The sequence below is a fragment of the Marinobacter sp. AN1 genome (assembly GCF_026013985.1).
Lineage (GTDB): Bacteria > Pseudomonadota > Gammaproteobacteria > Pseudomonadales > Oleiphilaceae > Marinobacter > Marinobacter segnicrescens.
Genome location: NZ_CP110342.1, coordinates 1663723 through 1779065, shown reverse-complemented (window position 1 = coordinate 1779065; position 115343 = coordinate 1663723). Strand labels below are relative to the sequence as shown.

Here is a 115343-nt window from a genome sequence, read left to right as displayed (position 1 = left end):
AAACGTGGTCGAAGAAATGGCCATCGCCAGCGGCGTCCCCGTACCCCAGCTCTACGTTATGGACCACGAAACCGGCATAAACGCCTTCGTCGCCGGCTACAGCCCCAACGAAGCCGTCATGGTGGTGACTCACGGAGCCCTCACCCAACTCAGCAGGGACGAACTCCAGGGCGTTATTGGCCACGAATTCAGCCACATACTCAATGGCGACATGCGCATCAACGTCCGACTGATCGCACTGCTGGCCGGCATCCTCGCCATTGGCCAGATTGGCACCTTCCTGCTTCACAGTGCCAGTGGGCGCACCCATGTCAGCAGCTCACGCGGTCGTAATAACGGCCAGGGCGTGATACTCATCGTTGCCCTGGCACTTACAGTCATTGGCTACGTGGGGGTATTCTTCGGGCGCCTTATCCAGGCCGCCGTGTCCCGGGAACGGGAGCGACTGGCCGACGCATCGTCGGTGCAGTTCACGCGCAACCCCGAAGGCATCGGCGGAGCCCTCTACAAGATCGGGCTTACCAGTGGCTACTTCCAGAGCACCAGCCATGCCAGCGACATGAATCACATGTGCTTTGGCGAAACCACCAAAATGGCGTTCAGCAGGCTGTTGGGCTCCCACCCGCCCATCGACGAACGTATTGAAGCCATCCAACCGGGACTGATAACCCGACTCCGAAGCCGGCTTCGGGACCAGCCAGCTGAATACGGGGCCTCACAGCACGCGGAACAGGCCGCCACCCCCCGGGGCGCCAGCGGTTTTGGCGGCACAGGCACCGGTGACCACCTCAGTTCCATAACTGCCAGCGCAGGAACGGTCACTCCCGGCACCGAGCAGTACGCGAGCCAGCTCCTGGCCCGCCTCCCTGCAAACCTACGTGAACTGCTATACACCCGGGCAGGAGCCGTTCAGCTGGTATACGCACTGCTCACCCGGGACCTGCCCCAGGCATCGGCAGACGGTATGTTGAACTTCCCGGAGGAGCATCTGGTCCTGCGACCGCGCCCTGACCTGGTCGGCAAGATCATGCCCACCCTGCTCAGGGAGAGCGACGCCATACGCCTGCCGGCCCTGGAGCTGGCTATGCCGGCCCTGCGAAAGCTGGATCCGGATGAGCGCCTGGCATTGGTGAAACGGGTGGCCGAAATCGTCCAGGCGGACAGCCGGGTTACCCTGTTCGAATTTGCCCTGCACAGCTTCCTGAAACGCCATCTCGCATCCGATGCCGGCCGGGTGGTACCGGTGCGTTATCGCAACTATAAGGCGGTGGAGACGGACCTGAGCCTGCTGTTCAGCCTTATGGCCCGCGCCGGCACCTCCAATGACCAGGAAGCGAAGCAACTGCACCAGCAGGTCATCGCCAGCTTCATCAGAGGACAGCGGGGCTCAAGCCCGGTGCTTTTCCCAAGAGCCACGGTGGCATCGCTGAGTAGTTCCCTCAAACGCCTGAACCAGCTGTCACCCTTGCTGAAGCCGGCGGTCCTGGACGCCTGTGCACAGTGCGTACAGCATGACGGGCAGGTAGAAGCCAGGGAATATGAACTCCTCAGGCTTGTCGCTGACCAGCTGGACATCCCCTTACCCCTGCTGCGAGGCACACCGGCGCCAAAATCCCCCGCGCCACCCTTTGCCAGGATAAAAAAACGCCATCAGCTGAACTGATGGCGTTATCTATTTCAGATTACGATCCAGGCCTGGCGTCCGGATTCAGGAAGCCTCGTCCAGGGCGTCAACATCCTCTTCCACCATGCCCTGCTTGCCCTTGAACATACTTTCGATGGGGGGAGGGTCCTTTTCGTCCGGCAGGCCGAGCTTCTCTCGGACGCCGAGATTAATGTCCCACAAGCCCTGGTATTTCTCACCTGTGACCTCGGCAGTCTTGGCCTTGTCCAGCATGATAGTGGGTCGCAGGAACACCAGCAGGTTACGCTTCTCCCGAGTCTCAGACTCGGAGGAGAACAGCCTGCCGAGGATCGGGATATCACCCAGCAGGGGCACCTTGCTCTTGTTAACACGCAGGTTGTCGTTGATGAGGCCACCCAGCACGATGGTCTCACCATCGTCCGCCAGGACCGTCGTCTTGATTTCCCGTTTGTTGGTGACAATATCCGATGCGTTCTCCACGCTGTCAGCCACATCCTCGGTGGTCTGCTCCACTACCAGGCGCACCAGGCCATCGTCACTGATACTCGGGGTGACCTTCAGGGTCAGACCGATATCCCGGCGCTCAATAGTGGTAAACGGGTTACTCAGGCCGTCTCCGGCCGTGGCCTGCTGGCCGGTCCTGAAAGGTACGTTCTGGCCGACAATAATCTCCGATTCCTGGTTATCCAGGGTAATGATGCTGGGAGTGGACAGCAGATTGGCCGCTGCCGAGGTGGACAGTGCCTGTAACAGGACACCCCAGGTAATACCGTCACGGTCACGTTGGCCGGCACCTATGGTAATACCGCCCACCGCGGGAGTAATCACGCTGTCCGACAGAATGGCACTGATAACGTCACCAATGCTGCGCCCGACGTTATTAAAGTTACTCCCGATGACCGGTGTCGACGAGCCACCTTCATCGCCTACGGCAAATTGTACGCCCAGGTCGCTACCCAGCTGATCACTGATCTCGACAATGGCCGCTTCGATCATTACCTGGGCCCGGCGCACATCCAGCTGGGAGATAATCATCTCCGCTTCCTGCATCATGGACGGTTCGCCGCGAAGCACCAGCGCATTCAGGCCCTCATCAGCGAACACCGAGAAACCGGTACTGTTACGCCGGCGGGTATTGCCTCCGCTGCCGCCCTCGCCCTCAGCCTCACGGACCACTTCGCCCATGACCCCTTCAAGGATTTCAGTAAGGTTCTTGGCGTCACCGTGGTTGAGCCGGACAACCTTGGTGGTGCCGCCCGACGCCGACGGCTGGTCCAGCTGGCGAATCAGGTTCCGCATCTTGTCCCGGAAGTTCTTGTCTCCCCGGAGAATCAGGCGATTACTGCGCTCATCGGCAGTCACGCTGAATTTGCGGGAGGGAGATTCACCACCACCGCCAGCGCGACCAAGCTCATCCGGCGCCAGCTCCTGTAGCAGGGTCACCATATCCCCCACCCAGGCCTCTTCAAGCTGGATAACTTCCACTTCGTATTCCGCCGGGCTGTCCAGGTCGCGGACAATGTTCTCGATGCGACGAATGTTGTTCTCATGGTCGCTGACGATAAGGGCATTGGCCGCAGCCACTCCAGCCAGGTGCCCGTACTTGGCAACCAGCGGCCGAAGAATGGGTACCAGTTCAAGGGCGTTGGCGTTATTGACAGCAATAACACGGGTGACCAGTTGTTCGCTGGGCGTTTGTTCAAACCGGGTGAGGTCTTCGGCATTCTGCTTGGCATCCACCTGCTGGATAACCTTGATAACCTCTTCGCCGGGAATCGCCGTAAAGCCATGAACCTGGAGGACGGCCAGGAACAGGTCATAGATCTCGTCCTTGTTCATGGGGGCACTGGAAAGCACGGTAACCTTGCCCTTGACCCGGGGGTCGACCACAAAGCTGTAACCGGTAATGTCTGCCACCTGGGTAACAAAGGCGCGGATATCGGCGTCCTTGAGGTTAAGGCGCCAGGTGCCTTCGCTGGAGTCCTGCGCCATGGCCGTCAGTGGCAACAAAAGGGCCAGAACCAGGGCCCGCATGAGGTTTGTGGTGAGCTTAGTCATGCAATGATTGCGTCCTGTATCGGTGAAGCCTTTCGGGGCCTCTGAATCATCCTGTTTCGCCATCCGGCATCCAGGGGCCATCCAGCTTTCTGCGTATACCCGGAGACACTGCGCCCCGGCCTTGCTTAAGAAATCGCAGCCGCCCCTACTGCGGCAACGAATAGGTCACCGTGAAGCGGGCACCGTCCCGTTCCACTTCTACCTGCACCTGAGGCTCCGAGCGCAGGGTTTCCAGTAACTGGCGATCCTGTTCAAGATCGCCCAAGGGGTAACCATTGATGGCGGTAATCACGTCTCCTTCCCTGAGATTGACCGCCCGCAACATGGCGTTGGAGCCATCAAACACATACCCCTGGGAGCCGCCATCGTCCACCGGCCGAAGGCCGAATGCAAGTAACGCGTTCGCACCTTCGCTATCGAGCCGCGCCTGGGCCTGGTCAAGAAAGTCGCCTGGGGAGTCTGCGGTGCTGGCCGGCTCCTCGGAAACCAGTTCAGTCCCTTCAAAATCGTCGTCGAACGTCAGCGACTCATAGGCTCCCTGACGCCGGATCAGTATACGCCCGGGCTCTACCTCGACAAGTTCCGCATTACCTTGCAAGACGTCACCCACCCTATAATGGGCAGTAACGTTACCTCCGCTTGTGACTATAGCACCGGAGTTCTCAGGCTGCGCCGCTACCAGCACGCCTTCAAGCGACAGCCGCAAAGTGGTTTCCGGAGCACTCTCCCGCACCGACCTTGCAATCGGCTGGGTGCTGGTCGGGCGGCCGAACAGTTCGAAACTCGCCAACGGTGCGTTCACTGAAGCGCCCCCGCTAGCGGCCGGCGAGCCAGACTGATACAACGGCGCGATACCCTGTTCATTCCATAACGCCTGCCAGGTCAGCCACCCCAGGACAATGGCCAGGTATACCACCAGCCCCGCCAGCAACAGATTGGCCAGCCACCGCGGAATCCATGCCGGCACACGTGCCCGTTGCGACCGGGGCATCAGAATCGTCCTCCTGGCAGTAACGGTTGCTGGACCTGAAAAATGACATCACCCGGCTGTGCCGCGCCGGACCAGGATTGACCTGCCAAATCCACCATGCGCTTGTACACCCGGATATCCATCATTCCATTTAACGCCAGGCCGGCTTCGGCCGCCGGCTCAGCCTTGCCTTGCTCACTGACTCTGAGCAAGAGGCCGCTGGTGGAGTCTGTCAAGGTCGCCTGCATTGGGGGGAACACCGCGCTCTGGCGACGATCTCCCATGGGCCAGCTGACATTGCCACCAGGCCAGCGCGCCAGGCCGGCAGCGCTGTCCAGTCTCCTGTCAGCCATTGTCACTCGTAACCGGTCTATGACCACATCGCCTTCCAGCAGGGCACCACCGCTCTGACGAATGACGTCAGCAAACTCGGGAACATGCAGGCGGCCGGACAGATCTGCCACCAGGGACCCGGGCCAACCCAGCGTCAGGTTTCCATCTACCCTGGATGACACCGTCTCAAGGCTCAGCGCCACCGGCTGGCGCAATCCGATAACATCAGGCCAGGCTAACTGCCAGTCTACCCGGACGGGTTTGCGCTGCACGTCAACCCGGGCAGCGCCGCTCCAGAGCGTGCCGGACACCTGTTGCACAGAAATCCCCGGGGGCAGCTGGATATGAGACGACGCCTGCGCCCAGACCCAGCCTGCCGGCAGCCAGACTACCAGGGCAACGCCATAGACAAGCAGCGCCAGCAATACCAGGAGGATCACCTTGGCAGGTCTGATAAAGGATCGGTTGGATGAATCTGTCATTGTTATTCGGGCGCCACGGCGAATCCCTGTTTCCTGAATTATGGCAGCAACCTGCACCAACTTTATGACATTGATTCACAGGTTGAAGGCCACCCGGGGCATTCTACGTTAACTGCCACACGATGAGAAAACATGAAACACAAAAAAACCCCGCAGGGGAGAGTCCCATGCGGGGTTTTGGGGCAGGCACCGCCTTGTAGCTAAGCAATGCCTCAGGTGCCGGGCGGGCTGATTACATCATGCCGCCCATGCCACCCATGCCGCCCATATCCGGCATACCACCGCCGGCGCCTTCTTCCTGCGGCTCATCAGCAACCATCGCTTCGGTGGTGATGATGAGGGACGCTACGGAAGCAGCGGCCTGCAGCGCAGAGCGGGTAACCTTGGCCGGGTCCAGGATGCCCATCTCCAGCATGTCGCCGTATTCTTCAGTGGCAGCGTTGTACCCGAAGGCGCCTTCGCCGTCACGAACCTTGGCCACAACGACGGAGGACTCACCACCGGCGTTGAACACGATCTGGCGCAGCGGTGCTTCCATGGCACGACGCAGGATGTTGACACCGGCCTTCTGCTCTTCGTTAATGGCATCCACTTTCTCCAGAGCCGCGATGGCACGGATCAGGGTGACACCACCGCCAGCCACGATGCCTTCTTCAACGGCAGCGCGGGTGGAGTGCAGCGCGTCTTCAACACGGGCCTTCTTCTCTTTCATTTCCACTTCAGAACCGGCGCCTACCTTGATGACGGCAACACCGCCAGCCAGCTTGGCAACACGCTCCTGCAGCTTTTCCTTGTCGTAGTCGGAAGAGCTGTCCTCGATCTGCTTGCGGATCTGCTCAACGCGGGCGTTGATGTCCGCCTCGGCACCGGCACCGCCGATGATGGTGGTGTTTTCCTTGGTGACGTTGACACGCTTGGCAGTGCCCAGGTCGTCCAGGGTGGTGTTCTCGAGGGTCAGGCCCACTTCTTCGGAGATCACGGTACCACCGGTCAGGATAGCGATGTCCTGCAGCATTTCCTTGCGACGGTCACCAAAGCCAGGCGCCTTCACAGCGTTGACCTTAACGATGCCACGCATGTTGTTGACCACCAGGGTAGCCAGCGCTTCACCTTCGATGTCCTCTGCGATGATCTGCAGCGGCTTGCCAGCCTTGGCGACGGCTTCCAGTACCGGCAGCAGTTCGCGGATGTTGGAGATCTTCTTGTCGACCAGCAGGATGTACGGGTCTTCCAGCTCCGCGGACATGTTGTCCTGGTTGTTGATGAAGTACGGGCTCAGGAAACCACGGTCGAACTGCATACCTTCAACCACGTCCAGCTCGTCTTCCAGGCTGCGGCCTTCCTCAACGGTGATGACGCCTTCCTGACCTACACGCTCCATGGCATCCGCGATCAGCTTGCCGATGGTCTCGTCGCCGTTGGCGGAGATGGTGCCAACCTGGGCGATATTGCGGCTGTCGTTGCACGGAGTGGCCATTTCACGGATCGCCTTGACGGCTTCAGCGGCCGCCTTGTCGATGCCCCGCTTCAGGTCCATCGGGTTCATGCCGGCAGTAACGGCCTTGATACCCTCGTTGACAATGGCCTGGGCCAGAACGGTTGCAGTCGTGGTACCGTCACCGGCGTTCTCGTTGGCCTGGGAAGCGACTTCCTTCACCATCTGGGCGCCCATGTTCTCGAACTTGTCTTTCAGTTCGATTTCCTTGGCCACGGACACGCCATCCTTGGTGACATTGGGAGCACCGAAGGACTTGTCCAGAACCACGTTGCGGCCTTTCGGGCCGAGGGTTACCTTGACGGCATCTGCGAGTACGTTGACGCCTGCAACCATGCGCTTACGCGCGCTGTCACCGAATTTGACTTCTTTAGCTGCCATAGTTCTCTATTCCTGTTCGATTAAGCCAATCGTCTGAAGTGTTTAGCAAACAATCGGATTGAATGCGTGATCCGGTTTGCGGCAGGCCTCAGCCCTCAAGCACACCGTAGATTTCGTTCTCGCTCATGATCAGCAGTTCTTCACCATCGATCTTGACGGTGTTACCGGCGTACTGGCCGAAAACCACTGTGTCACCTGCCTTGACCGCCAGCGCGCGGGTCTCACCGTTCTCGAGAATACGGCCGTTACCGACAGCCACTACCTCGCCCTGAGACGGCTTTTCCTTGGCATTACCGGGCAGCACGATACCACCGGCAGTTTTCTCTTCTTCTTCCTTACGGCGTACGACAACACGGTCGTGAAGCGGACGAATTTTCATTCTCGGTTTCTCCAGTGTCAGACTGTCTTTGACAATGACGTTGCGTTAAAAGCCGGGGCAGTTAACCCTCTGTTTTGCAGATGATTATCTGCCCGCAGCGAACTTGTGAGACGTTAATGGGGGTCGCAGTTTGGTTTTCAACACCCCGGGCAAAATTTTTTTACTTTTTTTCGATGCGATCGTGGTCCCGCTCGGTCTCATCCCGGTACTCACCCTCAATGGGATCTTCCCCGCCGGGGCGACGACCAAAAGGCCCCTGCCCGCCAAAGGGATCACCGCCGCCGGAAGTAAAAAAGAAGCTGCTGCTCTGTCCACGGACCACCATGCGCTTCATGGCCTGGTGTACGAACCAGTGACGTGTGCCCGGGATCAGGCAGAGGAAACCTACGGTGTCGGTAATAAAACCCGGGGTCAGCAGCAAGGCACCGCCAACGGCAAGAATCAGGCCCTCTGCCACTTCCCTTGCCGGCAGCTCGCCACTGTTGAGACGCTGATTCGCCCGCGTCAGTGTGGCCAGCCCCTGCTGCTTGAGCAGCGCCGCGCCAATCACGGCAGTCAACAGAACCAGGCCAATTGTCGGCAGTACACCGATCATCGTGCCCACCTGAATCAACACCGCCATCTCCGCAATGGGCATTACGATGAATAGAAAGACAAATACCGGCAATCGATGCCTCCCGGGGCTCACCCCAACGATTACTTTACAGCCAGGCACAGGCGGCATGGCAATTCAACGTGATCTGGAAACCCGGGCACGGCTCATAGCCCGGACACCCGGCTTCCATTACCATCAGGGCAAAGTTGGAAACTTCAAGTTCAGGCGGACCATTACCTTATGGAACCAACCCGGGAACAGAAAATCTGGCAAGTGGTGCTGGCGATCCCGCCCGGGCACGTTGCGAGTTATGGTCAGGTGGCTGATATGGCAGGCCTGGGGCGACAGGCGCGATTTGTCGGGAAGGCATTGGGCAGGTTACCGAACGGGCATTCCGTACCCTGGTTCCGGGTGATCCGCAATACCGGCCAGATCGCCTTTCAGGAAGGCTCGGAGACCTTTGAGCGGCAGAAATCCCTGCTCGAAAACGAGGGCGTCGAGGTTATTAATGGGCGGGTGGCTATGAGCCGGTTTCGCTGGCGTCCTTGACCGGCGCCCGCTCATCCAGCCGCTGGCCGTTTTTCAGCATATACATGGACAGCAGAATCGCCGGCACACCCATGGCGCCCGCCACCAGGAAGAACTCCGCGTAGCCGAAGTCGGCGACCACGATACCGGAAAAGCCCCCCAGGAATTTGCCAGGCAGGGTCATAAGGGAGCTGAACAGGGCATACTGCGTGGCCGTGAAGGACGCACTGGTCATGCTCGACAGCCAGGCAATCAGCGCGACATTGGCGATTCCGCCACTGAGGTTGTCCGCACTGACCACTACGGCCAGGGTCACAATATCCGGCGGCATCTGGGCGAGCCAGACAAACAGCAGATTGGTTGCCGCCGTCATTACTGCGCCCAGTACAAGGATTTTCCGCACGCCGTACCGAACGACCATCACACCCCCCACCATGGAGCCGGCAATGGTCATAAAGAAGCCAAATACCTTGGTGACATCCGCCACCTCGGTCTTCGAGAAGCCCATAAAGTTCAGGTAGAACGGGTTCGCCATCACGCCCATGGCGATGTCAGAGATACGGTAGACGGCAACCGTCAGCAGGATCAGTAACGCCAGCTCCCGGTAACGCTGGAAAAAATCGAGAAACGGGCCAGCCACCGCCGCGGAGAACCAGCCCGCCAGTTTCGCCAGCCCCATGGGCAAATGGGCTCGCCGCTCGGCTTCAGCCTGTACCCGGTGGGCGATATCCGCAGCCGCTTCAAAATGATTGACCACCGGCTCCCGGACTACCAGTACCGTCAGCATCCCCACGCCCACCAGCAAGGCCATCACCTGGTAGGACACGGTCCAGGACCAGAATTCCGCCAGGTATAACGCGCCCGCACCGGCTACCAGCAAGGCCAGCCGGTAACCGAAGATGTAGGTGGATGCCAGTGCCGCCTGCAGGCGCTCCGGCGCGATTTCAATCCGGTAGGCGTCGATAGCCACATCCTGGGTCGCAGAGGAGAAGGCCACCAGTAATCCGAACAGGGCCATCATTTCCGGAGCGACCACCGGATCCACGGTGGCCATAAGGAACAGCCCTGTGGCAATGCCAGCCTGGGCAAGGAAGATCCAGCTGCGGCGCTTGCCCAGCAACCGGTCCAGCACGGGCAACCGCAGGCGGTCCACCACCGGCGCCCAGAACACTTTGATGGAATAGGTAATACCCAGCCAGCTGAAGAAGCCGATGGTGGCGGTTTCTACCCCCACATCCGCCAGCCGCGCATTCAGCGTGGAAAACACCAGCAGAAAAGGCAGGCCGGCGGAAAAACCCAGAAACAACAGGGCAATCACCTGCCAGCGGGTGAAGGTATAGACCGTTTCCTTCAGCCAGACGGAGTCCACACGGGGAAAGATGGCGAAGCTCCGGTCAGTCGCGGAAGTTGTTGAACTGCAGCGGCAGTTCCAGGTCCGAGTCTCTCAGCATGGCGATGACTTCCTGCAGGTCGTCCCGCTTCTTTCCGGTCACCCGGACCTTATCACCCTGGATGCTGGCCTGGACCTTCATTTTGGCGTCCTTGATCATCTTGACGATCTTTTTGCCCTGGTCGGTCTCGATGCCCTGGCGGAGCTTCAGGTGCTTCTTCACCAGCTTGCCGGCCTTGCTTTCACCGTCATCATCGATAGCGCGGGTATCAATGTTCCGCTTGGCAAAGGCCATACGCAGCATGTCCATCAGTTGCTCCAGCTGGAACTCCTGCTCGGCACTGATGGTGATGGTTTGGTCATCCAGCTCGATATCCGCCTCCACATTCTTGAAATCCCAGCGATTGCCCAGCTCCCGCTTGGCTTGGTCCACCGCGTTGGTGACTTCGTGCATGTCGATTTCGGAAACGATATCAAAGGAAGGCATGGTGATTTCTCCTGCAAAGAATCGCCCTCTGGTCGGGGCTGACGAATGGCCGATAGCATAGCGGCAAATGCCCGCCACATCGACCCCGCCGGGGCGCGATTACACAAGCGTTAATTCAGGAGACAGAAGCCGGAAACACGCGGTAACACACGAAAACACAAGCTCAACAGACTTCAGGCGGGCGGGACCTTATTCTGTACATGTGGATCAGGGGAATCAGGCAGTATCTCCTGGCAGTATCCACCCCCAACGGTGGAGGATCCGGGCAGTACCTCCGCCGGTATTTTGGGACATCGTTGTGTGTTGTTTCAGGCAGTTTCGAACTTTCCTTGTTTGTTGTTCTCAGGCCGGCTCCGTATGGGGTTGGCCTTTTTTCGTTCTGGCTTCCCTGTATACGAAAATGCCCGGCGGGTGCCGGGCATTCTTTACAGCTGATTCAGGCCTTAAAGCTTCCGGCCCTTGCCCGCTGCAATCCGCAACCGCAGGGCGTTCAGCTTGATAAAGCCTTCCGCATCCTTCTGGTTATAGGCGCCTTCGTCTTCCTCGAAGGTGGCGATCTTCTCGTCGAAGAGGGAGTCGTCGGACTTGCGGCCAACCACGTCCACGTTGCCCTTGTAGAGTTTCAGGCGAACGGTACCGTTGACGTACTCCTGGGTCTTGTCGATCAGTGCCTGCAGGGCTTCGCGCTCCGGTGACCACCAGTAGCCGTTGTAGATCACTTCCGCATAGCGCGGCATGATGCTGTCCTTCAGGTGGGCAACTTCACGGTCCAGGGTGATGGACTCGATAGCGCGGTGTGCCCGCAGCATGATGGTGCCGCCGGGAGTTTCGTAGCAACCGCGGGACTTCATGCCCACGTAGCGGTTCTCGACGATATCAATACGGCCGATACCGTTGCCGCCGCCTACCTTGTTCAGGTGCTCCAGTACTTCGTGGGGCTTCATGGCCTGGCCGTCGATAGCGACGATATCGCCCTTCTCGTAGGTCACTTCAATGTAGGTCGGCTGGTCCGGGGCGGCTTCCGGGGAAACGCTCCAGCGCCACATATCTTCCTCGGCTTCCGCCCAGGGGTCTTCCAGGTTGATGCCTTCGTAGGAGATGTGCAGCAGGTTGGCATCCATAGAATACGGGCTCTTGCCCTTTTTCTTCTCCACCGGGATATTGCGCTCGTCGCAGTAAGCCATCAGCTTCTCGCGGGAGTTCAGGTCCCACTCCCGCCAGGGAGCGATTACCTTCACACCGGGCTTCAGCGCATAGGCGCCCAGCTCAAAACGCACCTGGTCGTTACCCTTGCCGGTAGCGCCGTGGGAGATGGCATCAGCGCCAGTCTCGTTGGCAATCTCGATGAGGCGGCGGGCGATCAGCGGGCGGGCAATGGAGGTACCCAGCAGGTACTCGCCTTCATAAATGGTGTTGGCGCGGAACATGGGGAACACGTAGTCCCGTACGTACTCCTCTCGCAGGTCCTCGATGTAGATTTCCTTCACGCCCAGGGCCTTGGCCTTTTCACGGGCCGGCTCTACTTCCTCGCCCTGGCCGATGTCGGCGGTAAAGGTCACCACCTCACAATTGTAGGTGTCCTGCAGCCAGCGGACGATCACGGATGTATCCAGACCACCGGAATAGGCCAGCACCACCTTTTTGATATCAGACATGCCCTTGCTCCTGCGAATCACGAAAACGAAAAAACGAGGCTGCGCCCCGTCTTCTGACTCTGAAAAGAAGGCGCATATTGTACGGAAGTGCAGGAGGAATGGCTATTGGTGCAAGTCTGGCCGACCGGATGCGGAAGACCAGGTAGAGAAAAGAAGGTTTTTGCCACGGAATCCACGGAAGAACACGGAAAAAAGAGAAAACAAGGAAAAATCTTTGCCACTAAATCCACGAAATCCACGAAAGTTAAAAAATAGCTTTTCGTGGATTTCGTGGATTTAGTGGCCAGTAACTTATTGTCTTTTCGGTTTTTCTTTCCGTGTTCTCCCGTGGCTAGAACAGCGAAATCAGCCTACGGCCTGCGCCTGCTGGCTGGACACTTCCTCACGGATACCATCCCAGCCTTCCTTGACGGAACGCAGCAGGTTGGCCACTTCATCCAGCTTGGCCAGATCATTCTTTGCGCTGGCTTCCAGCAGGGTGCGCTCCATGTAGTCATAGAGGGCTTCCAGCCGCAGGGCCAGTTCGCCGCCCTTCTCGAAGTCCAGGAAGCTGCGCAGGCCGCCGACAATCTCGATGGCCTTGTTGATTAGCTGGGCCTTGGCGCTGTAATCCTTCTGCTGGATCTTCGCCTTGGCCATGTTGATGCGCTCCAGAGCCCCGTTGTACAGCAGCTGGATCAGCTTGTGGGGATCCGCATCGGTGATGCTGGTCTGGGTGTTTACGCGCTGATAGGCCTGCAAACCGTTCATAATCTACCTCTTTGTTACCGGCTTTCCGGTTGTGCCTTGTTGGCTGCCATACCCCGGTATGGCGAATTCATGTCAACGACGATCAGTTATCGCGGTTGTTATTGGGCGCCAGGGCGGCCAGCTGCTGACTGACGTAATCCCGGGTGCTGTTGAGCTGTGAAATCAGCGAGTCCGCTGAGCTGAACTGACTGACCAGCCGCTCCCGATAAGCCGCAATCCGCTCTTCCAGGCGGACCTGGCTTTCCTGGATCTGCTCCAGCTCCCGGTTCAGGCTGTCGGTGCGGGATTCGATGGCACCGCCGGCGCCCACCATACTGGTGACCAAATCGACGGTACGTTCACCCACGCCTTCCACAAAGGTGATGGAACCACGGCTGCCCGTCTGGTCACCCAGAATCCGAACCTGAAGACCGGAAGCACCGCCGTTACCGCTGCCCAGGTAAAGCACCTGACCATCGCCTTCTGCTGCCCGACCATCAATGGTGCCGGCAACGTCCAGGCCATCGGTACTGGTACTGGTACCCAGTCCGAACGTGGCTCCATCCTCCACCGACGACAGAACCACACTGGACTCGCTGCCATACTGGGAGGAGGTAAATGTCAGTTGGCCCGCACCGTCTACGCCGACCTGTACCGACGTGCCGGTGGCGTTCAGGGCATTGCTGGCATCCAGCTGAGCCTGAATCTCGTCCAGCATGCTTTGCTGGTCGGCATAAGTGCCCTGGGTCAATGCCAGGTTAACGGTAATATCGCCGTTAACCGTCAGGGCCAGCTCATCATTGGTATCGGTAATCTCAAAACTGTTCGCAAGCGCAGCGCCCCCGACAAGCTTCCCCCGGGTCGCCGCCTGGGTCACATTAATATCGTAATCGCCCGGCTCGGTATCCAGGCCGCTGCGTACGAACTCCACCTGGCTGTCGGTGGTTCGGCCCTGCTCCGCAAACAGTGCCGTGACATCGTCGGGATTGGCCTTGAGCTGCTCTTCAAACTTCGCCCGATCAAACTCGAGACCACCGGTTTCCCAGTCTGTGGTGATACCCACATCCGCCAGACTCCGCACACTGGCGTTTTCCATCCCGGGCACGACCCTCGTGAGAATACTGCGCAACTGATTCTGGATGCCGCGAACCGTGGAGTCACCGGTCAGCAGACTGCCGACCCCAGCTTCGGCGTTAAACCCGGCAAGGCTATCGATGGTCGACTGCAGGGCATTGAACTTGTCCACAAAGCCCTGAACCCGGTCCGCCACTGCGCCCAGATCCTGGGACACCTTAATCGTGGAGGTACCCTCCGCCTTGATATCAAACGTCAGGCCGTCGATAACATTTTCGAAGGTATTGGTGGAGCGAGTGACTTCAACACCGTTCACCTTCATCACCGCATCACTGGCGGCAATGGTTTCTTGCAGACCAGCACCAGTATCCAGTCCGGTGTTAAAGGCAAAACGAGAAAGGCCCTCATTGTCAGTATTGGTGCCACCGGTATCGCCGGTCACCGAGATACTGACCGCATTGGCGGTGCCTGTTTCATCGGCGGACAACACCAGCTGGTACCCCGAACCCGTATCAATCACACCGGCAGAGACACCCGCATCGGATTCGTTTATGGCATTTGCCAGGCCCTGCAAGGTGTCATTGCTGCTGTCGATCGTGATGTTGGTGATCTTGTCACCTACCGACAATTGCAGCTCGCCCTGCCCCACACTGGTGGCGTCCCGATCGGCAAACACCGTTTGGGAAGCCAGTGCCTGGGCCGAAGCCAGACTGGTCACTTCAACATTATAAGTACCCCGGCTGGCCTTGCTGGCATTCACCGACACACCGATATCTTCATTGCTGGACGAGGCGGAAAACGCCTTCAGGTTATCCGGCGAACTCAACTGACGCATGGGCAGGCGCAGCTCCGTCACGGCACTACGGAGCTTGCCATAGGCCGACAGCAGCGCTTCCGTCTGCTGGGTCTTCTGGGTCAGCCGGGTTTCCGTGGGCTTGCGCTCCGCGGCAACCAGCTGATCGACCAGGTCCGAAGTGAGAACTCCGGAACCGACGCCTAATGATGAAATTGCCATAACCATGCCTCCTCAGGGGGGCTCAATTCGCTACTGTTCAGTTTATCGGCTGCGGGCGGCAAAACTTTGCCTCATTTCGCTAAATCCCTATGCCGATTTGTAACAGCCTGTAACAACTTCTGTTTTTAGCCACGGAACCCACAGAAGAACACGGAAAGAAAAAGACTTTTGCCACTAAATCCACGAAATCCACCAAAGTTGAAAAACTAATTTTTCGTGGATTTCGTGGGTTTAGTGGCCAGTACCTCATTGTCTTTTCAGTTTTTCTTTTCGTGCTTTTCTGTGGCAAACCAATCTTTTCCACGTAATTGCTCAGGTTCGGCAGCCAGCCAGAACGCAGAACACCGCCGGACCCTCTCAGGTGCGGCGGTGCTGGATAACCGTTACTGATATCAGGCAAAAAGCGGCAAGCTTTTACACCTTGATGTTCAACAACGTCAGCGGTTCGTCCTGCTGCAAGTTCTCTGCCAACCTCATGGCAACCTCATCCGGAATCTGGCGGATAACCTCCTGGGTCTGCTGGTCCACCACCTTAACAATGGTCTGACCAGCTTCAATATCCACCTCGAACTGCAGGTCACGCTGAACGTTCTGCACGAAGTCGTTCAGCTGGGTAACAGCCTCACCCAATTGCTCACGCTGATCCTCATTGCGGGCCTGAAGCTTCTCAGCTTTAGAAGGCTCGCTGGACTGCTCGGCGGAGCGGGTTTGCGCCGTACGGCCTGCGGATGACGACGCCAGGTCGGAGGCATTCCTGCCTTCGGCCTGAGATGACGACAGTGCCTTCACCGGGGCCTGGTCGCCGGCGCGCACCAGCTTCAGGTTCGGGTTATTCAGGTTAACGTCATTCATAGCTTTACCTCGCTATCCTCAAACGGCGTAAAACCGGAGCCCGAAGGCTCCGGTTGTTACCGTCAATCAGCCCCTTACTGCAGGAGGGACAGAACCTGCTGCGGACGGGCGTTCGCCTGAGCCAGGACGGAGATACCGGCCTGCTGCAGTACCTGGGACTTGGCCAGGTTGGCGGTTTCGGCAGCGAAGTCAGCGTCCAGGATACGGCTGTTGGAGGCGCTGATGTTTTCGACCGAGGTAGCGAGGTTGGCGATGGTGGATTCAAACCGGTTCTGAATCGCACCAAAGTTGCTACGCAGATCACTCACTGTAGTCAACGCGGCATCCACACGCTGAATGGTTGCATTTGCCCCCGCGACGGAAGACACATCCGCCTCACTCAGGCTGCCTGAGGCGGTAATCTCTCCAACGTTCCCCCCCGTGAAGACAGTCGCCGCATCGCCAGAAGCCGCAACCGTGAAGTTCTCACCTGAGGTGATGGTCAGCACATTGTCATCACCAAGAACTGCACTTGCGCTGCCACCCAACGCTTTGTTAACCGCGTCAACAAAGTTTTCGGCGGAACTGTAAGTCGCTGCCGCGACTGCAGACGCTTCACCGTCACCGAATTGGAAGGTGAGGTCGGTGGCGCCCAGAGTGACCGAGCTTGCGGGTACCTCTACAACCTCCGTCGCACCCGCAGCTGTGCTGCCCGCTACGTTCGCAGCGGTAATAGTTGCCGCGTCGGTGCCGCCGATACTGAAGCTGCCATCTACCTCAGATCCATCGGTGAATACAACATTGTCACCGTCAGCAGCAACGGTGAAGGTGGCCGCGCCATAGCCAGCCTGACCCTGAATCGCTGTTACAAGGTCAGCCGCCGACGTGATGTTACTGTCAAGAGTGACCGCAAGTGCATTTCCTTCAGGATCCGTAACTGTGAAACTGATGTTGGCGCTGGTGTCGCCATCGTCACCCGATGCATCCAGAGTATTTGTTGTGGCGAGGGTTCCACTGGCGGTACCAATCGTGTAGCCGTTGGTGCTTGGCAGGCCGTTCTCACTGTAGGCGAGCGTTACGGTGTCCGTCGATGCTGACGCTGTAACAGTGTCGAATCGATCATCCGCAGAAACAGCATCCGCTTTGTAGGCATTAATGGCTGCCTCTAGTGCTGCTGCTGTAGTATCTGCCGTTAATGGGGTCCCGGAAATGTCCCTGGTGATCGTAACGTTGTTCGCGTCATCAACACTTTCGCCAGCGACGCCACCTTGAGCAAAGGTGAAGGTAACTCCGTTTATCTCAATGCTATCCCCGTTCGCGGCAGCAGCGGTGACTTGTATTGTTGATGAGCCAGAAGACGCACCCGTCGTGCTGTAGTCGCCAATCAAACTGGTGGCATCGATACCATAGGTCGCCGCAGCACCAGTCACACCCTCTACACCCTCAGCGATTACGGTGCTCAGATCTACAGACTGAGACTGGGCCACGCCGCCAATCGCACTGCTTCGTACGCTCTTGGTCAGATCCAGACCAATCGTCTCGCCAACGTTGCACCTACCTGGAAGTTAGCCTCACCGAAGGTACCGTCCAGAACCTTCAGGCCGTTAAAGGATGTCTGACCCGCAATACGGTTCACTTCTTGAATCCGCTGCTGCACTTCCTGGTTCAGTGCATCTCGATCAGACGAGCTGTTGGTGGAGTTGGCCGACTGCACCGCCAGTTCGCGGATGCGCTGCAGGTTGTTGGTGATCTCGTCCAACGCGCCTTCTGCAGTCTGGGACAAAGAGATCGCATCGTTAGCGTTACGGGTTGCAACGTTCAAACCCGAAATCTGGGAACTGAACCGGGTAGAAATGGCCAGACCCGCTGCGTCGTCTTTGGCAGAGTTGATACGCAGACCAGAGGACAGACGCTCCAGCGCCTGATCATTCATGCCCTGGGACTTGCTGAGCTGGTTCTGAGCGGACAGTGAGGCTACGTTAGTGTTAATACCGAGAGCCATTATGCTTCTCCTTCGACAGATGTCGTTATTTCATGGAAAAGGTCTGGCGCCCGTTTTCGTCTGGTTGGGAGCGCCGCCCTGTTGCAATGCTTAACGGCGCTTCACCAGGTTCCTTTAGAAAAAAATTCGTGGATTTTGTAAAGGAATGTAAAACCTGTTCAGCCAGTTATCCTAATCCTCTACCAGGGATAGACACCCCCAAGGAAAACCCGCCCCGACCTAACAAAAATGAGGTGATCAGTAATGACCACACTGTTGACACGAGAAACCGACAATAACGGGATTACCACGCTCACATTGAATGAGCCCGACCAGCGCAACAGCCTGTCCATGGCCATGCTTGATGCCCTGTCAGAGGCCCTCACGGATATTGCAACAGACGACAATACACGGGTAGTGGTGCTTGGGGCTGCGGGTAATGTGTTTTGCGCAGGACACAACCTTAAAGAAATCCGTGATCAGCTTGGCAGCCATGAGTTCCAGTTGGCGCTGTTTAATCAGTGCAGCAAAGTGATGCAACAGGTGGTGAATCTGCCAAAACCAGTGATTGCCCGGGTGGCTGGCGTGGCTACGGCGGCCGGGTGTCAGTTGGTGGCCAGTTGTGACCTGGCAATTGCGGCGGATTCAGCCCGCTTTGCCACGCCGGGGGTGAATATCGGGCTGTTCTGTTCAACGCCCATGGTGGCCTTGTCGCGCAACGTATCCCGCAAGCACGCCATGGAGATGCTGCTCACCGGTGAAATGATCAGTGCCGCCCGCGCGGAACAGATCGGGCTGATCAACAGGGTTGTTGATGACTCGCTGCTGGACGAAACGGTAAACGGCATGGCCCGTACCATTGCCGGAAAATCCGGACACACGCTGAAGATCGGTAAGGGTGCATTTTATCAGCAACTGGAGATGCCACTGGCTGAGGCTTATGACTACACTGCTCAGATCATGGCGAACAACCTGCAGGCAGATGATGCGCGGGAAGGTATCTGTGCCTTCCTCGAGAAGCGCAAGCCGGAATGGACAGACAGCTAAAGGCCAAGGTGCCCCTCAGGGGGCGCCCTCCCCCTCTTCTCCGGGACAGACACCCCGGACCACCCCCGCAGTAGTTTCCCCTATTCGGCAAGGCGGACAGGGACGGCGGACAGGGACAGACACCCTCCAAGACAGATTGGAGGCCCTGCGGAGAGCGCCCCAGCGACAACCCACCCGAATCAAGCCGACCATCACCGCTGTGACTGCTGACTTTCCATGTAAAGCCTGAGCAACTTGTTGATGCGGGTCTGATACCCCTTTCGACCTGGGACAGTCACCCGCTATGCAGTCACCCGCTATGCCCGCTATGCCGCTCACCCGCAATGATAAAGGGTGTACCCGCAGTTATTCCTGAGGCACAGGCGCTCATACGTCGTCTAATGCGGAAGAATGTCCTCCGCAGCATGGCGGGATGAGAATAGACCCAGCCAGAAATCTGAGGTGTAACTACTCTTAAGTTCTGGATCCGCCCCCTCTGTTTCGCTAAACTAAGTCAAATAGACTAAGCTAGGAGGTCAAATGTGGAATCTGTGAACATGCATGAAGCCAAGACACGTTTATCACAACTGGTCGCGCAGGCTGCCAGAGGCGAAGGGTTCATTATCGCCAAGGCGGGAAAACCGGTTGTCCGCGTCACTGCCATTGAAAGCCCCGAGCAAGGCCAACAGAAGCGAATTGGCTTCCTGGCCGGTGAGTTTACTGTCCCGGACGATTTCGACCGGATGGGCCAGGAAGAGATCGCTGAGATGTTCGGAGGTTGATGTGAACCTGCTTCTTGATACCCACATCCTCCTATGGGCTGCAGCAGAGCCCCACAAGCTATCATCCCAGGCAGTAACTCTGGTCAACGACGATGACAACAGATTGTATTTCAGCGCCGCCAGCATCTGGGAGGTGGTCATCAAGAATGGACTCGGCCGACCGGATTTCCAGGTTGATCCGCACCTGTTAAGGCGCGGACTTGTCGACAATGGGTATCAGGAGCTGTCAATCTCATCCCGGCACACCCTTGCTGTGAGTCACCTGCCTGAAATTCACAAAGACCGCTCGATCGGATTTTGATTGCCCAGGCCGAGACGGAAGGTTTTTTGCTTCTCACAGCGGATGAACTGGTGGCTCGCTATCCGGGACCTGTCCGCCGAATTTAGGCCTTTTGTCGTACCCAGCTGGCTGAAAAAGCGGCAATCCGTTTTCCTTAACAGGAAGGACAGATAACAGGAGAACAGAGGGAAACAGGAGGCAATGAAACAAGGAAACAAGAGAAACAAGAGGGACAAGAAACAAGAGGGACAGACACCCTCCAAAGAAATACAAACCCAGCCACACCAGCTCTGCCTTCTAAAACACCCCAAACCCGGTAGCTCGCTCCCCCAGCCTTAAGAATTTGGAATATCAGGCAAAACCCGGCGGTTTCACCGAATGGCAGACGAGGCAGCGACCGGGCCAGGCCCCAGTGGGATATTGTGAGATGACAAAGGGGGGAATCAGGCCGCCGTTCGTCGTCGGCGGTGATAGGCTCTCTGGTTGGCCTGGTAGCGGGCTTCAAACTCCGTGGCTTCACTGAACCAGTCGTCGAAGTCGAGCCCAAGGCGTTCAAGGATGGGCAGTTGTGTTTCAGCGATGGCGCCCCGCTTGCCCGGGCGCAGTACCCGACCGGTCTGATCGACCAGTTGCAGGTAGTCCTGCAGGCTGAACAGGATTCCTCGCCCGTTACCGTCTCGCTCTCCACCTTCAAACCGATCAAGCGGCTTCAGCGTTACCGGAAACTGGTAAAGAAACTGCTGCTCGGTTTGGGACTTGATTGCCGTCGCCAGGTCGAACGTTGGGGCAACTCTCTCTTTGATACTGGTGTGGTCCGATATTTCCGGCGTATCGGCGATGGCAGCCCTTACCGGGTTCAGGTCTACATAGGCCATGCAACTGAGCAGCGCCTGCTCGGTCAGTAACGCCTGCGATTTGAAACGCGACTCCCAGAAATGTCCGGTGCAATCATCTTCCCGGTTCGCCTCTTTTGCGATCGACTCATTCAGGCACTTCATAAACCAGCTCAAGCTGGTCAAGCGCTCACGGAATACGTCGGTAGCATGCCCTACTGCAGGAAGCTCGGCTTCCTGCAAACCGTTACCTGCCAGGTAACGCTGAACCAGCGACGGCCCCTTGAACACGCTGGTCCAGCGCTGCAGAACCTCGTCGTTGCTCCAGCTGTTCGATTCCTCCGGGCTGATCCTAACCACCAGGTGATAGTGGTTGGACATAACCGCGTAGGCGCAGAGGTCGATGGCAAAGATTGAGGCGAGTAATCGGATACGCTCCTCGATCCACTGCCGACGGTGCTCATAGCTCTTGCCGGAGTGGCGATCAAAACCGCACAGGAACGTCCGCCGCACGCAGCGGGACACCACGTGGTAATACGGCGTGTCAGCTAAGGAAACGAGTTGTTCGCGGGGTCTTGTCATGCTGGTCCTTCAGCGTGGTTCAGGCCAAATCTCACCATGGTTGCAATGTGCATTCAAGAGTAGCCAATGCCGGCAGATTGAAGAGCAATGCGGAGAACGTTCCCAGCGTATAGCGCTTGCCGTTAAACGATAAACGCAATACAGTATCAGCCTTGATCAGATCTTTTCGGTGCAAAGAAACTCAAGGCCTGTTCGAGACGGGCAATACTCGTCGCTTCTCGGCGATAAAAAACGTAGCCGAACGCAAGCTGATCCTGCTGCAAGCCGCTGAAACGTTGGTTGATCTGAAATCACCGACCGGAAATCGCCTGGAGGCCCTGAAGGGCGACCGGACTGGCCAGCATAGCATCCGGATCAATCAGCAGTGGCGGGTTTGTTTTCGATGGACCGACGACGGGCCGGAAGACGTGGAAATTGTGGATTACCATTGAGGAGGACTCATCATGACTCAGAATGGAATGCGCCCCATTCATCCCGGGGAAATCATCCGGGAAGACTACCTGGAGCCCACCGGGATGAGTGTCAGCGCACTCTCCCGGGCGCTGAACGTGCCTGTAACCCGGATAAACGACGTGGTCAGGGAAAAGCGCGGGATAACCGCCGACACAGCCCTGCGACTGGCCCGCTATTTCGGGACCAGTGAACGCTTCTGGCTGAATCTGCAGATGGAGTATGAGCTTCGCAAAGCCCAAATCGAGAAAGGGCCACAAGTGAATAAGGAGGTTCAGCCCAACGCGGCATGAGTCGGTACTGTTAGTCAGGAATGGACTCCCTTCACGATCGTCATTACCGCTCACCCTTTACAAAATATGCCCACCCTGGGACCCAAGGGACCATTTCCACCGTCATTGCACAGCCTCAAGTAATTGTCACCAAGGCAACCAGTGGCTATATTTTCTCCGCCAACAGCCACAATGACAGGAAGGCAGCGAGGAACACCATGACTCAGGAAGAGCAAAGATATGTTTCTGATATCATTAATTATTTCTGGGGAGAAGGCACAGCCAAGCCGTCCCAGATAAATCAACGAGTAGCACGGCTCGCCCACGAGGCTTTAGCTGAGGCAGGCAAATGCACAGGAAACATGGACCTGGTTCCCCGCCCACCTCAAGCGCGCCCCAGCCTCAAGTACGTAATCACGCAATTCCGAAAGATCCTGACGCGCATCGCAGAAGAAGAACGTGAGATCTATCAATTGTGTCGCCAACGGGTGCAGATAAACAGCAAGTCGTCTATGCGACTTGCCTTGATGGGGCTGTAACATGTTCAGAATAAGCCCAATCGCGCCCCTCATTTCGTGCATTCTGTTTAGCCTGCATACATCGGCAGACACACAGGTGGACCTCGTTTTTGCCGACTTTCGTTTCCAGGTGCCAAGCCAGCTAGCCGCCATTGGTGTCCAGGATAATGAAACGTTCCTGGCAATTCGTTACGGCAACGAGCCAGGTCGAAATTATCTCACATTCACCAATCAACCTACTGTTCCCACCAACGGATGTCCGCCAGAGGAATTCTTCTCCAAAGCAATGGAGCTTGAGCGGAACGCTGCGACAAGTGACTCGTGTGATGCCAGCGACATTCAGGACTTCCGGACGTTTTTTTTAGAACAATCAGAGAGTGGGGTATGGAAAGGTCAGGATTTCCGAGCGTATTACCTGCTTCAAGATGAGAAAAGCATGGTTTATTTGAACGGGCCAGATAGGAGCTTCATTAAAGTTGATACTGACTTTTTAAACACGGATGAACTGAAGTCTCTGATAGAAAACGCCGAGCGGCTGTAGGGGCTGCTCCTCTTGTAGACAACCACGCAGTACAGCAAAACCTCGATCCTTTTCAGCACCGACTTATACCACTGTGTGGTATCGCTCGCTATGCCTTGCTCACCGCGCAGTAGTTTCCCCTATTCCACCCAAAACCACCGTCGTCTCCGGCTACACTGACAGGCTCACATTCAGTGCGAAGGGAGATGTGCAATGGCTGACCTGTACCAGGATTTTCATTTGCAACCGCTGGCCGGTGAATGGCGTGAAGGTAGTAGTGAAACCACGCGCCCGGTGATCAACCCATACTCCGGAGAGGAATTGGTGAGCATTCGGCTCGCCAACTCAGACGATCTGGACAAGGCCTACCGGAAGGCCGAAGCCGCACAGCAGGAGTGGGCGGACCGCGGTCCTTCAGAGCGGGCAGCCGTGCTGCTTCGGGCCGTGTCGATCTTCGATGAGCGTAAAGAGGAGATCATCGACTGGCTGATTCGCGAATCCGGCAGCACCCGGCTGAAAGCGATGGTTGAGTGGGGCAGCGCCAGGGCGATTACCCTGGAAGCGGCAAGTATGCCGGCAAGGGCCCACGGCTACACCATGGCCAGCGACATACCGGGCAAGGACAACCTGGTTTACCGGCGCCCTCTGGGCGTGGTGGGTGTTATCAGCCCCTGGAATTTTCCGCTGCACCTGTCCCAGCGTTCCGTCGCCCCGGCGCTGGCCCTTGGGAACGCGGTAGTGATCAAGCCGGCCAGTGACACTCCGGTGACTGGTGGCCTGTTGCTGGCGCGCATCTTTGAAGAGGCCGGACTGCCCGCCGGTGTGCTGAGTGTGGTCGTGGGTGCCGGGTCCGAGATTGGAGATGATTTCGTGGCCCATCCCACGCCTGCACTGATTTCCTTTACCGGCTCTACGCCCGTTGGCAAGAACATCGGTCGCATTACCACCGGCGGTGATCACATCAAGAAGGTCGCCCTGGAGCTGGGTGGCAACAGTCCCTTTGTTGTTCTCGATGATGCCGATGTGGAACAGGCTGCAAAAGCCGCCGTGTTCGGCAAGTTCCTGCACCAGGGCCAGATCTGCATGGCCATCAACCGGATCATTGTCGACCAAAGCCGCTACGATGAGTTCGTGGATGCCTTCGTAGCCCACGCCAAAACACTCAAAGTTGGTGATCCTTCGGATATCGAAACCGCCATCGGTCCGATCATCAATCAATCCCAGCTTGAGGGCCTGCAGCGCAAGATCGCAGGCGCGAAAGAAGAAGGGGCTACGGTGTTGCTGGAAGGCGACGTCAACGGGCAGATCCTTCCTCCCCACGTATTCGGTGATGTAACGCCCGACATGGAACTGAGCGCCGAAGAGATCTTCGGGCCCATCGCTGGCATCCAGAAGGCGCGGGATGAACAACATGCCCTGGAGCTTGCCAACGGCACCGAGTTCGGACTGTCCAGTGCGGTTTTCAGCGGCGATCCGGAACGCGGCCTGAACTTCGCCCGCAAGGTTCGGGCGGGGATGACCCATGTGAATGACATGCCGGTAAACGATGAGGCCGCCCTGCCCTTTGGTGGCGAGAAGAATTCCGGGCTAGGCCGCTTCAATGGCGACTGGGCCATCGAGGAGTTTTCAACGGTACAGTGGGTCAGCGTGCAGCGCACACCCAGACAGTATCCGTTCTGAATTGGGGCTTTATCGTCAATGCCATCCTGAAAGCCGGACAGGCCCGTCCGCCAGGGGCTACCAACCCCTGGCGGCTTTATACCTTTTGGTTCCGAGGTGCGTATTCCCGGATTGTTGGCTGAAAAAGCGGCAATTCGTTTCCCTTCGAGGCGCCAGGATTCTGGCAAGCCCGTCCACTATGTTCACATACTGACCTTACAAAAACATGTAAAAACAATCGATTAAGTATCCTTCCACAAAACTGGCACACCCTTCGCTTGATACCCGGCAAAACGGCAATTTAACGAATTTGCGCCGGCAGGGTTTCCGCCTTTGGGAGCACAGTCTGGCATCTCTGAGCAGGGAGAAGGGTTATGCCTCAGGTCATCAACACCAACATTGCATCGCTGAACGCACAGCGCAATCTGAATGCATCGCAAAACGATGCCAATACTGCACTGGAGCGGTTGTCCTCCGGTCTCCGCATCAACTCTGCGAAAGACGATGCCGCCGGCCTGGCAATTTCTGAACGTTTTCAGTCACAGATCTCTGGCCTCAACCAGGCCCAGCGTAATGCGAACGATGGCATTTCCCTGGCGCAGACCGCGGAAGGTGCCATGGACGAGATCACCAACAACCTGCAACGCATCCGGGAGCTGGCCGTTCAATCAGCCAACGCGACCAACAGCATCTCTGACCGGCAAGCACTGAACCAGGAAGTGCAGCAGCGCATCGAAGAAATTAACCGGATTGCGAGCCAGACGTCATTTAACGGGCTGAAGGTTCTGGACGGGACGTTTTCGACGCAGACTTTTCAGGTCGGGGCAAATACTGGCGAAACGATTGCGATCAGCGGCCTGGATTCCCGTGGCAGTCAAATTGGTTCTGTTATGAAAGAAACGACCAATCTCGCTGCATATGTTGTAGAGGCGGGAGAGGCAGCAGAGACCGATGTTAATTTGTCAACGTTCACCTTCGACGGCACCCAGTCCTTTGGCGGCACTGTCACGATCAACGACGTTGAGCTGACCGTTGCGAGCTCAGCTTACTCCGACGCCGGAGCGCTTGCCACGGCCATCCAGGATGAGATCGACAACGACAGCAGCGGTGACCTTGACGGCGTCAGTGTCACCGCCGATGGAACTTCATTGGTGTTTAGCAACGCCAATAACGAGGATATCTCAGCTGTGTTCGCCCTGGATACCGGCGATGCAAGTACCCCGGTGACCGCTGATGAGGCAAATATTGATGCCTCTTCGGCCGCTGCATCGGCAGATGGCGTTTATGACATCAACGGGCTGGACTTCTCGAATGGCGGTACACTTAACGTTGGTGGGACGAACTATGATATTGCCGCCGGGGCCACCGGCGCCGACATTGCGAGTCAGCTTGAAGGCGTTTTCAACAGCACTGGGGTAACTGTCGAGTTTGGTGATAGCAGTGCAACTGCTTTCGACATCGATGTTGCTAGTGGCAACCAGTTCGATCCGCCTGAAGTCACGATTACTGCTAATGATGCGACAGCTTCGTTCAACAACACGGAAACCTTGGCCGCAGCGGCCGATGTTACTCTCGCGGACAAGTTCGCCGAAGGCGAGTCCTACAACTTCAACGTCGACATCAACGGAACCGCCTACGAATTCGAAGGCATCACTTCGCTGAATGATATCGTTAGCCAGGTCAATGCCCAGTCCAACGAGACAGGCATAGAAGCCCACCTGAACGCCGACAACGATGAGATTTTCTTCTCCTCCCAGTTTGGCGAGGCGTTCACCATCGATATCCAGGCGGACCTCAATGGCGACGGTGTTTTTGATGCCGCCACGGAAACGCTGGCGCCAGTCGTTGCAACTGTTGAAGATGACACCCAGACCATTAACAAGATCGACATCTCCACAAGCGAAGGCGCCGACGTAGCAATGATTGCGGTGGACTACGCCATCGACACCATCAACAGCTTCCGAGCCCAACTTGGCGCGGTCCAAAACCGCTTCGAATCCACCATCGCCAACCTGAGCACCACCTCGGAGAACCTCTCTGCCTCCAACAGCCGGATCCGGGATGCAGACTTCGCGGCGGAAACAGCCGAGCTGGCCCGGACCCAGGTATTGCAGTCCGCCGGCCTGTCGGTACTGGCCCAGGCCAACGCACGACCGCAGCAGGTATTGCAGTTGCTGCAGGGCTAATAATCAAAATACGTAAGGAAAGGAAACGGTCGGCTTTTGCCGACCGTTTTTGTTTACGATGCGTAGCTGATTGACCCGGTTCCTTACTATCGCAGACTGATGGCATAATATGCCAAACGTGACAGTAGAGAACTCGAGATGGCTACCCGAAATATCGTACTGACGGACCACCAGAACACTCTGGTAGACATGCTGGTCAAAGCCGGTCGCTTTCAGAATGCCAGCGAGGTTTTGCGAGAAGGCCTGAGGTTGGTTGAACAACAGGAGCTTCGTCACCAAAGGAAACTGCACGAGCTGCGCGAGGCTTTGGACGAGGGGCTCGCAGATGCCGACTCAGGACGCACGGTCTCCCTCGGCGTGGGGGAAGAGATCGCGGACTACCTGACCAGCCGAGCATCCAGGATCACCAAGGAGAGTTGAAAACGTGCAGACACCACTATGGACGGTGGAATTCTCGGAAACGGCCCTCACTGATTTCGATGAAATCATTTACAACACGAACCCGAGCCACCATAGATACTGCCTCCGGATATCAATTCTGGCACACCCTTCGCAACACCTCCCCCAACTACCGCAATAACCGTCAAAAAACTGCAGACTATTGCCGCCCTATGCCGCGGCCGGGTCCATGAGGTGTTCCATGCAAGCACAATACAATGTCCAGCTGTCTGATTCACAAAAGGCCCAAGTGGCGCGGCTGGTGCTGGAGGCCAATGCGGCCTACGGCGAGTCCAATAACGCCCAGCGCCGTTACCTGGAGCGGGTGCAGGCCCGCCATGGTTGCCGACAGCTTCTGGAACAGGCATTGGCGCTGGAACCGGACCATGCCGCCGCCATTGGCCTGCTGGGCCGCGTCGCCATGGATGAAGGGGACCTGGACCAGGCAGCCGAATTGTTCGAACAAGCCTGGCACTGCAGCCGGAGCAGCCCCAGCAGTACTGCAACCTGGGCTACTGGGCCCTGAAGGCCGAGCGGCCGGTGAAGGCGGAAAGCTACTTCCTGCAGGCCCTGGAGCTCGACCGGCAATCCGCCGCCGCTTTCTGCGGTGTGGCCCATGCCAGGCGGCAGCAGGGTCAGTTTGATGTCGCCTACCTGCATTACCGCAAGCTGATTCAGCTTGGGCAGGACTGGCCCAGCGTTTACAGCGGCATGCTGCAATGTGCAGCGCAGATCGAGGTACACAAGGCGGATACGGAGCTGGCGCTGGACGCCATTGCCCTGTTGCGACGGGACGAGCTGCCCCACCAGGAAATCGGTCGCTTTTGTGCAGCCATTCTGCGGCAACAATACAACCTGGATAACCCCAGTGCCGAGGTATTCCTGGACGCTGCTGCCGAAGACGAACTGCTAATCCTGGCCCTGGACAGAACACTCATGCCAGACCCCGCCATTGAGGAGCTGGTCACGCTGCTGCGCCGGGCCATCATCGCGGAAGTGGCCCAGACCGTCTCTCTGCGGGACGAGCTGCAGCCCCTGACCCTGGCCATCGCCCGTTACGTGGACCGCACCGGTTACGCGTTGGTGGCTGCGGATGACGAAGAGAACCTGGTTCAGACCGTCAACGACAGCATTGCCGCCCAACTGGCCATGAACGAGACGGTGGAAGCCCTGGTCGGCAGTGTGATGATCAGCGCCATGTACGGCGCCCTGTTCCATCAGCACTTTGCCGCCCAGCTCGGGCAATGGTCACTGACGGACTGGCCGGCCGCCCTGCAGCCGGTGATGGCCGCCAGCTATTACGACCGTGCCATGGACGAGGCCATCAAGCAGAACTTCGACGAGAAGTCCGAAGAACTCACCCTGGCCCGTACCGACGTACCCCAGGCGTGGCCAAGCTGGCAGCGCCTGGCGTACCACGCCGGCAGCAGCCTGAAGACCATTATGGCCCAGGAACTGGGACTGGACGCCTCTGCCCTGCCCGGCACCCTGCGCATGATGATCTGCGGCGCCCAGTCTGGTCAGCGGGCACTGGAACTGGCCCGTTACCTCGATGACGTGGAAGTGATCGCCGTGGACGACTCCCTGGCCAATGTGGCTACGGCCGCCCGCCGCGCAGATGAGATGGGGCTGACCAACATTGTATTCTGGCCCTGGTCCGTGGCCCGCCGTTTTGTGGCGGATGGGCACCAGGTCCACTGGGTGGAGGTCGGCCGTCTGCCCTCTCCCGCCATGTCGGAGCTGTCTCTGGCTGCGCTGGTCAGCGATGCCACCACCGGTGGCGCGGTGGTGCATATGCACACGGCGGTGGCGGAACAGACCAAAGGCGACGAGCAGATTCGTCAGCTGATTGCCGCCCACAACCTGCAACCCACTCGGGAGACACTGCGCCGCCTGCGTCGTATGGCGCTGAATAACGCCAGTGATCCCCAATGGCAGGACCTGTTGAAGGAAGAGCACTTTTATGGCCTCGGCGGCTGCCGCGACCGCTGGTTCCGCCCGCAGGATATCCGGCAGCTGCAGGACCTGATGGGCCTGGTGAGCAACGAGGTAGACTGGAAGCTGGTGAAGGCCCGGGACAGCGACGGCCACAGCCTAGCGTTGGGTCCGGTGGCACGGCAGGTGCGCGCCGAGGCGCTGGGCAGCCAGGTGCAGAGCCTGGTGGGGCAGCCGCTGTCGGTTTATTTTGTGCGGCGTCGGTAAACGGTTTTTCGTGCGACGGAATTATTGACCCTTCGACAGGCTCAGGGCGAACGGATCCACTCCAAAGCTCCCCTTGGCTCCCGTTCGCCCTGAGCCTGTCGAAGGGCCGTGGATTGCGTAGCTAAACCTTCTCAAGAGCCCGGTTTCCTGGCCCTATCCCCACCCAACCGCTAGAAATACGGCATTATCGACTCACCCCAAAGATGCAGCTCCTCCAGGATATGCATCTGCTCCGGTGTAATATCCGGATTGCCCGCCAATCGCTGCAGCTCACGGCCGTAGGCCTCCATCGACAGCCACCCCTTCTTCGGCTCCATCAGGCGTTTACGGCGGAAGTCTTCCCAGCGCTCCCGCTCGCCGTCAATCAACGTGCCCGGGTAATTGCGGGCACGGTAGCGGAAAAGCAATTCCGGCAGGCGTGGGTCTTCGAAGCGAATATCCAGTTCGCCCAGGGCCTCCGGGGGCTGGCTGATCACCCAGTTGAGCTTCTCCCGGTCGGTGTTGCTGAGAAAGCCGCCGCTGTAGAGTTGTTCATCCGGGTCGGTCAGGTCGCTCTCCGGCTGGTGGCCGAAGGCTTCAGCAATCTTTTGAGACAGGCCTTCAGCGGCCCGCAGGGTGGCCAGATTCTGCCGCAGGGTTTCGCCGTCCAGTTCCAGCTGCTCCAGGCGCTCCGGGCTCAGGCTTTTGAGCATGGTACCTGGCGCCAGTACCGGGCACTTGTTGACTTGTACCCCTTTCAGCGGAAAGCGGGTGACGCCCTCGCCCATATCCGCCTGGGCGGTGAAGACCCGTTCCCGGATCTGTTCCGCCGAGGCGTTGATCAGCTCGGTGGGGTCTTCCCGCAGGTCGTAGACAATCACCTGGTTCTTGTTGGTAGGGTGCTCCGCCACCGGCGCCACCATGGCGCAGCATCCGCGGGTAGCCGGGTACTTGGCGGAGATGTGGAACACCGGCTTCATGGTTGCCGTGTCCAGCATGGCCCGGGCGGAGTGCTTGTCCTTGTTGTTGACGACAAACTCGAACAGCTTTGGCTGCTTCTCCTTGATCAGTTTCGCCAGCGCGATGGTCGCTTCCACATCCGACATGGCATCGTGGGCAGCCTCGTGGGCTATGCCATTGGCGGCTGTGAGCTCTTCCAGACGGAAGCTGGGGCTGCCGTCTTCCTTGCGGGGCCACTCGATGCCTTCCGGGCGCAGGGCATAGGTCAGCCTTACCATGTCGATAATGTCCCAGCGGGAGTTGCCGTTCTGCCATTCCCGGGCGTAGGGGTCCCGCAGGTTACGGTAAAGGGTGTGGCGGGTAACTTCATCGTCAAAGCGCAGGCTGTTATAGCCCACCGCACAGGTGCCTGGCTGGCTGAAGGCCTCGTTGATCTGCGCGATGAATTCCGCCTCCGGGAAGCCGTTCTCGAGGGCTTTCTGAGGGGTGATACCGGTGATCAGACAGGCAACCGGGTGCGGCAGGTAATCGTCTGTCGGCTTGCAGTAGATCACCAGCGGGTCTTCAATAATATTCAGGTCCGCATCGGTGCGTACGCCGGCAAACTGGGAGGGCCGGTCGTGGATAGGGTCTGCGCCGAAGGTTTCGTAGTCATGCCAGTAGAAAGTGGGGGTCACACCTGGGCTCCCGGTAGTTTTCGTCAGATGCGCGAAGTGTACCAGTTTCTCTGAACTGTGCCGTACCGCCGCATTTGCAAAAACCAAGGGGCAGCCCCCAGGTTTTGCAGGCTTTAACGGTTGACCCGTTATGTACATTTTTTATCCGGGTATAATACTCGCTCTCCCATGGGCGCTGGAGGCGCCTGATCGTCAGGCAGGGAAGGCACCATACCGTCTTCGGGGCGAGCGTTAGTCCATGAAAACCCGCATCCTCATCTGCGACGACTCGGCCATGGCCCGCAAGCAGATGGCCCGTGCCCTGCCCCGGGACTGGAAAACCGATATCCGGTATGTCGAAAACGGCCAGGAGGCCCTGCATTGCATCCGCCAGGGTGACGCCGACCTCCTGCTGCTGGACCTGAACATGCCGGATATGGACGGCTACCAGGTGCTTGAGACCATCCGGCGGGAAGACCTGCCCGTGATGACTCTGGTGGTATCGGCCGATATCCAGCCCGAAGCCCGCAAACGGGTGACGGACCTTGGAGCCATCGACTTCGTCCGGAAGCCGGTTGAGCGGGTCCTGCTGGCTCGCCTGCTGGAACAGTTCGGCCTCTACCAGCCGGACGCCTCCGCTCCCCAGCCCCATAATCTGCCGGATAACCACACCGCGCCATTCAGTGTGGGGCTTTCTGATTTTCTGCAGGAAATCTCCAATGTCGCCATGGGCCAGGCGGCGGACCTGCTCGCCCGGCTGCTGAAGGTGTTCGTGCAATTGCCGGTGCCGAAGATCACCACCGTCTATCGCAGTGAGCTCAGCATGCTGCTGTCAGCGGCCACTGAGCAGCAAGGAACCTACTCTGCCGTATGCCAGGGATTCACCGGTGCCGGCCTGGCCGGTGAGGCACTTCTGCTGTTCTCCGATTCCACTATCGAAGACATGGTGCGGCTTCTGGACTATGGCGATGTGGAGTCTGACGCCCTGGATATCGAAGTGCTGATGGACATGTCCAGCATTCTGTTCGGGGCGTTCCTGCGGGGCGTGGGTGAGCAGATGGATATCCACCTTGGCCTGGGCCAGCCCATGGTGCTGGGTCGCCACCGGCGGGTGGATCACCTGGTGGAGTACCACAACCAGCGCCAGGAAAAACTGATGTGCGTGGAAATTCCCTACCGCCTCGAAGGCTACGAGATTGAATGTGACCTGCTGGTGTTCCTGACCGAGGAGTCCATCCGCCAGCTGGAAACCCGGTTGCCCTTCCTGACCGGCGAAGACTGAAATGACTCACGGGAGCATGTATGGCTGAAACAACGGACGCCACCGGTTATCACAGCCTGGTTACCTTGCTGGAGTCCATCGAAGTCGGCCTGGTGGTGATCGACCTGGACTACCGGGTACAGATGTGGAACGGCTTTATGGAGAACCACAGCGGCGTCAACGCCAGCCGCCTGCTTGGACAGTCCCTGTTCGAGCAGTTTCCGGAGCTGCCCAGGGCCTGGCTAATCCGCAAGGTTCAGTCGGTGATTACCCTGAACACCCGCACCTTTACCTCCTGGGAGCAGCGCCCCTACCTGTTCCGGTTCCGTAATACCCGCCCGGTGACCGGCACTGAGGAATACATGTTCCAGAACCTGACCATCAGCCCGCTGACCGGACCGGACGGCCAGGTGGAACAGGTTTGCCTGATGATCTATGACGTTACCGACATAGCCAGCGGCCGCCGCGCCCTGGAACACGCCAACAAGCAGCTCGAGCGGCTAAGCTCCACCGATCGTCTGACCGGTCTGCTCAACCGGGGCACCTGGGAAAACCTGCTGGATGCGGAGTTCGAGCGCTACCGCCGCTATGGCCACAATACGGTGCTGGTGATGTTCGACATCGACCACTTTAAGCCTATCAATGACACCCACGGTCACCTGATCGGCGACGAGGTGATTCGAGAGGTCGCCCTTATCACCCGCGAAGCCCTGCGACAGGCGGACCGCCCGGGTCGGTACGGCGGAGAGGAATTCGCCATCATCCTGCCAGAGACCGACATCGACGGGGCACTGGTGATCTGCGAGCGTATCCGCGAAACCATCGCTGAAACGGCCGTCGAGACGGACCACGGACCGATCCACTGCACGGTAAGCATGGGGCTTGTGAAGCTGACAGATAGCGCGGAAAACTACATGCAGTGGCTGCAGCAGGCCGACGAAGCCCTTTACCGGGCCAAGAAAGCAGGCCGTAACCGCAGTGTGGTGAGCGGATCAGACTGAAGGGCCAATAATCTCCTGGATTTGCCGGCGATAGTCCACCAACAGGCGTGAGGTTCGCCAGTCTTCGGGTCTGACCGGTGCAGGCCTTTGAGCCAGCAGGGTTTGCAGGGTATCCGCCGCCGCCCGCGCCTCCGCGTGGGGGTCGTCCTCGTGGCCCTCATAGCACTGGGATTGCGGTACATACTCCGGATAGGCCAGGCGCCGGGGCGCCAGCGCCAGGCAACCGGAGGCCATGGCTTCCAGCATGGCCAGGCCCTGGAAATCATGCAGTGCGGTGCTCACTACGACATCGGCGCTCGCCAGCAACTGGTCGTAGTCCCCTCGCCGCTCCAGAAAACCCCAGTTATCCAGGTGAGTGCCAAACTCCTCCCGGACCTGGCTGAAGGCTCCGGGCTGCTGCCGGAACTGCTCCCCAACGACACTCAGGCGGAAAGGTTGCTCCCGCCGGCGCAGCTTCCTTAGCAGGTATAATAGCCGCTCCGGACCCTTGTCGTATTCCCAGCGGTGGTTCCAAAGCAGGTGCGGCACTTCCCAGTTTGGAACCGTGCTTCGTGTGACGAACAGGCGGTCATCAATCGGTACCGGTACCACCCGGGACTTCTCTTCGATGGACGCGGTCATATCCGGCGGCAGCCGGTCCGGCATCTGATCGATAAACCGGAAGGCACCGTGCAGAAAGCTGTTGCGGTTCCAGGCACTGTTGAACAGCACCCGGTCAGCGGCCAGCGCACTGTACAGATTCACCATCGCCGGCTCCACACTGGAGTGCTGGCGACCGGAATCCGGGTAGGCAAACTGGTTTTCGTGCATGTACAGGATGGATGGAGTACGAGCCAGTTGGGGGTTCAGTCCCTTAAGGGTGGCCAGGTCCACCATGGAGGTCGCCAGGATCATGTCCCAAGGCTCCTGCAACAGCGGTTCACCCAGCCAGCTCAGGGGATTGCCCCGTATCCGCCAGCGAAAGAACCGGGGCGGCAGCGCCAGCACCTGCCAGTGGTAGTCCGGCAGAGCTGCCAGTAACTGGTCCCGCCAGCGGCGGTGGCTGCCGGCGTCGTAGCCGGATAGCAACAGGATGCGTTTCGGATCTGTCATGGCGATTGCACCGTGGCCAGGATAAACGCCCCAGTGTATTCATCCCGCGACCGGTTGTCGCCCCGCTCTCTTACCCCACTCTTTAGCCCACTCTTTAGCCCCATTTTCGGGGCTCAGCGGTTCGCCAGCCACACTGCCTGGTACGGTTTCAGGGTCAGGCTACCGGAGAGGTCATCAATTTCCAGTCCGCTGATCAGGTCCCGCCAGTGGTCAGTACCGATCAGGTTGATATCCGCCAGCGCCACCTGCTGCACCTCGTCGGTGATGTTGTGGATACAGAAAATGGACTGGTCCCGCCGCATGCTCTGGCGCCAGAAGCCGAAGATTTTCAGCCCCAGGTGAAGGGTGAACTGCGTGGCGTTGGGATGAAAAGCCGGCTGTTTGCGGCGGATGGCGATCAGTCGTTTGAGCTGATGGAATACCTGGTTGTGCCGGCTCATGGGGTTGTCCAGCTCCCGCTCCAGGGTTTCCAGGTCCCACTGGCTGCGGTTGATGGAACGCAGGCGGCCGGTGTGCTCTACCCGGGCGTAGTCGTTGCCGGTTCCCAGCAGGCTGTGAATATAGAACGCGGGGAGTCCTTCCAGGGCCAGCATGATGGCATGGGCACAGAGAAACCGTTGCAGCTGCCACTGGTCCGGCCCGCTCTCCTCGGTGCCCTTCAGGGCATCCCACAGGGCAATGTTAATTTCGTAGGGCTGGTTACCACCGGCGGCCAGGCGCCGGTAGGACACCTTACCTCCGAAGGTTTCCAGGCAGTGTATCAGTGCCTGTTTCTCATCATCCGTCAGCAGGCCATCGGTAGGTCGCAACCCAATGCCATCATGGGAGGCGATAAAGTTCAGGTAGGTGGTGCCCATCTGCGCCGGGGGCATGCTCATCAGCCAGGTTTTCAGGTGGCGGCAGTTGCCGCTGACCAGGGTGTTGATCAGCAACGGGGGCAGCGAGAAGTTATAGATGACATGGGCTTCGTTGGCGTTGCCGAAGTAGGTCAGGTTCTCCCGGTTGGGCACGTTGGTTTCGGTGATCAGGATGGCTTCCGGCGTGTGGTGCTCCACCAGCAGTCGCAGCACCTTGATGATCTCATGGGTCTGCTGCAGGTGAATGCAGGACGTGCCTGGCTCCTTCCAGAGAAAGGCCACCGCATCCAGCCGGAAGATGCGCACCCCCTGCTCCAGGTAGAACCGCATGATCTGGACGAACTCGACCAGTACCTGGGGGTTGGCGAAATTCAGGTCCACCTGGTCCTCACTGAAGGTGCACCACACGTAGCGCTCACCGTCCTCGGTCTGCACCGGCACCAGCAGGGGTGAGGTGCGGGGGCGAACAACCTCACTCAGGTCCCGGGTCGGGTCCGCTTCGAAGAAATAGTCCTTGCCCGGATGCTCGCGGCGGCGGAAATTCTCGAACCAGCGGCTGCGGGCAGACATGTGGTTGATCACCAGGTCGGCCATGAGCTTGTAATCACTGGCAATGGCCCGGATATCCTCCCAGTCCCCCAGGGATTCGTTCACCGCCCGGTAGTCCATCACCGAGAAGCCATCGTCCGAACTGTACGGAAAGAATGGCAGGACATGGACACCGCTGATGGTGTCCGCCAGGCAGTCGTCGAGGAACTGCTTCAGTGTCCGCAGAGGCTTCTCCCCTGGCCGCTGCACACTGTCGCCGTAGGTGATCAGCAGAACATCGGATTCGTCCCAGTTATTCTGGTGCGCTGGCGGCCCCTGGGTATCCTCTGCCAGGCCCATGGCACCCAGAAGCCCATCCGCCAGCCACTGCACATCCAGCGCGGGGTAAATCTGCTGCAGCATGCCCGCAAGCTTGTTGGTCAGGGTATCGGTCATGGCGCGAAATCCCGGTTATCCAGCTCCACCGCTTCGACCAGTTCGTCCATCAGGTTCGGTAACGCGCTGGCCACCCGGCTCCAGCTGGGAATGAAAGGCGCGTCCATGGGGTTTTCCAGGAAGTAGTTGCCCGCATCCATCACGTTGCTGGCGAACATCTCGACAGCCTTCTCCTCCCGATGTCGGTCGATGGTCAGGCCGTTGATGAGGGCATCGTTCTGGTAGGTCTCGATAAAATCCAGGGCAATGCGGTAGTAGGTGGCCTTGATCGTGCGGAACTCCTCGGTGGAGAGCACTTCGCCGTTGGTGGCCAGTTTGCGGAACAGGGCCTTGCAGATGTCCAGGCTCATCTTGGACAGGCCTTTACTGGCGTCATCCGGTGACAGGTCCTGGTGCTTGTGGTCATAGTTATCCGCGATGTCCACCTGACAGATCCGGTTGGTGGCGTAGTTGCGGCGCATCTCCGACAGCACTCCGATTTCCAGGCCCCAGTCACTGGGGATCCTCAGGTCGGTGATCACGTCCCTTCGCAGGGAGAACTCCCCGGCCAGGGGGTAACGGAAGCTGTCCATGTAATCCAGGAAGTCCCGCTGCCCGCACACCTTCTTCAGGGCCCGCAGCAACGGCGTCACCAGCAGGCGACTGACCCGTCCATTCATGCTGCTGTCGGATATCCGGGCGTAGTAACCCTTGCAGAACATATAGTTGAACGACGGATTGGCCACCGGATAGATCAGCCGGGCCAGCAGGTCGCGGGAATAGGTGAGAATATCGCAGTCATGCAGGGCAATGGATTTGACCTGGCCGGAGGCCAGCATATATCCGAAGCAGAACCAGACATTGCGCCCCTTGCCCATCTCGGATGGCGCCAGGCCCTGCTCCCGAAGTTTTTCATCGATGGCCTTCAGCCTGGGCCCGTCGTTCCAGAGTACCTTGACGTTCTGGGGCAGGCCCGAGAAGTACTCCATGGCATGGCGATACTGGCCTTCATCGGCACGGTCCAGCCCGATGACAATCTGGTCCAGGTAGGGCACCGCCTTGAGCTCTTCAACGATATTGGCCAGGGCCGGGCCTTCCAGTTCGGAATAGAGGGAAGGCAATACCAGGCCCATAGGGCGGGTTTTACTGAAGGTGAGCAGCTCCCGCTCCAGGTCCTCCACCGGTCGGCGGGTCAGATTATGCAGTGTGGTGACAATACCATTCTGGTAGAAATCCCCCATGCGGGCTCTCCTTGTTGTGATCGAGGGTGATTGAGGGTCATTGCCGGGCTGTCACTCAGTGGTCGTCGTAGCTCTGAAGGATGTCCAGTACACACTGGTTCCAGCCCAACGGGCCTGGCTGTTGCGACCGGATGACCCGGTGACCTGGCGGCAGCTCGATCCGGTTTGCGCCGGGGCCTGCCATGACCACTGCAAGGTCCGCGCCAGCAAGCATGGCCTGGTCGTTGGGGCTGTCCCCCAGGGCCACGGTTTGCCAGCTCCTGCCTGGCCAGCGGGTACGGTAGCGTTGGGTCAGTTGTGCCATGGCATCCGCCTTGTCGAACTGGCCCATCACGTGGAGAAAACGCCCCCCGGCGAGCAGCTGAAGTCCTGCAGCCTCCAGGGCCAGCCGAAAGGCCGCCAGGTCTGCCTCCGAGCCCTGCCAGAGCAATGGTTCCGTGGCAACCCGGTCCCTGGCCTTACCGGCGCCGTTCAGGTCCAGCCCGGTGTGATTGGCGACGTCTGCATCCGTCATATCCGCAAAGCCGGTAAACCGGAAACCCTGCCCCCTGAGCCGTCGCAGATGGGTGAGGATGTCAACACGGCCGGCCCCCAGGCAGGTGACCTGTTCCGGCCCTGCCTCGAAGTAGTCCTTCGGTATCACCGTGGCGGCGCCGTTCTCCACGATAAAGGGGTGGTGATTACCCATCGCTCGCCGAAGCGCTTCCATTTCCCCCCGGGTCTTGCTGGACGTCAGTACCAGCGGGACTTCCAGTGCCGCCAGCTGCTTCAGTGCAGGCTGTGCCGGCGACCAGTCGTAGGTGTCATGGTCCAGGAGCGTACCGTCCAGGTCGCTGAACAGGATCAGTGCCGGCCCAAACATGGCCTCAGGCCCGGGTCAGGGTGTGGTCTTCGTCCAACTCCAGCAGCACGTCTGCCCGGGCGGGCATCTCGTCCAGGCAGTGCCGGGTGATACGTTCGTAGTGCATGACAAAGCGTTCCAGTTCGGCATCTCCCATAATGCGCACTTGTGGTGCGGGCCGGCCACTTTCTTCGCCCACTTTCGGTGCAGCCCGGTAGCGCTCCGCCAGCTTGTGCTCCTGTTCGGTGCGCCAGCGTTTTACCGCATCGAACGACGGCGCCTTCATCATGATCAGCAGGTCCAGGCGCTCGAAGAAATCCTTGTAAGGACCGTCCAGCTGCTGGTTGACGTAACGCCGCCAGCGGCCGTCGGCATCGTCGTTCCTTTCCAGGTCGTTTAATGGCGTAGCGAGTTCTTCCTCAGACTGGGGCAATGCCCCAAGACACCAGCCTTCCACCAGGATGATCTCCGGATGGCCGATAAACAGGGGCCAGTTCTCCTCCGGCTCCCGGTCGTCCAGGGCCTTGTTGAAAACCGGCATGGGGGTGCGGGATCCGGCGTTGGCGGCCACCAGTTCATCCAATACCCTGTTGCCGAGCGGCAGGTCATGGGTGCCTGGAACGCCGCGGGTAGCCAGCATCGGGTGGACCTCACTGGCCAGCTCACTGCGGGTCTCCCGGGTATGGTAGATGTCATCCAGTGACAGGCTTGCGGTAGGACAGCGGTAGCGATAAGCGAGCAATACCCGCAAGAAATCCGTCAGGGTGGATTTGCCGGTGCCCTGGGCACCGTGGATGCCCACGACCAGGGGTGTGTCCGAGTCCTTGCTGGCCTGATAGAGTGACAGGGCAAGGGGCTCGATTATATCGCTGACGGTACGGCGGTATTCCGGCGGTAACCGGTGCTGGTTCATCAGGGCTTCGAGGGCATCATCGGTATCTGTGTTCGGCATGGCTTCGGCTCCAGGCGTTTACGTCTTCCTGTAGAAAAGCAGGTTCCGTACCAGCGACCCCGTTTGCCCCGGTACTTGCACCAGTAGTACATCCACCAGTATAGGAGGAGAATGGCCTACAGCCAGTCGGCACCGGCCAGTTCCCTTATGACAGCATTCAGCGGCATACAGACAACCCGGCGGTACCTCGAATTACCAGATACCTTCTACAGTCATGTCCAGCCAACACCCCTGCGGGGCAACGTCAGACTGGTGCATTTCAACAAGGACCTGGCCGGGGAAATGGGGCTGTCGGTGGATTCCCCGGAAGACTGGGCCGAGATCGGCGCTGGCCGTGCCTTACTGGAAGGCATGGAGCCGGTGGCCATGAAGTACACCGGCCACCAGTTCGGCATGTACAACCCGGAGCTTGGGGACGGCCGTGGCCTTCTGCTGTGGGAGACACAGGACCCGGACGGCCGCATTCGGGACTGGCACCTGAAGGGCGCTGGCCAGACCCCCTACTCCCGCTTTGGCGATGGGCGGGCGGTGCTGCGCTCGACCATCCGCGAATACCTGTGCAGCGAAGCGATGTATTACCTGGGCATTCCGACGACCCGGGCCCTGTTCCTGGTGTCATCCAACGAGCCGGTACGTCGGGAAACCATCGAGACTGCAGCTGCCCTGGTGCGGGTAGCCGATACCCATATCCGCTTTGGCCACTTCGAATACGCGGCCAACCACCTGGGGCCGGAGGCGGTCAGGACCCTGGCGGATCACACCATTGGCTATCACTTTCCGGATCTGGCCGAGCTGCCGGCAGCCGAGCGATATCCGGCCTTCTTTGGCGAAGTGGTACGCCGTACCGCCCGAACGATTTCACAATGGCAGGTAGTGGGCTTCTGCCACGGGGTGATGAACTCCGACAACATGTCGATCATCGGCGACACCTTCGATTACGGACCCTATGCGTTCCTTGATGACTTCGACGCCCGCTATATCTGCAACCACACCGACCAGGGCGGTCGCTATGCCTATAACCGCCAGCCCGAAATCGGCTTCATCAACTGTCAGTACCTGGCCCATGCGCTGTCGTCGCTGATCGATACGGACGACCTTCGCCGGAGCATGCGGGAATACGAAACCACGTACAACAGCGTGTTCCCGGCCCTGATGCGGGAGAAACTCGGCTTGTCCGGAGAGGCAGAGGACGACCAGGGCCTGATCATGGACACCTTCAGCATGCTCCATGAACACAGCGTGGACTACACCCGGTTCTTCCGCGGCCTGTCCACCCTTCCCTCCCGGGGACCGGGACCGGTGCGGGACCTGTTTGTGGACCGCAGCGTGGCGGATGCCTGGCTGGAACGATATGAACGACGCCTTGAGAGCGAATCACTGACGCCTGAAGAACGGGAGCGGGCCATGTGCCGGGTGAACCCGAAATACATACTGCGGAACTACCTGGCCCAGCAGGTGATTGAAGCGGCGCGGGAGGGTGACTACGCGCCACTGGACGAATTGCTGACGGTACTGAAACAGCCCTTTGACGAACAGCCGGAGTACGTGCGCTATGCCCAGGTGCCACCGGACTGGGGGCGGCGTATGAGTATCAGTTGCTCTTCGTGAACCGAGGTAAACGGATTTATGGACTATTTCGCCACGGCATCACGCCCTTCGACAGGCTCAGGGCGAACGGTCATTCCAATCCGCTCATCCTGAGCCTCCCCCAGCGTTCCGGCAAACTCCGTTCACCCTGAGCTTGTCGAAGGGTCCCGGTAAGTGCCGTTCACCCTGAGCCCGTCGAAGGGTGCATCAGCTAAGATTCAAACCGCCTTGGCAGCAATGATCTTGTCGTGCCACTCCACCGGGCCGGTCTGGTGTACAGACGTACCACGGGAGTCCACCGCGACGGTGACCGGCATATCCTCTACCTCGAACTCGTAGATGGCTTCCATACCCAGTTCCGGGAAGGCAACCACTTCCGCTTTCTTGATGGCCTTGGAGACCAGGTAGGCAGAGCCGCCAACGGCCATCAGGTAGACCGCACCAAATTCACGGATGGCATCGATGGCCACCTGGCCACGCTCTGCCTTGCCGATCATGCCGGTCAGGCCAGTTTTCTCAAGCATGGTGCGGGTGAACTTGTCCATCCGGGTGGCTGTAGTGGGGCCGGCCGGGCCAACCACTTCTTCGCGTACCGGGTCTACCGGACCCACGTAGTAGATAAAGCGGCCCTTAAGGTCCACCGGCAGCTCTTCGCCCTTCTCGATCATGTCGACCATCTTCTTGTGGGCGGCATCACGACCGGTGAGCATCTTGCCGGAGAGCAGCACGGTTTCACCCGGCTGCCAGTCCTTCACGTCTTCCGGAGTCACCGTATCCAGGTTCACGCGGCGCACGTTCTCGCCGACTTCCCAGGTGATTTCCGGCCAGTCGTCCAGGCTCGGGGGTGTCTGCAATGACGGGCCGGAACCATCCAGCACGAAGTGCGCATGGCGGGTGGCGGCACAGTTGGGGATGATAGCGACGGGCTTGTTCGCCGCGTGGGTGGGATAGTCCTTCACCTTCACGTCCAGCACGGTGGTCAGGCCACCCAGGCCCTGGGCGCCAATGCCCAGCTCGTTGACTTTCTCGAATAGCTCCAGGCGCAGCTCCTCAGCCCGGTTGGACGCACCGCGAGCCTGCAGGTCGTGGATATCGATGGGCTCCAGCAGGGATTCCTTGGCCAGCTCCATTGCCTTCTCGGCGGTACCGCCAATACCAATGCCCAGCATGCCCGGCGGACACCAGCCGGCGCCCATCTGCGGAACCATCTTCAGCACCCAGTCCACAACCGAGTCAGACGGGTTCAGCATGGCAAACTTGGACTTGGCCTCGGACCCGCCGCCCTTGGCCGCTACGTGCACCTCTACGGTGTTACCGGGCACCATCTTGTAGTGGATGATGGCCGGCGTATTGTCCTTGGTGTTCTCCCGCTTGCCGTCCGGGTCCGCCAGTACGGAAGCCCGCAGCACGTTGTCCGGATGGGTGTAGGCGCGGCGAACACCTTCGTTGATGACATCATCCAGCGGCTGGTCGCATTCGAACTTTACGTCCATGCCGATATTGACGAATACGGTAACGATGCCGGTGTCCTGGCAGATAGGGCGGTGACCCTGGGCGCACATGCGGGAGTTGATGAGGATCTGCGCCATGGCATCCTTGGCCGCCTGGGACTCTTCCTTCTGGTAGGCCTCGTATACGCCCTGGATAAAGTCCTTGGGGTGGTAGTAGGAAATGAACTGCAGCGCGTCCGCTACGCTTTCGATCAGGTCGTCCTGGCGGATTACGGTGGTCATAGGCGTCTCATCAGTTTTTCGGTTGTTCGGTTGGAAGCGCGGCCGGCGAGAGTCAGGAGGGCGCGCCACAAAAACGGCGCACAGTTTACCAGCCGGGTCAGGTTTTATACAGATACCTTGCTACTTTGCATCTGCCCGTGGTTCTGGGGTTTAATCCGGACCGCGACCAAAGTCGCAGGCCGCGAGCCGGTCACCATAAAAAAATGTATGAAGGAGCCCTCCGTGAGCGAACACGTTGTCATTGAAGTCCGCGACCAGGTACAGATCGCCCGACTGAATCGCCCAGACCGCAAGAATGCCCTCAGCCAGGCCATGTACGCCGCGCTGGCGGATGCGATTAGCAATGCAGAGAACGATGCGAACATTCGCTGTACCCTGATTACCGGTACCGAGGAATGCTTTACGGCGGGTAATGACTTGTCTGACTTCGCTGCCGGGCCGGTGGGTGAGTTCGAAACTTCCCCGGTTGGACGTTTCCTGTTCGGTATGGCGAAAGCCGAGAAGCCGGTCGTCGCAGCGGTCAATGGCCCCGCAGTGGGCATTGGTACCACCATGCTGCTGCATTGTGACCTGGTGTTCGCCGGCAACAATACGGCCTTCCAGATGCCGTTCGCCAACCTGGGCTTGTGCCCGGAGGGTGGTTCGAGCTTGTTGCTGCCGGAGTGGCTGGGCCGGGTTCGCGCGGCGGAGTTGCTTCTGCTGGGTGGTACGTTTGATGCCCCCAAGGCCGCTGAACTGGGACTGATTAACCGGGTTTGCGAGCCTTCTGCCACCGAGTCAGAGGCGTTGGCCGCCTGCGCCCAACTGGTTGCCCAGCCGCCAGCGTCTGTTCGTGCCACCAAGCGCCTGCTGAACCGTCGCAATACAGCCGAGCTGCGGGAGGCAATGCTGGCCGAAGGCGAGTTATTCGGAGAGCGGCTGAAGTCGCCGGAAGCGGCGGAGGCGTTCAAGGCCTTTATGGAGAAGCGGAAGCCCGACTTTTCCAGGTTTTCCTGAGCTCAAGGGTCAACGCCCTTCAGAAGGCCGCTGCAACCGCCGGATCAGCTGACCCAGGGTACTGGCCAGCTGATCGGCCTTGTCGCGGTCATTGCCGAGCCGGAGGAATCGCGAATTATCGCGGGGATCGTAGATCCAGCAGGATTCCGTTGCGTTTTCACAGCTCCATTCGATCATGGGGCTGATCCCGTAGACCGGCAGGGTGATGGTACTCAGCTGTCGACGACCGTCTTCCTGGCGGCTTTCGCGGAAGCTCAGTTCACCATTGTTGACCGATACCTGGTAGTGAACATCCGGGCTGCTGCCCTCGCGAATCAGACGGGCGTCCCGGCGCCAGCCAGCCTGGTCAAAGAGCCGGTTGAGGCGTGCTACCAGGGCGCCCGGACTGGCGTCGCCGGTCATCGACCCCTGCCCTTCGGATGCTTCAGCACCGGCCGGGGCAATCTCCGCTACCGGTTCGTCCCCGCCCTGATCAGAGCGGCCTGACTGACTGGAGCGCTCCTGTTCAATGCGGGTAATAAGCTTGAGGGCGTCGGTATAATGCTTACCGTCAGCGCCGGTGCCGGCTACGTAGTTCTCCAGGGCAGAGAGGGCTTCGTTGTAGTGCTCGGAACGGGCCATCACCTCACCCCGGTAGTACAGGTACTCTGCGGGTTTCTCTCCTTCTATGCGCTGCAGGCGATTCAGGTATTCAGCCGCCTGGCCCCAGTTTTCACCCTTTACCGATTCTTCCACCGCCAGCATCAGGCGCTGGATTTCGTGTTCCGGCGGTAAGGCTACGGCTGTTACAGCAGTGACCATCAGACTGCCTGCCAGCAGCAGGCCAGCCATGTGCTTCTTTCCCGGCACCTTAATCCTTGAGTACATCATCATTCTCCTCATGTTCGCCTGACGGTTCGTCCTGGGAATCTTGCGCGGTAGAGCCGTCATGACCTTCAGCCCCACCCGGCTCTGCGCCGGCCCCTGCTGGCGCTTCGTCCGACTGCCTGTCGAGTGCCGCCGGCGTGTCATCGTCTTCGCCACCGGCATCTGCCTGTTCGGTAATGGTCCGTGGCAATTCCTTTTTCACCCGCACCCCCAGTTCGACAAACTTGCTGGCTTGTGAGATCAGGTTACCGCGGCCACGGGTCAGCGTATTCATGGCGCCGTCATAGGTGCTCTGCACGGTCTGGATCTGGCTGCCCATCCGCTCCATGGCTTCCACGAATACCCGCAGTTTGTCATAGACCGCACCGGCGCGATCGGCAATTTTACGGGCGTTCTGACTCTGGCGCTCGTACCGCCAGATGTTCTCGATGGTCCTCAGCGTGGCCAGGAGTGTGGTTGGTGTCACTACGATAATCTTTTTCTCGAATGCTTCCGCGAACAGGTTCTCGTCATACTGGAATGCCGCCACGAAAGCCGGTTCGATGGGCATGAAAAGAAGGACAAAGTCCGGCGAGTGCAGGCCATTAAGCTGGCTATAGTCCTTTTCGCTCAGGGTGCGGATATGCTGCCGAACGGCCTCCACATGGGCCTTCAGGTGGTTTTCCCGTTCGATCTCGTCTTCCTCGGTGACCCATTGCTGATAGGCCAGCAGCGATACCTTGGAGTCGATAATGAGGTTGCGCTGGTCTGGCAGGTGCACCACCACGTCCGGGCGCAGCAGCTGGCCGTCGCCGTCCCGATAGCTGCCCTGGGTGTCGTATTCCACGCCCTTACGCAGGCCGGATTTTTCCAGCACCCGCTCCAGGATCAGTTCCCCCCAGTTACCCTGGATTTTCTTGTCACCTTTGAGTGCCCGGGTGAGGTTGGCAGCTTCCTCGGTGATCTGGCGATTCAGGTCCTGGAGCGACTTGATCTCGCTGCGCAGGGCCTGCCGGTCCTTGGTCTCGGTGGTGTAAACGTCCTCCACCCGCTTGCGGAAATCCTGGATCTGGTCGCGGAAGGGGTTTAGCAGGCTGTCCAGGCTGGTACGGGTCTGCTTGCTGAAGTGTTCGCTTTTCTGTTCAAAGATGCGGTTGGCAAGGTTTTCGAACTCGTGTTTGAGGGCGTCCCGGTTGCGCTCCAGCAGCTCCAGCTTCTCGGTCGTGGCCTTGCGTTCCTTGTCGATGGTGACGTCCTGCTCCCGGAGCTTTACCCGGGCCGTTTCCAGGCTGGCGGATAGCTCATCCCGGCGGACCCTGAGTTCTTCGCGTTCCCGAACGAGGCTTTCTGCACGATTGTGTTCCGACTGTTTCTCCGCCTCCAGGGTAGCGCTGCGCTGCTCAAGTGTGCTCGCCTGGTTGCGCCAGTACTCCACTCTCCGCTCAAGTTCCCGCAACTGCTCCGATAATTCAGTCGCGCGGGACTCTGCCTGTTCCAGCCGCTGGTGTTGAAGTTCGTGGTCATGGCGACTTCGCGCCAGATCATGGTCTGATTGCTGGTGCGCCTCCCTTGCCTCCGACATCTGACGCCGGACACGACTTAACTGGATACCCAGGGCAATGGCGACGATAATAAGTACAACAACGATTATCAGCGCCACGGGCTGATCGATAATCTGTTCCCAAAACGGCTTCAAGGCGACGTTCTCCTGCGATCTCCGGGCCTGTGCTTTTCATCAACTTACGGTTGCCAGTACTATACGCGAATTCCTCAACGCTGTGGCCGACAGGGCTGTTTGGTCACCGGGTTCCGATCAACCCCGCCATGGCGATTATCGAAGGCCTGCCACAGGCGATCGTGAAGTTACCGTAAACCCGAACGAGGGACCGTTCATGTATAATCCGCGCGACCTGGACAGTCAGAGAGATCCCATGTTGTCGACCTCCAAATTGCTCGCAGCCACACTGCTCGCCCTCACCACCCTGCTTTCCGGCTGCGCTGCAGACTCGGTTCTGGTGGACCGCTATGACATGCGGGGGCTCCAGCAATCGGTTGCGGACCAGAACGCCGACCTCGACTACCTGAAAACCGCCGGTGACCGCCACCACCAGGAGCTTTCCGAGCTTCAGCGTGAGTCGACCCGGCAGATTCTCGATACCATCAACGAAAGGGTAAAGCCGCCGGAATGCCCGCCTGTTCCCAAGGCACCTGTGTGCACCGTTGACCCTTCGACAGACACAGGCACCAGCGACCGGGTAAAGGGCAAGCTGGTCGTCGGGGAAGTGGAAAAGGCCCTCCTGGTCGGTCCCAACTTTATCTATGACGCGCGTATTGACAGCGGTGCGGAGACCTCCTCCATGGATGCCCGCAATGTTCGCCGTTTTGAAAGAGATGGCCAGGAATGGGTCAGGTTTGACATCCCCGTTCCGGGTAAGGAAGACACTTTCGAGACACTGGAGCGCAAAGTCGTTCGCAACGTGCGAATCATCCAGGCGAATGAAGAGGACTACGAGCGACGGGCCGTGGTTGAGCTTCAGTTCCGTCTCGGGGACCACGAACAGAAGGCCGAATTCACCCTCAGTGACCGGGCCCACCTGACCTACGCCCTGCTGATTGGCCGCAACATCCTGAGAGACGTCATGCTGATCGACGTGGGCAAGGAATACAGCACCGAACTGCCCCGTTCCATTCGCACCAACGCCATCCGGAACAACTGAGGCCCCTGTCTTGACACAGCGTTCCCGCTACCCCTTCTACCTCGCCATTTTCTTACTGATTGCCGCCGGCATCGCCCTGGCGGTGACCCGCCATGTGCAACTGGGCATTCCCTGGCTGGCAGGGGAACAAAAGCCGGTATGGATGGTGGAAGCACGCATTGATTTTGAGGCCAGTGGCGAGGAAGTCCTGGTCAGCCTTAACGTGCCGGATAACCCGCCGGGGTTTCGGGTTCTGTCCCAGCAGGCGGCATCACCCGGCTATGGCTTCTCGCTGATCGAAGATTCCGGTGACTTGCGTGCCGAATGGAGCATCCGCCAGGCGGAGGGTTCGCAGACCCTGTACTTCAATGTCCAGCTGACACCCGATGGTTCCACCGATGGCGAGATCATAACGGTTCCGCCAGAGCCAGAGGAGGTGTTCTGGGAAGAGCCACAGGCTACCGCGGTGGCCGAGATACTGGAGCGGGCCGCTGCCAAGTCCGCCAGCCCGGAAAGCATGACCCGGGAGCTGATCAAACTGATGCAGTCGTCCGAACCGGACCAGAACATCTCGCTACTGCTGAACAACAACCCCTACGTCACCCTGATCCAACGCATGCTCAACCAGGCCGGCATACCGGCCCGGGTGGCGGACGGCCTGAAACTGGAAGACGCCCGGCGCCTTCAACCCCTGCGGCCGTTCCTGCAAATCCACAACGGCGAACGCTGGCTGACCTTCCATCCGGAAACCGGACAGCAGGGGCTGCCGGACGATGTCCTGCTATGGCGCCAGGATGCGGATTCACTGCTGGATGTGATGGGTGGCGAAGACTCGCAGATCAGTTTCTCCATGCTCCAGCAGACGGTACCCGCCCTGCAACTGGCTACCCGTGAGGGCAGCGGCAACGGCCTCGGCTTTCTGAGCCTCTACGAACTGCCCATCGAGGAACAGGGCATGTTCCGTATGTTGCTGTTACTCCCCCTCGGCGCCCTGGTCGTGGCCTTTATGCGAATCATCATTGGCATCCGCACCTCCGGTACCTTCATGCCGGTACTCATTGCGGTGGCCTTTGTGCAGACATCGCTGATACCAGGACTGGTTGCGTTCCTCTCGGTGGTTACCGTGGGATTGCTGATGCGTGGTTACCTGTCGAGCCTTAACCTGCTGCTGGTGGCCCGGATATCCGCCCTGATTATCCTGGTCATCGCGATCACCACCGGTATCAGCATTATCGGATACCAGATGGGGTTCAATACCGGCATGACGGTCACCTTCTTCCCGATGGTCATTCTGGCCTGGACCATCGAGCGTATGTCCATCCTCTGGGAAGAAGACGGCGCGCGGGAAGTGCTGACCCAGGGCTTTGGCAGCCTGTTTGTCGCCGTGCTGGCGTACCTGCTGATGGACGCCCCGCTGGCCAGCCACCTGACCTTCAACTTCCCCGAGCTGCACCTGGTAACGTTCGGACTGGTACTGTTGATGGGTCAGTACACCGGCTACAAGCTGAGTGAGCTACGGCGGTTCAGTCCGGTGAGGGACTTTTCATGAGTGCATGGATATCGCCCTTCCGCCTGCGCAAGGCCGGTATCCTGGGGATGAACGAACGCAATGTGTCGTACATCGCCCGTTACAACGATCGTCGCTCCTACCCGCTGGTGGACGACAAACTCAAAACCAAGCTGTTGGCCGAAGAGTTTGATATCAAGACCCCCCGCCTGCGGCAGGTCGTCCGGCAACAGCATGAAATCAGCCACTTCAGTGACATGGCAGTGGACCTGGAAGGGTTTGCCATCAAGCCGTCAAAGGGCTCGGGTGGCAAGGGAATCACCGTGATCCAGCGCCGTGAAGGAGACCAGTACGTCAAAGCGTCTGGCGCCCATCTCACCTTGGGCTACCTGGAGCGGCATCTGAGTAACATCCTCGCCGGACTCTACAGTCTGGGTGGCACACCGGACGTGGCCATCGTCGAGGACCTGGTACGACCGACCGCCCTGCTCTCAAAATTTTCCTTCCAGGGGGTGCCAGACATCCGGATCGTGGTATTCCAGGGCTATCCGGTGATGGCCATGCTCCGGCTGTCCACCAGGGCATCCGATGGCAAGGCTAACCTGCACCAGGGGGCGGTAGGCGTTGGCCTGGACATTGGTTCCGGCCATGCGCTCAATGCGGTGCAGTTCAATCGCCAGGTCCTGCTTCACCCGGACACCGGCCTGCCCGTGAGTGACATCCGCATTGATGACTGGGACACCATGCTGGTAATGGCCGCCCGCTGCTATGAAGCAACCGGCCTCGGCTACATCGGGGTGGACCTGGTACTGGACGAAGTGGAAGGCCCATTGCTGCTGGAGCTTAACGCCCGCCCGGGCCTTGCTATCCAGATGGCCAACGGCAAGGGCTTGTTGCCACGCCTGAGAAATATCGAGTCCCTCAAACGCCCGCATTTCACGCCAGAAAAACGTGCAGCCTATTCAATGACCACATTCGGGGCCTGAAGCTCTCCACCACCACCCCCTGCCGTATCACCAGGCATTTCAGGCACCTCATTGCGGTCGCCTTCCAGGTATAAAAAACCGGGGCCATAGCCCCGGTTTTCATTACTGCTTCGGTGAAAGCTACAGCTTGCCTTCAGCCAGCAACAGCTTGCGCTCGTGGCTGAGCCCCTTGAACAGACCCCAGCACATGACCAGCAGGATTGCCGTAAATGGCAGGCCGGCACTAATAGCGGACGCCTGGATCGCACCAAGCGCATCGGAGCCGCCACCAAAGATCAGCGCAGCCGCGATGGCGCCTTCCATAACCACCCAGAACACACGCTGGGCTGTAGGTGCATCGGTCTTGCCACCGGCGGTGATACTATCGATAACCAGCGAGCCGGAATCGGACGAGGTCACGAAGAACACCAGCACCAGGACGATGCCGACAAAGGAAATAATCCCGGTTAACGGCAGATTCTCAAACATCTGGAACATGGCCAGGGAAACGTCTGTCAAACCGTCAGAGGCCAGTTGACCAACACCTGCCTGGATCTGCTCCAATGCCGTACCACCGAAACCACTCATCCAGACCACGGTAATCAGGGTCGGGATAATCAGCACCGCCGTAATAAATTCACGAACGGTACGGCCGCTGGAAACCCGCGCGATAAACATACCAACGAAGGGTGACCAGGAGATCCACCAGGCCCAGTAGAACACGGTCCAGCCATGGAACCAGGTCTCATCTTCGCGACCAAACGGGTTACTCAGGGGAACCACGTTGGCCACATAGGTTGACGATGTCACCCAGACGTATTCCAGGATTGCCATGGTGGGGCCGGCGAACAGGATGAACAGCAATAGCACCGCCGCCAAGATCATGTTGATATTACTGAGCACCTTCACGCCACCATCAAGGCCGCGGAGCACTGAAAGTAGAGCGAGGAAGGTAACACCCGTAATGATAGCCATCTGGACGTTGATGCCGGCAGATGTGCCGAACAGGTAGTCCAGGCCGGATGCGGCCTGCTGAGCGCCGAAACCCAGTGACGTAGCCAGGCCAAAAATGGTGGCGACTACGGCAAGCACATCAATGATGTGCCCCGGCCAGCCCCAGACACGGTCCTTCAGAAGCGGGAAGAAGGCGGAACGGATCGTCAGCGGCATACCCTTGTTAAAGGAAAAGAAGGCCAGCGACAAGGCAACCACCGCGTAGACAGCCCACGGATGAAGACCCCAGTGGTACATGGTGCCGCCCATGGCCATGCGGGCACCCTCAGCGGTGTTCGGCTCCGCATTCAGCGGTGTGCCGTACCAGTCTGTGTAGTAGGCCACCGGTTCCGCCACGGCCCAGAACATCAGACCAATGCCCATACCGGCAGCAAACAGCATGGCGAACCATGACAAAGTGGAGAACTCCGGCTTTGCGTCCGGGCCACCCAGGCGGATCTTGCCCACCGGCATGAAGATCAGCGCGATACAGAACACCACGAAGATATTGGCGCTCAGTACGAAGAACCAATCAAAATTGTTGATGATTGCATTCTTGGTCCCGTCCAGAAGCTCTTTCGCCCCTTCCGGAAACATCAGAGTGCCCACTACGAATACGATCACCAGAATCGCCGTAATGGGGAACACGGGTGCATGCAGGTCCAGGCCGAACGGATTGATATTGTCCTGGCCTGCCACGTAGTCTGTCTGGTATTCGTCTTTGACAACCTCGCCCACTGTGGAGCCTCCCATAGACTATGGCTTGCTACATTTCACGGGGGTAGATTCCTCCCGCAACGTTACACCGGCGCAATTTTATTGTTTTGAGCTCTAAGAATCAAAAAAGCCTCGGATGCCCATCGATTTTCCAGGCGCTGCAGCAAAATAGCGCTCTCCTGCTGGCTGCAAGGGCCGGTAATATGAAGAATAGTACAGGTTAAGGAAGTCATCCTTTCAGAAATCACAAAACCCCGTCACAACCCGTGACGGATCTGGCACCGACGACCATGATCGGGTTATCCTGCCAGGACTCAACGGGGTGCCCTGACGAAGGGCTGAGACCATACCCGCGGAACCTGATCCGGATCATACCGGCGAAGGGATTGAGCCTGCGATGACACACCATCAGCGCCTGTCCTCTACTGCACCCTGGTCACCCCGGCAACGCTTACGACCACACCAGGATGCCAGCGATGAACCTTCACCCGATACTGCGCGCTGCGCTGACTACCTTTATCTTTATCGGCGCGACCCAGGTTTACGGCCAACCAGTGCTGACGGTTTACACCCACCCGTCCTTTGCAGCGGAGTGGGGCCCCGGGCCCGCCATCAAGGAGGCTTTCGAAGAGCGCTGCAACTGCCAACTACAGTTCACCGTACTGGACAGTGGCGGAGCCATTCTCCAACGCCTGAGACTGGAAGGCGCCGGAACCAGCGCTGACCTGGTACTGGGCCTGGACACATCCACTATGGAAACGGCCAGGAAAACCGGCCTGCTGACACAACACCAGTTGTCACTCCCGGAACTGTCACTACCGGTGGACTGGCAGGATCCGGTTTTTGTGCCCTATGACTGGGGTTACTTTGCGTTTGTCTACGATACCCACCAGATCGATAATCCCCCCGAAAGCCTTGCGGCCCTGGTCGACGCCCCGGATGACCTGAAGATCATCATCCAGGACCCGCGCACCAGCACTCCCGGCCTCGGGTTGCTGCTGTGGATGAAGCACGTCTTCGGTGACCAGGCCGACGAGCGGTGGCAGCAATTGCAGGGCAAGATCCTCACCACCACCCAGAGCTGGAGCGATGGCTACTTCTCTCTGTTCATGAACGGGGAAGCGCCCATGATCCTGTCCTACTCCACTTCACCGGCATACCACATGGCGGTGGATAAGACCGACCGCTACCAGGCAGCAGCGTTCAAGGAAGGTCATTACCTGCAGGTCGAGGTCGCAGCTGTAACTGAAAGCTCGGACCAGAAGGCGCTTGCACGCTCGTTCCTGGCGTTCATGCTGACGCCGGATTTCCAGCGCCACATCCCGCTGAAGAACGTGATGTACCCAGCCATTAACCTGGGCGATGAGCTGCCTGAGGTCTTCGACCGGCTGATCCAGCCAACGCGGGCGCTGATGTTTTCCCCGGAAACCCTCAGGAATAATCGTCAGGCCTGGATCAACGAATGGCTGGATGCCATGACCCGCTGATATGCCTGCGATTATCCGGCCCGCGCCGCCGCTTTCCCACCGCAACTGGCAGCTGGCTCCCGGGTTGGTTTTTTCCGGGCTCATCCTGCTGCTGATGGGAAGTGGGTTACTGGCCCTGATCCTGCGCACTGAGAGCGGCCCCGCGGAACTCTGGCATAGCCCTTACCTTCAGGGGGTTATCCGGTTTACTGTCTGGCAGGCAACGCTTTCCGTTCTGGGCAGCCTGCTCATTGCCGTCCCGGTTGCCCGGGCACTGGTCAGACACCCCGGGTTTCCGGGGCGTAGCGCGTTGCTTCGACTGATGGAACTCAGCCTGGTGATGCCCACGATCGTGGCCGTATCGGGGCTGGTTGTGGTCTACGGGCGCAATGGCTGGCTGGCCGACATCACAGAATGGGCAGGTGGCTCACTGCCCTGGAACCTCTATGGCCTCACCGGCATCCTCCTGGCTCACGTCTTTTTCAATGCGCCACTGGCGGCACGGGTACTGGTGCAGAGCCTGGAACGTGTTCCCGTCAGCCAGCGCCGTGCGGCCAGCCAGCTGGGGCTTGGCAGCTGGCAACTTTGGCGGGTGCTGGACTGGCCTGCCCTTCGCCCGGTATTACCGGGCCTGGCGGCACTGGTGTTTTCCCTGTGTTTTACCAGCTTCGCCATCGTGGTCACGCTCGGTGGCGGGCCCGGAGCCACCACCATTGAGGTGGCCATCTACCAGGCGTTGCGATTCGAGTTCGACTTCAACCGGGCCGCGCTACTGGCCTGTGTTCAACTGCTGATCTGCGGCGGGCTCTGGTGGCTGGTCTTCCGTGGGAATCGGCACCAGGCGGTGCTGCCCGATCAGTCGTCGTCCGCTGACACGGCCTCTCCCAGAGCCGACAGCGCTGGTTGGCGGCGGATAACAGACCGTGTCCTTATTGGCCTTTTTACGCTGTTCCTGGCCCTGCCGGTGCTGGCCATTGCATTACGGGGAATCCCCTGGCTGGCCGGGGAGCTTGCCAACCCAAGGCTGGCACTCTGGGGCGCCACCTTGCGGAGCTTGGCGATTGCCCTGCCCGCTGGCTTTCTGGCGGTCGCCATCACACTAACCTTGCTCGCCGCAACCAATGTCCTGAAACCCGGACTACTACGCAGCCTCGCCAGCGTGTCCGGCTACCTGCCGTTGATCGTGCCACCCATTGTCCTGGGAACCGGCCTGTTCCTGCTGATCCAGCCCCGGCTCGGCATTCAGGGGTACGGGCTGCTGGTGGTATCCGTGATCAACAGCCTGATGGCACTGCCGTTTACATTACAGGTGCTCCGGGGGCCGTTTCAGGCGAGTGGCACGTCCACACTCCGGGTTGCCGACCAGCTGGATATCCGTGGCTGGTACCGGTGGCGCTGGCTGCAGTGGCCCCGGCTGAAACGCCCCATGGCACTGGCACTGGGATACGGTATCACCCTGTCCATGGGCGACTTCGGCGTTATCGCCCTGTTTGGCTCCCCGGCCCAGCCGACCCTGCCCATGCTGCTGCACCAGCAGTTGGGCAGCTACCAGATAGCTGCCGCAACCGGCACCGCTTGCTGGCTGCTAGTGCTTATTGCAGCCATTTTCATCTTGCTGTCCCGACCTGGCCGGTTGCCACACCGTACCCCAGCAACTCATACCGGAGTAACCCAGACCGGAGTGCCCCATGCTTGAAATCGACGACCTGCTGTTCCGTTATCCTGGCCAGCCTGCGGAGACCACCGGATGGCGCTTCAAGGTCAGTATCCAGGAAGGGGAATGCGTGGCGCTGACCGGCCCCAGTGGCTGCGGTAAAAGTACGTTGCTGAACCTGGTCGCCGGCTTTCTGACACCCGCGGGGGGCGATATCCGCTGGAAAGGTCAGAGCCTGGGGCCATTGCCCCCGTGGAAACGCCCGGTAACCACCGTATTCCAGGAACAGAACCTGTTTGATCATCTCACCGTGGCAGAGAACATCGGGCTTGGGCTGCATCCCGGGTTACGTTTGTCGAAAACACAGTGGTCGCAAATCAAAGCGGCGCTTGAAGACGTGAACCTTGGCGGATTCGGCAACCGAAAGGCCGAAAACCTGTCCGGAGGGCAGCGCCAGAGAGTGGCGGTGGTCCGGGCCCTGTTACGGCCTCAGCCCATTCTGCTGCTTGACGAGCCCATGACCGGCCTGGACGACGAAAACCGGGCCATTCTGCAGGGCCAGCTTCAGCAGGCCCGGGACCAGGGCAAAACCCTGGTTCTTGTCAGCCACGACTCCCGTGACCGCCAGGCCCTGGCTGACCGGGAAGTAACAGACTTCTATCACGCCTGGTAGGCCACCCCGGTCGCCCTAGCCTGGACGCCTGCCCCGTCAGCGCAACTTGGTTTCCCGCAGTTTCAGGATGAACTCGGGGGGATCAAAGCTGTCGGCCCTCGCGCACGACCAATACTTGCGGAACACCCCATGCTCGGGCTCATGGCCGTTGAGCAACTCACCGGGTTCCAGGAACGGATACAGGTCCATATAGGAATGCACCGTGGTCTTGCTGACCCGGCGAACAATATGCTCCGGTCCCAGCTCCCTGGGATGATTCAGGCCAGCTGCACCGAGCAGGTTGGCCAGGGCCTGGACCGTGTTGCGATGGAAATTGGCCACACGCACGCTTTTATCCGCCACATCCAGCTTGCCGCCCCGTACCGGGTCCTGGGTGGCCACGCCGCTCGGGCAGCGACCGGTGTGACAATTCAGCGCCTGGATGCAGCCGAGGGCGAACATGTAACCCCGCGCTGCATTACACCAGTCTGCCCCCAGGGCAAGGATGCGGGCAATGTTGAACGCGGAGGTAATCTTGCCAGCCGCCCCGATAGCAATGTGCTCGCGCAGGTTGGTCCCCACCAGGGAATTGTGGACCAGCAACAGAGCTTCGATCAGCGGCATGCCCAGGCGGTTGATAAACTCCAGCGGTGCAGCGCCGGTGCCGCCCTCGCCCCCGTCCACCACGATAAAGTCCGGGTGTCTGCCCGTCTCCAGCATGGCCTTGACGATAGCGAACCACTCCCACGGATGACCAATGGCCAGCTTGAAGCCCACCGGCTTGCCGCCGGACAGCTCCCGCAACCGGTCCACGAACTCCAGCAACTCCACTGGCGTGGAGAAAGCGGAATGCTGGGCCGGGGAGACCACGTCCTCCCCCACCGGCACCCCCCTGGCTTCGGCGATTTCCGGCGTCACCTTGGCGCCCGGCAGTATTCCGCCATGTCCAGGCTTGGCGCCCTGGGAGAGCTTTATCTCGATCATCTTCACCTGGTCGAGGGTGGCGTTCTCCACGAATTTTTCTTCGCTGAACGTGCCGTCTTCATTTCGGCAGCCGAAATAACCAGAGCCGATCTCCCAGACCAGGTCGCCCCCCGGCTCCCGGTGATACCTGGAAATGGAGCCTTCGCCAGTATCATGGTAGAAGCCTCCGATCTTTGCTCCCTCATTAAGGGAGCGGATGGCGTTGGCCGACAATGACCCGAAGCTCATGGCAGAAATGTTGAACACGCTGGCACTGTAGGGCTTGGCGCAGCGGGATCCGATGGTGATACGGAAATCCGGGTCCTCGATTTCCACCGGCTTTATGGAGTGGTCCATCCACTCAAACCCTTCACTGGACATCTCCAGCTGGGAACCGAAGGGGCGCTTGTCCAGAATGTTCTTGGCCCGCTGATAGACGATGGTGCGTTGCTCCCGGGAAAACGGACGCTCCTCAGTATCCGACTGGATAAAATACTGGCGGATTTCGGGGCCAATGGATTCCAGGAAATAGCGGAAATGAGCGAGTATCGGATAGTTTCGGCTCACCGTTCGCTGACGCTGCACCATGTCCCACACACCAAGCACCACCAGACCCAGGAACACCAGTGCGAGCAGGGCAAAGCCCGGAGACCAGAAAACGAGCGGCACGGTGAGCACCAGACCGATAACACTCGCCGTCAGCGCGCTGTAACGCAACGGCATGGACCAGCGGGAAATCTTCAAAGCAGACTCCGGATTTTTGAAGGTTTGTCAGAGGGCGAATCTAAAAGGATTCTACAGACGATTACGCAAAAGTCATGGCCGCGGATGGCACCGTGAAAATTTCCGCAACACCCTGTCATGGAGTGTTTATTTTTCCAAACGGCTAGTGTAGACTTCGCTCCCGCTAAGCCAGTGAGGGAAACCAACCTGGCACGGAGTACAGAGCAGCCAGTCACTATTCCGATATGACACCGCTGCCTGGTCATATACTCCGAACGCAATTCGGGGCGTAGCGCAGTCTGGTAGCGCACCTGTATGGGGTGCAGGTGGTCGCAGGTTCAAATCCTGCCGTCCCGACCATATTTAACGATCAAGGGCATGCCTTCGGGTATGCCCTTTTTCGTTTCAGGCGACAGGAATGCCAGGCTCGCCGCGTGCATCCCCCGTCACTGATGCCTCTTTGCGAGCACGAGCCGCATCATACTCAATGCTCGACCTTCAGGGCACTCTCATGCCAGTTGCGCAGGGCCCGGTCAGACATCCACACCATCAGGGCGAATAGCAGGATACCGGTGACGGTAATCAGTATGAGGGCTGCGAACATCCTGGGAATCTGCAGGTTGTACCCAGACTGCAGAATCATATAGGCAAGGCCTGCCTGGGCTCCCCCCGTACCCGCCACGAACTCCGCTACGACGGCGCCAATCAACGCAAGCCCGGAACTGATCCTCAGTCCTCCAAAAAAGTACGGAAGTGCGCTGGGAATGCGCAGTCTCACCAGTTCCTGCCAGCGGCTGGAGCGGTACATGCGGAACATGCTCAGCAGGTTCGGATCGACACTGCGCAGGCCCAGGGTGGTGTTGGAGATGATCGGGAAGATGGCCACGATCACCGCGCAGATGGTGAGCGCCCAGGTTGTGTCGTTGACCCAGATGATGATGAGCGGCGCAATGGCGACCACCGGTGTCACCTGCATCAAAACCGCATAGGGGAACAGGCTGATTTCTATCCACTTGCTCTGTACAAACAGCAGCGAAGCGGCAACGCCGACAATCACGGCGATGGCAAAGGCCAGGAACGTCACCTTCAGGGTCATCAACAGGGCATTGAACAAAGAGGGGAAGTCTGACACCAGAGACTGCCCGATATCGACCGGGCTGGGCACCAGGTATTTCGGTACCTCAAACGCCATCACCGTCAGTTGCCACATCAGCAGAACCAGCACGCCCACGAGCAATGGGGCGCCGACCTGCACAAAGCGCTCGTTTCGTATCAGGGGTGCATTCATGGCTGACTCTCCTCACCCCGGTCCTCGCCCATGGTACTGGCGCGCTCCAGGGCCTGGGAGACCTGGCGACAATAACCCGCAAATTCAGTGGAGACCCGGAAATTCGGGGAGCGCGGATAGGGTTCTTCAATAGCGATATCATCGACAATCCGGCCGGGGCGTGCCGCCATGACGACCACGCGACTGGAGAGGTACACCGCCTCGTAGACACTGTGAGTGACGAATACGATGGTCCAGCCCTTTTCTTTCCAGAGCTTGAGCACGTCGTCATTGAGCTTGTTGCGAGTCATCTCATCAAGCGCCCCGAAGGGCTCGTCCATCAGCAGCAGGTTGGGCTCGGTGACCATGGCTCTGGCGATCGAGGCGCGCATCTGCATACCACCGGACAGCTCCCGCGGAAAACTACGGTCGAAGCCCTTCAGGCCGACCATGCCCAGGGCATCATCGATTTTCTGTTCCACTTCCACCGACTTGCCGGCATGCTCCAGGTCCAGGGGCAGGCGCACATTCTTGCGCACCCGGGCCCAGGGCATCAGGGTGGCGTTCTGGAACACAAAGGCCAGTTTACGGCCCCGGCTGCCCACCACGCTGTAATCCTGTTCCCACCACTTCACGTTGCCGGTGGTGACCTTACCCAGGCCCGCCATGATGCGCAGCAGGGTGCTCTTGCCGCAGCCGGACGGACCCAGCAGGCTCACAAACTCGCCCTGCTTCACCGTCAGGTCGGCGCCTTTCAGGGCAACCGTTCCGTTGCCGTAAATCTTGTCGACACTGCTCACCTGCAGCACCGGGCGTGGTGCGACGGTACCGGGCTCGCTGGTGTCCGGCCCGGTGTCCGGCACCGGGTTCAGGGGCATTACCTTGGTAGCTGTCATAATGGTCTCTCCAGGGCTGGCCAGCATCAGGATGGGTATCGCGGCAATACTCAGGGCAGCACCGGCTCTTCCGGAAGGAATTCCAGGGTGTAGACCCTGCTCAGATCCAGGTCCTCGGAGGCCAGGCCGGCTTCTACCATGAAGTCCCTGATTTTTGCCAGCGCTCCTCGGTCATCACGCCGATCCCCATGGTCCCGGCATCGCCGCCGGTTACCAGTTCATACTCCTTCATCTTCTCGATGCCGTAGGCGATCTGCTCCGGGGTCATCTCCGGGTTCTCTTTCATGATCAGCTCGTTGCCGGGCTCCGGGTTTTCCAGGTAGCTCTTCCAGCCCTCCATGCTGGCCTGGACAAACCGTTTCACCACATCGGGGCGCTCCTCAATCATGTCAGTAGTGGTTTCAATAGTGGTGGCATAAGGCGGGTAGCCATGATCAGACAACAGGAAGACGTTGGGTTCGACACCGCCCTTTCGCATGGCGAAGGGCTCGGAGGACAGGTAACCCTGCTGCACAATGTCCTTGTTGTTGAGGAAAGGCGCCACGCTGAAGGTATAGGCGTGCACCACATCATCCTCGAAGCCGTATTCCGCCTTCAGCCACGGCCAGAAGGTGGAATGGGCGAAGGTAGCGATATAGACGGGCAGGCCCTCTTCCCTGATCTGCTCAATAGACTCCACATGGGGATGAGCAATCAGCGCCTGCGGATCCCCCTGCATGGAGGCCGCCACGGTCATCACAGGGAGTCCTTTTTCAACGGCATTAACGTTGCCAATGGGATAGCCCATCAACAGATCATAGCGACCGGAGACCAGCAACTGGGTGCCGTTGATCTGAGGGCCGCCCATCCTGATTTCCACGTCCAGGCCATAGTCTTCATACAGGCCCGTGGCCAAGGCCTGGTAAAAACCACCATGTTCGGCCTGGGCGTACCAGTTGGTACCGAACACCAGTTTGTCCAGTTCTTCGGCGGATGCCGGAGACAAGCTGAGCAACCCGGCTATCATGATCGAGCCACTAATGACTGCGTGTTTATTCACTGCCATGACATCTCTCCTGTAACTGCAAGCGGCTGCCGCCGCTCTTTAACTGACCAATTGTTCAGGTTTTTAAAAGCAACCGTCATGCCATTCGAAGAAAAACCAATTATTCCTTTAATTTCATGTTTCTAAAGCTTTCGCTGAGGCTCTTGGCGTGCACTACACTGAACCGGTCAGCGCTGGCCTGCACCGGTTTTGCCCAGCGTAGACAGGCACCCGGCGGTGGCGGGACAAAAAAACCGCCCGAAGGCGGCAAAAGGAAGACAACGCTTACATCGGGCACCCCTCAAAGAGGGTTTCCGGATCAGCGCCCCGAACTGGCAGCCAGTTCTACGGACGCAGGTTCTGGCTCGACCCAGCGGGCCAGTCTGGCGACCCGGGCACCCAAAGCCCGGGCAATGGCCAGCTCATTACCGTCCACACCCCGTGTTCCGTCGAAACCGGTGACCGCCGAGGCACCATAAGGCGAGCCACCCTTGGAGGTGTGCACCAGCTCTGGCACGCTGTGGGGCACCCCGGCCAGCACCATGCCGTGCTGCATGAAGGGAAGCAGCAGGGATAACAGTGTCATTTCGTTGCCGGAATGCATGCCCCCGGTGGAGGTAAAGGCGGCCCCCACCTTCCCGATCAGCGCACCTTGCCGCCATAGCGGTGCCACTTCGTCGATAAAGGCGCGCAGGGGCGTACTCATCAGGCCATAGCGGGTTGGCGATCCCCACAGGATGCCATTGGCCCACTCCAGATCAGCTGCGCAAGCCCGTGGCAGGTCCCGGTATTCGGCCTGGGCCGTCATAAAATCCTGTCGCCGGGTATCCACACTGAATTCCGGCTCGACGATCTCCACCCGGCATAGCCGGACCTCGGCACCTTCCGAGCGGGCACCATCGGCAATCGCATTCGCCAGAGCCAGCGTGGTGCCATAACGGGAGTCCACAACGACAGTGACACGACTTGCGTTCATGGCTATGTCCTCACTATCGCTGGTTGCGCCAAAAGGCTTCATGGATTTCCGCCGCCTCATCCTCCAGCACCGGGCCAATGACCTCCACTTCCCGCTGGCCGGAAGCGAATACCTGGCGGCAGGGCAGGTCCAGTGTGGGATTCTCAGGGTGGTTGCCGGTCATCTGTTTCAGGCGGTGTTCACTGACCCCGTATACCAGCCGCCCCAGACCCGCCCAATAGGCGGCTCCGGCACACATGCAGCAGGGCTCTGCCGACACATACATTGTGAACTTCGCCATCTCATGGGGGCGCCAGGCCTGACTGGCCCGGGTCATCAGCACCCGCTCGGCATGGCCGGTCATATCCTGGTGCGGCAGGTAGGCATTCACCTGGGACATCAGCTCTTCGCCCTGCTCGTCCACCAGAACGGCGGCAAACGGGTGGATGCCCTGGGCTGCAGCGCTATTGGCCAGGTCGAGGGTCTTACGGATAAACCTCAGATCATTGTCCGTCGGTTGCTCTGTCAGCGCCAAAGGGAAACTCCTCATGGTCAATGGCCGCTCTTGCGAGGCAGGCTCCAGGGAAAGAACCACTGCTGTATCCACTGCACGGACTTGAACAGCAACAGGCTCACGACGGCCAGGAAGAACAGACCGGCAAAGGCCTGGGGTATCCGGAAGAAAGACGTGGAAAACTGGATGAAATAGCCCAACCCTTCCTCGGCCGCGACGAACTCGGCGACCACGGCACCAATGATCGCCAGGGTGATGGCGACCCGCAGGCCGCTGAAGATATGAGGGATGGCGTAGGGAATGCGGATCTGCCAGGTTTCCCGGCGCAACGGTGCGTCCAGTGAGCGGCTCAGTTCAACCAACTCCCCGGGCGTCTCATTAATACCGGTGGCGGTCGACACGACCAGCGGAAAGAACGTCAGCAGGCAGGTGATCAACACCCGCGAGGGGTCGTCCGAGCCCATCAGCACGATAATCAGTGGTGCAACGGCCACCACCGGCGTGGACTGTATGACCACCAGCAACGGATAGAGCGTGCGGGTCAGCAGTTCCGAACGCATCATGGCAATGGCGATCGGTATCGCCACCAGTATGGACACTGCAAAACCCATCAGCGCTACCCGCAGCGTCGCCCACAGGTGGGTCAGCCAGCGGCTAAACTCCACATTGAAAAACGCCTCCACGATGGCGATTGGTGCCGGCAGCACGTATTCAGGCAGCGAGAACACCTGACACACCAGCTCCCAGAGCAGAATCAGCGCCAGGAAAAACAGCCAGGGAGCCGCCGCCAGCAGCGCGCGGCTGGTCCTGCCTTCAGGCAGCTTCAGGCTCATAGATATGCTTCCTCAGACGCTCGGTGAGTTGTCCGAACCGCGGCTCGGAAATGGTATGGGTGGTGCGTGGTCGTGGCAGGTCCACATCCAGCACATCCAGCACAGTGCCGGGGCGCTTGCTCATCACCAGCACCCGATCCGCCAGCAGCACTGCCTCGGCGATGGAGTGGGTGATAAACAGCACGGTCTTGGGGTTCTCCTCCCAGATCTTCAGGAGGTCAAAGCCAATCTGCTCCCGGGTCATGGCGTCCAGCGCCGAAAACGGTTCGTCCATGAGCAGGATGTCCGGGTTCAGCAACAGTGCCCGGACGATGCCCACACGCTGCTGCATGCCACCGGACAGCTCATCCGGCATCTTGTCGGCAAAACTCTCCAGGCCCGCCATGGCCAACAGTTCGTCGGCTCGCTTCTCATCCGCGCGACTGTAGCGACCATATTTGTGCCTGAGCGGAAACAGTACGTTCTTGCGTACCGACAGCCATGGCAGCAGGGTCGGTTTCTGGAACACGATACCGACGTCGTCGCGGGGGCCATCGACCTGCTTGCCGAACACCGAGACCTCACCGTCCGTGGGTGTCAGCAGTCCCGCGATCATCCGCAGCAGGGTGGATTTCCCGCAGCCGGACGGCCCCACCACCGCCACGAATTCGTGACGGCGGATGTCCAGGTCGATACCCGTGACCGCTGACGGAATCGCGGGATTCGGGTCATAGCGGTGACCGACCCCGGCCAGCGTTACAAACGAACGGTTGGTGGCGGGCGTAGTCATGCTTACAGGGCCTCAAGCAGGGTCCGGTCGATGACCAATTCCGGGTCGAGGGCATCCTTCTCAAGCTTTTCCGCCTGGCTGACCCAGTCCCAGGTCAGGGCCACACGCTCTTCGGTGAGGGCTCCCAGGCCGTCCCGTTCGCTGACGTCGTTCATGACCAGTTCCATGGTGTCCCCAATCTGGGCCGTGGCTACATCCACGTCCACTTCCGGCACCATGCTGTTGAGGGCTTCCGCGGCCTGGCGGGGATTGTCGCCGGTAAATTTCAGCGACTTGTCGAAAGCCCGCATAAAGCGCTTGGCCACGTCCGGACGCTCGCTGAGGAATCGTTCACTGGCCACCACCGAGGAGGAATACAGCTCCAGACCGGCGTCGGACCAGGGCAGCACTACCAGTTCGTTGCCGGTGGCTTCGGCCTGATCGGCAAACAGGGCAATGTTGGTGACCCAGGCGATGATGGCGTCTGTGCCACCGTTCATCAGCATCGGTCCGAGCGCCCCGGGATCAGCCTTGGTCAGGCTGACCGCGTCTTCCGCCATGCCATTCTCCTTCAGTACCAGCGGCAGGAACGCGTTGGATGAGGTGAACGGCGAGGTAGCCACCTTCTTGCCATCCATATCGGTCATCTCGGTGATGCCGTTTTTCTCCAGGGTGAAGAAGGCGTGGGGCGCCTGGTTGAAGATGCTGTAGACCGCCCTGACCGGCAGGCTGTCATCCTGGGCCTTGGCCGCCATCAGCGCGCCAATATCGGCGCTGCCGATATCGGCCTGGCCGGTGGCAATCTTGGTGATGGCATCGGTGGAACCGCGACCACTGGCGATGCTGACGTCCAGACCCTCTTCTTCAAAGAAGCCTTCCTGGACACCCACGTACACCGGGGATTTATCGCCACCGGGCAGCCAGTCCAGCTGGTAGGTGACCTTATCGGCGGCGAGCACCGACTGGCTGATCAGCCCGCCGGCCAGTAAGGCCACGAGCAGGAATGAACGTGTAAGACCCTTGTGCATATGCTTTCCCCTTGATGGTTTATCGCCTGCCTACTTTATTGAACATTCGGTCAGGTTTTATCAGGACAAAGCAAATGGCAGGCCAACTCCAAGCTGTCCGCTGCATATTTCCCGCCAGCGTCGCCTGGCCCCCTGAAAAGAGACCCCCTTCGGCCCGTTTATTTGCCTTTCACCCCCGGATCATCGCTGCGCGCTGAGACTTGAACACTCACCAAAGACCTCTGATCAAGGGGGTCATACGCTCAAAACCAGTGCATAAAAACACGACACGCCCTCCCATGAGGCAATCGCCAGGCGGGCACCCTGCCCCGGCTCACGTCCGGGACAACGGGTTCCGGGGAGATGGTCGTTCCATGAGTTTCCGGCATCTCTGGCACGCTTTATGAATTACTGACCATCTGGACAATATTGAATCTACTCCTGGGAAAAAGATGATGCACTCCACCTCCCTGACGGGCGCCCCACTGCCCGTTATCGACCTGTCACTACTTAACGGAGCCGATGAACAACGCCTGGCGCTCGCTCACCTGCTGGACCATGCCTGCCTGCAAACCGGCTTTTTCTACGTCAGCAACCATGGCATTGCCGGAGAACTGATCGACCGGGTATTCCGGGACGCCAGAGCCCTGTTCGCCTTGCCAGAAAACCAGAAGGTGGCCCTCCACAAGGGGCGGTCCCGGGCAAACCGGGGGTACGAACCCCTGAAAGGCCAGACCCTGGAGCCGGGAAGCCCGCCGGACCTGAAGGAAGGCTTCTACATCGGGGAGGAACTCGATGAATCAGACCCACGGGTGAAGGCTGGCCGGTTCAATCAGGGGGCCAACCAGTGGCCGCAGTCCCCGCCTGCATTCCGGGACACCATGACGGAATACTTTCACGCCATGAATGCCCTGAGTGCCCAAATCATGGAGGCACTGGCGATGGCCCTGGGGTTGTCGCCCGATTTCTTCGAGGACTTCTGCCGCGCTCCGCTGTCGACACTGCGATTACTCCACTACCCCCCGCAACCACCCAGTCCGCAACCCGGGGAGAAAGGCTGTGGCGCGCATACGGATTTTGGCGGCGTGACCATCCTGCTACTGGACGACAACCCCGGCCTTCAGGTCTGGGACGCCCGGAATAACCGCTGGATCGATGCCGACCCCATTCCCGGCACCTTTGTGGTGAACCTGGGAGACATGATTGCCCGTTGGACCAATGACCGCTATCGCTCCACCCTGCACCGGGTAATCAATACCTCAGGTGCAGAGCGCTATTCGGTACCCTTTTTCTACAGTGGTAACCCGGACCACGAGGTGTCCTGCCTCCCTGCATGCCTCGCGGAGGGCGACCAGCCCCACTACCCGCCCACCACCGTGGAAGCCCATTTGATGGAGATGTACCGGAGGACCTATGCCTGACTCACCGGTGACCGCATTACTGATCCATGGTGCCTGGGCCGGCGGCTGGGTGTGGGACGCCGTTACCCCTTGCCTGGAAGGACGCGGATTCACCGTGCTCGCACCTGACCTGCCCGGTTGCGGCGAGCGTCTGGGTAACCCGGCAGAGGCGTCCCTGGACCAGTGCGTAGAAAACCTGAAACGCGTCCTGGAAAAGGTTGGCGGGCCGCTGCTGCTGGTTGGCCATTCAGGCGGCGGCGCGGTGGTCACGCAACTAGCCGAAGCGATCAATGATCGGGTTGTTGGCGTGGCTTACCTCGCGGGAATGATGCTGCCCACAAAGACCGGCTTTGGTGAGTTGGTTGCCACAATGCTGGCCGACCACCCGGAAGCCTCCGGCATCGGTCCGTTCCTGCAGTGGGACGCTGACGGACGAGTCTCCCGGGTACCCGACATGGCCATTCGCGACATCTTCCTGCAGGACGTCAGTAAGACAGTGGCGGAGCAGGCCATTCCCCGCTTCGGCCCTCAGGCTGAGGGCAGCCGGGCCCTCGTACCTCAATGGACGCCGGAGCGGTTCGGTAAGTTGCCGCGTCTCTACATTGAGGCGCTCCGGGACCGCTCGGTGGTGTTACCGGTACAACGTCGCATGCAGGCGTTGGTGCCCGGAGCCCAGGTGGTATCCCTGGATACCGGCCATGTACCTCAGGTCGCCGCGCCGCAAGCGACAGCTGATGCCCTAGCCGGGTTTGTTGCAGGAATCGTCGGTCCGCCCTGACACGGACGAAAAAGGGCAGCAGAGACCCCCCTCGTCGGGTGCTTTCTGATGCTCAGTCCGCGTAAACCACTTCCACGAAGCTCAGGTTAAAGGCCTTTTCCCAGCCCAGGTCCTCCGGCAGGGTGTCCGCTGCGACCATGTCCTCGAACAAGGTCTGCCAGCGTTCACGGGTAGGGACAGGGTAATCCCGGCGGCCAGTGTCTTCAGTGTTTTCATGGTGACATCCTCACTCAGGATCAAGCCTTAAGGGCCATAGGTGTTAGTGAGCTGTTCGTGGAGGTGCTGCCCGGCGGTGATCGGGCCATAGATAGGCGGGTTGTCCTCCGTCGCACAGGTGTCGATACAGGTGATCACCGCATCCTTGTTGGGATGGCAGAAGAACGCGATGGAATAGCGGTCGCGATGGCGATGCTCCGGCGCCACATTCACCCGGTGGGGCGTGGAACAAAACACATGGTTGGTCCAACGGTGCATAAGGTCACCGGTATTTACCACCACGGTGCCTGGTATCGGGGTAGCCCGGATCCAATCGCCGGCACGGGTGCGCACCTCAAGACCACCCACATCGTCCTGAAACAACAGGGTAATGCTGCCGTAATCGGTATGGGCACCAGCACGGCTTTCACCGTCGTGGGGCTCGAAGCCTTCCGGCAGTGGCGGATAATGGAGCAACCGCAGGGTGTGATGGTGCAGGTTATGGGCGTCCACAAAGAAGTCCGCAGGCTGCCCCAGGGCAAGGGCGAATGCCTGCAACACCCGGTCCGCTGTATGAATGCACTCGTCCAGGAACCGGGTCATGGTCTCCTCGAACTGCGGATGCCCTTTTGGCCAGAGGTTCTTGTGGGCATCCGGGTCTGGTTGTTCCGGTGCCAGGTTAAAGGCCTCCTTGAGGTCCCCAGGTCGTGAAGGATCGAGTCGCTCCCGCTTGATACCCACGTAACCACGGTTGCTTTCGGCGCTCTGCCAGGCGACCCGGTTTTTCTCGTCCGTTGGCAGGTCGAAGAAGGCCTTCGACGCAGCAAAGGTTTCGGCCAACTGCTCTGCCGGCATTCCGCAATTCTCCAGGTAGAAGAACCCCCATTCCCGGCTGGCCTGCCGCATCTGTTCGGCAACCGTCCGCTGTGCTGTCGTATCCCCCTCCAGGAAAGGCCCGAAATCAATCACGGGTATTCCCCCGACCTTGTCCGCCATACTGCCTCCGCTTGCTTATCCGAATTTGTTAGGCAATTGGTCAGATTATTTGCAACGGGCATGCCATCTCGAGAAAGGCACAGATACGGCCTTTTAAAGGGACTGAACAACTATTACCTGCTTCAAACAGGTGCGGAATGTCACTTTTATGACCGTAAAGTCAGGCTTTTACTTGGCGTATTAAGGCACCACTCTTGCATACAGAAAACGCTCCAGACTCTTGTAACGGGAACATTCCAGCCATGACGCAAACGCTGCTACTGAAGAACGCCAGGGTCATCGCTACCATGGACGATGATCAGCGCGAGATTACCAACGGCTACATACTCATAAGGGCCAACCGCATTGACTCTGTAGGCCCCATGGCCGAATGCCCGGAAGGCGCGGACCGCACCATCGATCTGAACGCTCATGTGGTCATACCTGGCCTGATTAACACTCACCACCATATGTTCCAGTCCCTGACCCGGGCGTTGCCCGCCGCCCAGAACGGTGAGCTTTTTGACTGGCTCAGTGCACTGTTTCCGGTATGGCGCAATATCAACCCGGAGATGCAGCGGGCGGCCAGCCGGACCGCCATGGCGGAGCTGATGCTGTCCGGCTGTACCACGGCAGCCGACCATGCCTACTTGCACGTAAATGGCATCACCCTGGATGACAGTGTTCAGGCGGCCACCGAAATGGGCATGCGCTTCCACGGCGCCCGGGGCGCCATGAGCCTGGGCCAAAGCCGGGGCGGCCTGCCCCCGGATGCCCTTGTGGAAGCTGACGAAGACGCCATTCTCAAAGACATGCAGCGGGTGGTGGAAACTCACCACGACCATAGCGCTGACGCCATGGTGCGGGTGGCGCTGGCGCCCTGCTCTCCGTTTACCGTAACCACCGACCTGATGCGCGAGGCGGCGACCATGGCACGCTCCCTTAAGGTAGGCCTGCATACCCACACCGCCGAGAACTGGAAAGACGTGGCCTTCAGCCAGGAACGCTACGGCATGACACCGACAGAATTCACCGAGCACGTAGGCTGGGTGGGTGAAGACGTATGGCACGCCCATTGTGTACACCTGGATGAGCCCGGTATTGCCCTGTTTGCCCGCACCGGCACCGGCGTCGCCCACTGCCCCTGCTCAAACATGCGTCTGGCCTCCGGAATCGCGCCGGTACGCAGGATGCTCAATGCCGGGGTCAAGGTAGGCTTGGGCGTGGACGGCAGCGCCTCCAACGATAGTGGCAACCTGCTGGACGAGGCCCGCCTGGCCATGCTGTCGGCAAGGGTGCGTGAGCAGAATCCCGGTGATATGACCGCCCGGGAAGCCCTGCGTCTGGCTACCAGGGGCGGCGCGGAAGTGTTGGGCCGGGGCGGTGCCCTGGGGCGCATCCAGCCCGGCTATTGCGCCGATATCGTTGCCTTCCGCACCGATGACATCGCCATGGCCGGGGGCCAGGGCGACCCTCTGGCCTCACTGGTGTTCTGCACCCCGCCCCGGGTGAACTGGAGCATCATTAACGGCCGCGTGGTCATTGAGGAAGGCGAACTGCTCACCCGGTCACTGCCCCATATCATCGAGGAGCAGAACCGGATGGCGAGTGAGCTGACCCGATAAATCAACAGGATGTTGTTGCACGTACCCCAAAAAAGATGGTTCGTCCTCAAACCATCGAGGTTCGGGTATGGGAAAGTTGTCGGCAGGCTTCGTGCAGGGCCAGGCCCTGCTGCTGGGCCTCTGCGATAACAAGTTGCTGGGGAACGGTCGTCGCATAGCCATTGTCGATCAGTCGCCGGCCGTCCACCCATACGACCGCAACATTGGCACTGGTAGCGGCAAACACCAGATTCCACAGCAGGTTGCCGCCGTGTTCATTGACACTCACCGGCGTCAGGTTGGCCTTCGCCAGGTCCAGCAACAGCAGGTCTGCCTTCTTGCCCACCTCCAGGGAACCGATTTCGTGGTCCAGCCCCAGGGCTTTCGCGCCGTTGATGGTGGCCATACGCAGGATCTGGTCGGCGGGCAATGCGGTAGCATCCAACCGGGTCGCCTTCTGGATCAGGGAGGCGAATTTCATTTCTTCAAACAGGGTAAGGCTGTTATTACAGACCGGGCCGTCGGTGCCCAGCCCCACGGTGACCCCGGCGGCAAGCATTTCCGGCACCGGCGCCACACCACTGGCCAGCTTGGCGTTGCTGACCGGGCAATGGGCAATGCTGGTACCTGTGTCCGCCACCCTGGCGATTTCGTCGCTGTTCAGCCAGACACAGTGGGCCAGCAGCGTCCGTTCCCCGAGAATGCCGTAATGGTCCAGCATGGCCAGCGACCTTCGTCCCAGCTCGGCAGTAACCGCCCACTCTTCTTCCTTCTGTTCACTGCAGTGAGTATGGATGCCCACACCATATTCCCGGCTCAGGGCCGCAGCTTCGCGGTAGGCGTCTTCCGTGCAGTAGAACAGGTGCTCCAGCCCCAACCAGACCCGTATCCGGCCACTCCGGGTTTCATGATGGGAGCGAATCAGCCGGCGGTTTTCCTCCCGGGTAGAGAAGAAGTCCTTACCGGGACGGTCCGCCACATAGGGGGCAAGCTGTACCCTAAGACCAAGCTCGCCAGCGGCATCAGCGCAGCGGTCCATATAGCGGAACATGTCCATCACGCAGGTGGTACCGGATTGCAGTGCTTCCAGGTAGCAGAGCCGGGCCGAATGGTAAGCGAACTCTTCCGTCATCGCCCGGTGTTCCAGCTGGTACCAGGGCAGCCACTCCATCAACGGCATGTTCTCGGTAACACCCCGCATCAGGCTGGAGTGGGAGTGACAGTCGATCAGCCCCGGCAACAGTGCACACCCCTTCCCGTCAATCACCTCACAATCACCCGGAACGGTGATTTCCCGGCTATCCCCCACCCTGACGATCGTGCCGTCCTCTACGACCAGGGTGCCGTCGGGAATAACCCGGTTGGGTGGGTCAACCGTGAAAATCGCGGCATTACAAATCGCAAAACTGGACATACAGACTCCCGGCATATCCTGACTGAATGATCAGGTTTAATGCGATTTACATGCCACAGACGGCCTGTCTATCTCATACCGCAGGAGCAACAGGCGATTGGATCTTCAAATACCAACGATGTGCACTGAAGGACGGCAACCACCCGTCCACTGCCCCACAAGGATGCACAGCTGGCTGCCGCGAAAGAAGCGTCTGCGCTGGCATTGGCCGTATACAGGCGCCGAACCGCCTTTGGCACATATTCTGCTTTTCCTGACTCAGGGAATTTCCGGGCTGAGAGAACCTCCTGGATCAGACTCCTGAGTCAAGATGACATTCCTCTGTCATAACGCTGCGGTGGCGTACGGTTCTCGTGAAATACCGGAGGAATGCTATGCCTTCCGATCAAGATCCGATTCTTGTATTGAAGGGGGGGCGCGTCATCGACCCCGCCAACGGGCTCGACGAGGTTGCCGATGTGGTCACCTGTGGAGCGTCCATCCTTGAGGTAGGTCCTGACGCAGGCGCCCTCTACCCCAATGCCCGGGTCAAGAACGTCGCGGGCAAGCTGGTCACGCCCGGCCTGATCGACATCCACACCCACTGCTTCACCGGTTTGGGGGATTTCTGCCTGCCCACGGACCTGATGGGCGTGGATTCCGGCGTTCCCATCATTGTGGACGCCGGCACGACCAGCACGACCATCTTTGGGCTCGCCCGCAAAGGCATCATTGATCACCCCGATACCAGGACCAAGATCTTCGCCCTGATGGATCCGTCGCAGATCTACCTGGCCAACAAGACCTTTATCTGTCACTACCTGCGCATCGCCGATGACGAACGTAACATTGACATTGAGGCGGCAAAGGAAGTGGTGGATGCTAACCGGGATGTCATCGTCGGCTTCAAGGTGAGGCCCACCATTACCGACGACCCGGACCGATCACCGTTCCTGGAGGCCGCCCATCAGATCGCCCCGGACCTGCCGATCATGATTCACCTGGGCTCCTTCCCTCATACGCCGGTGCTCGAGACCGAAAAACTGCTCTACCAGCTGCGCAAGGGTGACATTATCACCCATGCCTGCCGGGGCGGGGGTGGTCAGCTTGATGCGTTTGGCGAACCCACCCGGGCCTTTACAGATGCCTATAACCGAGGGGTGCTGATGGACATCGGCCACTCAGCCGGTGATTTTCACTTCCGCACTGCCCGGCGCCTTATTGAGCGGGGTTACATGCCCAATACTATCTCCACCGATCTCAACGTATTCAACGTGGATGGGCCGGTGTATTCATTATCCACAACCATGTCCAAGCTCTGGGCGCTGGATGTACCCCTGCACCAGGTCATTGCCATGAACACGATCAATGCAGCAAAGGCCATCAACCGCGAAGATCAGTACGGAACCCTCACACCGGGCCGGGCTGCTGAAGTCAGTGTGCTGGATATTGAAGAACAACCCTGCGTTCTCTCCGACGGCCATGAGCAAATCACTGCACACCGGCGTTTGCGTGCCGTTGGCTGCCTGCGCAACGGGCAGTGGTATGACGCGGTACATGACCAGAAGTCTGTCCAGGCCGATATAAGGGAGGCGGTATGAGTATCGCAGCAGCAGAACAACGGTCAGCGGAGGATCCAAAGGCGTTCTACCAGGACCTGGTCAAAACCCTCGAAAAACGTCGTGATGTGCTCTCTGAGGCTGAGCAGAGTTTTGGTGGCTACCAGCCCCTGGAGCGTGCAGAACTGGTCGAATGGCTGAAGTTCCAGTGCTGGTACGAGCAGGAAGCGGCCGGGTTTATCGGCTCGTGGCTGCGGGACACGCCGGAATCCGAAGTCTTCGTCGGACTCTGCCGGCAAGTGGCCGATGAAGGCAAGCATTACCAGCTGATCCTGTCCCACCTGAAATCCCTGGGTACCAGCATGGAGGGCTGGACACCGGAACCGGAATGGGTCGAATGGGTCAGCGAGTTCTATGCCGCCGGAGACGACACCCTGGAACGGGTCGCGGCCCATAATATCACCGGTGAACTGGGCGCCATGAACGCCTTTGACGGCCTGCTGCCCCGGGTGCCTGAAAAGACCCGGGCCATGCTGGAAAAGATCATTCCAGACGAGAAATTCCATGTGTCGCTGGGGCGGATGGCGGTGCATCGTTACGCCACCACGACTGACCGGCAGGCACGTGTGAGGGACCGGGTGATGAAGGCGTTTGAGCTGGAACAGAAGGGCCGCCTGGCCTTTGATCGCCGGCTCCAGCAGGTGCGGGCCTCAGCTGCCGCCAACGACACCGGCCCGGCGACAGGAGCCGGAGAGAACTCGGTTAAATCCCTCCAGTGGGTCTGCCAGGTCTGTGGCTGGATCTACGATGAGACCGTAGGTGACCCGGACTCCGGTATCGAACCAGGCACACCGTTCGAGGACATCCCGGATGACTGGATGTGCCCGGAGTGCCTGGTCACCAAGGACGACTTTGTACTGCTGTCGGTGTAAGCCAGACTAGCTGTGGGGGGCTGTAACGCCCTCCGCAGCTCTCTTTCTCCTCTACCGTCCTTCACACCGGTGAAGACTCTCCCTGCGCCTGGGTAGCCAGCCAGTGATCACGACGCGCGAGCAACCGCACGGCTGCTGCATTTGCGGCATTGATGAACGCTGGCAGGTCGCCACTGAGCAACACCTGGTTCTCCGCCACAACCCGCCCTGCCACCATGGTCATCGCTACATCACCACCCAGGGTGGAATGCACCAGGTTGTAATGCAGATTCTGCAGCGGTCCGGAAGTCATGAACGGAGTCATCCTCGGCGTGTCCGCCTTCACAGCGATGATATCCGCCTGTTTGCCCGGCTCCAGGGAACCGATCTGATGATCCATACCCAGAGCCCTGGCACCTTCGATGGTCGCCGCTCGCAGCACGTCCCAGGACCGCCAGGCCGATGCGTCCATGTTGCGCAACTTGGCCAGCAGCGAGGCAAACTTCATTTCCTCGAACATATCGAGGTTGTTGTTCTCCTTCTCACCGTCTGTACCGATACCCACGGCAATTCCGGCTCGTATCATTGCCTCGACCGGTGCCGAGCCACTGGCCAGCTTCATGTTGCTGCAGGGGTTGTGGGCCACGCCCACGTTGTAGTCCGCCAACGTGCGAATCTCATCATCGTCGAGCCACACACAGTGCGCCAGCAACACCCGTTCCGGCGACAGCAGGCCCAGCTTTTCCAGGGCACGCACCGGTCTCAGGCCGTAGAGGCGCTGTGTTTCCGGAATCTCGACCTGGCTCTCGTTGGAGTGGGTGTGCAGCCCGGTCTGGAAGTAATTGCTGAGCTCCACCGCTCGGCGACAGGCCGCCGGGGTCGCATAAGACTGGTGCTCAAGCCCGACCCAGACCTGCACCCGGCCACCGGCGCCGCCGTGCCACTGCTCCAGCAGGCGGGCGTTGTCATCCAGCGTGTCGAAATAGTCATGGCCCTCAGCCTCGCCCACATAGGGCACCATGACCACCCGGTTGCCCAGTTGTTCGGCGGCCCTGGCGGAACCTTCCATGTAACGCCACATATCTACCGAGGTGGTGGTTCCCGCCAGAAGACTCTCCGCATAGCACAACCAGGAGGCCGTCTCCGCCTCATCCGGCCTCAGTACCCGGTGCATGGGGTCAATGTATTTCTGCAGCCACTCCCACACCGGCAGCTCTTCCGCTGTGCCCCGCAACAGGCCGGAATGGCTGTGGGTATTGACCAGGCCCGGCATCAGTACCGACCGACCATAATCCCTTCGCTCCGCATCCCGCGCCTGTTGCGCCAACTGTGAGAGGGGGCCCACCGCCTCAATGGTGTCACCACGGATCAGCACCGCGCCGTCGGTGATTACCGGATTGCCGGCGGTCATGGGCAGCACGGCGTCAGCACTCAGCAGGGTCCGGCGATCGCCGGCCGGTGTTGCGGTCATTCTGGTTCTCCTGATATGAGATTCCTGTTGCCAGCCCCATCGGCGGTATTCCGCGAGGAGACCGGGTTCAAATGGTTGTCCAGGACCCGCTTCAGGCCCCCGTAACCAGTACAACGGCAGAGGTTGCCGGCAACCGCCTCCGCCAGATCCACCCGGGTCCCATTGCGTCGCTCCCGCAAGCCGGATACCAGGGACAGGGCAACGCCCGGGGTGCAGTAACCACACTGCAGCGCACTTTCTTCGGCCAGCACCTGGCGCACCTTCAGGAAGTCCGGGTCGCCGCCCAGCCCTTCCACGGTTTCTACCCGCCGGCCCGGCAATTGCCAGGCCATAATCAGGCAAGCCGGCATGGCTTGCCCGTCTATCAGCACATTACAGGCACCGCAGCGACCGACCCGACAGCCGGCACGCACGGAGGTGATTGCACCGGCTTCCCTCAGCAGATCCAGTAGCGATGTCATTGCCGGCACCGAACAGGTGGCTGTTCGTCCATTCAGGTCAAATGTGACCGGATTAGAAGCAATATTCAGATCATTCACGCCAGGTTCTCCTGCCTGTGGATACCCTTCAGCAGAACCCCGGGGTCAACCGGGAGCTTATGGACGCGGACACCGGTAGCAGCTTCGATAGCCGAGGTGATTGCCGGCGCGACTGCCTCGATACCCAGTTCGCCAACGCCCCTCACCGGGAAAGGATCGTTCCCGGGGGTATCATCCAGCACATCGACCCGTTGCGCAGGGGCATCCTGAAAGGTAGGAATCAGGTACTGATCCAGGTTGTTCCGCTGCATCCGGGCTTCGTGCATTGGCATGTCCTCGGTGAGCGTCATGCCCAGCCCCATGACCGCAGCCCCTTCGATCTGACCGAGATAGCCGGGCGGATAGATCACGCGACCGGCGGCGGTGATGTGGTGAAGGTCCGTGACCCGTACCCGGCCAGTCAGTCGGTCGACGGCCACCCTGGCCACGGTGGCGATCTGCAATTGGAGGTAACGGCCGACCGGCTTTTCCTGTCCGGGAGCCACCGGGAAGTCCTGGGCGGCGTCCGCCACCAGTTCCTCCAGTCGCCCGTTCTCTGCCAGTTCGCGATAGCTGAGCACTCGTTGCCCCAGGTGGAAGATCCCGCCGGGACCATGGGCAAGGTGGTCCAGGCTGTATCCGGTCAGCACTGCAGCCTGCTGCCGCACCGCAGCCTTCCATAAGGGCAGCATCCGGCGGAGCACACCATGAACCAGTACCGAACTGCGGGAAGCACTCGTCGGGCCCGAATCCGGTCCCCGGGAATGGCCCAGCACCACGTCAATCTCGCCACAGCCACACCCCAGCCCCTTGCTGACTGCCCGGGTGATGGCCTCGCCAACGTTCTGGCCATAATCAGCGAACCCGAATTCCACCCGGATTCGCCCTCCAGGGGTCAAGGCAATGCGTCCGCCACCACTGTCTGGCAAGCCATCACCAAGGCCGTTGCCCTGGGCGCCGAGAGCCATGCCGGTGCCGGTCAGCCAGCGACCCGAGGTTTCTTTCTGCAAGGTCCAGAGCGGGGACTGCTGCGCTTGTCGCAGCAGGTCGACCGGAGCCACCGTCCAGCGCACAGGCTGGTGGCGGCTGCCGGGCTCATCGACGGTACGCAGGTTGATGCGACGCAGCTCCCGGGGGCACCGACCAAGTGCCCGGGCCAGGGCGTCGAGCTGGGATTCGATGGCGAAGGTGGCCTGGTTGCCTCCAAATCCCCGGAAGGCGCCGCTTACGCCATTATTGGTGTAGACCAGCCGGCCCGACACGGAGTAGGCATGGATTCGATACAGTGGGGCCGTGGCGTGGTCCAGGTAGTTTTCCAGTACCGCCGGGCCCAGGCTGGCATAGGCGCCGGTGTCCAGCACCGCGTCCACCTTGTGTGCCAGCAACCGGCCGTTGGCATCGCAACCGGTCTTCATCTTCGCGACCACCGGGTGGCGTTTCATACCCGCCCGACAGGACTCAAAACGGCCAAGCTGAATCATCACCGGGCGGCCGGCTTTGAGGGCCAGTATGCCCGCCGCCGGCTGAATGGTGAGTTCGTCCTTGCCACCAAAGGCACCACCGGTGGCCATGGCTTCAACCGTCACCCGGGATGGCGCAAGGTCAAGGATGTCCGCCAGCTGCCCCACATCACGGTGTCCGGACTGACAGCCCACTCGGAAGACGATACCGCCGGTGCCATCAGGAATCGCCACGCCGCCCTCCGTTTCCATAAAGGCATGCATCTGCCGGGGCGTGCGGTACTCCTGCTCAATAACTACGTGGCAGGCGGCAAAGGCTTTGTCCACATCACCACAATCGAAGCGTTCCTGTGCCAGCAGGTTGCTGCTCTCATGGAGGGGTGGCTGCTGCTCCGCCGTCATCGCGTCCGACACCAGCGGCAAGGGTTCGTATTCCACCTCGATGGCAGCGAGCGCTGCCTGTGCCTGGGCCCGGGTATCCGCCGCCACGGCGGCGATGGCATCACCCTCATACCGTACGCGGTCGACACAGAAAACGGGCTGATCCCGCACCACAATGCCAAACCGGTTAACACCGGGCACATCATCAGCGGTCACCACCGCGTGAACTCCGGGCATGCGCCTGGCACGGGTAGTGTCCACTCGCAGCAGGCGGGCATGGGCGTGCTCACTTCGCAGGATCGCACCCTGCAACAGACCCGGAATATCCAGAAGATCCGTGGGATAGGCCAGCCGCCCCTCTATGCGGCGATAAAGCTCCGTGGTCAGGCTTCCACTGTCGTCAGAACCGGCATCAAGGGTGACCACACTCGCCCGGAATTCAGTCGTCATGGCCCACCTCCGCCAACAGGTAATCCACCATCCGTTGAATGGCCAGGCGCAGTGTCGGATCCTGCCAGCCACAGGATTCCAGCTCGGAAGCCAGTAACCGGGCCCTGTCCACGTCGGACCGGGAATGGCCATCGTTTAACGCCGCCTCGGTGATGGGCAACCGTCGCGGCCCGCCTTCACCGCACACCGCCAGGCGCAGGCGATCGCCACCATGGACGCAGGCAACCGTCGCCCGGGTCGGACTGAAGCGTTCCCGATGACCCAGTTTGTCAACGGCGATACGCCACAGCCGGCTATCGGGTAACGTAATCGACTGAATCAGATCAACACCCTGACTGGCGATGTACCCTGCGGCCAGACTCTTACTCTCCGGGCCATCACAACCAACCAGGTCCAGGCGGGCATCCAGGGAAAGGAACAACGCCGACAGATCGCCACCGGCACACAGGTTTCCGGCCACCGTTCCCAGACGACGTACGCCCGGCCCCGCCACCAGCTTCAGCAATTCTGGCAGGGCCGGCAGGTAGTCATGGATCAGCGGGTGCCGGCTCAGCTCATCCAGAGTCGTCAGCGCGCCGATGACAAGCCCTCGCTCCGCACGCTCAATACCCCGGAAACCCGGCCACCGGGGGTCAAGCGCCACCAGGCAGCGCGGCCAGCACTGGTCCCGCTCCCAGACAGGCTGCAGCCAGCTGGCCCCGGCAATGTAGGTGCCACCCCACCGCCGGGCCATGGTGACGGCCTCGCGGGCGGAGCCCGGGCGCAGAACCCGGACCTCACCCCGTGCATTGACCTCAGATTGCATGGTGACGGTCAGTGCGCTTTGACACCGGATACATCCGGATAACGTGCCATGATGTCCTGGATCGCCCCGGTACCGACGAACTCGGTGGTGTAACCCTGTCCGGGATCCACGGAGCCTTCGATCAACTCCAGGCCAACCAGTTGCTTGTGGATCTCCTGCCACCGCTCATCGGTCATGATGCCAATGCCATCGGTGAGTGCATCACCGGACAGCAGAATGCCGCGCTCGTCCATTTCCCGCAGGGAGTGGGCCAACTGGGCCGGCCCCTGGTTCTCATTGAGCTGGTGAATGTACTCGTTGGTGGCTTTCGGATCCTGCAGGTACTGGTACCAGCCCTCGATGGTCGCTTCGACAAACTTGCGGGCTACCTCCGGACGTTCCTCCAGGGTCTGGCGTGTCGTCACGATCATCGTGGAGTAGGACTTCCAGCCATGGTCCGACAACAGAAAGACGTTGGGATCAATGCCCGCGTCCTTCACCACAAAGGTCTCGGAGGTGACATAGGCCTGCTGGATCACGTCAGGATCGGCGATAAACGGCCCCATCTGGAAGGTGTAGGGCCGCACCTGGTCATCCGAGTAGCCGTACTTCTGTTTCAGCCATGGCCAGAAGGACTGGTGGGCATCCTGGGACAACAGTATCGGCTTGCCCTTCAGATCGTCCAGGCTGTCATGACCGACGCCGGGATGGGTCATAATAATCTGCGGGTCCTTCTGGTAGAACGCGGCCAGCGCCACCAGCGGGAGGCCCTCTTCCAGGGCGGTCAGGATCTGGCCACTGGAATGGAGCATCACGAAATCGGCACGCCCGCCCAGCAGCAGCTGGATGTTATTCACCTGCGGACCACCCGGCTCCATGTCCACGTCCAGGCCGTAATCCTCATAGGTGCCCTGGGAGACGGCGTGGTACCAGCCGCCATGTTCTGCCTGCGGGAACCAGTTGGTACGGAAGGTTACCTTCTCAAGGTCCGCCGACCAGGCTGGCGCCGATGACAGTGTCAAACCTGCCGCCAGGACCAGACCCGCTATCCAGCCCGGCCGACTACCGCGGGCTACATCTGAAGCTGTCTTGCTAGTCATACACTCTCTCCTTGCACACAGTCACAAGGGCTAACCGGCCGTTTGGCAGGTGCCCACTTTTGAGTTCCCTGTTTTTGTTGTTGGAGGGAGGCTATAGGGCATTGGCAGAAATCAGGACGTTGGCAGTATCGGGCGCACCGGTATCGTCAACAGGGTTTCATCACAATTGTCACCCTGCCCCTGGCGGTCCACCACCAGGTAGTCCGAGTCAGGGAACAGGGGCAGCAAGGGCGCGTGCCAGGTACCGGCCCGGTAGTTCAGGCCCTGGCTACCACGGACGAGGAATACGCGAATGGCGGATTCATCAAAATCGCCAGGGGGCGCCACCACCGCCAGGAAGGGTTGGTTGTTGATGGGCACGAACGCCTGGCTACCCAGTGGGTGGCGCTCCATCAGGGTGATTTGCAGGGGCTCGAGGGGTTGGCCCCGGAAGATGGACAAAATGGCCCGGCAATCATCACCCAGGAGTTCCACGCCGGCCAGGGCGTGGAACCGTTCAGTGCGGCCCTGGTTTATGGGGAATGCATCAGCGCCCCGGGTATCAATGACCTCACCAAAGCGAGTGAAAGCTTCCCGCGTCAGGGGTTCGGCGATGATTTCCCGGGGTGTGCTCATGACACGGGCTTCCCGAACAGGCGCACCCGGCTGACGCCACCGTCCGGAATCATGTTGAACCGGATATGGGTGATCGGCCCCAGGTCATTCAGCTCGCTGAATTCATGGATGCTGTCAGCAGTCAGCGGCTGCGCGTCCAGCAGGGTGTGCCAGAACATGCTTTGGGTAATCAGGGAGCGGCCGATACCCTCGTTTGATCCGACACAAGCTGCCTGGATCGAGCAGGCCGCCGGAAAGTTGCCCTTGAAGTGGGCGGTATCCACCTCGATGCGCTCGGCAATGCCCTTGTGGCCGAGGGCCAGGATGCACCAGTCATTGCCGGGTTCCCGGCGCCGGCGGGTTTCCCAGCCGTCGCCCATGTTGATCCCCCGGCCCGGGCGCAGCAGCTTGCGGGGCTCGCCGTAGTGGGCGTCGCTCCAGGCCTGGTCCACCTGGTCGGCGCCATATTCCAGGGCCAGCAGGTTCAGGGACTGACCTGCTGCCAGGGTCGACCAGTCGCAGAACGGCTTGCCGTACACTCGCAGCCTGGCCAGGCCGCCATCCGGAAAGATCTGCACCCGCACATGGGTAAAGGGCTGCTCGCAGTCTATGGCGCAGAAGCGATGCTCATTGCCCTTGAGCTCGGTGGCCGGCACCAGGGGCTGCCAGTCACCGTGTTCGTCCGGCTCGCCACCGGGACTGAAACAGGCTTCCAGGGAAGCCGCCGGAGGAAAGTTCCCTGTAAAGAAGCTGGTGTCAAAATCCACCCCCATCAGCACGCCGGGCATGGCCAGGCGCACGATGCACCAGTCATGTCCGGTGGTTCGGCGGCGGCGGGTTTCCCATCCGTCCATCCACTTGCCATGCTCGTCGTAGCGGTCCGGGTAGAATACCGGTTGCTCCGGGTTGAGCATGCGCTCCCGGGAAGCGAAGAATTCATCCGTCACCCGGATCACTTCCGCGCCCAGGCTGCCATCCGTCAGGTTCAGGCCCTGGCGGGTAAAATCAGGCCCCTCGACGAGGGGGGCCACAACGGCATTGGTCATTGATGTTGCTCCGGTATCAAACGGGTTGGTAGGGGTGCACCTGTTTCCAGTGGCGGGCGATATCAATGCGCCGGCACACCCAGACCCGGTCATGTTGCTGGATGTAATCAAGGAAGCGCTGCAGCGCCCGGAAACGGCCGGGGCGGCCGACAATGCGGCAGTGAAGCCCCACGGACATCATTTTCGGGACCTGGTCCCCTTCCTCGTAGAGCACATCGAAACTGTCCTTCAGGTACTGAAAGAACTGCTCACCGGCATTGAAGCCCTGGGGCGAGGTGAAGCGCATGTCATTGGCTTCCAGGGTGTAGGGCACGACCAGATGGGGCTCCTGTGCGCCGTCACGCATGGTGACCGTGGTCCAGAACGGCAGGTCGTCCCCATAATAGTCACTGTCGTATTCGAAGCCGCCCTGCTCTAGCAGCAGACGGCGGGTGTTGGGACTGTCGCGCCCGGTATACCAGCCCAGCGGCGGCTTGCCGGTCAACCGGGTGTGCTGTTCGATTGCCAACTCCATATAGCGGAGCTCTTCGGACTCGCTCATGTCCTGGTAGTGGATCCAGCGCATGCCATGACAGGCAATCTCGTGCCCGTCGTCGATAAAGGCCTTTACCGCCTCCGGATTACGGGCCATGGCCATGGTGACGCCAAAGATCGTCAACGGCAGTTGCCGCTTGCGGAACTCTCCCAGGATGCGCCAGACCCCGGCGCGGGAGCCATATTCATACAGTGACTCCATGCTCATATGCCGGTCGCGATAGGCCTCGGCGCCAATGATGTCGGACAGGAAGGTTTCGGAATACTCATCGCCGTGGAGCACGCAGTTCTCGCCACCTTCCTCGTAGTTGAGGACAAACTGGACCGCCACCCGGGCGTTGCCCGGCCATTGGGCATGGGGGGGATTCCTGCCATAACCCCGCATGTCCCTCGGATAAGTGTCGCATTGATTCATGTCGGTTTTTCCAGACCGCAGCCCCGCAGGATCACCTCGACGAGGAAATCGGCCGCATGGTCGAAGTCACGCTTCTCATACTCGGCCTTGTTTTCCACCATCAAGATCTGTACCTGGAAGTCAGCGTAATGTTGTGTGGATGACCAGATCAGGAAAATCAGCTGCACAGGGTCCACCGGGGTCATGCGGCCGTCGTCGATCCACTGCTGCATGACCTCGGCACGACCGCGCACCCACTCGCGCATGTTGGTACGCAGGTGATCGAGCAGGAACGGCGCACCCTGGATGATTTCCATGGCGAACAACCGGGAAGCCAATGGATAGCGCCGTGACATCTCCACCTTGGTACGGATGAAGGTAGACAGGGCCACCGCCGGATCGTCTTCGGGCCGGATATCGGTGAACACCTTGTTCCAGCGCGCCAGGATGTCATCGAACATGGCGCTGTACATGCGCTTCTTGTTGCTGAAGTAGTACAGCACGTTGGATTTGGGCAAACCCGCCCGCTCTGCAATGTTCTGGATCGTGGCGCCCTTGTAGCCGTGCTGGGCAAATTCCTGCTCCGCAGCCTGCAGGATCTTTTCCCTGTTTCGCTCCCGGATCCGCCCCGGGCGGTACTTGCGGCCATTGCCGGGGTTCCCATGATGGGTGGGAGCGTCTGCGACTGGTTGCTTGGTCATTGGCTTCTCACTTGTTGTCCATTTGTTCAGGAGTCCGACAGAATGATTCTGCCGGACTCCCGTGACGGATCAAAAGTGGAATTTCACCAATGCGCTGACAGAGCTCTGGGTGTCCATGACATTGTCGTCACCCACGCCGAACTTGTTGTTCCAATACTGGTACTCAACACCGGCGTAGAGCTTGCCGGGTTCACCCCAGAAGTTGCTGACATCCAGCTTGATCTGCGGCGTGAACTGGAACTCAGAGGCGTGGTCAGCTTCGGCGGTGGACCAGTCAATGTAGCCATCGATCAGGAAGCGGGCGGGCCCGATCTCGAACGGCGCGGCCCAGGTGACAGTCATCTGCAGGTCGTCGTTGATCTGCTCGTTGTCCACGTAGTAGAAAGAGGTGTTGAAGTACAGGAAGCCAGGTACGTTCCAGGCCAGGCCAAAACCACCCATGTAGTTGTTCACCTCGGTACCACCACCAAACTCATACTGGCCTGCCAGGAAGACATCCTTGACCGGACCGAAGCTGAGGTCGGAACCGGTCAGCCAGCTGCCGCTCAGAGTGGGCGCAAATTCACCGTACACGTTGTCGGTGCCCTCGGCACCACCCTGCCCCTGGTCACGGTCGATGAAGAAGAAGGTGCCGCCCCAGTTGTGCGCGGTGGCATTCTCGAAGGTGAAATACGTCGCCTCGTACTCTTCTCCCCCGAACCCTTCATACTGGTTACTGTGCAGGATGGAAACGCTGGACGAACCGAAGAACTTCTCGGCATGGGCAGCGGGTGCAAAGGAAGCGGCAGCGATGCAGCCGGCGATCAGTGTCTTACGAAATGCATTCATGGTATTACCTCTGTGGTTGCGCTCTTTTCTGGTTTCTTGCTTTTCTGGTCATCGTTGGCAAAGGGGTTGAACGTTATTGTTGGAAAGCGGGCTCCCGCACATCTCAGCGCCCCGGTCGATAGGGCTGGCCTAGTGAAAGCGGGGTATTCAAACGGGTTCTGGCCGGGTTCCAGGACAGCAGCACGAGCATCAGGATGGTGACCACGTAGGGCAGCATCGCCAGCAGCTCTGTGGAGGCCCGCCAGCCCAGGCCCTGCAGCACCAGGTGCAGGATGCTGGCCGCGCCGAACAGCCACGCGCCTATCAGCACCCGTTCCGGGCGCCAGGTGGCAAACACCACCAGCGCCAGGGCGATCCAGCCGCGACCGGCGGTCATGTTCTCGGTCCACATGGGGGTATAGGCCAGTGACAGGTAGGCCCCGGCCAGTCCGGCCATGCCGCCGCCGAAAGCCACCGCCAGGTAGCGGACCACCAGCACCTTGAGACCATTGGCATTGGCGGCGTCTGGATCCTCACCGACAGCGCGCAGCAACAGGCCGCCACGGCTGTGGTGCAGGAACAGCCAGATCCCGGCAAAGACCACCAGCGAGAAATAGACCAGCAGGTCCTGGTGGAACAGCACGCGTCCGATCACCGGAATGTCACTGAGCAGGGGAATCGCCACCCGTTCGAAACCGTCGATGGATTCCCCCACAAAACCGGCCCCCACGAAAGCACTCAGGCCGGTGCCAAAGATGGTCAGAGCCAGTCCCGCGGCGTACTGGTTGGCGGCCAGGGTAACGGCCATCAAAGCGAACAGCAGGGCCATACCGATGCCGGCGAACACTGAAGCAAATACCGCCACGGCCAGGCTGCCAGTGGTCAACGCCACCACGAAACCGGCCACCGCGCCCATCAGCATCATGCCCTCCTGCCCCAGGTTGAGGACGCCGGAGCGCTCGCAGATCAATTCGCCCAAGGCCACCAGCAACAGCGGTGTGCCCGCCACCACCATGGCCGCCAGGATGTTGGTCAGCAGCTCCATTTCACGCCTCCTGGGTGGCAGCAGGTGCTGCTACACGAGTGGGTTTGCGTACCGGCGCGCGGAGTCGTACCCGGTAATGGATAAAGGCGTCACAGGTCAGCAGGTAGAACAGCAACAAGCCCTGGAATAACCCGGTAACAGCCTTGGGCATGTTCATGGCGATCTGCAGCATCTCACCGCCGATAAAGGTCAATGCCAGCAGCGCACTGGCAGCAATGATGCCGAGGGCGTGCATCCGACCAAGGAACACCACAATGATCGCGGTGTAGCCGTAGCCCGGGGATACCTGGGGCACCAACTGACCGATCGGGCCGGTAACTTCCGAGGCACCAGCCAGGCCAGCGGTGGCGCCACCGACGAGGAAGGCGAACCAGGTCAGACGCCGGGCGCCAAAGCCGGCGAAGGCAGCGGCGCGCTGATCCTGCCCGACCACATTGAGCTGGAAACCGATGAAGCTGCGCGCGAACAGAACCCACACGCTTACCGCCGCGAGCAGACCAAACGCCAGCCCCAGATGGAGGCGGGTTCCGGGAATCAGGTCCGGCAACAATGCAGACTCAGCGAACATGACCGATTGCGGGAAGCCAAAGCCGTAAGGGTCCTTGAGGGGACCGTGAACCGCATACAGCAGCAGATTCAGGGCAATGTAGTTGAGCATGATCGTGGTCAGGATTTCATTGCAGTGCAGGTGGGTCTTCAGACCCGCGGCAATCGCGGCCCACAGCATGCCCGCCAGGATGCCCGCCACCAGCACGACGGGCAGCACCCAAAAGCCGGACATGTCCATCAGCTGAACCGCCACCGCACTGGCCCCCAGGGCACCCATCAGGAAGTGCCCTTCGGCACCGATGTTCCAGACCTTGGCCCGATAACACACGGTCAGGCCCGCCGCACACAGCAGCAGGGGTGCCATTTTCAGGCCCAACTCCGCCAGGCCGATCAGATCGCTGATGGGGGTGATAAAGAAAAAGGTCAGCCCTTCCACCGGGTCCTTGCCCATGGCCAGGAACAGCACGAAACCGGTCATGACTGTCAGCACCAGGGCCAGCACCGGGGAGGCCCAGCGCATCAGGGAGGAATCCACGGGGCGACGTTCAAGCAGCAGCATGGGTAGCCTCCGCGCTGCCGAAACCACCCGCCATCCACTCACCCAGTTGCTCGATGCTCAGCTCTGCAGTGCGTGCCAGTGGCGACAGGCGGCCCTGGCAGAGGGCGCCGATTCGGCTGCACAGCTGGAACAGCTCATCCAGGTCCTCGGAGACCAGCAGGATCGAGGCACCCTCATCCCTCAGCGCCACCAGTGCTTCATGGATGGCCACCGCCGAGCCCACGTCCACGCCCCAGGTGGGATGGGACGCCACCAGCATGCGCGGATTCTGCAGCGCCTCCCGGCCAATAATGTATTTCTGCAGGTTGCCCCCGGACAGGCTCGCGGCGGTGCTGTCCTCGCCGATACAGCGCACACCAAAGCGACGGATTACCTCGCGGGAGAAACTGCGCACCCGGCCGAAACGGATCATGCCACGGCCCACCAGGTCCTGCCCGGAGGCGGTAAGCAGGGCATTCTCCGCCAGGGACATCCCCGGTACCGCACCCCGGCCGAGGCGCTCCTCCGGTACAATGGCAACACCCAGCTTGCGGCGCTGCCCAGGAGACAGGGCATTCATCCTGACGCCGTCGAGCTCAATCTCTCCCCAGTCCGCGCGGATTTCCCCTGACAGGGCCTTGAGCAATTCGTCCTGACCATTTCCGGCAACCCCGGCAATACCGACTATTTCACCCTGGCGCAGTTGAAAGTTCACATCCGTGAGACTGGTACCGAAGGGGGCCCGGCTCTTGCAGCCAAGGTTGCGTACATCCAGCAACACATCGCCAGTCTGTGCAGCAGAAACCTGCGTGGAAATGGGTGTGTCGTCGCCCACCATCAGGCGCGCAATATCCGCCGCAGAGACCTCCCCAGGCCGGCAGTCACCGCTGACTTTTCCCTGACGCAGCACGGTGGCGTTGTGGCACAGGCTGCGCACCTCTTCCAGCTTGTGACTGATAAACAGGATGCTGCAGCCCTCGCTCGAGAGCTGCCGGAGGGTGGCAAACAGGGCTGTCACTTCCTGCGGGGTCAGCACCGAAGTAGGTTCGTCCAGGATCAGCAAGGTGCTCTCCTGGATCAGACAACGAACAATCTCCACCCGTTGACGCTCGCCCACCGACAGGGTGCTGACGTAGCGCCGGGGGTCCAGCGCCATGCCATAACGCCCGGACACCTCACGGATACGCTGGTCCAGCTTGCGCCGGTCACGGGCCTCATCGGCGGGCAGGCCCAGCGCAATGTTTTCTGCAACGGTCAGGGTCTCGAACAGGGAGAAGTGCTGGAACACCATGCCAATACCCATCTCCCGGGCCCGGGCCGGACTGTCCACCGTGACCGGGTGGCCATTCCAGATCATGCGCCCCTCGTCCGGCTGCACCACCCCGTAGATCACCTTCATCAGCGTGCTCTTGCCGGCACCGTTCTCGCCCAGCAGTGCATGGATCTCCCCGGCGCCCACCGTCAGATCAATACCATCGTTGGCCCGGCACCCCGGGTATTCCTTGACGATGTTTTCCAGTTTCAGGCGCAGCGCCGCAGTCATACACAGCCTCTTCTCGTTATCCATCCAGGTCTGGCCAGCTCATAAACTGACCAACCAATCAACATTTGAAGGGTCAGCAATATGCTTGCCAATAGTTAACGAAAGCCGGAAAACCGCTAAATGAACCAATTGGTCAGATTTTTGCAGAAACCGGCCCATAAGCAGCGGAATGCCTGCCTGTAGTGGAAGGAAGGTAGCCGTGAAACCCCGCAAATAGCCTGCGAGCGGAGAGAGCCGTGATTGAATTCGTTCTGAACGGTCGAACTGAAAAAGTTGACCAGGTCGACCCAAATTTGAGCATCCTGGAATGGTTGCGCACCAAAATGCGACTCACCGGCACCAAAGAGGGCTGTGCCTCCGGTGACTGCGGTGCCTGCACCGTGATCATCGGAACCCCTGACCCGCAGGGCAACATCCGGTACGAGGCCATCAACAGCTGCATCAGCCTGGTCGGCAACCTGCACGGCAAGGAACTGATCACGGTTGAGGCCTTTCAGCAGGAACCGGGCCACCCGGTGCAGAGGGCAATGATGGAGAAGCATGGCGCTCAGTGCGGGTTCTGCACGCCTGGCATCGTCATGTCGCTGGTCGCCCTCCATGCAAACAGGGAAGGCACAACCCCGGACGATCACCGGTTACTGGAAGCGCTGTCCGGCAACCTGTGCCGCTGCACCGGCTACCGCCCCATTATCGACGCGGGTCGCCAGGCCCTGGTGCAGGAGTGGACACCAGGAGCCGCACACCCGGCCGCCGGCCTCGGCGGCGGCCGGAGTACCGGCGAGCTGAACGCCATTAACCGGGACAGCATCAGTCTGCAGGCGCCAGATGGCCCCCGCTATGACGCCCCGGTCAGCCTTGATGAGCTGCGGGCGCTGCGACGGGAATTCCCCGACTCAAGGCTGGTGGCCGGCAGCACCGACCTGGCCCTGGAAATCACCCAGCAACTTAAAACCCTGGACCACATGATCAGCGTGGAACGGGTCGAAGAGCTGACAGGCTGCGAGCGGCAAGGGGATGAACTGGTCATTGGCGCCGCCGCCACCTACCAGCGGTTCCGTGGCCTGCTGTCAGGCCTGTGGCCAGCGTTTGACCCGATGCTGGAGCGGCTGGGTTCACTGCAGATCCGCAACCGCGGCACCCTCGGTGGCAACATTGCCAACGCCTCCCCCATCGGTGACATGCCCCCGCCCCTGATCGCCCTGGGCGCCACCCTGGTGCTGGACGGACCGGATGGTGAGCGGCGCCTGCCCCTGGAGGACTTCTTCCACGGCTACAAGCAAACCGACCTGAAGCCCGGCGAGTTCGTGCACTCGGTACGGTTACCGGTGCCACGGGCAAACGAGCAACTCTATCTCTACAAGGTCTCCAAGCGCCTGGATGACGACATCTCCGCGGTGCTGGGCGCCTTCCGCCTGACCGTTGACAACGGTGTGGTGGCGGACTGTCGCCTGGCCTTCGGCGGCATGGCGGCCACTCCGGCCCGCGCCATTGGAGCCGAAACCGCCCTGAAAGACCAGCCCTGGAACGACGACAGCGTCACCGCTGCAATCAGCGCCCTGGCCAGCGATTTCTCACCTCTCACCGATGTGCGTGCCTCCGCCGGCTATCGCCTGCAGGTGGCTGGCAACCTGCTACGCCGGGCGCTGCTGGCATCCACTTCCAGCGAGACCCTGATGGTGACCGGCTATGCGTAAACTGCCCCTGAACACTCCGACGCCGGCCCATACCGCCCGCGGCCTGGCTGGCCACAGCGTCAAGCACGACAGCGCCTGGAAACACGTCAGTGGCCAGGCCCGCTATATCGACGACCTGCCCATGCCTGAGGCCTTGCTCCACGCCGCCGTGGGCCACAGCGAGCAGGCCCACGCCCGCATCCTGTCCATGGACCTTGAGGCGGTTCGACACTATCCCGGCGTGGTGGCCGTGATCACCGCGAACGACGTACCCGGTCACCTGGACATCGGTCCGGTGTTCCCCGGCGACCTGGTGCTGGCGGACAATATCGTGGAGCACATCGGCCAGCCCATCTTCGCCGTGGCCGCCACCAGCCACGAGGCCGCACGCAAGGCAGCACGACTGGCGACGGTGGAATATGAGCCACTGGACGCCGTGGTAACCGTAGAACAGGCCCTGGCGCAGCAACTCTTCGTACGCCCCAGCCAGACCCAGCAACGGGGCGAGCCGGACCGTGCCCTGGCGGGAGCGCCTCATCGCCTGCAGGGCGAACAGCATGTCGGCGGCCAGGAGCACTTCTACCTGGAGGGCCAGGCCTGCCTGGTCGAGCCCACCGAAGACGGCGGCATGTTCGTACATACCTCCAGCCAGCACCCCTCGGAGGTGCAGAAGCTGGTGGCGGAAGTGCTGGGGCTGCCAATCCACGACGTGCAGGCGGAGGTCCGGCGCATGGGCGGCGGCTTCGGCGGCAAGGAAACCCAGGCGGCACCGCTGGCCTGTGTCGCGGCCTTGCTGGCCCACGCCACCGGGCGGCCGGTGAAGTACCGGCTGTCGAGGGCAGACGACATGGTACAGACCGGCAAGCGCCACGACTTCTACAACACCTATGACATTGGCTTTGATGACAACGGCCTGATCCTCGGCGCCGACCTTATGGTAGCCGGCCGTTGTGGCTATTCCCCGGACCTGTCCGACGCCATTGTTGACAGGGCCATGTTCCACGCCGATAACGCCTACTACCTGGACCAGGCTCGGGTGGTGGGGCACCGCTGCAAGACCCATACGGTCTCCAACACCGCCTTCCGGGGTTTTGGCGGCCCCCAGGGCATGATGATCATCGAGCAGGCCATGGACGACATTGCCCGCCATCTGGACCGTGACCCGCTCGACATCCGCAAGCTCAACCTCTACCGGCCCGGGCGGGACACCACCCACTATGGCCAGACGGTGGAGCAGCACGTGCTGCCGGAACTGATGGAAAAACTGGAGGCAAGCTCCGACTATCGCCAGCGCCGGGCGGAGATCACCGCCTTCAACCGTGCCAGCCCGGTGCTCAAACGGGGCCTGGCGCTGACCCCGGTGAAGTTCGGCATCTCCTTCACCGCCAAGCACCTGAACCAGGCCGGCGCGCTGGTGCACATCTACACCGACGGCAGCATCGTGGTGAACCACGGTGGCACAGAAATGGGCCAGGGCCTGTACATCAAGGTGGCCCAGGTGGTGGCCTCTGCGTTCCAGGTGGACCTGGAACGGGTCAAAGTCACCGCCACCCGCACCGACAAGGTGGCCAACACCTCACCCACAGCCGCCTCGTCCGGCTCCGATCTCAACGGTATGGCAGCACTGGATGCCTGTGAGAAGATCATCGAAGGATTGGTGGCGTTCGCCGCGAAGCACTGGTCCACTCCGCCAGAGCAGATCAGCTTTTCCGACAACCAGGTGATCGTCGGCGGCCAGGCAGTGCCCTGGGAAACCTTCATCCAGAGCGCTTACATGAACCGGGTGCCCCTATGGTCATCCGGCTTCTACGCCACCCCCAAGATCCACTACGACCCGGAGACCGGCACCGGTCGACCTTTCCTCTACTACGCCAACGGCGCCGCCTGTTCCGAGGTGGTGGTGGACACCCTCACCGGGGAATACCGGGTGGTACGCACCGACATCCTCCACGACGTGGGTCGCTCCCTGAACCCGGAAATCGATATCGGCCAGATCGAAGGCGGTTTCGTGCAGGGCATGGGCTGGCTGACCACCGAGGAACTGGTATACAGCGACGAGGGCCGGTTGCTGACCACCGGCCCCGCCACCTACAAGATTCCGGCGGTATCCGACTGCCCACCGGACCTGCGGGTGGCCCTGTTGCCACAAAGTCCCAACCGCGAGGCCACCGTGTTCCACTCCAAGGCCGTGGGCGAGCCACCGTTGATGCTGGGTATCGCCGTGTGGAGCGCCCTGCGCGATGCGGTGGCCAGCCTTACCGACTATCGCTACAGCCCGCCCCTGGACACCCCCGCCACCCCGGAGCGGGTACTGGGCGCGGTGACCGCCAGCCAGCAATGGCTAACCAAACACAGGAAGACCGCGTAATGGATCGGCGACTGAACTGGTACCAGGCCGTGGCCCGGTGCGAGGACCGGGGCGAGCCCTATGTGCTGGTCACTGTGCTGGGGGTGACCGGCTCGGTCCCCCGGGAACCCGCCAGCAAGATGGTGATCACCGGCGAGGACAGCTACGACACCATCGGCGGCGGCCACCTGGAATACCGCATCTGCCAGCAGGCCCGGGAACGGCTGGCACGGCAGGACTACACCAGTGAACTGGCTCACTTTCCCCTGGGCGCCAGCCTGGGCCAGTGCTGCGGTGGCAGTGTGTCGGTCTTGATCGAGGCGCACCCGGGCTGTGAGCAGGAACTGGTCATCTTCGGAGCGGGCCATGTCGCCCGGGCCCTGGTGACCATCCTCGGAGAGCTTCCCTGGCGCGTCACCTGGGTGGACGAACGGGCCGACCAGTTCCCCGCCGGCGCGCCCGCCAACATCCGCATCCACCATACCGACGACCCGGTGGGGGATGCCCCCCGACTGTGCGCCGGCAAACAGGTGCTGATCCTCACCCACAACCACCAGCTGGATTTCGAGCTGTGCCGCACCCTGCTCACCGCCGGCAACTGCGCGGGTATCGGCCTGATCGGCTCAGACACCAAGGCGGAGCGATTCCGACAGCGGCTGGACCACCGGGGATTCAGCCCGGAGCAGATCCATACCATCCGCTGCCCGGTTGGCCGGCCTGACGTACCGGGCAAACGCCCCATGGAAGTCGCGGTGTCCATCAGCGCCGAGCTGCTCAGCCTGTCCGCCAGCGCGCACCAGCCCGCCGCCCGCCGGGGCCTGCCCTGGAAGGCACTGAAAGGCCTGATCCAGGACACCCACACTGGCCAGCACTGCGAAGAGGTGCCGGCAACGATGCAAAAAGGGAAAGCCGAATGACCCTTGCCGAACTGAACACCCTCCCCCGGGACCAGGCCGAAGCCCGCTTCCGGGACTGCTGCGCCGCCGAGCCCTGGGTGCAGGGCATGGTGGGCAACCGCCCCTATACCAGCCGTGAGGCCATGCTGGTCCAGAGCCATCGCCTGTGGCCCACCCTCACCGAGCGCGACTGGCTGCAGGCCTTCGAGGCCCATCCGAAGATCGGCGATGTGGACAGCCTGAGAGAGAAATACGCCAGCACCAGGGCCCTGGCCAGCGGCGAACAGGCTGGGGCACGCCAGGCCCCGGATGCGGTCCTGCAACGCCTGAAGGCCGGCAACGACGACTACCTGGCGAGATTCGGCTTCATCTTCATTGTCTGCGCCACCGGCAAGTCCGCCGAGCAGATGCTGGATCTGCTGGAAGCCCGTTTGCCTAACACCCGCGAACAGGAAATCGAAAACGCCGCCCGGGAGCAGGCGAGGATCACCGAGATACGACTGGAGAAACTGGTATGAGCGCAAAGAGCCCCGTCACCACCCACATCCTGGACCTGGGCACTGGCCGCCCGGCCGCCGGCGTGGCGGTGACCCTGAACAAGGTCCTGGGCGGCCAGGCAACCCGCATCGCGGAAGGCACCACCGACGACGACGGCCGCATCATGAACTGGTTCGACGCCCCCCTGGATGCGGGCCACTACCGGCTCACCTTCGCCACCGGCAGCTGGTACCAGGCGCGTGGACTGGACACTTTCTTCCCCGAAGTCAGCCTGGACTTCCACGTGGCCGATACCAACGCCCACTACCACGTCCCGCTGCTGCTGAACCAGTGGGGCTACTCGACCTACCGGGGAAGCTGATGACCAGTACAACCGACACTGCATTCCCGGCGGGCAGCCGGGCCCATCGCGGCGCCCTGCTCCACTTCCTGGATGACCCTGGCAACGACCCGGAACCCAGGGACGGCAGCCTGGAGTATGTCGAAGACGGCCTGCTCATCCTGCAGAACGGCCGGGTAGTCGCCACCGGCCCTGCGCAAGAGCTGTTGCCCCGGATGCCTGAGGGCACCCCGGTCACCCACTGGCAGGGTGGTCTTATCCTGCCCGGCTTTATCGACACCCACGTGCACATGCCACAACTCGGGGTGATGGCCAGCTATGGCGCCCAGCTGCTGGACTGGCTGGAGACCTACACCTTCCCCCACGAGGCCCGTTTCAGCGATGGCGACTGGGCCCGTGCCGAGGCGCTGCGATTCACCGACCTGCTGCTGGCCTACGGCACCACCTCCGGGTTGGTGTTCTGCACCTCACACGCCGCCTCGGTGGACGCGCTGTTCGAAGCCGCCGAAAGCCGGGGGATGGGCCTGACCGCCGGCAAAGTAATGATGGACCGCAACGCCCCGGACAACCTCACCGACACCACCCGGGGCAGCTACGATGACAGCCTGGCCTTGCTTCAGAAATGGCACGGCCACGGCCGCCAGCGCTACGCCATCACGCCACGCTTTGCAGCCACCTCCACCCCGGAGCAACTAACCCTGGCGGGAAAACTGGCGGCCGATCACCCGGACGTCATGGTCCAGACCCACTGGGCGGAGAACACTGGCGAGATCCAATGGATCAGCGACCTCTTTCCCGAGCGCCACAGCTACCTGGACGTGTACGATCACTACGGCCTGCTGGGGGATCACACCGTATTGGCCCACGGTATCCATATTGATGACCGCGACCGCCAGCGGCTGGCCGAGACCGGCACCCGCATCGCCTTCTGCCCTACCTCCAACACCTTCCTGGGCAGCGGCCTGTTCGACTTCCGCAGTGCGCGGGAAGCAGGCGTGACTGTAGGCCTGGCCTCCGACGTGGGTGGCGGTACCAGCCTGTCCATGCTGACCACCATGGCGGAGGCCTACAAGGTCTGCCGCCTGCGAGGCCAGACGCTGACACCCTGGCAGGCGTTCTACCTGGCCACCCTGGGCAATGCCCGGGTGCTACAACAGGCTGACCAGACTGGCAGCTTTCAGCCCGGTCGCCACGCCGATTTCGTGGTGCTCGACGAGGGCACCTCACCTGCCCTGACCATGAAGCAGCCCTACAGCCACACCCTGGCAGAGACCCTCTTCAACCTGATGATCCTGGGGGATGACCGGGCCATCGCTGCCACCGTCGTGGCCGGCGAGATTCGTTATCAGCGACCCGACAGCCCTACTGCACCAACCCCGCAACCCTCACACCCCGTCTCATCCCCCGCCCAAGGAGCCTGATTGATGGAAGCATACCTCAGCGAGTGGCTTGGCCTGATGGTCCGCTGGTTTCATGTCATTGCCGGCGTTGCCTGGATCGGCGCGTCGTTCTACTTCGTCTGGCTGGACAACCACCTGCGGGAGCCCCCGGCGTGGAAAAAACAGCAAGGCATCAAGGGCGACCTGTGGGCCATCCACGGTGGCGGCATCTACGAAGTGGCCAAGTACCAGCTGGGGCCGAAGGAGATGCCCCGGGAGCTACACTGGTTCAAGTGGGAGGCCTACAGCACCTGGCTGAGCGGCATGACCCTGCTGTTCATCGTCTATTACCTGGGCTCGCCGGGTTACCTGATTGATCCGACCAAGGCCGATATCAGCCTGGGCACCGGCGTCGCCATCGGCCTGGGAACCCTGGCCTTGGTGATGGCCATCTACGAAGCGCTGATCCGCAGCCCCCTGGCCCACAATGGCAAGGCCTTCGGCCTGGTGCTGTTCGCCATCCTGCTACTGGTGGACTGGGGCCTGTTCCAGGTCTTTTCCGGCCGGGGTGCCTATATCCATGTGGGAGCCGTCATCGGCACTATCATGGTGGCCAATGTCTTCCTGGGGATCATCCCGTCCCAGCGGGCACTGGTGAACGCGGTCCATGCGGGCAAGGAGCCGGACGAACGGGTTGCCCGGCTGGCCGCCCTGTCCAAGCTGCGCTCTACCCACAACAACTACCTGACCCTGCCGGTCATCTTCATCATGATCAGCAACCACTACCCGATGTTGTATGGCCACCCCCAAGGCTGGGCCATACTCGCGGCCATAGGCTTTATCACCGCCTTTGCAAGGCACTACTTCAACCTGCGCCACCGTGACATCAACCGGCCATCCATCCTGGTCGCCGCGGCGGCCATGACCGTGGTGCTGATCTGGGTGATTGCCCCCACACCCACCACCTCCACCAGCACCGCAACCGCCGCCGTCAGCGACGAGACAGTGGCGCAGATCCTGGAAACCCACTGCGTAGCCTGCCACGCAGAATCACCCACCCAGCCGGGATTCCAGTCCGCACCGGCGGGAATCCGGCTGGAGAACCTGTCACTGCTGGCTGACCACAACGGCAAGGTACGGCAGGCGGCAGTGGATACCCATTACATGCCATTGGGGAATATGACAGGGATGACGGAGGAGGAGCGGGAGCAGTTGGGGCTTTGGTTGAACGGCCAGTGAGTGCCAGAGTGTATGCCGCACGAGCAGACATCGACCTGAAGGCAGGCCAGAGAGTTCGCTGTCAGTTTTGGCAACCTGACAGTACAACACTGAATTTCCGCACTATAACGGGTAAAAACGGGGCGCCACTGATTACCAGGGCAGTTCCGAACCATCCCAGCTCAGGAACCGGCCGTTATCCCCTTCGCTCAACGCATCGAGCACATCAAGTAAATTGGCGGCAGTTTCATCGGCTGTATGGACTTTCAGCCTGGCCAGAGACTGCTGGAACGGTTCACTCAAAGCGGATTCCGTAGTGCCCGGATGAATCGACACACAGGCAACCGGTTTGCAACGGCGGGGTAACTCAATAGAGAGGTTTCGCACTAGCATATTCAGTGCAGCCTTCGAACTCCGGTAGGCGTACCAGCCTCCGAATCCGTTATCGGTAATCGATCCAACTTTCGCAGAAATGGCAACAATCTGCTTGAACCGACGGTGGCGAAGCCATGGCAGCAACGCTCTCACCAGCAACGCGAACCCGGTGGCATTCACCGCAAATGCACGCGCCATGTGGTCGGTATCCAGATCTTCAAGGCGCTTCTCCGGGAACATATCCGGCCCATGGAGCACCCCCGCAGCGTAAATGAAGGTATCAATGCCTTCGTCCCGAGCCAGTGTCAACTCCAGCGCCTCTGCCACCGCCGTCGGTGATTCGCTATCCCCGGCCTCCCACGCCAGCACATCACACCGGTCGCTGGCCTGGAGTGCCTGAGACGCCCGGCCCGGGTCACGACATAATCCGATCACCCTCAGCTGCGGATCCCGTTCGATCAGCCGGGTCGCAAGCGCGCCACCGATCGCCCCGGAAACACCGGCTATGACAACTCGTTTCATAAACACCTCCCTCATTCGGGAGGACATACGAAATAACTGCCCTGCGGAGATGACGCCATACATAAAATCGCTGGGAGGGGCGCTATAAGATCAGCCCAATCGATACCGAAAACTGTCTGCTCAGTTCTTGGCCAAAAATAAATCAAAAACCAAATCTGTCCCGATACCGCCAACTGGCGCATCAGGACCGAAGCTGCACCTTCCCGCTCATGCATGAATCCGCCCGTGGTGCTACTCATGGGGAAACCCGACAGCGGTGACATCCGCCACGAAAAAGGGAAAGTACCGATCGGTGGCGAAGTGATTCCCCGCTTCCACATGGGTGGGCAACCGAAAACCATCGAACCACCGGAATTCGGAGAGGTACCCACCGAAGGATTGCCACTGGTACTGCTTCCGGGGATTGGCGTTGCTCCACCGCTGGAACCGGACTTCCGTCGGTTGGCCGTCCGCCGCCACCGTTACCTCAACGGCTTGAGAAAACCCTGGGTACTCAACGGTGACACGGGCGCGGTCGGCATCCAGTTCCTCCCAGGCAACACCCGGACCGGGCAGCATAGCCGCCGGCGTCCAGAATATGGCTTCGGCCACGTAGCGGCCAAACGCCGAACGGGTGTGATCCGGGTCTCCGCCCAGTCGAGCGACCGGTAACAGTCCCATTAACCAGAACCGGGTCCAGCGCTGGCTGTCTGACCCGGACAGTCTTATCAGGCCACGCCGCGCCTGCATTTTCCAGACGAACCCGGCCGGCATGGCCAGTAACTGAATCGCCGTAAAATCCAGATAATCGGGTTTGTCTTTGGTGCCCATACCGAAACGGCCCGCCATGTGGATTCTGGCGACCGTAAACAGCGGGGTTCCCCGAGCGATGGTGTAAAGAAAATAGCGTCGCGCCGGTTCCGGCAGGGCGGCAACCAACCCGGCATCAAAGGAACGGGGCTGTGGGGGCTGGCCTGCGGTCAACTCCTGCATGGCGGCCCGATCTGCCCGGTGGTCAATTCCACGCCAGAGAGACAGCGTCGCTACCGTCAGAACAAAGCAGCCAAGCAACACGGCCATCAACATCCTTCAATAACGTCTTCAACCGGCCGCCGGCGAGAACGCGGCATCTCCGGACCTCGCCCAACCCGGACAACAAGGTCCGCACGGCGCTCACCAATTCCGATGGCACGTGCAAACGCCGGGCGCAGTTCAGCGACCTCGATCGGCTGATTGATAAAGGCTGTGCACAGCCCAAGAGCCGTCGCCGTGGCATGGTCTGAGTAGTCCATGTACACCCCCCGCACCGCCTTAAGGTATTGCCATATCCGATAGTATCGCTCCGGACGGACAGCTTTTCCTGATTTCCATCAAGAGAGCAGCACCCGGGCGATTTTCATCTCACCAAACCGCGCTCCTTACTACCAACCGCACCGAAATAGCCCAGGGAGCAACGCCCGGGCCTCAATTCCGTGCACTCTGACGGCCATCCAGCTGATACAAACATCACAAACAGACCATATGGTCAGGTTTTTCAGCTCTCTGTCATCATGAAGGTCACACTGGTATGCCAATTGCTCAGGCCCTGTTGGCACAAAACCAGAACACAGGATTTAACGACAAAGCGAGGAAGTACCATGAAAGACAACCACCACAAACCGGGCCTGTTCAAACGGCTCGGCTCCGCGCTGCTGCTGGGCGGCGTACTGGCCGCGATGACTCCAGGCGCCCAGGCCGAAACCCAGATCCGTTTTACCCTGGACTGGCGCTTCGAGGGGCCTTCGGCGCCCTTCCTGATGGCGCTTGAAAAGGGCTACTTCGCGGATGAGGGACTCGATGTCACCATCGACTCCGGCAATGGCTCCGCCGGTGCTGTGACCCGGGTGGCTACCAACAGCTACGACATGGGTTTCGCCGACTATAGCGCCCTCACCGAGACTACCGCCAAGAATCCGGACACCGAGGTCACCGGGGTCTACATGGTGTACAACGCCATGCCTGCCGCGGTGTTTGCCCTCAAGGAGTCAGGCATCGAGAAGCCGGAAGACCTCAAGGGCAAGACCCTGGGCGCGCCGGTTTTCGATGGCGGCCGCAAGGCCTGGCCGTCTTTCGCCCGCCACAATGGCCTGGCGGCGGATGATGTGGAATGGCAATCGGTGGAGCCGGCTATCCGCGAAACCTTGCTGGCCCGGGGTGAGCTGGACGGTATAACCGGATTCTACTTCACCAGCCTGCTGAACCTGGAGGCCCGGGGCGTGGACCCGGACAACATCGTCGCCCTGAAATACCCGGACTACGGGGTGGAGTTCTACGGCAACACCATCATCGCCCGCAACGAATTGCTGGAAGAAAACCCGGAAGCGGTCCGGGGCTTTCTGAAGGCCTTCAACAAGGCCCTGCAGGAAACCATCGATGATCCGGAAGCCGCCATCAAATACGTCAAACAGCGGGATGGCCTGATCAAGGAGGAGCTGGAGCTGCGCCGGCTGAAGCTGGCCCTGGAGACCAACGTGATTACCGACGAAACCCGCGCCGAAGGCCTGGGTGCCGTGACGGAGGATCGGATGGCCCGGGCCCTGGAGGACATGATCGCCTCCTACGAGCTGGCGTCTTCACCGGAACTGGAAGCGCTGTTTGACAGCAGCTACCTGCCGCCCCGCGAAGCACGGATGATCGACTAACCCGCGAGGCCCGGGCCATTGCCCGGGCTGCACATAACTGCCGGAGTTCCTGATGGATCTGGTCGAATTCGAGAATGTCAGTATGCGCTATGGGGAAGAAGGTCCCATGGCCATTGAGAATATCTCCCTCAGTGTTCGGGAGAACGAGTTTGTCGCGGTGGTCGGCCCGTCCGGCTGCGGCAAGTCCACCCTGATGAAACTGGTGACCGGGCTGGCGCCTCCCAGCGACGGCTATGTCTACCTGGGTGGCAAGCAGGTATCCGGACCCCAGCAAGGTGTGGGCATGGCCTTCCAGGCCTCCAACCTGCTGCCCTGGCGGACCACCCTGGACAACATCCTGCTACCGATGGAAATCGTACAGGATTACCGCCACCGCTTCCGTGCCGAAAAGGCGACGTTCCAGGAACAGGGCCGGGCCCTGCTGGCCCGGGTGGGACTGGCTGGCTGCGAGGACAAGTTTCCCTGGGAGCTCTCCGGTGGCATGCAGCAGCGGGCCTCCATCTGCCGGGCGCTGATCCATCGCCCGTCCCTGCTGATGCTGGACGAGCCCTTCGGCGCCCTCGATGCCTTCACCCGGGAAGAACTGTGGTGCATGGTCCGGGACCTGTGGCAGGAAGAACCCTTTACCGTGGTACTGGTCACCCACGACCTGCGGGAGGCGGTGTTCCTGGCTGACACGGTATATGTGATGAGCAAGGGCCCCGGGCGCATCCTGGTACGCAAACCGGTGGACCTGCCCCGTCCCCGGGACCTGGCGGTGACCTATACCGACGAATTTGCCGAGCTGGTGTTCGAACTGCGGGATCATATCGGCCGCATCCGGGAGGAGACTGCATGACATTGCTACAGCGAAAACGACTGTTGATCAAGGCCTCGCCCTGGATCCTGCTGGTGACATTGGCACTGCTTTGGGAGCTGGTGTGCTTTGCCTTCAGCGTGCCGACTTACCTCTTTCCCGCGCCGACTGACATCTGGGCGTCATGGCTGGAGTACCAGGGCCCGATCATGAAGCACGCCACCCATACGCTGTTTACCACGGTGGCGGGGTTTGCCATTGCGGTTATCTTTGGCGTGATCCTTGGGGTTCTGGTGGGCTCGTCTCCGCTGATCTACAAGGCCGTTTACCCGCTGATGGTGGGTTTCAACAGCATTCCCAAGGTGGCTTTCGTGCCGGTGCTGGTGGTGTGGTTCGGCATTGGCACCGTGCCGGCGATCCTCACCGCCTTCCTGATCTCGTTTTTCCCCGTGGTGGTGAACATGGCCACTGGCCTGGCCACCATGGAGCCTGAACTGCAGGACGTGCTGCGCTCGCTGGGCGCCAGCAGGCTGGACATCCTCAGGAAGGTCGCCCTGCCGCGCTCCATGCCCTATTTCTTTGCCTCCCTGAAGGTTGCCATCACCCTGGCCTTTGTGGGTTCTGTGATCTCGGAGACCGTCGCCTCGAATGTGGGCATCGGCTACCTGATGATCTCGGCCAGTTCCACCATGGACATGGGCCTGGTATTCGCCGGCCTGGTGGTCATCGCCATTATGGGGGTGGTGATGTACGAGATGTTTGCCTTCGTCGAGCGGCGCATGACCGGCTGGGCCACTCGCGGATCCGACCCGGCGTTCTGACCCGGCTGGATCAGCGTCATCACAGGGCCTCCCGTGGGAGGCCCTTTCCGCATGAGTTACTGCCGGGCTGCCGCAGCCTTCTCCGCCGCATCAAAGTTCGCCTGGATCCGCTGCAACAGGTAGTCCCGCGCCGAGATCGGCGGGTATTTCTGTTCCGGACCCTGGATGATCACATCCTTGTTGGCCTGGCAGAAGAACGCCAGGCTGTAACGGGGGCCGTTGTACTCGCCCGGCCTAGGCATGCGTACCCGGTGCAGGGTGGACTTGAGGCGGTCGTCGCTCCATCGCATCAGCATATCGCCGATGTTACAGGTGATGCGATCCTCCCTGGGAGTGACGGTGAACCACTCCCGGTCATCGCCCTTGCCTTCTGCGTCCTTGCCGGGGCTGACCTGCAGGCCGCCCTGCCCCTCCTGCTGGAACACCATGGTCAGGCAGTCGAAGTCGGTGTGGGCGCCAGCCCGCCAGATCGATTCGTCGGGCTGGTGGTCGTCCGGCAAAGGAAGATAGTGCAGCAGACGCAGGGTGCTCTGGTAGTCCGGCTGCGCCCGGTCATGGGCCCGGGTGAAGAAGTCCCGCTCAAAGCCCAGCCGGTCTGCAAAGCAGGACAGCACCTTCATGCCCAGCTGCCAGGCCCGGTACTCGAAATCCAGCATCACCCGGTGGAATTCCGGCACCAGGGTCTGGTTCGGCCACAGGTCATCCATGTGCGGCAGGGTGATCTGGTAGGACTCCTTATCGTCCGCAGTGCCCGTGGACGGACGCACCTGGGACTTGAACTCCCAGCCGGCATTCAGGCCCTTCTTGAGCGGGAAGCGCTGCTTATCGGCCTCGGGCAGGGCAAAGAATGTCTCTGACAGACCGAACGCCTCGCGGACCAGGCCCAGCGCCAGGCCATGATTCGCCAGCTGGAAGAAACCCACCTCCGTGGCGGCCTGCCAGAGCTGGTCTGTGATTTCCCCTCGTCGCTGATCGAAATCGGTCAGATCAATCACGGGCACGTCCCGCTCGATCTCCTTGCCCATGCCACCAAAGGTGGTTTCCAGGTTCAGTTCCTTGAGGGCGTACTTCTCTGCAGTGTTGGTCATTGGTACCTCCGGGACTCTCGTCTGATGGGATTAACGACCGGAGGAGATCAGCGGAGGGGCAAACGCAGCGAGTCCTGCTGTCGCCGCCAACCGCGCTCGCACGCCGGCCGACGACTGAGCAATGACCCGACACCAGCGAACGGCCAGCGCCTGACTGCTTCTACTCAGACTTGGGCCGGTCAGCGATGAAGTGCTGACCGGCAGATTAGTGGAAAGCAGCATCCATGCCATTCACTCCGCCCTCGAAGCCTACCTTTAATCAGTCACTTGGCGGCATTTCCGTCAGCCAGCGTATCATCCCGGGAACCAGGGCGGTGCTGCGCCTGCCACACCTGCACCGTCAAGGTGCTTTGTGGATAGCCATCAGAGGGACAAAATCCGGACCTGACCATATGGTCAGTAAATGGACAGGATATTGCATCAGGATCTCTACCACTGTCATTCAACACAAGAGTAGAAGCGGTCAGAAGTCTGCCGGACCACGGCGGAGCTTCGGGACATTGCTCGTTCGTCCGTAAAGGAGCAACCATTGAACTACCTGATCCGAAACGCTGTCGCCATCCACGCCGAGGACAACCCCACTGCCCGGGACATCCGTATCCAAGATGGTCTTATCACCGAGCTTGGCCGGGGCCTGGCACCCACAGCGGAGCAGCCGGAGACCATTATCGACGCCAGTGGCTGTGTGATCTGGCCGGGGCTGGTGAACACCCACCACCACCTGGCCCAATCCATCATGAAGGGGGTACCCGCGGGGCTGAACCAGGGCCTCGGGGAATGGCTCAGCAGCGTACCCTACCGCTTCTGGCCAAAGGTTACCCCTGAGTTGATGTACCACGCTGCCCGGCTGGGCCTGTACGAACTGATCCGCTCAGGCGCCACCACCTGCGCCGACCATCACTACCTGTACCACGCCACTACCAGCCCGGAACTGGAAGAAGCGGTCTGGCAAGCGGCAGATGAACTGGGCATCCGCCTGGTTCTGTGTCGCGGCAGCGCCACCGAGACAGGCTCCCACGAGGGCATGATTGAACACCGCATCGAACCGGAGACCATCGACCAGGTCATCGACCGCCTGGATGCCACCCGCAAGAAGCACCACCAGGAGGGCGCAGGCGCCATGAAGAAGCTGGTGGTAGCCCCCACCAGCCTGATCCATTCCAGCACACCGGACGGGCTCAGAGCCCAGGCCCACTGGGCCCGGGAGCATGGCCTGAAGATGCATTCCCACCTGCTGGAGGTGGCATATGACGAGGTCCAGGCCCGGGAAAAATACCACCAGGGCGCCATTGATTACGCCGAAGCCTGCGACTGGCTCGGACCAGACGTGTGGTATGCCCACCTGGTCCACACTGATGCCCATGCCATCGAAAGACTGGCCGCCACCGGCACTGGCATTGCCCATTGCCCCACCTCCAACTGTCGCCTGGGCAGCGGTATCGCCCCGGTGGTGGCCATGGAAAAGGCCGGCGTGCCTATCTCGCTGGCGGTGGACGGCTCGGCCTCTGCCGAATCCGGCTCCATGCTGCAGGAACTGAACCTGGCCTGGCTGATCCACCGGGCCGCCCACGGGCCGGATGTCACCACCCTTGAACAGGTGCTGGACTGGGGCACCCGTGGCGGCGCCGACTTGCTGGGCCTGCAGGAAACCGGCAGCCTGGCCGTTGGCAAGCAGGCCGACCTGGTGCTTTACGACATTGATCAGCCGCGCTTTGCCGGCGTCCACTCACCATTGATGGCGCCCCTGATGTGCGGCGAGCCAGTGCATGTGAAGCACAGCTTCGTGCAGGGTCGTTGCGTTATGGAAGATGGCCTGGTCACCGGCCTGGATGAGCGGGAGTTGACCCGGAAGGTGCAGGAGGGGGTCGCCCGGATGCTGGCTGACGCCTGAGAAAACAAAGCCGGCGGGTATTGCCCGCCGGCTTTTGGTTATAGCCTGCCCGTTTATTTCGGCAGGTTTGCTGTCATGCCTTCCACGTACCAGTCCATGCCTGCCAGTTGCTCGTTGGTCATGGCCTCGCCTTCCGGTACCCGCAGCTCACCGTCCTGGTCCTTCAGCGGGCCAGTGAAGGGATGGAACTCACCGCTGTCGATAGAGGCAATCACCTCATCCACCTTCGCCCGCTGCTCCTCCGTCAGTCGATCACTGATACCGATGACCTGGATGACATCCTCGGAAATGCCGCCCCAGTAGTCGCTTGGAGCCCAGTCGCCGTCCATGACCGCCTGGACGGTATCGATGTAGTACGGGGCCCAGTCATTGACCACGGACAGCAGGTGCGCATCGCCACCAAACTTGCGCATGTCGGAAGCCTGGCCCACGCCCCAATTACCCCTTTTGTCAGCCGCCATCAACGGCGCCGGGCTGTCGGTATGCTGGACGATGACGTCGGCACCCTGATCCATCAGTGCGTTGGCGGCATCAGCCTCCTTTGCCGGATCAAACCAGGTATTGGCCCACACCACCTTGAGCTCGATATCCGGATTGACCGACCTGGCTCCCAGGTAGACGGCGTTGATGTCCCGGATAACTTCCGGAATCGGGAAAGAGGCGATGTAGCCCAGGGTATTGGTCTCGGTCACCAGGCCCGCAGCAACGCCGGTTACGTAGCGACCTTCATAGGTGACTGACAGGTAGGTGCCCAGATTCTCGGCACGCTTGTAACCGGTGGCATGCAGGAAAGTCGTATCGGGGAACTGCTCAGCCACCCGTGCAGTGGGATTCATGAAGCCAAAGGAGGTGGTAAAGATCACCTCATTGCCCGCCTGGGCCAACCGACGGATGGTGCGCTCGGCGTCGGCACCCTCGTTGACATTTTCCACGTAGGTGGTCTCCACCTGGTCACCGAAGTGCTCCTCAAGGGCCAGGCGCCCCAGATCATGCTGATAGCTCCAGCCGTGGTCCCCGATCGGCCGACATATACGAAACCCACTTTCATAGGGTCCTCGGCCATGGCGGACACGGGCAGGGTGAGTGCGGCAGCAAGTGCCAGGCTGCGTTTAAGGCTCATGGGTACTTCTCCTGAACGGTTGGGTCGTTGTGTTGTTTCCGTAGGCACGGATTACCGAGCTAACCGCAGCAAAAAGCTGGCCAAGTGTTCAGGAATTTCAAGCAATTGATTTTATTTGGTATATTTTCCTCTCTGAGGCTGCGTCAGCATTTCAGGCACCATTGTGGCGCAGCCGACTCATCGTCGCTGCATAAAGATCAGCGCAAGTGCGATGATCAGGCCAGAAGCGCCGAACGCCAGTACAAACCCACCCAGCTCCAGCAGTGCCCCAAAGAGCAACGGCGCCAGGAAGTGGATCGCCCGGTTGGCCATCAGGCGCATGCCAAGGGCACCAGAACGTTTTTCGCGATCGACAGACTCCGCAAGAAGCACCATGGACAACGGCTGGGTAAGCCCTGCGCCAATGCCCACCAGTACCGCCAGCAGGCCGATCAGCAGAATCTGTTCGGAGAACCCGAGGAAGGTAATACCCGCCGCCAGGGTGCCCAGTGCCAGCAGAACCGCGTTGCGGCGACCGCCCACCATCGCGATCATGGGCGCCATGAATGGCCGGATCAGCATGGAGACTGCCGCCCGCAGGCTCACCAGCACCCCGATAACGACCGGACTCATGGCCAGGCTTTCCAGGTAAACGGGAAGGTAACTGCCGTAGACCCCCAGCGCAAACATGCCCAGCACCGTCACCAGCACCGACAACTGAACACCCGGGTTGGTACGCATCAGCTCCCATTGGGCGCGAAAGCCCGTTTCTCTGCGGGTTACCTTCAGGCGCTCCCTGGCCTGCCCGGTGAGCCAGAAACCGGCCAGGCCGGCCAGGGCGCCGAACACCGCCATCACCAGGAACACCTGACCGGTGCCCGGCCCTGAGTCCAGCAGATAACCGGCAAGCAGTGGACCGACCACCTGGCCGCCGGACAGCCAGGTGGAATACCAGCCGAAATACCGCTCCAGTGTCGGGCCGGTACCCAGATTGGAGATGAGGGTCTGGGCCGCCAGCACCATTTGCAGGTGGGCCAGCCCTACCAGCAACTGGCCCAGCACCAACCCCGGGTAGCCATACCAGAAGTGCATGGACAACAGGCCGGCCACCATCAGGCAGGCACCGCTGATGAGCGTCGCCCTGCCCCCATAACGGGTCACTACCCCACCCAAGGGAATGGCAAACAACAAGGGCAGCAGGTACTGGATACTGAGCACGGCGCCCAGCACCAGCGGTGAGGCCCCTAGCCGAAGCCCGTAGACCGGCACTGAGACAATCAGCATGGAATAGACCACAAAGCACAGGGTCAACGCCAGGCAGACCACAAAGAAGTTCCGGCGAGCGTCGGTGTCGGTTGGGACAGAGTCGGAAGGGGTATCAGCAGTCAAGGCGCGGTCTTGTGGCGAGGGTTAAGTGGAAAACGCCACATGGTACCCGGAGCCTCCGCCGACGGAAACCGGGGATGGCGAAGGGCCGGAGTTTAAACCCCAGCCCTCTCAGCCCGTTACTTCTCGTCGATATCGTCGTACCCGGTAACCATCGGCCGGATATGACTGGTCAGGGTGTGTCCCATGGTGGTCATATACACGTGGGCAATGATGAAGACCAGCATGGCAAAGGCCGCTGCAGTGTGGATCATCGCGACCCATTCCAGCGCCAGTGTACCCGCCAGCATGGCGGGCCAGTCAGCATAGAACAGGTACAGCAGGCCCGATACCCAGATCACCGGCGATATCACCAGCTTGAAGAACAGGTAGGCCAGCCGCTGCAAGGGGTTATGCTTGGCCCGGGTAGTCTTTCGATAGGGGTGCTCTGCCCCGGTGAAGGTACCCACCAGGTAGTAATGAATCACCGCAAACAACCCGTTCCGGGTCGGGATATACTGGCGCCACTCCCCTGTCGTGATATGCCAGAAAATGGCAAACAGCCACAATACGATCAGCGCCCAGGCCGCCAGCGTATGCACCTGTGTTGCATCACCGAACCCCAGTACCGAGTAACTGCCGTGAATCTCGAAACCGGTGAACAGCAGCGTGAATATCAGCAATGCCTGGCACCAGTGCCAGAAGCGCTCGAAGCGTTTATAGATCATGACGCGGCTCATGAGTGCTTCCTCCCCCTGAAGATAACCCTTGCGGCGATATGGGCCAGCACCCCCAGCAGCGTCATCACGACGACCAGCCAGCCAATCCGGTCCAGCCAGGCGTTGCCGCTGTGTCCCGGCATGTAGATGCCCCCGATGCCCGCCAGGCGGCTTTCTGCACCATGGCATGAACCACAACGCAAGGCCTGCTCAGCAGGCGGCACCATGTGGGTAATGGGCCAGTACATTTTCGTTTCCACGAAGTCATACTCACCGCTGAAAGGCCGGCCGGACATTTCGCTGCCGGCCTGCAATGCGTTCGGCCAGTTGAAATTGCTCCACAATGAAGTGTCGTCCGCACCGAATACGTGGGTGACCAACAAGGTGTTGAGCTGTGTGTCGAACGGCTGCTTGCCACGCATCAGTTTGAACGGCCAGATACGGGAGGCGGGGTCGTCAGCACTGCCGTCAATGTGGTTGATTTCGATGGGTTCGCCGGAAAGATCCAGCTCATCTTCCAGCAGGGTGTACTCCACGGTGCCATCGAACCAGGCGTAGTGGGGCACCACGTTTTCCTCATGATGGAAGTCTCCCTTGGTGCTGAGATAGCTTACGTGGCCGCTTTCGTCATACTCGGTAATGGGATTGCCATCTTCGTCCAGCCTGCCGGCGGTTGACCAGTCCCACCACATCTTGGTGGGCACCCCGCCCCGGGCGAACTCGGGCACGTGGCAGGTCTGGCAGGCCAGCTTGTCCACGTGGTCGTTAAGCTTGGGTTTGTCATGGGGCTCAAAGCCGTGGCAGGACTCGCAACTTGCCCGGCTCAGGTCGGTATGGCCGGGCACATCAATACCCAGTGTGTCCTTCGCGGTGGCCTGGTAACGGCTGCCGGAAACATTATGGCCCCAGGTTGAGTGGCAATCGGCGCAGGTGAAGTCAAGCCCGTCAGGGGACATATGCACATCCAGGGATCGAGGCGGATTCACGAGGGACGAATCAAGGTCACCGTGTTTCACGCCATCTCCGCCACCACCATAGAAGTGACAACTGCCACAGTTCTGGCGGTCACTGGCACCGACATTCTGGGCAATGCGGGGCAGGTCGGGGGGATTGACCATTTTTCCACTGCCGCCGGGCCACTCGCGGGGCTTGTCGGTGGGCAGACCGGCGAGGGTGGGAAACTTCCAGTAGTCGCCCGTGGTGTCGTGGCAGACCAGGCAGTCAACGGCAGAATCTTCCGACGGTGGGGGCTGGTTCATATCCGTCCAGCCGTAACCCACGTGGCAGGAGGTGCAGCGGGGTTCATTGGTCACCACCATTCCGCAGAAGCTGTTGATCACGTTCCGCTTGCCCAGCTGCTGGCCAGTTTCCGGGTGGTCGTAGGTCCAGTTCCAGTGGGTGGTTTCGCGGATCTGGTTCGCGGCTTCGTTGTGGCAGCCCAGGCACGCTTCCGTGACTTCCTGAGCGCTGCTGAACGGGCCCTGCAGGGCCTCAAACTTGCTGTGGTCGGCGGTCGGTGGCGACCGTTCTGCACCCAGCGCGACGGAACTCGCCGTCAGCACCAACCACGCCAGCACTATCATAAGCCAGCCCTTGCCCACCCTGGGATCAAGCGATTCCATCACTGCCTCCTTCGGACGACTGAAGCCCCCGGTACCCGGAACTTACGCCCGCTATTCACCCTAGCTGCCAGTATGTCATTTTTCCACGCCACGTCGTTCCGACGTTGATGCGGATCAACCTGTCCCCTAATCATAGTCGTACTTCTGGTCAGGCATGGTCAGCACCACCAAAATGCAGCCGGTTGAGCCGGATAACCAGCCAGATCGTAACCCCTTGCAGCACCAAGGCGATGACCGTCAAAGCCCAGTAGCCTGCACTGAACCGCTCAAGGGCACCGAACCCAACCAGCCCGGCATTGATAAAGAAGTGCACCATGACCGTGAGTGCCACCCCCGGGCAGACCAGTGCATAGGCACCGGCGGATTTTTCTGTACCGGTCACAAACCGGGAGAAATAACCGTACCGGGATAGCACCACCCAGCCGAGCAAGCCAAACACCAGCTGTGCACACAGGAAGAACATCAGCATGGTCAGGGCCTCTACCCCACCGGCCCCTGACTCGAAATGGCCGTGCAGCCCGTGAGTCTGCCGTAAAAGCGTGATGCTCAGGGTGGTCAGAATGGGTACGACAATCCACAAACTCGGAGCGGTGGATGGATCAGCCCCCTGTTCCAGCATGGCACGGAATCCAAGCACCACCTGTATCCCGCCAATAATAAACGCCAGCACCATAAAGAAGCTTGAAAGCACCAGGCTGAAGGCGACCGTCACCGTGTTCTGGCTCATCGCTGCGGGCGCTGCCAGCCCCACGGCGATCATGGCGCTGGCGAAGGCGGGCATCAGCTGCCCCAGGTTGTTGTTACGCACGCAGTCGAAGCCACCACCCACCAGCACCCGGCCCCAGAAATCCCGCAGCAGCGCCAGCGCCCAGTAACCCACCAGCACAAAGGCAAGCAGGGCCAGCGGGAACAGCCACTCAACCACCGACCAGAGTCCCGGCACAAAGGTAAGGCCGAGGATGAAGCCGACGTTGATGCTCATAGCGACCGTCAGAGGCCCTGCCAGCAACTGGGTTTCCGAGTTACTGTTGCGCAACTCATGGTAGGCCGGCGTGCTGCGAAACCGGGCGTACCGTCGCAGGTTCCAGACCAGGAGGTGGATGTGAAGGGCAGAAAATAGTGCAACACCTGCCCAGGCCCCCAGCACTGCAAGCTTGATCAACAGGCCGCCCTCTGCCAATGCGGCAACGGCATCCTCAAACAGCGGCACCGGGGCGCCGGGATGTGGCAGCCAGAACATCAGCCACATAAAGAAAGAAACCGACAGCCCCCCCGCCCCTAGGGCCGCGAGGAAATAGGTGGGCACCCACCCGGAGTCGTCAACCCTGGATAATCGATAGAACATGTTACTTCCCCCTCTCTATGACCCACCCTGTCAGGCCTTTGAAAGAACAATTACAACCGCCACAAGCACGCCACCTGCAAGCGCCACCAAACTGAATTTTCGATGCTCCTGCTCTGCCCGTGGCAGCAGGTGCGTGGCGCCCACGTAAACCAGCGCACCTGCCGACAGGGCCAGCAAGGCCCCCAACGTCTGCTCACTGATACTGCTCACCATCGGCCAGGACACCAGCATCCCCAATGGCGTTGTTGCCGCAGCGGCCAGGAACGCCAGAGTCATGGCAGTACCCGGCCGGAACCCTCCCCGTACCAGCAGCAGGTAGGTGATAATGCCCTCCGGAAATTCATGGAGCACCATGCCGACGGTCGCCAGGTAACCAGTGAAGATGCTTACCGAAAACGAAATGGAGTAGATAAATCCGTCGATAAACGAATGAAAGCCGATCCCCAGCATGGGGATAAGGCCAATGACATAGTCCCTGGCGGACGGATCCTTTTCACAAACGAAAGCCGTTACGAACCGGTTGAACAGGTGCAGTCCCATGAACCCGGCCAGCAACCACACCGGCGCCTGCGACTGCATGGAAAAGGACTTCGGGATCATGTGCAGAAAGGACGCACTGATCAGTACCCCGGCCGCGAAGCAGATGAAGTAGGACGTATTGCGTTGCCCCCACGCCTCGAAGCGCCGGATTGTGAATATTCCGGCAGAGGTGACCAGCGCAGCCAGCCCGGTTGTTATCAGCGTCAGCGAGAACGCAGTGTCCATTCCATCCTCGGATCACCGTTACCGGGCGTACAGGGAGCGAAGGCTCGGTGGCTTCCCGGAGACTCCATGACCTGACCTTTTGCAGTGCCGTTGATACTTATAAACCTATCGTTTATCCCTTCAGTATAGAGACAACTCTCCCTGACGCCATTGTTAACGGTTATCCGCCAGGTGCGACGTAGTGTCGCTGCGATTAACAGAATATATCATCAAGATATAACGATATATCTTTTGCGAATATCCCGTTCACGCTAATCTGAAACTGTCGTAAGGCAACCCAACACAAAAGGTGATTATTATGGAAACTCAAGCAACTCCCGTAGCCGGCCTGCCCCGCATCAATGAGCCTGCACCGGACTTCAAGGCGCTGACCACTGACGGCGAAAAGTCGCTGAGCGATTACAAAGGCAAGTGGCTGGTACTGTTCTCCCATCCGGCAGATTTCACCCCGGTCTGCACCACAGAATTCATGGCCTTTGCCCAGGCTGCACCGGAGTTCGCCAAGATGAACTGCGAATTGCTGGGCCTGTCCATTGACAGCATTCACTCCCACATCGCGTGGATGCGTAACATCAAGGAAAACTGGGGTGTGGAGATTCCCTTCCCCATCATTGAAGACCTGAAGATGGACGTAGCCAAGGCTTATGGCATGATCCACCCGGGTGCCGGTGACACCTCTGCCGTGCGTGCCACCTTTATTATTGACCCGAATGGCATCCTGCGGGCGATGGTTTACTACCCGATGAGTAACGGCCGCTCCATCCCCGAGTTCCTGCGCCTGTTGGAAGCACTGCAGACCAGTGACGAACACGGCGTGGCCACACCGGAAGGCTGGAAGAAGGGTGACAAGGTCATCGTACCCCCGGCCAAGACGGCGGCAGGCGCCAATGACCGGGTTGAATCCGGTGACTATGAGTGCAAGGACTTCTACTTCTGCACAAAATCACTCTAAAGTAGTGACAGGGCTTCTCGCCTGAACAAACAACCGCTATCGCCCCGGCGATAGCGGTTGTTTGGCATCTCAACGATTGAAAAAAAGGACCTGACTGCCATGAAAACTGCCCACGACCTGGTTGAGGCCGCGAGAGCCGAAATTACGGAACTTCCCCTGGACCGCTCTGAAGATGCGATCCGCGAGGCGGACCTCTTGATCGACGTTCGGGAACCGGAGGAATACCATGCCGGCCACCTGCCGGGCGCCATCAATGTCCCGCGGGGGCTGTTGGAGTTCAAGCTGAGTAACGACCCGGCACTGGAAGACCGGAGCCTGAACCTGGTGATCTACTGCAAGAACAGCGGCCGCTCCGCGCTTTCTGCAAAGGTCATGAAGGAAATGGGCTACCTCCATGTTCAGTCCATTGCCGGTGGTATAGAGGCCTGGGAGGCAGCAGACATGCCTCTGGTCAAGCCGCAGCTGCCCGATTTCGACTAACCGGTCCTGTTCGTTAATGGTGGCGCCCCGCTCAGGGGCGCAACCATCGAGGGTTCAACGAGCTGACACCAGCTTTGCCAGGCGGTCCCTGACCTCCTGTCGCCGACCTTCATCCGCCAGCGCACGTCCTGGGCGGTCCGGCGCCGACAAGGCACGTTCAAGGTACTGCCTGGCCCGGTCTTCTTCCCCTTGTTCAAGCAGGTAGTCGGCAAAGAAGAAATTGGGGTCGATGCCGTCGGGGTTGATGGACAATGCCTTTTGCAGCAGCCGTCGAGCCTTGTCGTCATCGCCAAAACCGATGGGCCAGCCTGGCACCTGATAGTAGAGGCTTCCAAGGGAGGTATAGGCTGAGCCGTCCAGCGCCCGGTCGTCGATTTCAATCGCTTTTTCAAGGTGCCGGCGGGCATCCTTAACCAGGCCCAGGGCCCCCAGGCCGCCTTTCTCTCCAGCCCAGGTGCTGAGCACGATCGCGCGCCAGATCAGCGCCTCGGCACGATCGGGATAACGGGCTGTGAGCGTTTCCGCCTGACCCGCCAGGGCCTCGAAGGCCCTTTCCTTGTCATCCTCTGCCACCTGGTACTGTATTTCAGCCCAACGCTGCTGAATCGCAGCCAGGTCGGTTTCCAGGTTATCGGCCCATACTGGCTGAACCAGTAGCGAAGCCACCAACAGTATCATCCACTTCATAACTGAACTCCTGAATCCAGAAAGCGCCGAATGACCGGCAGTTGTTTCAGCATGGCCCTGTCCACCAGCCGTGGCAGGACGCCATTAATCGCCACAAACAGCTTCTCCGGCCAGCCCAGGAAGCACGGCGCCGGTCCCGTTTCATGGCCGAGATCAGCTGGGCGGCAACCTGTTCCGGCGGGTCCATGGCGTTGCCCAAGGTCTGGTTGAGCTGGGTCACGGATTCCGGATTCATCGCCGTCGCCGTGGCCCGGGGAGCGAAATACAGAACCTGCAATGGGCTGTCTGCCAGTTCCCGCCGCAGGGCTTCGGTAAAGCCGCGCAGGCCGAACTTGGTGGCGCAATAGGCGGAGTAGCCGGGATAGCCGATGCTGCCGAAGGTGGAACCGACGAACACCAGGGCACCGCCGTCCAGGGCCTTGAACATGGGGACAAAGTGATGGGCAACGATCATGGCACTGCGAAGGTTGACCACCAACTGGTCATCGATGTCCGCTATTGTCGACTGCTCGACAGACGCGAACCGATTCTGCCCGGCACAGTGGATAACGCCGTACAAGTCCGGCCATTCGTCGGTCACTGCCTGTAATTGCTGGTCAAGGTTTTCGGCGGCAAGGTCCAGCTTTACCGCTGTTACGCCCTCCGGAAGGGTGATGCTGTCCGGACGACGGGTCGCCACCAGCAGACGTGCGCCTTCGGACAGCAGCAGAGGAATCAGTGCCTGCCCGATACCTCCTGTTCCTCCCAGCAGCAGGAAGCGGCGGTCACGCAGCTGCATGGTCAGACTCCCGGGATGTTTGCTCAGTCGAGGCAGGTAAGGGAATTCGGTGAAGCATATCGCCATACAAGCGATAGACCACCCGGGCCGAGTCGATAATGGCCTGCTGGTCACCCGGATCGGTGATGCCGTTCATCAGGTCCTGGAAGAATTTGAAATGGTCCTGGTCCAGCTCCCCGTGGGAATAGAGGTAACTGAACGCCTTGTCGGGCAGGCCCAGGTGGGCCTGTATCTGCCGGGCCAGGGGCGTTGCCAGTTCGATGGACGTGCCTTCAAGCACCTGCACCATACCGAAGAACGCGGCCGGGTTCCCCCGGTCTATCTGATGGTAGAGGTACGCCACCATCAGCTCGATGGACAGGTCCGGCTTGCTGGCGCGGCGCTCTTCACGGTCCTCGCCACAGGCCTGCAGGTCGTCGAGGATCCACTCGTGGTGGCCGTACTCCTCCTCGATGTATTCCACCAGCGCCTTGCGCACGCCCTCCAGCCGCTCGGGCAGGCGCCCACCGCAGGCCATCATCAGGGGCACCGTGTGTTTGACATGGTGGAAGGCCTGGGTCAGGAACCAGGTATAACTTTCCAGGCTCACCTGACCCTGCTGAACAGCCTGGATCACAGGTGCACGGGTCACATGGGCGCGGGCCTCGGCGACTTCCGCCTGAAGTTGGTCAAAGAATTCCATGGGTGCTTCCTCTCTTGGTTCCGGATAAACGGGGTGACTGCCGGCCATGATCACGGGCAGGTCGGACTGAATGCGATTTCGCACGGGGCGGCCGTTTGCCGTCAGGTAACCGGCGGCCACTGACAGGGGTTGATCAAGGCAATAAACCACTCCAAGCCGGGCATAGTCGGGTAAAGACTGATTGAGCTGGTGAAGAACAGGTTCCAGTTTCCCGGCTGGCTGGCCGGGTAGGAGGTGCACGAGGGCCGACAGACGGGGTTCACCATCACCAAAGACCACTGCCTGCCTAGCACCCAATGCCTGAACGAGCTCGGCCTCCAGCCATTCGGGGCTGATATTGCGCCCGAAACTGGTGATCAGCAGGTTCTTCGAACGGCCATCCACCTGCAGGAAGCCATCGCCAGTCAGTTGCCCCAGATCGCCGGTGTCCAGCCATTCACTTTGTGTTTCTGCCGACACCCCATCGGCAGAACCTGACTCTCCCAGATAGCCAAGGTGCGTGTTGCCCCGGACAAGGATGTGGCGCCGCTCATCAACACGAACATTCAAATGGTTCAGGGCCGGCCCCCGAAGCCGATCCGGTCATCACCGGGTGTATTCAGGGCCACCACCGAGCCACATTCCGACAGGCCATAACCTTCATACAGGGGCAGCCCGAGCGCCCGGCCACGCTTCAGCAGATCCGGTGCAACCTTCCCGCCTCCCACGGCGAGGAAACGGAAATGGTCCGTTTTCAGCAGCCCTGCATCGGCAGCCTGCACCAGAAGTCGGGCCAATTCCGGCACCAGGATGAGGGATTCGGGCTGCCAGCGGTTCAGGGCACCAATCAGGCCCCGGGGGTCAACGCCACTGCTGCCTGTGAGCCCGACCAGGGCCAGGGGTTCTACCCGGACAGCCGCGCCCATCAGCAGTGGCAGATACACCCCGGCAATGTTCTCCAGCAGGGTTGCCAGGGGCAGGATGCACAAATGCCGGGCAGGGCCCACCGGGGTCAGCCGTTCGCGCAGGGCGTCGACGGTTGCCAGTACCTGGGCCTGGGAGAGACAGACACCCTTGGGGGTGCCGGTACTACCGGAGGTAAAGGTGACTTTTGCGGTCCCTGACGGCAGCGGAGCGCGAGCCGGGTTATCACCCAGGCGATCGATCCAGGCGCCCTCGCCCAGGGGCTCCCGACCCGGGGCTTCATCCGACCATAGCAGCGCCTGCAGCCCGGCGGTGGTGACCAGGTGTTCTGTCTGGGCTTCAGAAAAGAACACAGGCACAGGAACGCAAACCACATCAGCCAACAGGCAGG

At 60.3% G+C, this 115343-nt stretch carries 103 protein-coding genes, 1 tRNA gene, 2 pseudogenes and 1 riboswitch (2 of these 107 only partly in view); of the genes and pseudogenes, 43 read left to right on the top strand and 63 right to left on the bottom strand.

Going from position 1 to position 115343, the window contains the following annotated elements; all coding sequences use genetic code 11:
* Nucleotides 1–1663, top strand: partial view of a M48 family metallopeptidase gene (locus LJ360_RS08140; RefSeq protein WP_264995794.1) — the 3' portion only. The gene continues 335 nt to the left of window position 1, outside the view; 1663 of the gene's 1998 nt are visible here — the last part of the coding sequence; its start codon lies beyond the left edge, outside the window; its stop codon occupies nucleotides 1661–1663.
* A 45-nt stretch (nucleotides 1664–1708) separates the two neighbouring features.
* Here the strand turns inward: LJ360_RS08140 and gspD are convergent, their stop codons facing one another.
* From gspD to LJ360_RS08110, 6 genes are all read right to left on the bottom strand, one after another.
* Nucleotides 1709–3703, bottom strand: coding sequence for a type II secretion system secretin GspD (gspD, locus tag LJ360_RS08135; RefSeq protein WP_264995793.1), 1995 nt, complete (start codon nucleotides 3701–3703; stop codon nucleotides 1709–1711).
* A 145-nt stretch (nucleotides 3704–3848) separates the two neighbouring features.
* A complete protein-coding gene (locus LJ360_RS08130) occupies nucleotides 3849–4694 on the bottom strand; it encodes a type II secretion system protein N (protein WP_264995792.1) in 846 nt (281 codons plus the stop codon).
* Nucleotides 4694–5488 carry a type II secretion system protein N gene (gene gspN / locus LJ360_RS08125; protein ID WP_264995791.1) on the bottom strand — a complete coding sequence of 265 codons (795 nt, stop codon included), beginning with the start codon at nucleotides 5486–5488 and terminating at the stop codon, nucleotides 4694–4696. The genes LJ360_RS08130 and gspN overlap by 1 nt, the downstream gene beginning before the upstream one ends.
* A 232-nt stretch (nucleotides 5489–5720) precedes the next feature.
* Complete coding sequence (gene groL, locus LJ360_RS08120) at nucleotides 5721–7364, bottom strand: chaperonin GroEL (RefSeq protein ID WP_091849659.1); 1644 nt, start codon at nucleotides 7362–7364, stop codon at nucleotides 5721–5723.
* Nucleotides 7365–7452: 88 nt separating this feature from the next.
* On the bottom strand, nucleotides 7453–7743 hold the full coding sequence (gene groES / locus LJ360_RS08115; RefSeq protein ID WP_091849657.1) for a co-chaperone GroES: 291 nt from the start codon (nucleotides 7741–7743) through the stop codon (nucleotides 7453–7455).
* A gap of 160 nt (nucleotides 7744–7903) precedes the next feature.
* A complete protein-coding gene (locus tag LJ360_RS08110) occupies nucleotides 7904–8410 on the bottom strand; it encodes an FxsA family protein (protein WP_091849655.1) in 507 nt (168 codons plus the stop codon).
* Between the two features lie 168 nt (nucleotides 8411–8578).
* On the opposite strand from LJ360_RS08110, the gene LJ360_RS08105 reads away from it, so the two are divergent.
* Complete coding sequence (locus LJ360_RS08105) at nucleotides 8579–8887, top strand: MGMT family protein (protein ID WP_264995790.1); 309 nt, start codon at nucleotides 8579–8581, stop codon at nucleotides 8885–8887.
* On the opposite strand, the gene LJ360_RS08100 is transcribed toward LJ360_RS08105, so the two are convergent.
* From LJ360_RS08100 to LJ360_RS08065, 8 genes are all read right to left on the bottom strand, one after another.
* Nucleotides 8859–10235 (bottom strand): AmpG family muropeptide MFS transporter, encoded by a 1377-nt coding sequence (locus LJ360_RS08100; protein WP_413774406.1) that lies wholly within the window; start codon nucleotides 10233–10235, stop codon nucleotides 8859–8861. The genes LJ360_RS08105 and LJ360_RS08100 overlap by 29 nt on opposite strands.
* A 25-nt stretch (nucleotides 10236–10260) precedes the next feature.
* Nucleotides 10261–10743, bottom strand: a complete 483-nt coding sequence (locus tag LJ360_RS08095; protein ID WP_091849651.1) for a YajQ family cyclic di-GMP-binding protein — start codon at nucleotides 10741–10743, stop codon at nucleotides 10261–10263.
* A gap of 443 nt (nucleotides 10744–11186) precedes the next feature.
* Nucleotides 11187–12398 carry an argininosuccinate synthase gene (locus LJ360_RS08090; protein ID WP_264995789.1) on the bottom strand — a complete coding sequence of 404 codons (1212 nt, stop codon included), beginning with the start codon at nucleotides 12396–12398 and terminating at the stop codon, nucleotides 11187–11189.
* A 345-nt stretch (nucleotides 12399–12743) separates the two neighbouring features.
* Nucleotides 12744–13148: a flagellar export chaperone FliS gene (gene fliS / locus LJ360_RS08085; protein WP_264995788.1), complete on the bottom strand. Its 405-nt coding sequence runs from the start codon at nucleotides 13146–13148 to the stop codon at nucleotides 12744–12746.
* Between the two features lie 82 nt (nucleotides 13149–13230).
* Nucleotides 13231–15222: a flagellar filament capping protein FliD gene (gene fliD / locus LJ360_RS08080; protein ID WP_264995787.1), complete on the bottom strand. Its 1992-nt coding sequence runs from the start codon at nucleotides 15220–15222 to the stop codon at nucleotides 13231–13233.
* Between the two features lie 408 nt (nucleotides 15223–15630).
* Nucleotides 15631–16068, bottom strand: a complete 438-nt coding sequence (locus LJ360_RS08075; protein WP_264995786.1) for a flagellar protein FlaG — start codon at nucleotides 16066–16068, stop codon at nucleotides 15631–15633.
* A 74-nt stretch (nucleotides 16069–16142) separates the two neighbouring features.
* Complete coding sequence (locus LJ360_RS19875) at nucleotides 16143–17477, bottom strand: flagellin (RefSeq protein WP_320108799.1); 1335 nt, start codon at nucleotides 17475–17477, stop codon at nucleotides 16143–16145.
* Between the two features lie 89 nt (nucleotides 17478–17566).
* Nucleotides 17567–18049 (bottom strand): hypothetical protein, encoded by a 483-nt coding sequence (locus LJ360_RS08065; RefSeq protein WP_413774405.1) that lies wholly within the window; start codon nucleotides 18047–18049, stop codon nucleotides 17567–17569.
* A 243-nt stretch (nucleotides 18050–18292) separates the two neighbouring features.
* Between LJ360_RS08065 and LJ360_RS08060 the strand changes: the two genes are divergently transcribed.
* The 3 genes from LJ360_RS08060 (at nucleotide 18293) to LJ360_RS08050 (ending at nucleotide 20137) form a co-directional block, all read left to right on the top strand.
* Nucleotides 18293–19075 (top strand): enoyl-CoA hydratase, encoded by a 783-nt coding sequence (locus tag LJ360_RS08060; protein WP_264995785.1) that lies wholly within the window; start codon nucleotides 18293–18295, stop codon nucleotides 19073–19075.
* A gap of 536 nt (nucleotides 19076–19611) precedes the next feature.
* Nucleotides 19612–19836 (top strand): type II toxin-antitoxin system Phd/YefM family antitoxin, encoded by a 225-nt coding sequence (locus tag LJ360_RS08055; RefSeq protein WP_264995784.1) that lies wholly within the window; start codon nucleotides 19612–19614, stop codon nucleotides 19834–19836.
* Between the two features lies 1 nt (nucleotide 19837).
* On the top strand, nucleotides 19838–20137 hold the full coding sequence (locus LJ360_RS08050) for a type II toxin-antitoxin system VapC family toxin (protein WP_264995783.1): 300 nt from the start codon (nucleotides 19838–19840) through the stop codon (nucleotides 20135–20137).
* A gap of 422 nt (nucleotides 20138–20559) precedes the next feature.
* Here the strand turns inward: LJ360_RS08050 and LJ360_RS08045 are convergent, their stop codons facing one another.
* Entirely contained in the window at nucleotides 20560–21531 is a 972-nt protein-coding gene (locus LJ360_RS08045) for a transposase (protein WP_264995782.1), read from the bottom strand.
* A 152-nt stretch (nucleotides 21532–21683) separates the two neighbouring features.
* On the opposite strand from LJ360_RS08045, the gene LJ360_RS08040 reads away from it, so the two are divergent.
* The 9 genes from LJ360_RS08040 (at nucleotide 21684) to LJ360_RS07995 (ending at nucleotide 29776) form a co-directional block, all read left to right on the top strand.
* Nucleotides 21684–21962 carry a type II toxin-antitoxin system RelE/ParE family toxin gene (locus LJ360_RS08040; RefSeq protein WP_264995781.1) on the top strand — a complete coding sequence of 93 codons (279 nt, stop codon included), beginning with the start codon at nucleotides 21684–21686 and terminating at the stop codon, nucleotides 21960–21962.
* A 12-nt stretch (nucleotides 21963–21974) separates the two neighbouring features.
* Nucleotides 21975–22274 carry a HigA family addiction module antitoxin gene (locus LJ360_RS08035; RefSeq protein WP_264995780.1) on the top strand — a complete coding sequence of 100 codons (300 nt, stop codon included), beginning with the start codon at nucleotides 21975–21977 and terminating at the stop codon, nucleotides 22272–22274.
* A gap of 197 nt (nucleotides 22275–22471) precedes the next feature.
* Entirely contained in the window at nucleotides 22472–22792 is a 321-nt protein-coding gene (locus tag LJ360_RS08030) for a hypothetical protein (RefSeq protein ID WP_264995779.1), read from the top strand.
* 76 nt (nucleotides 22793–22868) lie between these two features.
* A complete protein-coding gene (locus tag LJ360_RS08025) occupies nucleotides 22869–23312 on the top strand; it encodes a hypothetical protein (RefSeq protein ID WP_264995778.1) in 444 nt (147 codons plus the stop codon).
* 192 nt (nucleotides 23313–23504) lie between these two features.
* Nucleotides 23505–24971 (top strand): aldehyde dehydrogenase family protein, encoded by a 1467-nt coding sequence (locus LJ360_RS08020; protein ID WP_264995777.1) that lies wholly within the window; start codon nucleotides 23505–23507, stop codon nucleotides 24969–24971.
* Nucleotides 24972–25324: 353 nt separating this feature from the next.
* Nucleotides 25325–27136 (top strand): flagellin, encoded by a 1812-nt coding sequence (locus LJ360_RS19870; protein ID WP_320108787.1) that lies wholly within the window; start codon nucleotides 25325–25327, stop codon nucleotides 27134–27136.
* Between the two features lie 138 nt (nucleotides 27137–27274).
* Entirely contained in the window at nucleotides 27275–27556 is a 282-nt protein-coding gene (locus LJ360_RS08005) for a type II toxin-antitoxin system ParD family antitoxin (RefSeq protein WP_264995776.1), read from the top strand.
* A 220-nt stretch (nucleotides 27557–27776) separates the two neighbouring features.
* On the top strand, nucleotides 27777–28100 hold the full coding sequence (locus tag LJ360_RS08000; RefSeq protein WP_264995775.1) for a tetratricopeptide repeat protein: 324 nt from the start codon (nucleotides 27777–27779) through the stop codon (nucleotides 28098–28100).
* A gap of 14 nt (nucleotides 28101–28114) precedes the next feature.
* A complete protein-coding gene (locus LJ360_RS07995; RefSeq protein ID WP_264995774.1) occupies nucleotides 28115–29776 on the top strand; it encodes a hypothetical protein in 1662 nt (553 codons plus the stop codon).
* 170 nt (nucleotides 29777–29946) lie between these two features.
* On the opposite strand, the gene sbcB is transcribed toward LJ360_RS07995, so the two are convergent.
* Entirely contained in the window at nucleotides 29947–31392 is a 1446-nt protein-coding gene (sbcB, locus tag LJ360_RS07990; protein WP_264995773.1) for an exodeoxyribonuclease I, read from the bottom strand.
* Between the two features lie 238 nt (nucleotides 31393–31630).
* On the opposite strand from sbcB, the gene LJ360_RS07985 reads away from it, so the two are divergent.
* Together LJ360_RS07985 and LJ360_RS07980 are read left to right on the top strand one after the other, a co-directional pair.
* Complete coding sequence (locus tag LJ360_RS07985) at nucleotides 31631–32653, top strand: response regulator (RefSeq protein ID WP_264995772.1); 1023 nt, start codon at nucleotides 31631–31633, stop codon at nucleotides 32651–32653.
* A 20-nt stretch (nucleotides 32654–32673) separates the two neighbouring features.
* Nucleotides 32674–33633: a sensor domain-containing diguanylate cyclase gene (locus LJ360_RS07980; protein ID WP_091849627.1), complete on the top strand. Its 960-nt coding sequence runs from the start codon at nucleotides 32674–32676 to the stop codon at nucleotides 33631–33633.
* On the opposite strand, the gene LJ360_RS07975 is transcribed toward LJ360_RS07980, so the two are convergent.
* The 5 genes from LJ360_RS07975 to LJ360_RS07955 form a co-directional block, all read right to left on the bottom strand.
* Nucleotides 33625–34725 carry a DUF3524 domain-containing protein gene (locus LJ360_RS07975; protein ID WP_264995771.1) on the bottom strand — a complete coding sequence of 367 codons (1101 nt, stop codon included), beginning with the start codon at nucleotides 34723–34725 and terminating at the stop codon, nucleotides 33625–33627. The genes LJ360_RS07980 and LJ360_RS07975 overlap by 9 nt on opposite strands.
* 113 nt (nucleotides 34726–34838) lie before the next feature.
* Nucleotides 34839–36566, bottom strand: coding sequence for an alpha-amylase family glycosyl hydrolase (locus LJ360_RS07970; RefSeq protein ID WP_091849623.1), 1728 nt, complete (start codon nucleotides 36564–36566; stop codon nucleotides 34839–34841).
* Complete coding sequence (locus tag LJ360_RS07965) at nucleotides 36563–37786, bottom strand: glycosyl transferase (protein WP_091849621.1); 1224 nt, start codon at nucleotides 37784–37786, stop codon at nucleotides 36563–36565. The genes LJ360_RS07970 and LJ360_RS07965 overlap by 4 nt, the downstream gene beginning before the upstream one ends.
* Before the next feature lie 55 nt (nucleotides 37787–37841).
* Nucleotides 37842–38648, bottom strand: a complete 807-nt coding sequence (locus LJ360_RS07960; protein WP_091849619.1) for an HAD-IIB family hydrolase — start codon at nucleotides 38646–38648, stop codon at nucleotides 37842–37844.
* A 4-nt stretch (nucleotides 38649–38652) separates the two neighbouring features.
* The gene (locus tag LJ360_RS07955) at nucleotides 38653–39579 is read right to left on the bottom strand and encodes a hypothetical protein (protein WP_264995770.1); all 927 of its coding nucleotides are present in this window, start codon (nucleotides 39577–39579) and stop codon (nucleotides 38653–38655) included.
* Between the two features lie 147 nt (nucleotides 39580–39726).
* Between LJ360_RS07955 and LJ360_RS07950 the strand changes: the two genes are divergently transcribed.
* The gene (locus LJ360_RS07950) at nucleotides 39727–41187 is read left to right on the top strand and encodes a protein adenylyltransferase SelO (protein ID WP_091849768.1); all 1461 of its coding nucleotides are present in this window, start codon (nucleotides 39727–39729) and stop codon (nucleotides 41185–41187) included.
* A gap of 197 nt (nucleotides 41188–41384) precedes the next feature.
* Here LJ360_RS07950 and LJ360_RS07945 read toward each other — a convergent pair whose 3' ends face one another.
* Nucleotides 41385–42899: a fumarate hydratase gene (locus tag LJ360_RS07945; protein ID WP_091849615.1), complete on the bottom strand. Its 1515-nt coding sequence runs from the start codon at nucleotides 42897–42899 to the stop codon at nucleotides 41385–41387.
* A 222-nt stretch (nucleotides 42900–43121) separates the two neighbouring features.
* On the opposite strand from LJ360_RS07945, the gene LJ360_RS07940 reads away from it, so the two are divergent.
* On the top strand, nucleotides 43122–43895 hold the full coding sequence (locus LJ360_RS07940) for an enoyl-CoA hydratase (RefSeq protein ID WP_091849613.1): 774 nt from the start codon (nucleotides 43122–43124) through the stop codon (nucleotides 43893–43895).
* Nucleotides 43896–43904: 9 nt separating this feature from the next.
* Here LJ360_RS07940 and LJ360_RS07935 read toward each other — a convergent pair whose 3' ends face one another.
* Both LJ360_RS07935 and rmuC read right to left on the bottom strand, forming a co-directional pair.
* Complete coding sequence (locus LJ360_RS07935; RefSeq protein WP_264995769.1) at nucleotides 43905–44762, bottom strand: hypothetical protein; 858 nt, start codon at nucleotides 44760–44762, stop codon at nucleotides 43905–43907.
* Nucleotides 44746–46437 carry a DNA recombination protein RmuC gene (rmuC, locus tag LJ360_RS07930; protein WP_413774404.1) on the bottom strand — a complete coding sequence of 564 codons (1692 nt, stop codon included), beginning with the start codon at nucleotides 46435–46437 and terminating at the stop codon, nucleotides 44746–44748. Before rmuC ends, LJ360_RS07935 begins: the two co-directional genes overlap by 17 nt.
* A gap of 196 nt (nucleotides 46438–46633) precedes the next feature.
* On the opposite strand from rmuC, the gene LJ360_RS07925 reads away from it, so the two are divergent.
* From LJ360_RS07925 to LJ360_RS07915, 3 genes are read left to right on the top strand one after another with little or no spacing between them, the layout of a single operon-like run.
* Nucleotides 46634–47458: an ATP-dependent zinc protease gene (locus LJ360_RS07925; protein ID WP_264995768.1), complete on the top strand. Its 825-nt coding sequence runs from the start codon at nucleotides 46634–46636 to the stop codon at nucleotides 47456–47458.
* A gap of 10 nt (nucleotides 47459–47468) precedes the next feature.
* The gene (locus LJ360_RS07920) at nucleotides 47469–48986 is read left to right on the top strand and encodes an inactive transglutaminase family protein (protein WP_264995767.1); all 1518 of its coding nucleotides are present in this window, start codon (nucleotides 47469–47471) and stop codon (nucleotides 48984–48986) included.
* On the top strand, nucleotides 48983–49930 hold the full coding sequence (locus tag LJ360_RS07915) for an alpha-L-glutamate ligase-like protein (RefSeq protein WP_264995766.1): 948 nt from the start codon (nucleotides 48983–48985) through the stop codon (nucleotides 49928–49930). The genes LJ360_RS07920 and LJ360_RS07915 overlap by 4 nt, the downstream gene beginning before the upstream one ends.
* A gap of 120 nt (nucleotides 49931–50050) precedes the next feature.
* Here the strand turns inward: LJ360_RS07915 and LJ360_RS07910 are convergent, their stop codons facing one another.
* Nucleotides 50051–51640, bottom strand: coding sequence for a BCCT family transporter (locus LJ360_RS07910; RefSeq protein WP_264995765.1), 1590 nt, complete (start codon nucleotides 51638–51640; stop codon nucleotides 50051–50053).
* A gap of 287 nt (nucleotides 51641–51927) precedes the next feature.
* Nucleotides 51928–52022, top strand: a riboswitch (TPP riboswitch).
* Nucleotides 52023–52095: 73 nt separating this feature from the next.
* Here LJ360_RS07910 and thiB point away from each other — a divergent pair.
* The 3 genes from thiB to LJ360_RS07895 are packed head-to-tail and all read left to right on the top strand — an operon-like array spanning nucleotide 52096 to nucleotide 55412.
* Nucleotides 52096–53106, top strand: coding sequence for a thiamine ABC transporter substrate binding subunit (gene thiB / locus LJ360_RS07905; RefSeq protein WP_264995764.1), 1011 nt, complete (start codon nucleotides 52096–52098; stop codon nucleotides 53104–53106).
* Between the two features lies 1 nt (nucleotide 53107).
* Complete coding sequence (gene thiP / locus LJ360_RS07900; RefSeq protein WP_264995763.1) at nucleotides 53108–54781, top strand: thiamine/thiamine pyrophosphate ABC transporter permease; 1674 nt, start codon at nucleotides 53108–53110, stop codon at nucleotides 54779–54781.
* Nucleotides 54774–55412: an ATP-binding cassette domain-containing protein gene (locus LJ360_RS07895; protein ID WP_264995762.1), complete on the top strand. Its 639-nt coding sequence runs from the start codon at nucleotides 54774–54776 to the stop codon at nucleotides 55410–55412. Before thiP ends, LJ360_RS07895 begins: the two co-directional genes overlap by 8 nt.
* Before the next feature lie 36 nt (nucleotides 55413–55448).
* Here LJ360_RS07895 and LJ360_RS07890 read toward each other — a convergent pair whose 3' ends face one another.
* Nucleotides 55449–57077, bottom strand: a complete 1629-nt coding sequence (locus LJ360_RS07890; protein WP_264996008.1) for an FMN-binding glutamate synthase family protein — start codon at nucleotides 57075–57077, stop codon at nucleotides 55449–55451.
* 283 nt (nucleotides 57078–57360) lie between these two features.
* On the opposite strand from LJ360_RS07890, the gene LJ360_RS07885 reads away from it, so the two are divergent.
* Nucleotides 57361–57437: transfer RNA gene (locus LJ360_RS07885), tRNA-Pro, on the top strand.
* Nucleotides 57438–57561: 124 nt separating this feature from the next.
* On the opposite strand, the gene LJ360_RS07880 is transcribed toward LJ360_RS07885, so the two are convergent.
* The 8 genes from LJ360_RS07880 to LJ360_RS07845 form a co-directional block, all read right to left on the bottom strand.
* Nucleotides 57562–58365, bottom strand: coding sequence for an ABC transporter permease (locus LJ360_RS07880; RefSeq protein ID WP_264995761.1), 804 nt, complete (start codon nucleotides 58363–58365; stop codon nucleotides 57562–57564).
* The gene (locus LJ360_RS07875; RefSeq protein WP_264995760.1) at nucleotides 58362–59240 is read right to left on the bottom strand and encodes an ABC transporter ATP-binding protein; all 879 of its coding nucleotides are present in this window, start codon (nucleotides 59238–59240) and stop codon (nucleotides 58362–58364) included. The genes LJ360_RS07880 and LJ360_RS07875 overlap by 4 nt, the downstream gene beginning before the upstream one ends.
* Nucleotides 59241–59373: 133 nt before the next feature.
* The gene (locus LJ360_RS07870; protein WP_264995759.1) at nucleotides 59374–60285 is read right to left on the bottom strand and encodes an ABC transporter substrate-binding protein; all 912 of its coding nucleotides are present in this window, start codon (nucleotides 60283–60285) and stop codon (nucleotides 59374–59376) included.
* Between the two features lie 298 nt (nucleotides 60286–60583).
* Nucleotides 60584–61240, bottom strand: a complete 657-nt coding sequence (gene wrbA, locus LJ360_RS07865) for an NAD(P)H:quinone oxidoreductase (RefSeq protein WP_091849593.1) — start codon at nucleotides 61238–61240, stop codon at nucleotides 60584–60586.
* Between the two features lie 13 nt (nucleotides 61241–61253).
* Nucleotides 61254–61769 (bottom strand): nucleoside deaminase, encoded by a 516-nt coding sequence (locus LJ360_RS07860; RefSeq protein ID WP_091849591.1) that lies wholly within the window; start codon nucleotides 61767–61769, stop codon nucleotides 61254–61256.
* A 2-nt stretch (nucleotides 61770–61771) separates the two neighbouring features.
* Complete coding sequence (locus LJ360_RS07855; protein ID WP_091849589.1) at nucleotides 61772–62566, bottom strand: ABC transporter permease; 795 nt, start codon at nucleotides 62564–62566, stop codon at nucleotides 61772–61774.
* On the bottom strand, nucleotides 62547–63335 hold the full coding sequence (locus LJ360_RS07850) for an ABC transporter ATP-binding protein (RefSeq protein ID WP_091849587.1): 789 nt from the start codon (nucleotides 63333–63335) through the stop codon (nucleotides 62547–62549). Before LJ360_RS07850 ends, LJ360_RS07855 begins: the two co-directional genes overlap by 20 nt.
* A gap of 2 nt (nucleotides 63336–63337) precedes the next feature.
* Nucleotides 63338–64342, bottom strand: coding sequence for an ABC transporter substrate-binding protein (locus LJ360_RS07845; protein ID WP_091849585.1), 1005 nt, complete (start codon nucleotides 64340–64342; stop codon nucleotides 63338–63340).
* Nucleotides 64343–64773: 431 nt separating this feature from the next.
* Here LJ360_RS07845 and LJ360_RS07840 point away from each other — a divergent pair, with 431 nt between their 5' ends.
* On the top strand, nucleotides 64774–65742 hold the full coding sequence (locus LJ360_RS07840; protein ID WP_245742503.1) for an isopenicillin N synthase family dioxygenase: 969 nt from the start codon (nucleotides 64774–64776) through the stop codon (nucleotides 65740–65742).
* Nucleotides 65735–66499, top strand: a complete 765-nt coding sequence (locus LJ360_RS07835; protein WP_091849583.1) for an alpha/beta fold hydrolase — start codon at nucleotides 65735–65737, stop codon at nucleotides 66497–66499. The genes LJ360_RS07840 and LJ360_RS07835 overlap by 8 nt, the downstream gene beginning before the upstream one ends.
* Nucleotides 66500–66742: 243 nt before the next feature.
* On the opposite strand, the gene LJ360_RS07830 is transcribed toward LJ360_RS07835, so the two are convergent.
* Entirely contained in the window at nucleotides 66743–67690 is a 948-nt protein-coding gene (locus tag LJ360_RS07830; RefSeq protein ID WP_091849581.1) for an isopenicillin N synthase family dioxygenase, read from the bottom strand.
* 242 nt (nucleotides 67691–67932) lie between these two features.
* On the opposite strand from LJ360_RS07830, the gene LJ360_RS07825 reads away from it, so the two are divergent.
* Nucleotides 67933–69294 (top strand): 8-oxoguanine deaminase, encoded by a 1362-nt coding sequence (locus LJ360_RS07825; RefSeq protein WP_091849579.1) that lies wholly within the window; start codon nucleotides 67933–67935, stop codon nucleotides 69292–69294.
* A 46-nt stretch (nucleotides 69295–69340) separates the two neighbouring features.
* On the opposite strand, the gene LJ360_RS07820 is transcribed toward LJ360_RS07825, so the two are convergent.
* Nucleotides 69341–70687, bottom strand: coding sequence for an amidohydrolase (locus LJ360_RS07820; protein WP_264995758.1), 1347 nt, complete (start codon nucleotides 70685–70687; stop codon nucleotides 69341–69343).
* A gap of 374 nt (nucleotides 70688–71061) precedes the next feature.
* On the opposite strand from LJ360_RS07820, the gene LJ360_RS07815 reads away from it, so the two are divergent.
* Together LJ360_RS07815 and LJ360_RS20010 are read left to right on the top strand one after the other, a co-directional pair.
* Nucleotides 71062–72267, top strand: coding sequence for an amidohydrolase family protein (locus LJ360_RS07815; RefSeq protein WP_091849575.1), 1206 nt, complete (start codon nucleotides 71062–71064; stop codon nucleotides 72265–72267).
* The gene (locus tag LJ360_RS20010) at nucleotides 72264–73157 is read left to right on the top strand and encodes a rubredoxin (RefSeq protein ID WP_413774403.1); all 894 of its coding nucleotides are present in this window, start codon (nucleotides 72264–72266) and stop codon (nucleotides 73155–73157) included. Before LJ360_RS07815 ends, LJ360_RS20010 begins: the two co-directional genes overlap by 4 nt.
* A 61-nt stretch (nucleotides 73158–73218) precedes the next feature.
* On the opposite strand, the gene LJ360_RS07805 is transcribed toward LJ360_RS20010, so the two are convergent.
* From LJ360_RS07805 to LJ360_RS07745, 13 genes are all read right to left on the bottom strand, one after another.
* On the bottom strand, nucleotides 73219–74607 hold the full coding sequence (locus LJ360_RS07805; protein ID WP_091849573.1) for an amidohydrolase family protein: 1389 nt from the start codon (nucleotides 74605–74607) through the stop codon (nucleotides 73219–73221).
* Entirely contained in the window at nucleotides 74604–75146 is a 543-nt protein-coding gene (locus tag LJ360_RS07800) for a (2Fe-2S)-binding protein (RefSeq protein ID WP_218144782.1), read from the bottom strand. The genes LJ360_RS07805 and LJ360_RS07800 overlap by 4 nt, the downstream gene beginning before the upstream one ends.
* Nucleotides 75143–77416, bottom strand: coding sequence for a xanthine dehydrogenase family protein molybdopterin-binding subunit (locus LJ360_RS07795; RefSeq protein ID WP_177186012.1), 2274 nt, complete (start codon nucleotides 77414–77416; stop codon nucleotides 75143–75145). The genes LJ360_RS07800 and LJ360_RS07795 overlap by 4 nt, the downstream gene beginning before the upstream one ends.
* Nucleotides 77406–78221, bottom strand: coding sequence for an FAD binding domain-containing protein (locus LJ360_RS07790; RefSeq protein WP_091849569.1), 816 nt, complete (start codon nucleotides 78219–78221; stop codon nucleotides 77406–77408). Before LJ360_RS07790 ends, LJ360_RS07795 begins: the two co-directional genes overlap by 11 nt.
* 8 nt (nucleotides 78222–78229) lie before the next feature.
* Nucleotides 78230–79300: an ABC transporter substrate-binding protein gene (locus tag LJ360_RS07785; RefSeq protein WP_091849566.1), complete on the bottom strand. Its 1071-nt coding sequence runs from the start codon at nucleotides 79298–79300 to the stop codon at nucleotides 78230–78232.
* Nucleotides 79301–79411: 111 nt separating this feature from the next.
* Nucleotides 79412–79915: an ureidoglycolate lyase gene (locus tag LJ360_RS07780; RefSeq protein WP_091849564.1), complete on the bottom strand. Its 504-nt coding sequence runs from the start codon at nucleotides 79913–79915 to the stop codon at nucleotides 79412–79414.
* A complete protein-coding gene (gene alc, locus LJ360_RS07775) occupies nucleotides 79912–80940 on the bottom strand; it encodes an allantoicase (RefSeq protein WP_091849562.1) in 1029 nt (342 codons plus the stop codon). The genes LJ360_RS07780 and alc overlap by 4 nt, the downstream gene beginning before the upstream one ends.
* 16 nt (nucleotides 80941–80956) lie before the next feature.
* Nucleotides 80957–81889: an allantoinase PuuE gene (gene puuE, locus LJ360_RS07770; protein ID WP_091849560.1), complete on the bottom strand. Its 933-nt coding sequence runs from the start codon at nucleotides 81887–81889 to the stop codon at nucleotides 80957–80959.
* Nucleotides 81886–82569 (bottom strand): TetR/AcrR family transcriptional regulator, encoded by a 684-nt coding sequence (locus tag LJ360_RS07765; protein ID WP_091849558.1) that lies wholly within the window; start codon nucleotides 82567–82569, stop codon nucleotides 81886–81888. Before LJ360_RS07765 ends, puuE begins: the two co-directional genes overlap by 4 nt.
* A gap of 69 nt (nucleotides 82570–82638) precedes the next feature.
* On the bottom strand, nucleotides 82639–83397 hold the full coding sequence (locus LJ360_RS07760; protein ID WP_091849556.1) for an outer membrane protein OmpK: 759 nt from the start codon (nucleotides 83395–83397) through the stop codon (nucleotides 82639–82641).
* A gap of 103 nt (nucleotides 83398–83500) precedes the next feature.
* A complete protein-coding gene (locus LJ360_RS07755; protein ID WP_091849553.1) occupies nucleotides 83501–84421 on the bottom strand; it encodes an ABC transporter permease in 921 nt (306 codons plus the stop codon).
* A gap of 1 nt (nucleotide 84422) precedes the next feature.
* The gene (locus tag LJ360_RS07750; protein ID WP_091849551.1) at nucleotides 84423–85529 is read right to left on the bottom strand and encodes an ABC transporter permease; all 1107 of its coding nucleotides are present in this window, start codon (nucleotides 85527–85529) and stop codon (nucleotides 84423–84425) included.
* Entirely contained in the window at nucleotides 85516–87051 is a 1536-nt protein-coding gene (locus LJ360_RS07745) for an ABC transporter ATP-binding protein (RefSeq protein ID WP_091849549.1), read from the bottom strand. The genes LJ360_RS07750 and LJ360_RS07745 overlap by 14 nt, the downstream gene beginning before the upstream one ends.
* Before the next feature lie 236 nt (nucleotides 87052–87287).
* Here LJ360_RS07745 and xdhA point away from each other — a divergent pair, with 236 nt between their 5' ends.
* The 7 genes from xdhA to LJ360_RS07710 are packed head-to-tail and all read left to right on the top strand — an operon-like array spanning nucleotide 87288 to nucleotide 95423.
* On the top strand, nucleotides 87288–88745 hold the full coding sequence (gene xdhA / locus LJ360_RS07740) for a xanthine dehydrogenase small subunit (RefSeq protein ID WP_091849547.1): 1458 nt from the start codon (nucleotides 87288–87290) through the stop codon (nucleotides 88743–88745).
* Nucleotides 88738–91092 carry a xanthine dehydrogenase molybdopterin binding subunit gene (xdhB, locus tag LJ360_RS07735; RefSeq protein WP_091849545.1) on the top strand — a complete coding sequence of 785 codons (2355 nt, stop codon included), beginning with the start codon at nucleotides 88738–88740 and terminating at the stop codon, nucleotides 91090–91092. Before xdhA ends, xdhB begins: the two co-directional genes overlap by 8 nt.
* The gene (gene xdhC, locus LJ360_RS07730) at nucleotides 91092–91988 is read left to right on the top strand and encodes a xanthine dehydrogenase accessory protein XdhC (RefSeq protein WP_091849543.1); all 897 of its coding nucleotides are present in this window, start codon (nucleotides 91092–91094) and stop codon (nucleotides 91986–91988) included. The genes xdhB and xdhC overlap by 1 nt, the downstream gene beginning before the upstream one ends.
* A complete protein-coding gene (gene uraD, locus LJ360_RS07725) occupies nucleotides 91985–92485 on the top strand; it encodes a 2-oxo-4-hydroxy-4-carboxy-5-ureidoimidazoline decarboxylase (protein ID WP_091849540.1) in 501 nt (166 codons plus the stop codon). The genes xdhC and uraD overlap by 4 nt, the downstream gene beginning before the upstream one ends.
* On the top strand, nucleotides 92482–92826 hold the full coding sequence (uraH, locus tag LJ360_RS07720) for a hydroxyisourate hydrolase (RefSeq protein ID WP_091849538.1): 345 nt from the start codon (nucleotides 92482–92484) through the stop codon (nucleotides 92824–92826). Before uraD ends, uraH begins: the two co-directional genes overlap by 4 nt.
* Complete coding sequence (gene guaD, locus LJ360_RS07715) at nucleotides 92826–94226, top strand: guanine deaminase (RefSeq protein WP_091849536.1); 1401 nt, start codon at nucleotides 92826–92828, stop codon at nucleotides 94224–94226. Before uraH ends, guaD begins: the two co-directional genes overlap by 1 nt.
* 3 nt (nucleotides 94227–94229) lie before the next feature.
* Complete coding sequence (locus tag LJ360_RS07710) at nucleotides 94230–95423, top strand: urate hydroxylase PuuD (protein ID WP_091849534.1); 1194 nt, start codon at nucleotides 94230–94232, stop codon at nucleotides 95421–95423.
* Between the two features lie 132 nt (nucleotides 95424–95555).
* Here LJ360_RS07710 and LJ360_RS07705 read toward each other — a convergent pair whose 3' ends face one another.
* From LJ360_RS07705 to LJ360_RS07695, 3 genes are all read right to left on the bottom strand, one after another.
* Entirely contained in the window at nucleotides 95556–96299 is a 744-nt protein-coding gene (locus LJ360_RS07705; RefSeq protein ID WP_264995757.1) for an SDR family oxidoreductase, read from the bottom strand.
* Between the two features lie 231 nt (nucleotides 96300–96530).
* Nucleotides 96531–97358, bottom strand: coding sequence for a DUF6544 family protein (locus LJ360_RS07700; RefSeq protein ID WP_245742501.1), 828 nt, complete (start codon nucleotides 97356–97358; stop codon nucleotides 96531–96533).
* Entirely contained in the window at nucleotides 97358–97570 is a 213-nt protein-coding gene (locus LJ360_RS07695; RefSeq protein ID WP_143066572.1) for a hypothetical protein, read from the bottom strand. Before LJ360_RS07695 ends, LJ360_RS07700 begins: the two co-directional genes overlap by 1 nt.
* Before the next feature lie 345 nt (nucleotides 97571–97915).
* On the opposite strand from LJ360_RS07695, the gene LJ360_RS07690 reads away from it, so the two are divergent.
* From LJ360_RS07690 to LJ360_RS07680, 3 genes are read left to right on the top strand one after another with little or no spacing between them, the layout of a single operon-like run.
* Nucleotides 97916–98959 carry an ABC transporter substrate-binding protein gene (locus LJ360_RS07690; protein WP_177186011.1) on the top strand — a complete coding sequence of 348 codons (1044 nt, stop codon included), beginning with the start codon at nucleotides 97916–97918 and terminating at the stop codon, nucleotides 98957–98959.
* 52 nt (nucleotides 98960–99011) lie between these two features.
* Nucleotides 99012–99797, top strand: a complete 786-nt coding sequence (locus LJ360_RS07685; RefSeq protein WP_091849526.1) for an ABC transporter ATP-binding protein — start codon at nucleotides 99012–99014, stop codon at nucleotides 99795–99797.
* Nucleotides 99794–100576: an ABC transporter permease gene (locus LJ360_RS07680; RefSeq protein WP_091849524.1), complete on the top strand. Its 783-nt coding sequence runs from the start codon at nucleotides 99794–99796 to the stop codon at nucleotides 100574–100576. The genes LJ360_RS07685 and LJ360_RS07680 overlap by 4 nt, the downstream gene beginning before the upstream one ends.
* A 56-nt stretch (nucleotides 100577–100632) precedes the next feature.
* Here LJ360_RS07680 and LJ360_RS07675 read toward each other — a convergent pair whose 3' ends face one another.
* Nucleotides 100633–101664, bottom strand: coding sequence for an isopenicillin N synthase family dioxygenase (locus LJ360_RS07675; protein WP_091849522.1), 1032 nt, complete (start codon nucleotides 101662–101664; stop codon nucleotides 100633–100635).
* A 529-nt stretch (nucleotides 101665–102193) separates the two neighbouring features.
* Here LJ360_RS07675 and LJ360_RS07670 point away from each other — a divergent pair.
* The gene (locus LJ360_RS07670) at nucleotides 102194–103555 is read left to right on the top strand and encodes an amidohydrolase family protein (protein WP_091849520.1); all 1362 of its coding nucleotides are present in this window, start codon (nucleotides 102194–102196) and stop codon (nucleotides 103553–103555) included.
* A gap of 53 nt (nucleotides 103556–103608) precedes the next feature.
* Here the strand turns inward: LJ360_RS07670 and LJ360_RS07665 are convergent.
* The 6 genes and pseudogenes from LJ360_RS07665 to LJ360_RS07640 all read right to left on the bottom strand — a co-directional run bounded on the left by LJ360_RS07665 (nucleotide 103609) and on the right by LJ360_RS07640 (nucleotide 110470).
* Nucleotides 103609–104675: pseudogene (locus tag LJ360_RS07665) on the bottom strand (BMP family ABC transporter substrate-binding protein).
* 177 nt (nucleotides 104676–104852) lie between these two features.
* A complete protein-coding gene (locus LJ360_RS07660; protein ID WP_245742500.1) occupies nucleotides 104853–106043 on the bottom strand; it encodes an MFS transporter in 1191 nt (396 codons plus the stop codon).
* A gap of 116 nt (nucleotides 106044–106159) precedes the next feature.
* Nucleotides 106160–106759, bottom strand: coding sequence for a cytochrome b/b6 domain-containing protein (locus LJ360_RS07655; protein ID WP_091849515.1), 600 nt, complete (start codon nucleotides 106757–106759; stop codon nucleotides 106160–106162).
* The gene (locus tag LJ360_RS07650) at nucleotides 106756–108360 is read right to left on the bottom strand and encodes a tetrathionate reductase family octaheme c-type cytochrome (RefSeq protein WP_264995756.1); all 1605 of its coding nucleotides are present in this window, start codon (nucleotides 108358–108360) and stop codon (nucleotides 106756–106758) included. The genes LJ360_RS07655 and LJ360_RS07650 overlap by 4 nt, the downstream gene beginning before the upstream one ends.
* A gap of 148 nt (nucleotides 108361–108508) precedes the next feature.
* Entirely contained in the window at nucleotides 108509–109705 is a 1197-nt protein-coding gene (locus tag LJ360_RS07645) for a TsoY family (seleno)protein (RefSeq protein WP_091849508.1), read from the bottom strand.
* A gap of 30 nt (nucleotides 109706–109735) precedes the next feature.
* A complete protein-coding gene (locus tag LJ360_RS07640) occupies nucleotides 109736–110470 on the bottom strand; it encodes a ZIP family metal transporter (protein WP_091849506.1) in 735 nt (244 codons plus the stop codon).
* A 298-nt stretch (nucleotides 110471–110768) separates the two neighbouring features.
* Here LJ360_RS07640 and LJ360_RS07635 point away from each other — a divergent pair, with 298 nt between their 5' ends.
* Together LJ360_RS07635 and LJ360_RS07630 are read left to right on the top strand one after the other, a co-directional pair.
* Nucleotides 110769–111422 (top strand): peroxiredoxin, encoded by a 654-nt coding sequence (locus LJ360_RS07635; protein WP_091849504.1) that lies wholly within the window; start codon nucleotides 110769–110771, stop codon nucleotides 111420–111422.
* A 99-nt stretch (nucleotides 111423–111521) separates the two neighbouring features.
* Complete coding sequence (locus LJ360_RS07630) at nucleotides 111522–111902, top strand: rhodanese-like domain-containing protein (protein WP_091849749.1); 381 nt, start codon at nucleotides 111522–111524, stop codon at nucleotides 111900–111902.
* Nucleotides 111903–111956: 54 nt separating this feature from the next.
* Here the strand turns inward: LJ360_RS07630 and LJ360_RS07625 are convergent, their stop codons facing one another.
* From LJ360_RS07625 to LJ360_RS07610, 4 genes and pseudogenes are all read right to left on the bottom strand, one after another.
* Nucleotides 111957–112589, bottom strand: coding sequence for a tetratricopeptide repeat protein (locus LJ360_RS07625; protein WP_091849502.1), 633 nt, complete (start codon nucleotides 112587–112589; stop codon nucleotides 111957–111959).
* A pseudogene (locus LJ360_RS07620) lies at nucleotides 112586–113367 on the bottom strand (SDR family oxidoreductase). The gene LJ360_RS07625 and the pseudogene LJ360_RS07620 overlap by 4 nt, the downstream one beginning before the upstream one ends.
* A complete protein-coding gene (locus LJ360_RS07615; RefSeq protein WP_264995755.1) occupies nucleotides 113354–114598 on the bottom strand; it encodes an iron-containing redox enzyme family protein in 1245 nt (414 codons plus the stop codon). The pseudogene LJ360_RS07620 and the gene LJ360_RS07615 overlap by 14 nt, the downstream one beginning before the upstream one ends.
* Before the next feature lie 5 nt (nucleotides 114599–114603).
* On the bottom strand, nucleotides 114604–115343 hold the 3' portion of the coding sequence (locus tag LJ360_RS07610; RefSeq protein WP_264995754.1) for an AMP-binding protein. It continues 202 nt past the right edge of the window; only the last 740 of its 942 coding nucleotides appear in the window; its start codon lies off the right edge, out of view — the gene reads right to left on this strand; it ends in the stop codon at nucleotides 114604–114606.

What these genes read in the sequence shown, in the direction of transcription:
- gspD (WP_264995793.1), bottom strand. Translation starts at nt 3,703, where the DNA reads ATGACTAAGCTCACCACAAACCTCATGCGGGCCCTGGTTCTGGCCCTT.
- LJ360_RS08130 (WP_264995792.1), bottom strand. Translation starts at nt 4,694, where the DNA reads ATGCCCCGGTCGCAACGGGCACGTGTGCCGGCATGGATTCCGCGGTGG.
- gspN (WP_264995791.1), bottom strand. Translation starts at nt 5,488, where the DNA reads ATGACAGATTCATCCAACCGATCCTTTATCAGACCTGCCAAGGTGATC.
- groL (WP_091849659.1), bottom strand. Translation starts at nt 7,364, where the DNA reads ATGGCAGCTAAAGAAGTCAAATTCGGTGACAGCGCGCGTAAGCGCATG.
- groES (WP_091849657.1), bottom strand. Translation starts at nt 7,743, where the DNA reads ATGAAAATTCGTCCGCTTCACGACCGTGTTGTCGTACGCCGTAAGGAA.
- LJ360_RS08105 (WP_264995790.1), top strand. Translation starts at nt 8,579, where the DNA reads ATGGAACCAACCCGGGAACAGAAAATCTGGCAAGTGGTGCTGGCGATC.
- LJ360_RS08095 (WP_091849651.1), bottom strand. Translation starts at nt 10,743, where the DNA reads ATGCCTTCCTTTGATATCGTTTCCGAAATCGACATGCACGAAGTCACC.
- LJ360_RS08090 (WP_264995789.1), bottom strand. Translation starts at nt 12,398, where the DNA reads ATGTCTGATATCAAAAAGGTGGTGCTGGCCTATTCCGGTGGTCTGGAT.
- fliS (WP_264995788.1), bottom strand. Translation starts at nt 13,148, where the DNA reads ATGAACGGTTTGCAGGCCTATCAGCGCGTAAACACCCAGACCAGCATC.
- fliD (WP_264995787.1), bottom strand. Translation starts at nt 15,222, where the DNA reads ATGGTTATGGCAATTTCATCATTAGGCGTCGGTTCCGGAGTTCTCACT.
- LJ360_RS08075 (WP_264995786.1), bottom strand. Translation starts at nt 16,068, where the DNA reads ATGAATGACGTTAACCTGAATAACCCGAACCTGAAGCTGGTGCGCGCC.
- LJ360_RS08065 (WP_413774405.1), bottom strand. Translation starts at nt 18,049, where the DNA reads ATGGCTCTCGGTATTAACACTAACGTAGCCTCACTGTCCGCTCAGAAC.
- LJ360_RS08060 (WP_264995785.1), top strand. Translation starts at nt 18,293, where the DNA reads ATGACCACACTGTTGACACGAGAAACCGACAATAACGGGATTACCACG.
- LJ360_RS08055 (WP_264995784.1), top strand. Translation starts at nt 19,612, where the DNA reads ATGCATGAAGCCAAGACACGTTTATCACAACTGGTCGCGCAGGCTGCC.
- LJ360_RS08045 (WP_264995782.1), bottom strand. Translation starts at nt 21,531, where the DNA reads ATGACAAGACCCCGCGAACAACTCGTTTCCTTAGCTGACACGCCGTAT.
- LJ360_RS08035 (WP_264995780.1), top strand. Translation starts at nt 21,975, where the DNA reads ATGACTCAGAATGGAATGCGCCCCATTCATCCCGGGGAAATCATCCGG.
- LJ360_RS08030 (WP_264995779.1), top strand. Translation starts at nt 22,472, where the DNA reads ATGACTCAGGAAGAGCAAAGATATGTTTCTGATATCATTAATTATTTC.
- LJ360_RS08020 (WP_264995777.1), top strand. Translation starts at nt 23,505, where the DNA reads ATGGCTGACCTGTACCAGGATTTTCATTTGCAACCGCTGGCCGGTGAA.
- LJ360_RS19870 (WP_320108787.1), top strand. Translation starts at nt 25,325, where the DNA reads ATGCCTCAGGTCATCAACACCAACATTGCATCGCTGAACGCACAGCGC.
- LJ360_RS08005 (WP_264995776.1), top strand. Translation starts at nt 27,275, where the DNA reads ATGGCTACCCGAAATATCGTACTGACGGACCACCAGAACACTCTGGTA.
- LJ360_RS08000 (WP_264995775.1), top strand. Translation starts at nt 27,777, where the DNA reads ATGCAAGCACAATACAATGTCCAGCTGTCTGATTCACAAAAGGCCCAA.
- LJ360_RS07985 (WP_264995772.1), top strand. Translation starts at nt 31,631, where the DNA reads ATGAAAACCCGCATCCTCATCTGCGACGACTCGGCCATGGCCCGCAAG.
- LJ360_RS07980 (WP_091849627.1), top strand. Translation starts at nt 32,674, where the DNA reads ATGGCTGAAACAACGGACGCCACCGGTTATCACAGCCTGGTTACCTTG.
- LJ360_RS07975 (WP_264995771.1), bottom strand. Translation starts at nt 34,725, where the DNA reads ATGACAGATCCGAAACGCATCCTGTTGCTATCCGGCTACGACGCCGGC.
- LJ360_RS07970 (WP_091849623.1), bottom strand. Translation starts at nt 36,566, where the DNA reads ATGACCGATACCCTGACCAACAAGCTTGCGGGCATGCTGCAGCAGATT.
- LJ360_RS07965 (WP_091849621.1), bottom strand. Translation starts at nt 37,786, where the DNA reads ATGGGGGATTTCTACCAGAATGGTATTGTCACCACACTGCATAATCTG.
- LJ360_RS07960 (WP_091849619.1), bottom strand. Translation starts at nt 38,648, where the DNA reads ATGTTTGGGCCGGCACTGATCCTGTTCAGCGACCTGGACGGTACGCTC.
- LJ360_RS07955 (WP_264995770.1), bottom strand. Translation starts at nt 39,579, where the DNA reads ATGCCGAACACAGATACCGATGATGCCCTCGAAGCCCTGATGAACCAG.
- LJ360_RS07950 (WP_091849768.1), top strand. Translation starts at nt 39,727, where the DNA reads ATGACAGCATTCAGCGGCATACAGACAACCCGGCGGTACCTCGAATTA.
- LJ360_RS07945 (WP_091849615.1), bottom strand. Translation starts at nt 42,899, where the DNA reads ATGACCACCGTAATCCGCCAGGACGACCTGATCGAAAGCGTAGCGGAC.
- LJ360_RS07935 (WP_264995769.1), bottom strand. Translation starts at nt 44,762, where the DNA reads ATGTACTCAAGGATTAAGGTGCCGGGAAAGAAGCACATGGCTGGCCTG.
- LJ360_RS07925 (WP_264995768.1), top strand. Translation starts at nt 46,634, where the DNA reads ATGTATAATCCGCGCGACCTGGACAGTCAGAGAGATCCCATGTTGTCG.
- LJ360_RS07915 (WP_264995766.1), top strand. Translation starts at nt 48,983, where the DNA reads ATGAGTGCATGGATATCGCCCTTCCGCCTGCGCAAGGCCGGTATCCTG.
- thiB (WP_264995764.1), top strand. Translation starts at nt 52,096, where the DNA reads ATGAACCTTCACCCGATACTGCGCGCTGCGCTGACTACCTTTATCTTT.
- thiP (WP_264995763.1), top strand. Translation starts at nt 53,108, where the DNA reads ATGCCTGCGATTATCCGGCCCGCGCCGCCGCTTTCCCACCGCAACTGG.
- LJ360_RS07895 (WP_264995762.1), top strand. Translation starts at nt 54,774, where the DNA reads ATGCTTGAAATCGACGACCTGCTGTTCCGTTATCCTGGCCAGCCTGCG.
- LJ360_RS07890 (WP_264996008.1), bottom strand. Translation starts at nt 57,077, where the DNA reads ATGCCGTTGCGTTACAGCGCGCTGACGGCGAGTGTTATCGGTCTGGTG.
- LJ360_RS07880 (WP_264995761.1), bottom strand. Translation starts at nt 58,365, where the DNA reads ATGAATGCACCCCTGATACGAAACGAGCGCTTTGTGCAGGTCGGCGCC.
- LJ360_RS07875 (WP_264995760.1), bottom strand. Translation starts at nt 59,240, where the DNA reads ATGACAGCTACCAAGGTAATGCCCCTGAACCCGGTGCCGGACACCGGG.
- LJ360_RS07870 (WP_264995759.1), bottom strand. Translation starts at nt 60,285, where the DNA reads ATGGCAGTGAATAAACACGCAGTCATTAGTGGCTCGATCATGATAGCC.
- wrbA (WP_091849593.1), bottom strand. Translation starts at nt 61,240, where the DNA reads ATGAACGCAAGTCGTGTCACTGTCGTTGTGGACTCCCGTTATGGCACC.
- LJ360_RS07860 (WP_091849591.1), bottom strand. Translation starts at nt 61,769, where the DNA reads ATGAGGAGTTTCCCTTTGGCGCTGACAGAGCAACCGACGGACAATGAT.
- LJ360_RS07855 (WP_091849589.1), bottom strand. Translation starts at nt 62,566, where the DNA reads ATGAGCCTGAAGCTGCCTGAAGGCAGGACCAGCCGCGCGCTGCTGGCG.
- LJ360_RS07850 (WP_091849587.1), bottom strand. Translation starts at nt 63,335, where the DNA reads ATGACTACGCCCGCCACCAACCGTTCGTTTGTAACGCTGGCCGGGGTC.
- LJ360_RS07845 (WP_091849585.1), bottom strand. Translation starts at nt 64,342, where the DNA reads ATGCACAAGGGTCTTACACGTTCATTCCTGCTCGTGGCCTTACTGGCC.
- LJ360_RS07840 (WP_245742503.1), top strand. Translation starts at nt 64,774, where the DNA reads ATGATGCACTCCACCTCCCTGACGGGCGCCCCACTGCCCGTTATCGAC.
- LJ360_RS07835 (WP_091849583.1), top strand. Translation starts at nt 65,735, where the DNA reads ATGCCTGACTCACCGGTGACCGCATTACTGATCCATGGTGCCTGGGCC.
- LJ360_RS07830 (WP_091849581.1), bottom strand. Translation starts at nt 67,690, where the DNA reads ATGGCGGACAAGGTCGGGGGAATACCCGTGATTGATTTCGGGCCTTTC.
- LJ360_RS07825 (WP_091849579.1), top strand. Translation starts at nt 67,933, where the DNA reads ATGACGCAAACGCTGCTACTGAAGAACGCCAGGGTCATCGCTACCATG.
- LJ360_RS07820 (WP_264995758.1), bottom strand. Translation starts at nt 70,687, where the DNA reads ATGTCCAGTTTTGCGATTTGTAATGCCGCGATTTTCACGGTTGACCCA.
- LJ360_RS07815 (WP_091849575.1), top strand. Translation starts at nt 71,062, where the DNA reads ATGCCTTCCGATCAAGATCCGATTCTTGTATTGAAGGGGGGGCGCGTC.
- LJ360_RS20010 (WP_413774403.1), top strand. Translation starts at nt 72,264, where the DNA reads ATGAGTATCGCAGCAGCAGAACAACGGTCAGCGGAGGATCCAAAGGCG.
- LJ360_RS07805 (WP_091849573.1), bottom strand. Translation starts at nt 74,607, where the DNA reads ATGACCGCAACACCGGCCGGCGATCGCCGGACCCTGCTGAGTGCTGAC.
- LJ360_RS07795 (WP_177186012.1), bottom strand. Translation starts at nt 77,416, where the DNA reads ATGACGACTGAATTCCGGGCGAGTGTGGTCACCCTTGATGCCGGTTCT.
- LJ360_RS07790 (WP_091849569.1), bottom strand. Translation starts at nt 78,221, where the DNA reads ATGCAATCTGAGGTCAATGCACGGGGTGAGGTCCGGGTTCTGCGCCCG.
- LJ360_RS07785 (WP_091849566.1), bottom strand. Translation starts at nt 79,300, where the DNA reads ATGACTAGCAAGACAGCTTCAGATGTAGCCCGCGGTAGTCGGCCGGGC.
- LJ360_RS07780 (WP_091849564.1), bottom strand. Translation starts at nt 79,915, where the DNA reads ATGAGCACACCCCGGGAAATCATCGCCGAACCCCTGACGCGGGAAGCT.
- alc (WP_091849562.1), bottom strand. Translation starts at nt 80,940, where the DNA reads ATGACCAATGCCGTTGTGGCCCCCCTCGTCGAGGGGCCTGATTTTACC.
- puuE (WP_091849560.1), bottom strand. Translation starts at nt 81,889, where the DNA reads ATGAATCAATGCGACACTTATCCGAGGGACATGCGGGGTTATGGCAGG.
- LJ360_RS07765 (WP_091849558.1), bottom strand. Translation starts at nt 82,569, where the DNA reads ATGACCAAGCAACCAGTCGCAGACGCTCCCACCCATCATGGGAACCCC.
- LJ360_RS07760 (WP_091849556.1), bottom strand. Translation starts at nt 83,397, where the DNA reads ATGAATGCATTTCGTAAGACACTGATCGCCGGCTGCATCGCTGCCGCT.
- LJ360_RS07755 (WP_091849553.1), bottom strand. Translation starts at nt 84,421, where the DNA reads ATGGAGCTGCTGACCAACATCCTGGCGGCCATGGTGGTGGCGGGCACA.
- LJ360_RS07750 (WP_091849551.1), bottom strand. Translation starts at nt 85,529, where the DNA reads ATGCTGCTGCTTGAACGTCGCCCCGTGGATTCCTCCCTGATGCGCTGG.
- LJ360_RS07745 (WP_091849549.1), bottom strand. Translation starts at nt 87,051, where the DNA reads ATGACTGCGGCGCTGCGCCTGAAACTGGAAAACATCGTCAAGGAATAC.
- xdhB (WP_091849545.1), top strand. Translation starts at nt 88,738, where the DNA reads ATGCGTAAACTGCCCCTGAACACTCCGACGCCGGCCCATACCGCCCGC.
- xdhC (WP_091849543.1), top strand. Translation starts at nt 91,092, where the DNA reads ATGGATCGGCGACTGAACTGGTACCAGGCCGTGGCCCGGTGCGAGGAC.
- uraD (WP_091849540.1), top strand. Translation starts at nt 91,985, where the DNA reads ATGACCCTTGCCGAACTGAACACCCTCCCCCGGGACCAGGCCGAAGCC.
- uraH (WP_091849538.1), top strand. Translation starts at nt 92,482, where the DNA reads ATGAGCGCAAAGAGCCCCGTCACCACCCACATCCTGGACCTGGGCACT.
- guaD (WP_091849536.1), top strand. Translation starts at nt 92,826, where the DNA reads ATGACCAGTACAACCGACACTGCATTCCCGGCGGGCAGCCGGGCCCAT.
- LJ360_RS07710 (WP_091849534.1), top strand. Translation starts at nt 94,230, where the DNA reads ATGGAAGCATACCTCAGCGAGTGGCTTGGCCTGATGGTCCGCTGGTTT.
- LJ360_RS07705 (WP_264995757.1), bottom strand. Translation starts at nt 96,299, where the DNA reads ATGAAACGAGTTGTCATAGCCGGTGTTTCCGGGGCGATCGGTGGCGCG.
- LJ360_RS07700 (WP_245742501.1), bottom strand. Translation starts at nt 97,358, where the DNA reads ATGGCCGTGTTGCTTGGCTGCTTTGTTCTGACGGTAGCGACGCTGTCT.
- LJ360_RS07695 (WP_143066572.1), bottom strand. Translation starts at nt 97,570, where the DNA reads ATGGACTACTCAGACCATGCCACGGCGACGGCTCTTGGGCTGTGCACA.
- LJ360_RS07690 (WP_177186011.1), top strand. Translation starts at nt 97,916, where the DNA reads ATGAAAGACAACCACCACAAACCGGGCCTGTTCAAACGGCTCGGCTCC.
- LJ360_RS07685 (WP_091849526.1), top strand. Translation starts at nt 99,012, where the DNA reads ATGGATCTGGTCGAATTCGAGAATGTCAGTATGCGCTATGGGGAAGAA.
- LJ360_RS07680 (WP_091849524.1), top strand. Translation starts at nt 99,794, where the DNA reads ATGACATTGCTACAGCGAAAACGACTGTTGATCAAGGCCTCGCCCTGG.
- LJ360_RS07675 (WP_091849522.1), bottom strand. Translation starts at nt 101,664, where the DNA reads ATGACCAACACTGCAGAGAAGTACGCCCTCAAGGAACTGAACCTGGAA.
- LJ360_RS07655 (WP_091849515.1), bottom strand. Translation starts at nt 106,759, where the DNA reads ATGAGCCGCGTCATGATCTATAAACGCTTCGAGCGCTTCTGGCACTGG.
- LJ360_RS07650 (WP_264995756.1), bottom strand. Translation starts at nt 108,360, where the DNA reads ATGGAATCGCTTGATCCCAGGGTGGGCAAGGGCTGGCTTATGATAGTG.
- LJ360_RS07645 (WP_091849508.1), bottom strand. Translation starts at nt 109,705, where the DNA reads ATGTTCTATCGATTATCCAGGGTTGACGACTCCGGGTGGGTGCCCACC.
- LJ360_RS07640 (WP_091849506.1), bottom strand. Translation starts at nt 110,470, where the DNA reads ATGGACACTGCGTTCTCGCTGACGCTGATAACAACCGGGCTGGCTGCG.
- LJ360_RS07635 (WP_091849504.1), top strand. Translation starts at nt 110,769, where the DNA reads ATGGAAACTCAAGCAACTCCCGTAGCCGGCCTGCCCCGCATCAATGAG.
- LJ360_RS07630 (WP_091849749.1), top strand. Translation starts at nt 111,522, where the DNA reads ATGAAAACTGCCCACGACCTGGTTGAGGCCGCGAGAGCCGAAATTACG.
- LJ360_RS07625 (WP_091849502.1), bottom strand. Translation starts at nt 112,589, where the DNA reads ATGAAGTGGATGATACTGTTGGTGGCTTCGCTACTGGTTCAGCCAGTA.